We start from the raw sequence: 115,343 nt of genomic DNA, 5'->3' as shown, positions 1-115,343 counted from the left end.
GGGTAACTAGAGGTTATGTAGTATTAGATGATGCTTCTTTTCCTATTGTTGGTGAAGGAAAAGAGGAACCTAACGATACTTTTATAAAACAACTAGTAGGAAATGCTAAAGCTGCAATAGACGCAGTTGATGAATTAGGATATATAGATCGTAATAAAGTTGCTGTTGGCGGACATTCTTACGGTGCTTTTATGACTGCAAACCTATTATCACATTCTAACTTATTTGCGGCTGGTATTGCAAGAAGTGGAGCGTATAATAGGACGTTAACTCCATTTGGTTTTCAAAGTGAAGAGCGTAATTACTGGGAAGCTCCAGAAGTATATTATAACATGTCTCCTTTCATGCATGCAGATAAAATGAAAACACCTCTTTTATTAATTCATGGAGAAGCAGATAACAACTCAGGTACTTATCCTTTACAAAGTGAGCGTTATTTTAACGCATTAAAAGGACTTGGAGCTCCTGTTAGACTTGTTATGCTTCCTAAAGAAAGTCATGGTTATAGAGCTAAAGAATCTATTATGCATATGCTTTGGGAACAAGATCAATGGTTAGAAAAACATGTTAAAAACAGAAAAACAAACTAACCCATAAAAATTAAGCTGAACGCCTTTACCTCAAAGTAAAGGCGTTTTTTATGTCATCTTGTCACTAATTTTTATTTGGTATTTTTTTTGACTATTCATTCAGCAGAAAATAATATTAAATAAAATATATACTTATGAGTAAAGGAAACATTAATGTATCGGTTGAAAATATATTTCCACTGATTAAAAAATTCTTGTATTCTGATCACGAAATCTTCTTACGTGAGTTAATTTCTAACGGAACTGACGCTACTACTAAATTAAAGCACCTTATTTCTATTGGTGAAGCAAAAACAGAATTAGGCGATGCCAAAATTGAAATAAGTATCGATAAAGATGCAAAAACCTTAACTATTAAAGACCAAGGTATTGGTATGACCATAGATGAGGTTGAAAAATACATCAATCAAATTGCCTTTTCTGGTGCTGAAGAATTCTTAGAAAAATATAAAGATGATAAAAACGAAACAGGTGTTATTGGTCACTTCGGATTAGGTTTTTATTCAGCGTTTATGGTTGCTGATAAAGTAGAAATCTTTACCAAATCGTTTAAAGATGAACCAGCTGCTCACTGGACATGTGATGGTTCTCCTGAATATACTTTAGTAGAGCACGACAAGTCTGATAGAGGTACTGAAATAGTATTACATATTGCTGAAGATTCTACAGAGTTTTTAGAAGAAGGAAAAATCCGTGGGTTACTAACTAAGTACAATCGTTTTAACCAAGTGCCAATTAAGTTTGGAACTAAGAAAATAAACGATCCTGACTTTACTCCTAAAACTACCAAAGACGAAGATGGTAAAGAAGTAACGGAACCTCACAAACAAATTGAAGTTGATAACATCATTAATAATACAGAGCCTGCATGGACTAAAAAACCAGCAGATTTAGAAGATGAGGACTATAAAAACTTCTACCGTGAGTTGTATCCAATGCAATTTGAGGAGTCTTTATTCCATATTCATTTGAATGTAGATTATCCATTCAACTTAACAGGAATTTTATACTTCCCTAAGTTAACGCAGAATTTGGATATGCAAAAAGACAAAATTCAATTATACCAAAACCAAGTATTTGTAACAGATAATGTAGAAGGAATTGTTCCTGACTTTTTACAAATGCTAAAAGGGGTTATTGATTCTCCAGACATTCCTTTAAATGTTTCTCGTTCTTATTTACAAGCGGACGGAGCTGTTAAAAAGATTTCTGGATATATCACCAAAAAAGTAGCGGATAAACTTTCTTCTCTATTCAAAAACAACCGTGAAGACTTTGAGCAAAAGTGGAACGATATCAAGGTTATTATTGAATACGGAATGTTATCAGAAGAAAAATTCTTTGATAAAGCGAAGAAATTTGCCTTATATCCAACTGTTGATGGTAAATTCTTTACGTTTGATGAATTAGTAGAAAAAACGAAAGATGCTCAAACTGATAAAGATGGAAATCACATCGTTTTATACGCTGCACACAAAGATGCTCAACACAGTTATATTGAAGATGCAAAAGCAAAAGGATACGAAGTATTGTTATTAGATTCTCCTATCGTTTCGCATTTAATGCAAAAGTTAGAAATGGAGTCTGGTGACGCTAAAGTACAATTTAAGCGTGTAGATGCTGACCATGTTGATAATTTAATTAAGAAAGACGACACTGTAATTTCTAAACTTTCTGATGAAGAAAAAGAGAAATTAAAACCAGTTATTGAAGGAGCTGTAAACAATACAAACTATACAGTACAATTAGAAGCTATGGACTCTAGTGCTTCTCCTTTCTTAATTACCGTACCAGAATTTATGCGTCGTATGAAAGAAATGAGTGCTACTGGTGGTGGAATGATGGGAATGGGTAACATGCCAGAAATGTACAACTTGGTAGTTAACACCAACCACGAGTTAGTATCGGAAATCTTAAATGCTGATGAAGACAAGCAAAAACAATTAGTATCACAAGCTTTTGATTTAGCTAAACTATCTCAAAACCTATTACATGGTGAAGAGTTAACAAACTTTATCAAACGTTCTTACGAATTAATTAAATAATGACGAATCGTCATAGATAAATTAAAAAACCTCTTTGTGAAAACAGAGAGGTTTTTTGTTTTTCAATTATCTACAAAAAACATTAGCTTCGTTTCTCTTAAAAACTAACATCAATTTAAGACTATGACACATATTATTTGCTTTGGAGATAGTATTACTAGAGGTGAAAATGATATTGAAAAAGGTGGTTGGACAGATCGTTTGAAAGCTTACTGCATGGAACTTTTTCTAAAAAACAGAAAAGATGAAATTTGTGTTTTTAATATGGGAATTGGTGGAGAGACAACAGAAGGTCTAATTAAACGATTTGTAAACGAGTTTGATACAAGGCTTTTAAAAGATGGAAATAATATTGTTACTATAGCTTATGGTGCTAACGATATTGCTTTGTTAAACGGTAAAAACACTGTTTCTCTAGAAAAATTCTATGAGAACCTTAATTTCTGTATTGACTATGCCTTAAAACAAAAGGCAACTGTTTATTTAATCAATATACTTCCAGTCATAGAAGATGATAATAATACTAAAAAGAGGTCTTTAAAAGACATTTTAAGATACAACGATGTATTGTTATCAATAGCACAAAAACAAAACATCAATCTTATTGATGTACATAGCAAATTTGATATTACTAAAGAGAATTTACTCACCTACGATGGTGTTCACCCTAACGCTGAGGGACATGAAAAAATATCCAATATAATTAAAGAATCTATTTTACCTAATCACGATTAACAATCTAACCCTCTCTTTTTCTTTTTGGTATATTTGTTCACATTCAAAAATATAACCATGAAGAAAATCCTCTTAACTGTAGTAGCTACAGCTACTTTCCTAGTTTCTTGTAAGCAAGAAAAAAAGGAAATAGTAAGCATTCCTACTCCAGAAAATACTGAATTCAATCAGTTATTAAAAGATTACAACGAAGGTAAACTACAATTAAATCCTGTAAGTGCGACTTTTGCAGGTGATAATCGTTTTAACGACCAATTTCCTAATACGTTGTCTGATAAATATCAAGCAAAAAGTAATGAGTTTTTCAAAAATTATAAAGAAAAACTTAACAACTTTAAAGACGCTAACTTAAACGAAAGTCAACAAATGAGCAAAGCTGTTCTTGATTGGGATTGTGATATGGCATTGGCGCAAGCTAGCTATAAAAATGATTTACTAATGCCAATCAACCAAATGTGGACAATTAACCTTACCATGGGACAATTAGCAAGTGGTAGTAGCGCACAACCTTTTAAAACAGTTGAAGATTACGACAATTGGTTAAGCAGATTAGACAAATACAATACTTGGTTACAATCGGCTAAAGAACGTATGCAGCAAGGAATGAATGAAGGGTATGTGTTACCTAAATCATTGATTAAAAAAGTAATTCCACAGTTTGAAAGCTTAACAATTGTAAAAACTTCTCCTGAAGGAATTACAGATTTTTCAGAGCATTTATTTTATTCTCCAATAAACACTTTACCAGCTGATTTTTCTGATGCTGATAAAACAAGGTTGACAGAAGCCTATAGCAACATGTTGAATGATAAATTAATTCCGTCATTCAAAGCCATGTATGAGTTTTTAAACTCAGACTATTTAGCTGCTGGTAGAGAAAGTAGTGGTATTTCTGATATTCCTAATGGAAAAGCATACTACCAACATGCTATTAAAAATTATACCACTACCAATATGACTGCTGATGAAATTCATGAATTAGGGCTGAAAGAAGTTGCTAGAATTTTGGCAGAAATGGAAAAAGTAAAAGCACAAGTAGGTTTTGAAGGAAGTTTAAAAGAATTCTTTGATTTTGTTCGTAACAACAAGGAGTTAATGCCATATACTGAGACACAACAAATCATTGATAATTTTAATGCGATTCACGAAAAAATGAAGCCACAATTAGAAAAGTTATTTGGTAACAAACCAAAAACTCCTTTTGTGGTAAAACAAACTGAAAAATTCAGAGAAGCTTCTGCAAGTGCTGAATACAATCCAGGTTCATTAGATGGAACACGTCCTGGAGTTTTCTACACCCCTATTCCTGATGCAACTAAATACAATGTATTTTCTGATGAAGCGTTGTTTTTACACGAAGCTATTCCTGGTCATCACTATCAAATTTCATTAACACAAGAAAATGAAGATTTACCCGATTTTAGAAAAACGTTATGGTACAGCGCTTATGGTGAAGGTTGGGCGTTATATACTGAGAATTTAGGTAAAGAATTAGGTTTATACACAGACCCATATCAATACTTCGGAATGTTAGGTATGGAAATGCACCGAGCTATTCGTTTGGTAGTTGATACAGGGATCCATGCTAAAGGTTGGAGTCGCGAAAAAGCAATTCAATATTCATTAGATAACGAAGCTGAAGGTGAAGTTAGTATTATCTCTGAAATTGAGCGTTATATGGCGAATCCTGGACAAGCGTTATCTTATAAAATAGGGCAATTGAAAATCCGTGAATTACGTGCAAAAGCCAAAAAGGAATTAGGCGATAAATTCGATATTAAAGAATTCCATAATCAGGTTTTAGAGACAGGATGTATTCCTTTAGCGCTATTAGAAAACAAAATTGACAAGTGGATTGCTTCTCAAAAGTAATCTCACTACTTTAATAAAAAATAAAAATCCGCTTTGATAACTCAAAGCGGATTTTTTTATCAGTTAAATTTTCTAGTAAAATGGTTTTTCAAATAATAGATTTGTACAAATACCATTACGGTAAAAAAGAAGCAAGCACTTAGCATTAAATTTGATACTGTGATATTTTCAAATAAATTTGGCAATTGAATATTCGATAAATAATCCATTTTTATCTTGGGTATTTGAAGCCAACTTGATGAAGCTCCTTTCGATACAAACAAAATACTAACAGCTAATATACCTGCTAATACAAACCATACTCTTTTGGATATTAATGGTGCTGCTTTATAAATAGAAGATTGCTCTTCTTTTAAAATCGCATCCATAATATTTGCTGTAAAATCAATAGATGGTGTCTCTGCTTCTATTTCGTTGATATACTTTTTTGTAAAAGCATCTAATTCTTTAATATCTTTATTTTCTCCCATAATGATTTATCAATTCAGGTTCTACTTTTTTCTCTACTATACTCAACAACATTTTTCTAGCTCTATGTAATTTTACTTTTGCATTCGCTTCCGAAAGATTTGTAATTTCAATTATTTCTTTCAGGCTTAATTCTTCAAAATAAAACACCCATAAAATAGTACGCTCCTCTTCTGGCAAATTTAATAAGCAACTATTTATTACTTGTGCTCGTTCTTTTCGTTCAATACCTTCTAAAATACTATCAGCAGATTTAATTCTGTTAATAGTAACCTCATCAATTGTATCAGTATTATACCTTTCTTTATTCTTCTTTAAACTATCTAAGCAAGTTCTGTATGTTATTTTATACAACCAAGTAGAAAACTTTGACTCTCCTTTAAACTTGCTCAAATTCTTATAAGCTTTTATAAAAGTATCTTGTGATATTTCTTCAGCCTCTTCTCTACTCTTTACCATTTTTAACGCCAACGAAAACACCATTACTTTATACTTTTCAACTAAAAAAGTATAAGCATTAGCATCTCCTCTAAGGATTTTATCTATATAAGTTTGATCGTTAATAATAGTCTTTTTATACTATGACTGTACTTAGTTAAAAAAGGTTACAACTATTCATTAAAAAAATTAAAAATATTCTGTAACCTTTTTTTAAATGTAGCTGTCATACTTGTAAACACATTAAAAATAATCATTTTAAACTCAAAAATATGGAAGTAGCAATTGTATTTATGTTCTTGTTTGCAGTAATATTCGGAATCTTTTATTTATTCTATTCAACAAGAAATAAGGAACGTTTAGCTTTAATTGAAAAAGGTGTAGATGCCAAAATTTTTATGCAAGGCGAAAAAAAGCGTTCTACATTAACAGGTAGGGTAATTATCTTAAACTTAGCTTTATTAGCTATGGGAATAGGTGTTGGTGTTTTATTAGGTGCTATTTTAAGTTCTTTATTTGGATATAGTGGTTCTTGGGCAGATAGACCATCAAATGCTATTGACTCAGAAGTTTTCTTTATCTCATCTATTTTTCTTTGTGCAGGTGGGGCCTTATTAATCGGTTTTAATCAAACTAAAAAATTAGACAACGAATAAAGTTTGTTTAAATAATAAACTACTTTAATAAATATGTTAAAAGAGAATAAAGCTGATTTTATTCTCTTTTTTGTTTTGTAATTTAGTAAGCTAAATTCCTTAACATGAGAAAATTCACAGTACTATTCTTACTAATTTCTACAACAATATCAGCGCAAACCGACACTAAAATATACGATATTATTAATGCTGTTTCAGCAGATAGAATCAAAACTGATATTACTACTCTAACAAATTTCGGAACACGCCATACACTAAGTGATACAATTTCAAATACTCGTGGAATTGGAGCGGCACGTCGTTGGATTAAATCTGAATTTGATAAAATATCTTCTGATTGCAACAACTGTTTAGAGGTATTTTACCAAAAAGACTTTGTAAAAAAAGGAACCAATAGCAGAATCACCAAAGATGTTTGGGTCGTTAATGTTGTTGCTATTCAAAAAGGAACAAAATATCCTAACAATTACATTGTAATGAGTGGTGATATTGACTCAAGAATTTCCGATCCTAATAATTTTACCGATGATGCACCTGGAGCCAATGACAATGCCTCTGGAATGGCAGGAACAATTGAAGCTGCTCGTGTTTTAAGTAACTATAACTTTGAAAACAGTATTATTTATGTTGGATTGTCTGGTGAAGAACAAGGTCTATTTGGCGGAAAAGGATTAGCTACATATGCAAAAGAAAAAAACTGGAATATTGTTGGTGTAATGAATAATGACATGATAGGAAATATTAAAGGTGTTGACGGCGTAATTGATAATCGTACGTTTAGAATCTTTTCTGAACCTGTGCCTCCAACAGAAACAGAACGCCAACGAAAAGCACGTCGTTTTTATGGTGGTGAGGTCGATGGTATTTCACGTCAGTTAGCGCGCTATATATACAAAACTACCAAAACGTATATGCCAGAAATGAACCCGAAAATGATTTATCGCTTAGACAGATTTGGTCGTGGTGGACATCATAGACCTTTTAACGATGCTGGTTTTGCTGGTATTAGAATTATGGAAGCTCATGAGAATTACACACAACAACACCAAGATATTAGAACAGAAAACGGAATTGAATATGGTGATAGACTTAAGTTTGTAAACTTCGATTACGCTAAAAAATTAACCGCTGTAAACGCTATTAACTTAGCTAGTATTGCTGCTGCACCACCTTCTCCTAAAAATGTAGGAATTGGAGGTATTGTTGAAGCTTCTGCTAAACTTCAATGGGATAAAGTTGATGGCGCTAAAGGATATAAAATCTATTGGAGAGACACTACTTCTCCTACTTGGGATAACTTTAAATATGTGGAAAATACTACTGAGTTTACTTTAGACGGAATTGTTTTAGATAACTACTTCTTCGGAGTAAGTACTGTTGGTAAAAATGGGCATGAAAGTATAGTTTCATTCCCTTCAAAAATTATACGTTAATTAATGGATAATAAACCTCATCTATACTTTAAAACTCATATTGAATGGCGAACTTGGTTGTTAGACAACCATAATGAAAGTGACGGTGTTCATTTAATTTTATACAAAGTTGATGTTGACATACCTAGCATGCGATGGGAAGAAGCCGTAAAAGTTGCTTTATGCTTTGGTTGGATTGATAGCACTGTAAAAAGTTTAGGAGATGGAAAAAGGAGGCAATATTTCTGCCCTAGAAAACCTAAAAGTGTTTGGAGTGCACTCAATAAAAAATATATTGAAGAGCTAATTGCTAATAATTTAATGCATTCTTCTGGAATTGCCTCTGTTGAAATGGCCAAAGAAAATGGATCTTGGTCTGCTTTAGATGCTGTAGAAAATTTAATTGTCCCTAATGATTTACAAACTGAATTTGATAAAAACTATACTGCTTTTAACAACTATCAAAATTTTGCACCTTCTTACCGTAAAAGTTATTTATATTGGTTAAGTCAAGCTAAAAGAGAAGCAACAAGAACAAAACGAATTTATGAAATCATTCGTTTGTGTTCCCTCAATCAAAAGTCTAGATGATTTTTAGTATTTTGTAGTCCAATCAATTAACTATATGCAACTAGAATCCCTCGTTAAAAAATTTAAAAACAAAGATGTAAAAGCTTTTGAAGCTTTATATGAAATGTACAATGAAAGTGTACAAGGCATCGTATTTAACATTGTTAGAGAACAATCCATTGCTGAAGAAATTACTCAAGATGTTTTTATAAAAGCATGGAATAATGCTGAAACCTACTCAGAAAAAAAAGGGCGCTTTTTTACATGGATTATCAATATTGCTAGAAATGCAGCTATTGATAAAATTCGATCTAAAAATTTTAAGAACAGTTTAAAAAACCTTGATGCCGAAAATTTCGTAGATATAATAGAAAACAATGATAGTTTGGACTCAAAAACCAATGCTATTGGCATAAAAAATTTTGTAAACAAGCTAAAAGAAACTTGTATTAAAGTTATAGAGCTCCTCTACTTTAAAGGTTTTACACAAAAGGAAGTTTCAGAAAGTTTAAATATCCCCCTTGGAACTGTTAAAACTAGAAATAGAAATTGTATTAACGAATTAAGAACTATGCTTAAATAATGGCTACAAATAAACACATAGAATCTGGGATTTTAGAACTATACATTGCTGGAGCGCTTTCTGAAAAAGAAAACGAACAAGTGTATCGTTTAATAATTGAACATCCTGAAATTTTAGAAGAAGTCAAAGAAATTGAAAAATCAATTTCTACCCTTATTTCTAATGTTGCCCCTAAAAATACCAAAAGCTTTTTTAAAGACATTTTAATTAAAATACTACAAGAAAAAGAAGACTCTAAAAAAGTTATTGCTATAAAAACGTCTAAGAAAAAATGGATTACATATACTGGTTGGGCAGCCTCTTTTATAATTGGCAGTACTTTAATTATCTCTTTGAACAAAAATGCTAATTTACAAGGACAGATAGATACTATTAATGAAGCTAAGGAACAGTATGAAATAAAGTTAGAGGAAACAAATTACAATTTAGCAGAGAATAAAAAATTACTCGCTGTAATTAGAAATAAAGATATTATAACTGTTCCTTTACAAGGTCAAAATGTATATCCTGAAGCTTATGCAAAAGTTTACTGGAATAAAAACACTAAAAATATTTACTTAGATGTTCAAGGATTACCAAATCCACCAAAAGGAAAAGTATATCAGGTATGGTCGTTAAAACTTAATCCACTAACTCCAACTAGTCTTGGTACCTTGGATAATTTTGCTATTAATGAAAATAAAGTATTCACTATAAATAATCCAAACGATTCACAAGCTTTCGGTATTACTTTAGAGCCTGCAGGTGGAAGCGAAACACCTACTTTAGAACAATTATATACTCTAGGTGCAGTATAAATAATAATTACCTATAAATTAATATAGCCGCTTAAAGCGGCTATATTTTTGTTGCCATTAATCCTTCTAAAAAAAATGACAACTTATCAAGTCCCCCCGGACTATCGTTATTTTAAAAAGAATATCGTATTGTAGCTTTTGCAGAAAATGGAATTCCTGGTGTAAAGTGAATTTCCTCTACTGGGTTTGGTTCATTTTGCAACCTCGATTCCGTAGCAAACTGTGTTTCATTCCAAGCAACATCAAAAATATTTTCTAACGATACACCTAGTGTTATGTTATTTATTTTATAACTAATATTTGCATCAGTAACAAAATAACCTTCTGCTACTATTGAATTATCTTCATTTGCAGGTCTATCACCTATATATCTATAATTTATCCCTCCTGAAAATTTCTTATAATTATTTACAGATAATCCTCCTGTTACTGTCACTTTAGGAGCTAAAGGAATATTGTTTTCTCCAGACGGATCATCAACACTTTCTGCTTTTGTAAAAGTAGCATCACTATCAAAATATAACCAATCTGTTAATTGATATCTAATCCCTAAATCAATACCATAACGTTGTGCTTCTCCTGAAGGCTCTACAATACCTGCGTCTCCAACATATACTAATTCATCTTCTGAAAGTAAATACCATAATGCTGTATTTATAACTACTTTTGAAGTAGGCTTCCAAACAGTTCCTAAGTCAACACCATAAGCCCTTGGTAATGTTTTCCTATTAGGTTGTGTAGCCACTACCCTAGTATCGTTTGAATGAAAACCTATTCCTGATTTTAAAAACCATTGAATTTTAGCATTTGGAGTATAGGTTACATTTATTTTAGGATTTACTACTACTTGTGATTTAGAAAATGTTTTGTACTCATCTAATAAGTAATCATTGTAGTTAAATTTTAAATAATCTAAACGTAATGCTGGAGCTACCATAAACTTTCCAAACTCAAATTCACTATTTGCAAAAGCATAATAATTCGTTTGATTTACTTTTCCTAATTGAATTTGATTTAGTACTTCTTTTCTTTGAAGTGTATGCGACAACTCTAAGTTATCTACAATATCAGCACGTAAACCTGTTCCGAAAGTTAACTCTACAGGTGTATTTGATAATTGTGTTTTCTTTTTAAACTGGGTGTTAAACCCGAAAACATCTCTGTTTTCAGTTTGCTTTATTTGATCTCCGTTTACAGGGTCTTCTAAGAAGAAAGTAAAGTTTGAAAATAAATTGAAATTATAATTTGAATAGAAAACGTTTGAAGTTACACTAACATCATTCTTTAAAACCTTTGAGTGTTCTAAGTTTATGTTCGTTCGTGAAGTTGTTCCTCCTTCAGTATCATCAATTGAACCAAAACGAGTAATATTTCCATTGTCTACTTCTCTTTGTGGTATTTGTCCTGAAGCATCCCATTTACTCGTAAAATGCGAAGCTGATAATGACAAACTGCTATTATCTTTTAAAAAGGTTCTATACTTCGTAAAAATATTAATTCGACTAAAATTTTGTGGAGACTCTACAAAACCATCTGTTTCTAAATATTCAATAGCAACATAAGCATTATCTGTACTGTTTTTATCTAACAAATTAAACATACCTAATGTTCTAAATGTATTGAATTGTCCAATACCTACTTCTACTCTACTATTTTCTAAATATGCTTTTGTTTTAAAGTCTACATATCCAGCTGTATTAAAATCTCCTTTACTAGCATAATAAGGTCCTTTTCCGAAGTTAATTTTTTCAATAGTTTCAGGAATAATGAAATGTAAATCACTATATCCTTGTCCATGAGCATGAGAAACCATATTTACAGGTGTTCCGTCTACCGACAATGCTATATCAGTACCGTGATCAATATCAAAACCTCTTAAAAATATTTGTTCAGCTTTTCCTCCTCCAGCGTGTTGACCTATAAAAAGCCCCGGTACTCGTTGTAAAATTTGTTGAGATGAGTTTACTGGTTTTTTATCTAAATCAACTCTAACAATTGTTTGTAATGGATCTCTTTTATTAGACAATACCATTTCATCTAACAAAAAACTTTTCATTTCCAAAATAATTGTTTTTGGAGAGCTTAGGTCGTCGCTATCTAATTCTAAGTTGATTTTTTTATATCCTAAAATTCCGAATTCAATAATATCTCCTACTTTTGAATTATCTAAGATAAATTCTCCATTAACTTTCGTATGTGTGTGGCTATTACTGGTAGTATTATATACATATACATTCTCTAAAGGCTTTTTATTGGTATTAAATACCTTTCCTTTAAATTGTTGTGAAAATACATGGCAACTACCTAGCAGTAATGCTAAAAATAAAATCTTTGCTTTCAAAATACTGGGGTTTAATTATATACTTAAAATTTTTTCTATCATCAATGGACCTAATTCAAAAGAGCTTTCTAATAACTCATCTTTTAAAGCCATAGCTTTGTCATTAATTCCATTTGCTTTGTAAATTTCAGCTATATGATACTGTATTTCGGGCTCGAAAGTTTTATCTACTACATGTGTATTAATTACTTCTAAAGCTTTTTTAAAGTCTTTATTTTTGTAATAATACCAGGCTAGTAAATCGTAAGATTGTGGTGTAGGCCTACTTTCTATTTCTTTTTCGATGTATGATAATGCACTAGATGTGTCATTAAATTCTTCTAAATATAATTTAGCTAGATGCTGATTATACATTACACCATATGAGCTATTTTTTACAGCCGATAAATATACCTCAAGATAACTATCTCTTTTTGTTAAACTATTCTTAAACTCGGCTATTTCTGCCTTTAACAAATAATAATCTGGAGAAGAATGTTCGTTACTTATGATATCTAAAATTCGTAGTGCTTCATCTGCATTTTTATCATGAGAATATACAATCCAAGCAATACCTTTTTTTGCATACGCATTACTGTTATCTAGTTCTAATGCTTTTAAGTATAAATTATAAGAATCCTTTATTTGACCGTTATGCCCATAAAAGTCAGCTAAATTGGTATAACTCCATGCTTTTAAATCTTTATTATTAGCTTCTTCTGCTTTTTTCATGGCCTTTTCCATAAATCGAATTGCTGAAGACAAATCTCCTTTATAATCATGCCATTTAGAAACTCTTATTAGGTAATCAAAGTCAGCATAGTTTTCAATTTTAGCTAAGTATTTAGAAGCTTTATTAGGTTCACCTAACTCTAAATAAACATCAAACAACATTTTTTGAGTAGCATTTAGGTTCTCTCCATTTACCTCGGCTTTTTTTAGTAGTTCTAACGATTCTTTAAATCGATGTTGAGAGATATAGTTTCTTGCTAATGATCGTAAATGTGAAGCTTTGTTATAATTCGTTTTTTGATTGATTTTTAACAGCTTCTTTTCCGCTTCTATCAAATAAGAAATATTTCCTTTTTCTGAGAAAAGTAATGTATTAGCCTTTGCTATTTTACTTAAATATGGATACTGTGTTGGCTGATTGTTTAATTTTTTCTGCCAAAAATCTAGTTCTTTTTGAGCTAACGATTCTGAAGTAACTACTGTTTTTTGTAAGTACTTATTATACTCTTCTTGGCTAGCTACTTTTGTTGTTTTTGAAGTTGTACAACTCAATATACTACTACTTAGAATAGCACATATAATTATTTTAATAGTTTTCATTTTAGAAGGATTTTTAGTTAATAGTTTGTTTAAAAATTGGTTGCTAAAAAGCAACCAATTTTAATTATAGGAGGTTTTGTCATCCTGTTTTACCAAGGACTTGCCAAATATGGAAAAGAGCTTAAAAAGTCTTTATCATTTGCATCTACATGATCATCTGATAATGTTGGATTTTCAGAAAAGTCTTCTCCTCCAAAAATCAATAATAGCTCAACGGTAATCACATCATCTGCTAAAGCTCTACCTGTTAACACATTGGTTCCATCGTAAAAAGTTGTTGTACCATCTAATGAAACGGTTAATACATCGGTAGCTAAAACACTCGCAAAAGTTGCAGCGTCTAAACCTAATGCATTCGTATCTCCAGCATTTGCATATGCAGGGCTTAACGCTTTTAAATTCGTTTCAAACATTGCTGCAAAATTTGCTCCTTGCTCAGATGGTATTGTTACATTAAATGCATCTTTCATATCGCTATTTACAAAAACAGTATTCACTGCTGGTCTACCCATTTGGTCTTTTTGCATGTAACTTCCCGAGAAGTCAATAGAAGCCATTGGTTGTACATTATTATCATCATCACTACAACTTGCTAAGGCAAAAATTGATAGGATTGAAATTGCTAAGATTTTTATATTGTTAAGTTTCATGTCTTTGAATTTTAAAGTTGATTGTTTTTACTGCTTCGTTTTAGTTTCTACCCAAGTATTAATATTACCTGAGCCTCCAATCATAGATTTTGGTACCTCTACTACTACTGATAATACATTAGTACCTGCAAAAGTATCTGCTCCTGGATCATTAAAACCACCTGCATTTCCTGCAATAATTTCACCGTATTGAGCAAAATCCATAAAGAAAGGATCGTCTCTAGGTCCTGCAAAAAACTGCATTCCTCCTTTACTACCAACTATGGCACTAGATCCATAAGGAGTTATAGAAACACCATACTCTGACCCATCTTGTGGTAACATACTAGTTAAACCAGTTGTTGATGGACTATATGGACCAAAAAAGTACATTTTTCCATCTCTTGGAATTGCTTGAATTACTAAATCTTCAACTTTGTCATCATTGTTATCGATATTAAATTCAATCAATACATTTTCATCAAAACTTGCTGATGCTGTAGCTGAAGGACTTAATAATCCTTGAATATTTGCTACAAAAACAAGATTGCTTGTATTTTCTCCTTGGAAAGCATAAAAGTCTGTAATATCACTTGAGCCTCCTGTTACGTCTGGAGCATCAATGTGATCGGCTGCTAATAAGACTAAACCTATTAATGCTAAAGCACCGGCTCCAATAATTAATTTCATTTTTTTCATGGTTGTAAATTTTAAAGTTAATTACTCATTCAACCATACTTACGAGAAAATAGCAATGACGGTTTTTATTTTTTTAACTTTTTTTTATAAAAACATGAAACCCTCCTATTTTAAAGGGATTACAGGTGATTTTTTTTATACTCTTCTTTTATCTATTTATTTCTTTAAATATGAATGTTTATTTTTGAGTACTATGGCTACAATATTAATTACAGGCGGAACAGGGTTAATTGGAAAAGAGTTAACCAAAAAATTAACTAGTAAAGGGCATGTGGTAAACATTCTTACCCGAACACCTAAAAAGAACAATGAGTTTCGCTGGAATGTAAAAGAAAGTTTTATTGATAAGGATGCTTTTAACAATGTTAGCCATATTATTCACTTAGCTGGAGCAGGTATAGCAGATAAACGATGGACTAATGAAAGAAAGAAAGAATTGATAAATAGCCGTGTAAAAACAGCTAATTTACTGTTCAATAAAGTACAAGAATACCAAGTACCTCTTGAAAAATTTATTTCTGCTTCTGGTATAGGATATTATGGAGCTGTTACTTCTGACAAAGTATTTACAGAAAAAGATAAACCTGAAAATGATTTTATCTCTAAAATTTGTGTAAAATGGGAGAATGCTGCTCTTCAATTTGAACAAATAGATATTCCTGTAACCATTTTACGAACTGGTGTCGTTCTTTCAAAAAATGGAGGAGCTTTACAAAAAATGAATACTCCTTTATTTTTATCTGCCTTAGGAAACGGTAAACAATATATGCCTTGGATTCATATTGATGATTTATGTGAACTCTATTCAAAAGCAATAGAAGACAAAGACTTTAATGGTATTTTTAACGCTGTTGCTCCTGAACATCAAACCAACGAAAGTTTTACAAAATTACTTGGAAAAAGTATTAATAAACCAGTACTTCCAATGAACGCTCCTTCATTTATTTTAAAAACTGCTTTAGGAGAAATGGCTTATATCTTATTAAAAGGAAGTAGAGTTTCTTCTAAAAAAACAAATAGTAATTATAATTTTATTTTTCCAACCTTAAAAACTGCTTTAACTAATATTTATAATGGATAATAAGCTTAAAAATCCTGTTTGGCATTCATTATGTGAAACACATGAAAAATTTGCTATCAATTATGATGGTGTTAAGTTTTATGACCCTAAAATTTGTCCATTTGGGGCTTTTACGAATAGTGCTAAAACTGCTAAGGCTTTAAATGAGTACGCTAAATTAACTGATCGCTTTTTCTTAGTTTCAGAAAATGAAACTCCAACTTTTGATCCAAAAAAAATAATTCTTGACAAAAAGATTGAAGGTTGTCAAATGGTATTACAGCATTTAGTAGAGGTAGATATTACAGAAACAATCATCCCTTTAACTGAAAGCCATATTGATGACATATACAATTTGGTATGGTTAGTAATGCCTGGATATTACCAAAAAAGGACTTTTGACATGGGAAAATATTTCGGTGTTTTCAAAGACAATCAGCTTGTGACTATTACTGGGCAACGTATGCAAACAGATGATTTTGTTGAGGTAAGTGCTGTAGTTACACATCCTAATTATACTAGAAGAGGACTCGCCAAACAACTTACTCATTTTGTTACTCAGGAAATCATCAAAGATGGAAAGCATCCTATGTTACATACCACCAAAGGAAATCCAGCAATACAACTTTATAAAAAGTTGGGGTATAAACTAACAAGAGATATGAATTGGTGGTTTTTTCATAAAAAATAAGAGCTCAGAAATTTCTGAGCTCTTTTCTTTTTATTTGGTTAATTCTGGTACTGATGTATAAATATAATCACCATGTTTCCCTGTAAAATACTTACTCATTTTCTTTCCAAACTCTTTTCTTTTTGCTTCATCTGGCCAATGTTCTTTAAAAAGTTCAGTACTTCTTTTCCCCATTTTATCTAAATCCCCCATTGATTCTATTACGAATGCTCTTACATATTCTGTTCTATCTGCCCCCCAAGCATGCCCATGTTGGTAATACCCTTTTATATATTCATTTTTATTAATCACATTATCAAGATATTCTTTACTAAGAGTATCAAATTCTTTTCTAGAACCATCTTCTGGGAAAGCAAAATGTCCTTTTACTACTAACCAAATCATCTCTTTATCCGATGGAGCCAGCATTTTTGCTCCTGCTATAGGTACATAAATTTCATCTGAGTGAGTATCTGCATAATACGCATTTCTCTTCTTAAAGTACTCCTCTCTTTTTGCTTCATCTGGCCATGCTTCTTTAGCTAATTCATTGTTTCTTTGAGAAGCTTTATCGATATTATCCCAAGAACTATAGGTATTCACAAAAATAATTTCTGTATTGTCTGGTGTAAAACGATGTAGAAAAATAAAAGACCTGATAATAAACTCGTTCTTTTTAGCAACTTTATCTAAAAACTCTTTTTCTACAGCAATCCATTCTTTTCTATCAAAATTTTCATAGTCCATGTTCCAATGTCCTGTAGTTACGGTAATGTAAGCTGGACGCTGATTCTCGCTCTGAGCAAAAATAGTACTTGGAATTACCATTAATAGCAAAAGCCCTAATAGTAGCATTACTTTAGATGTTTTCATAATTGTAGTAGTTTTAGTTACATAAAATTGACTGAGGATTCGCTTAAAAAGAATAATAAACTTACCTCTACGTGTGAGAGGTTTGGCGAGAGATTAGCAAATTTACCAAATTATAAAATACACTTTTTAAGTATTTTAACTGTTTTTAACAAAAAAAACTCAGGAAATCCTGAGCTTTTAAAGTAAGTATATGATTAATATGTTTTTAACCTTTGGTAAACTTAGCAGTCATGTTAGTTGTTGCATCTTGTCCTTGAATCTTCATTGTCATATTTATGTTTGACTCTAAAGGCATACCTGAGTCTCTATCTATATCCATCGCTCCTGTAATATCTCCATCAGCTGCTCCTGTAACTTTTCCTGAAATATCTATTAAAACATTTTTAGAAGATATTGATTTTACTTTGTAGGTAAAGCTGAAGTTCATTGCTCCATCATTTTTAGTTTTTGTCCAAGTATCACCTACTGCTACTGCTTCTTTAGGGTAAATTACACTACTAGATTGTTTTGTAATATCTTTTGCCCCTTGAATATTACTAGGCTCAACCTTTGTTTCTAAGATATTTCCTAGGTTATCACCTTTAGTCATAATTGTAGCTGATAACATAGGCTGCATTTTAGACTTCATCATTTTTCCTGTCTCATCTAATTCTTCATCCTTTTTAGATGAGTCGTATGATATATTCACTGTTCCTTGCTTCATATCCATTGCCATTTTGGTAATTTTAGAACTACTTTCATAGGTATCTTCTGAAACTCCTGTTATATCATACTTCATTTGAATATGCATATCGTTTGTCATAATCCCATCTCCTATTACCTGACTCATATTCATATCCATAGTGTAAGACTGTCCTTTTTCATAATTCAAACGAAGTAACACCTTTTCTTGCGCAAATGTTATTGTTGATATAAATAATAACAATACTATAATTTTTTTAGTCATTTTTTATCAAGTTTTAATTTTTCACGAATTTATATAATTAAAATTTCTCATTTCTCATTTTGATTCTATTTTTTTTTTAGCCACATTTGAATAACTATAACTTAACAATGAAAACAACTCTTAACACAAACAACAATGTTTCAATGCTTTATAACAAAGGAAACCTTACTAATGAAACGCTAATTAAACTGTACAAACAAATGCTTTTACCGAGGCTTATAGAAGAAAAAATGCTAATTCTATTACGACAAGGTAAAATTTCAAAATGGTTTAGTGGTATTGGGCAAGAAGCCATATCAGTAGGAGTTACTTCTTCTTTGACCAAAGATGAGTACATTTTACCTATGCATAGGAATTTAGGTGTTTTTACTACTCGTGAAATTCCTTTATACCGTTTATTTTCTCAATGGCAAGGAAAAGCGAACGGATTTACCAAGGGAAGAGACAGAAGTTTTCACTTTGGAAGTCAAGAATACAAATTAGTAGGAATGATTTCTCATTTAGGCCCTCAATTAGGTATTGCTGACGGAATTGCCCTAGCCAATAAACTAAAAGGAGATAAAAAAGCTTGTGCTGTTTTTACTGGTGATGGCGGTACCAGTGAAGGAGATTTCCACGAAGCTTTAAACGTAGCCTCTGTTTGGAACTTACCTGTTTTATTCTGCGTTGAAAATAACGGATATGGTCTTTCAACTCCAACTTCTGAACAGTTTAATTGTGAACATATTGCAGATAGAGGCATTGGATATGGAATGGAAGCCCATATTATTGATGGGAATAACATTTTAGAAGTTTACACCAAAGTTTCTGAATTAGCAGAGAGCATTAGGGAAAACCCAAGGCCTATTTTATTGGAGTTCAAAACATTTAGGATGCGAGGGCATGAAGAAGCTAGTGGAACTAAGTACGTTCCTGAAGAGTTAATGGTAGAATGGGCTTTAAAAGACCCTATTGATAATTATAGAAACTTCCTTATTAAAGAAGGAATACTTACCTTGGAAGAGGATGAAAAATTTAAAGACGAATTTAAAAACACAATTCAAGAACATCTCAATACAACTTTTGAAGAAGCAACCATTACTTCTTCAGTTCAAAATGAATTAAACGACGTATACAAGACTTTTTCTCCTACAACAATAACTCCTAATACTACCACAGAAAACATTCGCTTGATAGATGCCATTTCAGAAGGTTTAAAACAATCTATGGAACGTTATGATGATTTGGTTATCATGGGGCAAGATGTGGCTGAATATGGTGGCGTATTTAAGATTACAGAAGGTTTTGTAAAAGCTTTTGGGAAAGGTAGGGTTCGTAATACACCAATATGTGAATCTGCTATTGTTTCTCTTGCTTATGGCTTAGTGGTAAACGGAATGAAGGCAGTGATGGAAATGCAGTTTGCCGATTTTGTTTCTACAGGATTCAATCCTATTGTAAATTTATTAGCCAAATCTCATTACCGATGGAACCAAGAAGCCGATGTTGTAATACGAATGCCTTGTGGTGCTGGTGTTGGCGCAGGACCTTTTCATTCGCAAACTAACGAAGCTTGGTTTACCAAAACTCCAGGATTAAAAGTTATCTATCCTGCTTTTCCTTACGATGCTAAAGGATTGTTAACAGCAGCTATTAATGATCCTAATCCTGTTTTATTCTTTGAGCATAAAGGCTTGTATAGAAGTACCTATCAAGAAGTGCCTACAGATTATTATACACTTCCTTTAGGTAAAGCTTCCGTTTTAAAAGAAGGAAATGAGGTTACTATTGTCAGTTTTGGTGCTGCTGTGCATTGGGCTTTAGAAACCTTAGAGCAAGTATCTGTATCAGTTGATTTAATTGATTTAAGAAGCTTACAACCTTTAGACACCGAAACAATATACAACTCGGTTAAAAAAACTGGTAAAGTAATTATTTTACAAGAAGATTCCTTATTCGGAAGTATTTCTAGCGATATTTCTTCACTTATAATGGAGAATTGTTTTGAGTACTTGGATGCCCCTGTAAAAAGAGTTGCTAGTCTTGAAACTCCTATTCCTTTTGCAGGAAATTTAGAAAAGGAGTACTTACCAAAAGAGCGCTTTAAAGAAGAACTATTAGAACTAATAGCTTATTAATAAAAAAGCTCACTTAAAAGTGAGCTTTTTTTATTTCTATACTTTTTATTAAAAATCTTGATTTACATTCCAAGACTCTAAAATCTCTTTAAATGTTTTAATAAACATACCTCCTAAAGCTCCGTTTACTACTCTATGATCGTATGAGTGAGATACAATCATTTTGTGGCGGATTCCGATGAAATCTCCTTCTGGAGTTTCAACAACCGAAGGCATTTTTCTAATAGCTCCTAAAGCTAAAATAGCTACTTGTGGTTGATTTATAATTGGAGTTCCCATAATCGACCCAAAACTTCCCACATTGGTTACTGTATATGTACCTCCTTGAATTTCGTCTGGTTTTAATTTATTAGCTCTCGATCTGTTTGCTAAATCATTTACCTGCTTAGTCATTCCTACTAAACTTAATTGATCTGCATTTTTAATTACAGGAACAATTAAATTTCCATCAGGTAAGGCAGCTGCCATACCTAAGTTGATATTTCCTCTTTGGATGATTTTATCTCCATCAACAGAAATGTTGATTAGTGGATGCTTTTTAATTGTTTGCGCTACAGCCTGCATAAAGATTGGAGTAAAGGTTAACTTCTCCCCTTCTCTCTTAAAATAAGCATCTTTTACCTTATTTCTCCAGTTTACAATATTGGTAACATCTATCTCGATAAAAGATTGAACATGCGCCGACGTCTGTACAGAATCAACCATATGCTTTGCAATCAATTTACCCATACGGCTCATTTCAATTACTTGATCTTGCCCTCCTAAGGTAATAGGTGTAGATACTACTTTTTCAGCTGGTGCTGCTTTTGCTGGAGTAACAGCTGGTTTTTCAGCCACTTTTGGTTGACTTCCTCTGCTTTCTAAATATGATAAAATATCATTTTTAGTAACTCTTCCTTCTTTACCAGTTCCTTGTATCGTATCTAATTCTTCAATAGAAATTCCTTCTGTTTGCGCAATACTTTTTACTAATGGTGAATAAAAACGATCACTTGATGAAGTATCAATCGTAGTAGCTACAGTTTCTTTAGCTACTTCAACTGTTTTTTCTACTGCTGCAACAGTTTCTGGTTTAACCTCTTCTTTCTTAGGTGCGTCTACTGTAGCTCCTTCTTTTCCTTCTGTTTCTATAATTGCAATAGTTTCACCTACTTGCACAACAGTATCTTTTTCAAATAAGATTTCAACTAAGGTTCCTTCTACTTCACTAGGTACTTCACTATCTACTTTATCTGTAGCTACTTCAACAACGGTATCATCTATATCAATAGTTTCTCCAACTTCTTTTACCCAAGAAGTTATTGTTGCTTCTGCAACGCTTTCGCCCATTTTAGGCAACTTCAATTCGTATCTAGCCATAGTGTATAATTTTAAACGCTTGCGAAGTTACTAAAAAGCAACGATTTTTTCATGATTTTATCCGTTAAATATTTTTGATTTCTTCTTTACTGATTAAATTATCCTCAATTCAACTCTAAAAAACAACAAATAGATTATTGTTATCTCTGTAAAAAACAAATATCATTACGAATAATTTAATATCTGATTAAACTTTTGTTTGTTCGCTCAAAATTCTATTTTTGAACTCTTTAACCTAATTAAAAATTGTTGAACGAAACTATTACCAAACTTAACTTCTTATTTGACTGGAGACCTTATCAAACAAAAGTGCTTCAAAATTTTTCAGTTCATATACAGGATAATCATTTTCATATAGTTGCTCCACCTGGTTCTGGGAAAACAATTTTAGGAATAGAAATTATTAAAAGAATAGGTAAAAAAACATTGATTCTAGCTCCGACTTTAACCATTAGAAATCAATGGGAAGATCGTTTACAAAACTTTTTTACTACCGATTGTAATTTTTCTCAGGTTTCATTTGATATTAAACAACCTTCTGATATTACTTTTTCTACATATCAGGCTTTACACAGTTTCTATAAGTCTTTTGATACTAAGGAAGCCTATTATAATTTCTTTAAAAAACATCAAATAGAAGTTTTGTTATTAGATGAAGCTCATCACTTAAAAAACGCTTGGTGGAAATGTTTATTTGACTTAAAAGAGCAACACATGCAAACGGTAGTGGCTTTAACCGCTACTCCACCTTACGATAGTGATAATGCTGAAATTCAAAAGTATTTTAAGCTGTGTAGTGAGATTGATGATGAAATTGTAGTTCCTGATTTAGTGAAAGAGCAAAATCTTTGTCCACATCAAGATTTAGTTTTTCTATCCAAACCTGAAGATCAAGAAATTAATTTTATTACTGATTTTAGGCTTAAAATTTCTCAGTTTGTTACTGACATCTTAAAAGATAAAGAGTTTATTTCTTTTCTAAAACAACACAGATTTTATGCTAAAACAGAGGAAAACTTAGAAGAACTCTACAAGTATTCTGATTTCTTTTCTTCTATGTTAATCTTCTTACACGAAGCAGAAGGAACTATTCCTTTGGAAAAGCTACAAGTATTAGGTTTTGATAAAGATGAAGAGATTGATTTTCCTTCAATTACAAATGAATGGATTCAAATTTTGTTTCAACACTTATTAGTAACTGATCGTGAAAATCTTATTGAAGATGAAGTTTATTTAGATTTCTTAGAAAAAAAACTTCGAAAATTGGCAGTTTTTAGTAAAAACAAAGTCAATTTAGTAGGAAATGAACTTTTGTATAAATCACTAAGTAATAGTCCAAGTAAGTTAAAAAGTATTACCACTATTGTTCAACAAGAACAACAAAATTTACAACACGAATTACGTTGTGTTATTTTATCAGATTATATTAGAAAAGAATACCTAAACTGTTCTTTACCTGAAATAAAAGAAATTAAAAAACTAGGAGTTATTCCTATTTTTCATCATATTAGAACAACTACTAAAAACAAAAATAGTTTAGCTGTTCTTACAGGTAGTTTAGTAATTATTCATAGTAGTAATATTGCTAAACTTGGTTTGGTTGATGCTATTGATAACTACAATTACACTCCTTTAAAATCGGATACCGAGTTTGTAATTCTTACAACTAAAAATTCATCTAAACATAGTATTGTTGAAGCCATTACTCAGCTTTTTGAATTCGGACATATCAAAATTTTAGTGGGTACAAAATCGTTATTAGGTGAAGGTTGGGACGCCCCATCCATCAATAGCTTAATTTTAGCTTCTGTTGTAGGCTCATTTGTTACTTCAAATCAAATGCGTGGACGTGCAATTCGAGTAGATAGTAAAAACCCTAATAAAGTTGGTTTAATTTGGCATTTGGCTTGTATTGATACTTCGGATGAGTTTGGAGGACGAGACTTTGAAATTCTTACTCGTCGTTTTAATGCTTTCTTAGGTATTTCCAATGGTAAAAAAGCTGTTATAACTAGCGGAATTGAACGTTTACAGCTTCCTTCTAATTTTATTGATGAAGATATTCAACAACAAAATGAAAAGACTTTAGAGCTTTCTAAAAACAGAAATTTAATTTCTCAACGATGGACAAATGCCATTAGCAATGGAAAAGGAATTATTAAAGAACTTACCTTTTTTAATGAAAAGAATAAACAATATCCTAAACAGAAAAAGTTGTATTATCAAGATATTGTAAAATACACGATTGGTGAAATTATTATTGGTTTATCCTTTTTTCTTCCTGAATTTATCATCAAAAACTTTAATGTTTTATTACAAAAGGGAATTATTTACTTCCTATTTGCTTTGTCTTCTGCCTTAGGACTAACTTTTGGTTATAAAATTTATAAGTCTGTTCAATTGTATGTATACTTCGGATTGATTCATAAAAAAATAGATAAAATCGCATTGGCTATTTTGGAATCTCTTTATGAGCTAAACCTTTTAACAACACCATTAAACGATATACAAGTTCAAACTCAATTATTAGCTAAAGGAAATGTTTCTTGCACCATTCACGGAGCAAACAGGTATGAAAGCACACTATTCATAAAGGCTTTGGATGAGTTGTTACAACCTATCGATAACCCTAAATATTTGCTGATAAAAACGAGTTGGTTCCGCAGAAAATTAAAGTTACATAACTTCTTTCCTGTTCCAGAAATTTTTGGTATTCGTAAAAAAGAATGTCAAATTTTTCAATCTCACTGGAACAAACATCTTGGTAAATCTAAATTGGTATATACTCGAACTATGGATGGAAGAAAGCTGTTATTAAAGGCTCGTCTTTTCCATATTCATAATGTGAATAGTGAACTTACTAAGAAAAATGTTGTTTGGAAATAGGTTTTAAATTATACCCAGTTTTTAGGTTTAGCCAATACCTCTAATAATTTTCCTTCTTCAGAACCTTCTTCTGGATGGTGGTTGTATTTCCATTGTACCGTTGGTGGTAAACTCATTAAAATACTTTCTATACGTCCGTTCGTTTTTAAACCAAATAAGGTTCCTCTATCGTGTACTAAATTAAATTCTACATAACGACCACGACGCACTTCTTGCCAGTCTTTATGTTCTTGAGTGTAGGCTATATCTTTTCTTCTCTCAACAATTGGAACATATGAGTTTAAAAAGCTATTTCCTACTTCAGTCACAAAATCATATCGATCTTGCATAGAGAAATCTTCTGTTTCTTTTAAATAATCAAAGAACAAGCCTCCTAAACCACGTGCTTCATTTCTGTGTGCATTCCAAAAATAGTTATCACAGATTTCTTTGAACTTTGGATAAAAGTCTGAGTGGTGCTTATCACAAGCTTCTTTACAAACAGTGTGAAAATGTTTTGCATCTTCTTCAAATAAGTAATACGGAGTTAAATCTTGTCCACCACCAAACCATTGTGTAACAATGTTTCCATCACCGTCATACATTTCAAAATAACGCCAGTTAGCGTGTACTGTAGGTACAAATGGATTCTTTGGATGGATTACTAAACTTAATCCACAAGCGAAAAAGTCTCCACTTTCCACTCCAAATTGCTTTCTTAATGCTTCAGGCAACTCGCCAAAAACTTTAGATATATTTACACCTCCTTTTTCAAAAATATTTCCATTTTCAATCACACGAGTTCTACCTCCTCCACCTTCAGCACGTTCCCATAAATCTTCTTGAAACTTAGCTTTTCCATCTATAGCTTCTAATTTAGATGTTATGGTATCTTGTAATTCTTGAATGTAGGCGTAAAATTGTTCTTTCATGTGTTTGTTTCTGTTGAAGTGCAAAAGTACTTATTCTGGTAATTTTTTAAGCTGTATTTTCTTAATAGTTTCTGTAGTAGCTGCGGTTACTGATAATGGTAATACGAGAATTACTCCGATTACAGGAATTAATAAAAATAGCATAAATACAACTCCATTTCCTATAGCTAACCCCTTGTTTTCTTTTACAAAATTGATACTTTCTCTGTATTTAAAATGACGTTCAAGCGTATAGTCCATATTTCCAAAACCTGCATAATATGCTTGCATTAAAAATAGTAACATAGTTGAAACAATACCAATCACAGGAATCAACCCTAATAATAAGATAGGAATTGTCAATAAGAGTTCTCTAGTTAAATTCCTAAGGTTTATTCGTATACCTCTAATTAATTGTTCTTGAAAAGAAGTTATTCTATGCGTATGATCTTCTCCTCTAAGATAATCTTCAATTTTTTCTGAAACTGGACTCATAAAAGGGGCAGATAACGCCATTACAATATGTTTGTATAATACCAAACCTATTACCACAATAAGTAATCCACTTAAAAAAGTACTAATTACTTCAAAGGTTTCTTCACCAAATTCCCATTTCCAAAAATTTGCTACATAATGACCTATGTTATCTGAAAATGTATATGCCATAAAGCCAACAAATGTTGCTGTTAATAAGCTTATAAACATAGGAATGATAAAATACTTCCATAGCTTTAATTTAGATATCAGTCCGAATGCACCGAAGTACGCTTGAATTCCTTTTACAATATTTTGTATCATTTCTTTTTTTGTGTGAAAATAAAAAACCTCTTTCGATTAGGAAAGAGGTTTAAAAAATATTGTTATTTCAACTACTTTAAAATTGGTGCTAAAAAGTCTTCAAAATTCTTAGTATTAATTTCGTTTACTTCATCCCAACCAACTTCTTTTGTTGGTGTAGCTGCTCCTCTTTTAACATTGATGAATTGTTTGTCTTTATCAATTAAGTATGCTGTAGGATAATCTAGTTTATGAACAAAACCGCTGATATCTAAATGTCCTTTTTCAACCTTATCTATATCTCTTGCAGGTACTAGTTTAACTCTTTTATCTAGCTTTTCAGCCATTTTCTTAACTTTTGCCTCTTTGTCCCAAAAAATCATAATAAACTCTAACTTATTATGATATTTTTCAACCATAGCATTTAAAGCAGGAACATCTCCCCAACAAGGAGCTGACCAAGTAGCGTTAGCTATTAACACGATTGGCTTGTTAATTTTGTCTGTACTTACCGTTTTACTATCAAGTGTAGTAAAGTTGTAATTTAACAAATAAGAGCCTTTAATGCACTTATCAATCAAACCTTCGGTACTTTCTTCTACACAATTATTTACTGCAAAATTGTAATACGTTTTATTTTGTGCGAATGTAACAGTCGTTAAAAAACACATCAAAACAAAAAATAAGTTCTTCATTTTTAATTATTTAAAGGGGGTTATCTGTCGGCTTTATACTCTTTAACCGCATCAATAAATGCCTTGGCATTCTCTAGCGGGATATTCGGTAAAATTCCGTGCCCCAAGTTAACAATATATTTGTCTTTACCAAACTCATTAATCATTTGGTGTACCATCTTTTTTATTTCAGCTGGTGGAGACAACAATCTTGAAGGGTCAAAGTTACCTTGTAAGGTAATATTTCCTCCTGTTAAATAACGTGCATTTCTTGGCGAACATGTCCAATCTACTCCTAAAGCTGAGGCGTTTGATTGTGCCATTTCATGTAAGGCAAACCAACACCCTTTACCAAAAGCAATAACTGGAGCATCATCTTTCAATGCTTCTATTATTTGATTGATGTACTGCCATGAAAATTCTTGATAATCTGTTGGAGATAACATTCCTCCCCAAGAATCAAAAACTTGTACAGCGTTTACACCTGCTTTTACCTTTTCTTTTAAATATGCAATTGTGGTATCTGTAATCTTCTGAAGCAATTCGTGTGCCAAAATTGGTTGAGTGAAACAAAATTCTTTTGCTTTGTCGAAATTTTTAGACCCTTGTCCTTGTACAACGTAACATAAAATTGTCCATGGAGACCCCGCAAAACCTATTAATGGTATTTCATCGTTTAGCTTTTCTTTGGTTGCTTTAATAGCATCCATTACATACCCTAATTCTTCATGAATATCAGGTATAATTACGTTATCTAACCCTTTTTTATCTCTTACAGGATTTGGCAAATAAGGTCCAAAGTTAGGTTTCATTTCCACTTCAATATTCATTGCTTGTGGAATTACTAAAATATCTGAGAATAATATCGCAGCATCCATTCCGTATCTACGAATTGGTTGTACTGTAATTTCTGAAGCTAATTCTGGAGTTCTACAACGTGTAAAGAAATCGTACTTTTCTCGAATTTCCATAAACTCTGGCAAATACCTTCCTGCTTGACGCATCATCCATACTGGTGGACGGTCAACTGTTTCTCCTTTTAAAGCTCTTAAAAATAAATCGTTTTTTATCATGTCTATCTGTATGTCATTCTTCCTCGTAATGACAATTATTTATTCTACATTTTTGATACTGCTTCCATCGACTTATCAATGGCGTTAGCTATCTCTTGAATATCTTTTTCTGTTAAAGCTGATGATAAGAACCAAGCTTCAAACTGACTTGGAGGTAAAAACACACCATTTCTAGTCATCTCCCAAAAGAAAGTAGCATATTTCTTTGTATCTGAAGTTTGTGCTTCTTCAAAGTTGGTTACTTTTTTATTGGTAAAGAATGGATTTATCATCGAACCAAATCGGTTAACTGTAATTTCAACTCCATGTTTTTTTGCTGATTCTAACAAAAATACTTCAATGATCTGAGCAATCTCGTTAAACTTTTCGTACGGATTTTGTTTCTTTAATTCTGTTAAAGTTGAAATTCCCGCTGCCATCGCAATTGGGTTACCACTTAATGTTCCTGCTTGGTACATTCCTCCTAATGGAGCCACCATTTCCATAATTTCATTACGTGCTCCATACGCTCCTACTGGAAAACCTCCTCCAATTACTTTTCCTAAACAAGTAATATCAGCTTCCACACCTAATACTTCTTGTGCTCCTCCAAACTTAGAACGGAAACCTGTCATTACCTCATCTACAATTAATAAGGCTCCTTTTGATTTTAAATACTCCTTTAACTCTTTTAAGAAATTGTTCTGTGGTGTTACCACTCCCATATTTCCTGCAACTGGTTCTAAAATTACGCCAGCAATATCATCGTGTGCCTCAAAATGTGCTTTTACACTTTCTAAATCGTTGTACTTAGCAATTAAGGTATTTTTTACCGCTCCTTCTGGCACTCCTTTACTTCCTGGTAAACTCAACGTAGCTAAACCTGAACCTGCTGCCACTAACAAGGCATCTTGGTGTCCGTGGTAACAACCAGCAAACTTTATAATTTTGTCTTTTCCAGTAAACGCTCTCGCTAGACGAATTCCACTTAATACCGCCTCGGTACCAGAGTTCACAAAACGTACTTTATCCATTCCTGGGAATGCATCGCAAACAATTTTTGCTAATTTGATTTCGTTCTTGGTAGAAGCCCCAAAAGAATATCCATTTTTTAAAGCTTTTGTAATCGCCTTTTGTACTTTTTTATGACGGTGACCTAAAATCATTGGTCCGTAAGACAATACTAAATCTATGTATGAATTGTTATCTACATCAGTAATCTTACTTCCTTTCGCTTTTTTTATGAATAAAGGATTCCCTCCTACTGAAGCAAATGCACGTACTGGTGAATTTACTGCTCCTACTAAGTTTTCTAATCCTTTATTATATAATTCTTGTGATTTTTTAAACATTTTATTTAGCTTTTGGCTATTGGCATTATTAGCTATTAGCAAATTGCCAACAGCTAACAGCTAACAGCTATTTATTTAAAACTCTAGCTGCTTCTTTAGCAAAATAGGTAATGATAATATCAGCTCCCGCTCTTTTCATAGAAAGTAAGCTCTCCATCATTACTTTTTCACCATCAATCCAACCTTTTTCAGCAGCTGCTTTTACCATTGAATATTCTCCACTTACATTATAGCAAGCGATTGGTCTATCGAAATTATTTTTTAAATCTCTAATGATGTCCAAATATGATAGGGCTGGTTTTACCATTAAAATATCTGCCCCTTCTTCATCATCAAAAGTTGCTTCACGTAAACCTTCATCTCTATTAGAAGGATCCATTTGATAGGTTCTTCTATCTCCAAATGATGGTGCTGAATCTACCGCTTCTCTAAAAGGACCGTAAAATCCTGATGCGTATTTTACAGAATATCCCATGATTGGTAAGTTCGCAAAACCAGTATTATCTAATGATTCACGCATCATAGCAATTGCTCCGTCCATCATTCCTGATGGCGCTACCATATCTGCTCCAGCCTTGGCATGTGATACTGTTTGTTTTGCTAAGTTTACTAAGGTAGCATCGTTATCTACATCATTATCATGTATAACTCCACAATGACCGTGTGAGGTGTATTCACAAAAACACACATCGGTAATTACATATAAACTTGGATAGTTCTTTTTAATGAAACGTATAGCTTGTTGCATAATTCCATTATCATTCCAAGTTTCGGTGCCTTCATCATCTTTTTTAGATGGAATACCAAATAGTAATACTGCTGGAATTTTTAAGGCTACAACTTCGTCTAATTCTTTAGAAATGGTATCTAACGAATAACGGTTGATTCCTGGCATTGAAGGGATTTCGGTTTCAATTCCTGTTCCTTCTTCAATAAATAATGGATATATAAAATCATCTACCGATAGTTTATTTTCTCTTACTAATCGGCGAATATTTTCTGTTTTTCTTAATCTACGTGTTCTAAACATGATTTTGGTTTAAAAGTTTAAGGATTAAATCTTTTACTTTTATTAATTTCTTCTTCTATTTGAGACAAATACACTTTATCATAATGATGAGTATATGGGTCATTTAATAAATACCCTTCTTCAAACAGCTTTTTTGCTTCTAATATTGTTTCTTTATACTTGTTTGTGTTATTCATTTTTTTATAACACATTGCCATATAATACCTATTGTCTGCTAGATTATTACTCTCCTTTTGCTTTTCAAGCTTACTTAAAGCTTTATTATAGTCTCCTCTTTCGAAATACAAAACCCCAAGATGATAATAGTTATACAAGTCCGATTCTTCATCATTATCTTTTAAATAATCCTCTATTATTTTGATTGCCTTATCTTTTTCTCCAATTGCTTTATAACATATTGCTTTTGCTATTAGTAAATGGTAATCTCCATTTTGACAATAACCTATATCATCTTTTATGATTCTTTCATATTCCTCAATATCACTTATAGCTCCTTTATAATCTCTAAAAAATTGATATCGGCACCAACCCCTATAACCTAAATGCATTTGAGGATTTAACTCAACAGCTTTATCTATTAATGGTTTCCAAGATAAAAAATCACCACTTTTTAAATATGCTATTGATTTTGCCCAATAAGCGTTATCATAAGTAGAATCTATTTGTATAGCTTCATCTAATAATTCTTGATACTCTTTAGTGAACTGATAAAATTTATATGCTTCTTTTTGTTTTTTACAAGCCTCATATTTTTTAATCTCACCATGCCTTTTATAAACATCACAGTTTTGAGTAAAAACATTACTGGTAAAACAAATTAACAAACAAACTATAATAATTCTCATGGTAAAATTTCAATAAGGTTTCCTTTTTCAATTTTAAAAGTCAAATATTGATAATAATCTATTTTAGTTCCGTGGTTTTCTTTTTCTTTCCAACCATCTAAACCTTGAGTTATCATCAATAACTGATTAGTAATTCTATCATCAAAAGTAAATTGCTCGTAGTTATCACTCATTTGTATAACTCTAAACCTTCCTGTTTCTCCTTTACAATTAACAATAAAACGAATCCTTATCAGTCCGCTTTCATCCACTTTTACATGAGTATAGTTTTTCTCAAATAAATCTTTTATTTCTTTTTTTCCTCCTCTATATTCTACTCCTTTACCTGTATTGAAATATTGAAGTATTTTATCATCTCCATTACATGGGATAAAATTTGGGTTGTCTAATTTTACATCATAAGTAATATCTCCTACTTGACGTGGATATATAACCTTTTCTGTCTTTTTATTCTTACAACTAAAAAGAAATAGAAAACATGTAAAATAAAACACCTTTCTCATTTTATTCCTTTACAAAGTGTAAATTAACTAACTCTATAACACTTTCTACTGTTGGTAGCTTTGCTACTTGTACTTCTTTAAAATGTTTTTTAGCTTCTTTAGCTGTACTTTCACCAATACAAAAAGCTATTTTATCAGCAGCATTTTCCTCCATATAGCTCTCTACTGTTGACGGACTATAAAATAACACTCCATTCACCTTCTCATCAACCTTAGTTGGACTGTACATGGTTTTATAAGCTTCTACTTCATTTACCGTAACTCCATTCGCTTTTAAAAGCATAGGAAGCGTATCTAAACGTAAATCGCTACAAAAATAAGTAACCTCTTGTCCTTTTAGTTCTTTTGATAAGTATTCAGATAATTTTTTAGCGTTATTTTCTGAATGTGTTACTTTACCAATACGTTGCTCGATTAACTTTTTGGTTCTACGACCAACACAGTAAATGTTTTTAAATTGTAATTCTTCCGAAGTAAAAGAGTTTAAAATTGCTTCTACTCCATTTTTACTCGTAATAATTACATTCTCTATTCCATTCTTAATCACCTTAGGAGCAATTCTATTAAAACGGGTTTTAATAAAATCGCTATCCTCAACATTCATATGTGTTGGTAATAATTTCTTTTGTGCTTCTGATAGTTTTTTTGTTGAATAAATTGAAAATTGCTTTTCAATCCCTTCATCTTCCAGCATAATTAGCTTTCCTCCTTTATCAATCACATAATTTGCGCAATCTTTTGCAACATATTTATGCTTTCCTACTTTTACTTTCTTACTAACTTCAATCTTCTTTTTACCATCTCTACTTAGTAAAATTCCTTTGAAGTTAATTTCTTCTTCCTTCTCATTTATAAAAGCCAACGCTCCAATAGGGGCTGTACAACCTCCTTCTAAACGATTTAAGAACTCACGTTCTATACCTGTACAGATTTCAGTATCTTTATCGTTTAACTCTGCACAAATCTCTTTGATCTCTTCATTTTCATCTAAAGCAGTAATCATGATTGCTCCTTGAGCTGGAGCTGGAATCATCCAAGTTAAGTTCACTGCTCCTTTTGGTCGTAAACCTACACGCTCTAATCCTGCAGCTGCAAAAACAGCTCCATTCCAGTTATTATCTTCTAATTTTTGTAAACGTGTGTTAATGTTTCCTCGTAAACCTTCTACTTTATGAGTTGGGTAACGATTTAACCATTGCGCTTTTCTACGTAAACTACCCGTTGCAATTACTCCATTTGGTTGTGACATAAATTCCTCATTGTCTTTTAACAACAAAATATCGTTATAATTAGCACGTTTTAAAACCGCTGCTTGTATAATACCTTCTGGCAATACTGTAGGAACATCTTTCATGGAATGCACCGCAATATCAATATCGTCATTTAACATTGCGATATCTAAATTCCTAGTAAAAATCCCAGTGATTCCTAACTCATAAAGGGGTTTATCTAAAATTAAATCACCCGCTGATTTAACGGGTATTATTTTAGTTTCATGTCCTAATTCTTCTAAAAGTTTTTGAACTTTTGTTGCTTGCCACATAGCCAATTGGCTATCACGTGTACCTATTCTAATTATCTTCTGCATGGATGGATTCTAAATTTGCCCCAAACACTTTAGCCATTACCTCAATACTTGTATTTACCGAAGTTTCTTCGTCTTTTAAGTGTTTTACAAATTGTGTAGTTATTTTTTGAATAAATCTTGATGTTAATATCTCTGCTTGTTCTTCATCAAAATTTTTAATTTTCTTTTTATGAAATGCTATTTCATCTTGCTGAATCGTTTGTAACGATTCTTTTAACGCTGTAATAGCTGGTGTAAATCTTCTGTGATTTAACCACTCTTGAAACTCTTGATTGTGAGTATCAATAATTGCTTCTGCTACTGGAACTTCTTGTTGGCGAATTGCCAATGTTTCATCAGTTACTTTAGATAAATCATCAACATTTACAATTGTTACATTTTCTAATTCAGTAACTTCTTTGGCTACATTCGCAGGCATTGATAAATCTAAAATCAATAATTCTTTATCTGTAGGAATGTGTTCTTTAGTAATTGTGGGAAAACTCGCTCCTGTAGATACTATTAATACATTTGTATTATGTACCTCAGCAGTTAAATCAGTATACCTTGCATTTCTAATTAACGGATGTTCTTTTACAAACTCAGAAACTTTCTCTTCTGTTCTATTAATTAAACTTACCGATTTGTTTTGGGTATACTCTGCTAAGTTTTTACACGTATGTTTCCCCATTTTACCTAACCCGAAAACTAAAATATTTTTCGAATTGTAATCTGGTAAATTATTGATAATGTATTGCACTGCAGCATACGATACTGAAGTTGTACCTGAACTTAATTTTGTTTCGTTCTTAACACGCTTGCTCGCTTGCATTACATGATTTAATAAACGCTCAAAATATGCATTAGTAGTTCCTAACTTTTTTGCTTGTTTAAAAGCTTGACGTAACTGACCTACGATTTCATAGTCTCCTAAAATCTGACTATCTAAACCAGTTCCCATTCTGAATAAATGGTTTATAGCTTCTTTGTTTTTATATACGTTTGATACGTCTGCAAATTCTTCAACAGTTCCGTTTGAATATTTACACAACATACTAATTAACTGAAAAGGGTGCTCTGCAAAACCACAAATTTCGGTTCTGTTACATGTAGACAATACAAAAATACCATCTACACCGTTTTGCTTTGCTTCTTTTAAAAGTGCTTTTTGATTTTCTTTAGAAATGCTAAACTTCCCCCTAATTGCAGCATCAGCTTTTTTGTAACTAACGCCTATATTGTATAAGTTGCTCTGTTGTTTGTTTTCTACTGTCATTGAGTCTTCTTCAAAAAAGTCGGTCAAAAATATAAATATTGAATAAAAAAAAGTATCGCTAAAAGAACTTTTAATGTCGCTATTTGTTTTTTCACTTAAAAACACACCTAAAACTTATACAAAAGTGTATTTTTGCAGTAATTTAGGCTTGTATAGGTATATTATTTTAGAATCATTCTAAATAACAGGCTTTTAAAAACATATAGAATCTATGTCAAAAAATATCGCAGAAAGTACATTTAGAGAAGTTCTATTAGAAAAGGGGTTTTTTGTACTAAAATTCCAAAATAACTCTGATGAAACTGAGTTTTTCAAAAGAGATATTGACAACTCTTATATACAACTACACTACTGTGTTAAAGGGAATTGCAAATTTCACTTCAACAACAACAGCTATACCTTTAATGTATTAGATAAGCATTCTATTTTCTTATACAACCCGCAACAAAATCTCCCTATTAACTTAGAGATTTTACCAAAAACCTCACTAGTTTCTGTATTGATTTCTATTGAAAAATTCCATACTTTCTTTTCTAAAGAAGCTAGCTATATTCCTTTTTTAAGCGAAAACAATAAGAACAAAAAATATTACGACAATGCCGAAATAAACCCTAATGTATTGTTTGTACTTCAGCAAATTTTAACAGCTCAAAACCAAAGTTCTATGCGAGATCTTTATATTAAAGGTAAAACATATGAATTATTGAGCTTACATTTTGATAGCGGAGAAAGTACCAATGAAGAATATTGCCCTTTCTTAGTAGATGACAGAGAGGTTTCAAAAATTAGAAAAGCAAAAGATATTATCATCTCAAGAATGAGCGAACCACCAAGTTTACAAGACCTTGCAAATGAAGTAGGTTTAAATCTTAAAAAGCTAAAAGAAGGATTTAAGCAAATTTACGGAGATACAGTATATAGCTTTTTGTTTGACTACAAAATGGATCATGCCCGTAAACTTTTAGAAAGTAATCAATATAATGTAAATGAGGTTGGATTACATGTTGGATACAGCACTTCTAGCCACTTTATTGCTGCTTTTAAAAAGAAGTTTGGTACTACACCAAAACAATATGTAATGAGTTTACAACAATAAAAGAGAACAGAAAAAAAATGAAACAACTAACTCATTATGATATAGAAAATAATCAGCAAGATTTTCCAGTAACTATTGTATGTGATGCTATCCGTACTCCTGAAAATATAGGAATGTGCTTTCGTATTTCTGAAAGTTTTGGAGTGTCTAAAATCTATTTACATGAAAGTTCTCCTTCTATTGATAACAGAATTGTTAAGAAAACTGCTAGAAATACTATTCAACAAATACCATATGATACCTATGGGAATTTTGAACAGCTTATTCATCAATTAAAAAGAGAAGGAAACACAATTATTGGAATTGAAATTACCGATGAAAGTATAAATATTAGCGATTATGATTTCAGTCCACATTCTAAAATTGTGTTACTTTTGGGTAGCGAAAGAAACGGTATAGAAAACGTTAACTTAGTAGATGCAACTGTAGCTATACCAATGTATGGGCGCAACTCTAGCATGAATGTAATTCATAGTTTAGCTATTGCTCTATACGAAACAACAAACCAATTAAATAAAAAGATTCTGAAATAAATTCAGCCAAAATATGAAAGGAGTTTTATTAGTAAACCTTGGATCACCAGAAAGTACAAACCCGAAAGACGTAAAAAAATACTTAGGGGAATTTTTAATGGATGAACGTGTTATTGACGTTCCTTATTGGTTAAGAACATTTATTGTTAAAGGTATTATTTTAAATACTCGTCCTAAAAAATCGGCAGAAGCCTATCAAAAAATTTGGTGGGAAGAAGGCTCTCCTTTAATTGTACTATCAGAACGTTTACAAAACAAAGTACAAGCAAAAACAGAACTCCCTGTTGCTTTAGCAATGCGTTATGGAAATCCATCAATTAAAAGTGGATTACAAGAATTACATGATAAGGGGGTTACTGAAGTTTTATTAGTTCCGTTATATCCTCAGTTTGCCATGGCAACTACTGAGACTATTTTGGTATTGGCTGAAGAGTTAAGAAAAGAATTCTTTCCTAACATGAAAATTACCGATGTACCTGCTTTCTATAACAAACCAGAATACATCAAAGCATTATCTAATAGCATAAAAGATTATTTATCTGATAAAGATTACGACCATATTTTATTCTCTTATCATGGAGTACCTGAGCGACACATCAGAAAATCTGACATTACAAAATCGCACTGTAACCCTGAGGCAGGAAATTTAAGTTGTTGTAATACTTCTTCTGAAGCTCATAAATATTGCTACCGTCACCAATGTTATCAAACCACTAAAAATGTGATTTCTGAATTAGGTCTAGACGAAAATAAAGTATCAACTTCATTTCAATCTCGCTTAGGTGTAGATCCTTGGCTACAACCTTATACCGACAGAACTATTGTTAACAAAGCTGAAAAAGAAAGCATAAAAAAACTAGCGATAGTAACTCCCGCTTTTGTTTCTGATTGTTTAGAAACTTTAGAAGAAATAGCAATGGAGGGTAAACATGAATTTTTGGAAGCTGGTGGTGAAGAGTTTTACACTGTTCCTTGTATTAATGATAATGACGAATGGGTAGATGCTTTAGCAGGATGGATTAACGATTTCAATAAGGATTAATCATGGATTTTTATTACGTAAAAGCATTACACATAATATTTGTAGTAACTTGGTTTGCAGGATTATTTTACATAGGTCGTCTGTTTATTTACCATGTAGAGGCAGAAAAAAAAGACGAGCCAGCCAAGTCTATATTACAAACCCAATACAAATTAATGTCTAAACGTTTATGGTACATTATTACTTGGCCTTCTTTATTTTTAGCAAGTTTTTTTGCTTTTTGGATGCTATATAAAAACCCTTATTATTTAAAAATGCCGTGGATGCATGTTAAACTAGCTTTCGTATTAGCGCTGTATTTTTACCACGGTTTTTGTCATAAAATCTACAAAGAACTACAACGTGATGAGATTAAATACACACCTAATAAACTTCGAATGTTTAATGAAATTCCAACAGTAATTTTATTTGCTGTTGTCTTTTTAGTCGTTTTAAAAAGTGCAATTAACTGGATTTGGGGCGTTGTAGGAATTATCTTATTTGGAGTATTATTGATGATTGGTATTCGTTACTATAAAAAAGTAAGAGCTAAAAAATCGTGGGATAAATACGAACAAGAGTTGATTGAGAAGGATAAAAAATTGAACAAATAACCCTATATAAAAGAAAACACAAACAATAACACTATGAAAAAGATTTTAGTTTTATCAATTATTATATCGAGTGTATTACACTCTTGTTCTTCTAACAGCGAAATAGTTGACAACTCTATAGTTGGTAATTGGAACTTAAAATTTATACACGATGAAACAGGAGAAATACCTATACCCTATTGTAGAACTTTAACATCATTTTCTTTCAAAGAAGACAAAACATACAATGCTCAAATATATAACATGGGCGAATCTACTATTGATTGTGTTTTAACCGAAGAAATAACTGGCACATGGAAAGCTCTTGGTAATTCTTCATTTGAGTTATCTAACAAAAACCACATAACCTTTAAAGTTAACTCTATTGAACTTAGAGAAAATAAAAACTCTACAAAATATCAAATTTTACTACCCAACTAGCCCTTGCCTCTATAAATATTTAATAATATTTTTTCAACACTATACTCTCTAAAAAATAGTTTTTCAATCTTCTATTGTAGTATATTATGATAAATAGTTAGAAGTAGTAACTTTTATTTAATTAGTCTTTCCTCTTTCTTTTAAAATTATCCCTTTATTGACTGTTCAAAAGGTATTCTATTTATAATACTACGTCCCAACGTAACCTCATCTGCATACTCTAACTCGTCTCCTACTGAAATTCCTCTAGCAATCGTTGATGTTGTAACTCCGTATTTTTCTATCTGTTTATAAATATAAAAATTGGTGGTATCACCTTCCATCGTAGAACTGAGAGCAAAAATCAACTCTTTAATCTCGCCTTCTTTTACTTTTTCAACTAATGATTCAATTTGTAAGTTTTGAGGACCAATTCCTTCAATAGGTGAAATTTTTCCTCCTAACACATGATACAGACCTCTGTATTGTGCTGTATTTTCAATCGCCATAACATCACGAATATCTTCTACCACACATACAATCTCTGCATTTCGCTTAGGATTGCTACAAATATCACATAACACAGTATCAGAAATATTATGACATTTCTTACACGATTTTACATCGTTACGCAAATGCGTTAAAGCCTCTGTTAAATACTTCGTGTTCTCTTTCGGTTGTTTTAATAAATGTAACACCAAACGAAGTGCTGTACGCTTACCTATTCCAGGTAACCGACTTACTTCATTTACTGCATTTTCTAATAATTTTGACGAAAAATCCATGTTGCGAATTTACAATTTTTCGATAAGGATTAAGTATCTTCGTAGCTTTAAAATTAAAACTTCAATTCACATGAATTCAGAGATAAGAAACCTAGAACCAAAAGCTGTTTGGAAAAATTTTGCCGACTTAAACGCTGTACCTCGCCCTTCTAAAAAAGAAGAAAGAGTAATTCAGTTTATGGTAGATTTCGGTAAGAAATTAAATCTTGAAACCATGGTTGATAAAGTTGGGAATGTAATTATTCGCAAGCCTGCTTCAACTGGAATGGAAGACAGAAAAACAGTCGTTATGCAAAGCCATTTAGATATGGTACACCAAAAAAATGCTGATACTGTTTTTGATTTTGACACTGAAGGGATCAAAATGTTTGTAGATGGTGATTGGGTAAAAGCTGACGGAACTACGTTAGGAGCTGACAACGGTTTAGGCGTTGCTGCTATTATGGGAGTTTTAGAGTCTACTGATATTGCTCACCCAGCTATCGAAGCTTTATTCACAATTGATGAGGAAACAGGTATGACTGGTGCCATGGGGCTTGAAGGTGGATTATTAGAAGGTGAAATTTTATTGAACCTTGACACTGAGGAAGATGATGAAATAGGAATGGGATGCGCTGGTGGTGTAGATGTTACTGCTACTAGAAGTTATAATGAAGAGACTACTCCTGAAAATACAATTGCCTATGAAATTTCTGTTACAGGATTAAATGGTGGTCACTCAGGAATGGATATTATTAAAGGTTTAGGAAACGCGAATAAAATTATGAACCGTTTATTATTTGACGGTTTTACTAACTTCGGATTACGTGTTGCAGAAATTAATGGAGGTAGTTTACGTAATGCTATCCCTCGTGAAAGCTTTTCTACTGTAGTTATTGATGCTGTTTCTAAAGAACCTTTCTTATTTGAAATACATGAGCTTATTAACAATATTAAAGCTGAGTTTTCAACATTAGAACCTAACCTTACTATTGAATTAAAAGAGATTAATACTCCAGAAAACGTAATGGACTTAGGTGTTCAGGAAGGATTGATTAAAGCTGTTTACGCTGCTTTAAATGGTGTATACCGTATGAGTCCTGATATTGAAGGATTAGTAGAAACTTCAAATAATATTGCTCGTATTATTGTAAAAGACGGAGCTATTAAAATTGGATGTTTAACACGTTCTTCTTCTGAAACTAATAAATGGGATTTAGCCAACTCGTTACGTTCATCTTTTGAATTAGCTGGTTTTGATGTAGAATTTTCAGGTTCTTACCCAGGATGGTTACCAAACGTAAATTCTGAAATATTAAAAACTGTAACTGACTTATACGAAGAATTACACAACGAAAAACCTATCGTAGCTGCATGTCACGCAGGATTAGAATGTGGTATTTTAGGTCAAAACTATCCAGAAATGGATATGGTTTCTTTCGGACCAAATATTAAAGGTGCTCATTCACCTGATGAACGCGCACAAATATCATCAACACAAAAATTCTGGGAATTTTTATTAGAGATTTTAAAGAATACTCCAGTAAAAAACTAAATTTTACACATAAACTTTCAAACCACAACTTTTCAGTTGTGGTTTTTTGTTTACATTTATAAAATGAATTTTTTAGCGCATTTATACCTTTCCGATAATAACACCAATGTAATGATTGGTAACTTTATTGCCGATCATGTAAAAGGAAAAAACTTCTCTCACTATCATGAAGATATTCAAAAAGGGATTTTATTACACCGAGAAATAGACACTTACACAGATGCGCATGAAATTGTTAGGATTAGCAAACGTCGACTTCACGAAAGGTACCGCCATTATGATGGAGTTATTATTGATATTTTTTACGATCATTATTTAGCTAAAAACTGGAAAAATTATTCACAAATTCCATTAGACGTTTATGTCGATTCTGTTTACAATTTACTGCAAAAAAACATCACTATTCTTCCTCAAAAAACTCAGGATATGCTTCCTTACATGATTGAGTATAACTGGCTATACAACTATCAGTTTGCCAAAGGTATTCAAGAAGTATTAAGCGGAATGAACAGACGCACGAATGGTAAATCTCATATGAATTTAGCTACAGAAGACTTACTAGAACATTATACTATTTTTGAAAACGATTTTACCACATTTTTTGAAGATTTACGCACTTTTTCGCATCAAAAACTAGAAGAATTAAGTTAAAACTCATGAAAAAAACATTCTTACTTCTTACAGTATTTATAACATTATATAGTTGTAAAAAAGATAAAGTTACGGGGGTAATTACCGAAAAAGCAATGGTTGTTTCTGCTCGTAAAGAAGCTTCAAAAATCGGTTCAGATATTTTACAAAAAGGAGGAAATGCTTTTGATGCTATGGTTGCCACTGAATTAGCGTTGGCTGTAGCATATCCACATGCAGGAAACCTTGGTGGTGGTGGTTTTATGGTATACCGAAAAAACACAGGAGAAATTGGCGCATTAGATTATCGTGAAAAAGCGCCTCTTGCTTCTCATAAAGATATGTATTTAGATAGCTTAGGAAATGTAATTAAAAACAAAAGTACATTAGGGGCTATGGCAGTAGGAATCCCAGGAACAGTTGCTGGTGTTTTTGCTACACATAAAAAATTCGGTTCATTACCTATTCAAGAAATCTTAAAACCAGTCATTGCCTTAGCTAAAAAAGGAGTTATTGTTACTCAAAAACAAGAAGACCGTATAAAAAAATACCAACATTATTTTTTAGAAGTAAACAAAAACCCTATTCTTTTTGATAAACCTTGGAAAAAGGGTGACACTATTAAATATCCTGCTTTAGCCAAAACTTTAGAGCATATTTCACAAAATGGTAGAGACGAATTTTATAAAGGTGAAACAGCAAAACGTCTCGTTACTTTTATCCAGGCAAATGGCGGAATTATGACTGAAGAAGATTTGGCTAAATACGAAGCTAAATGGAGAACCCCAATTACCTTTACCTACGACAATTTACGTATCATTTCTATGTCCCCACCTGCTAGTGGTGGAATTTGTTTAGCACAAATTATGAATGGAATTGAACCTTTTGACTTAGACAAGTTTGGGCATAACTCAACAAAGTCCATACAAGTTATCACAGAAGCAGAACGTAGAGCCTACGCAGATAGAAGTTTTTATTTAGGTGATCCAGACTTTGTAAAAATTCCAATTGAAACTCTCAAAAGTAAAGAATACACAAAAAATCGAATGAATGATTTTTCTTTTAAAAAAGCAACTTCTTCTACCGATGTCTCTCATGGAAGCATTACTATGATTGAGAGTGATGAAACCACCCACTACTCTATTGTTGATCAATTTGGAAATGCTGTTTCTGCTACCACAACAATTAACGGTGCTTATGGTTCTAAGCTATATTGCGCTGACTTAGGGTTCTTCTTAAACAACGAAATGGATGATTTTTCAAGCAAACCAGGTGTACCAAACATGTTCGGTTTAGTTGGAGCTGAAGCTAATAAAATAGAACCTGAAAAACGTATGTTGAGTTCTATGACTCCTACTATTGTAGAGAAAAATGGTCAACTACATATGGTTGTAGGAACTCCTGGAGGCTCAACAATTATTACTTCCGTATTACAAACCATTTTAAATGTTCATGAATTTAACATGGGAATGCAAGAAGCCGTGAATCAACCACGTTTCCATCACCAATGGCTACCTGATGTTATTAAAATGGAGCCCAAAGGTTTTAACAAACAAGTAAAAAAAGACTTACAACAATTAGGATACAAATTAGATGAAACAAACTCACCTGTTATCGGAAAAGTGGATGCTATTTTAGTACTTCCTAATGGTAAACTAGAAGGCGGTGCCGATCCTAGAGGAGACGATACTGCTATTGGTTTTTAATGATTTTAATTGAAACACATAAAGTTCCTCCTTTATATAAACCTATTCGATTACAAGAATATGGCGTTGGTATTTTTGCTTCATTACCCACAAAATCTGGGCTAAAAAAAGCTATTAAAAACAACTTAATATTTGTTAACGGAAAACCTTCTACTACCGCATTATTTATTAAAGGAAACGAAACCATTGAATTATTTCAAGCTGAAGATAACACCTTTAAAAAACACTTCAATTTCCCTTTAGAAATTCTTTTTGAAGATGATTATTTAGCGATTATTTATAAGCCTGCTGGAATTTTAGTTAGTGGAAACTCTTTTGCCACGATTGACAATGCACTAACCCAAAACCTACAAAAAAGCACCTTACCAACTGCTACTCGTCCCCGACCAGTACACCGATTAGATTATCCTACTAGCGGATTACTACTCATTGGAAAAACAACCGAAAGTATCATTTCTCTTAATAAGCTTTTTGAACAAAAAGAAATTCAAAAAACGTATCATGCAGTTTGCATTGGTAAAATGAAACGAAATGGAGAAATCGATTTACCTATTGACGATAAAAATGCTTTAACCTTGTTTGAAGTTATTCAAACAGTTACCTCTCCTCGATTTGGTCATCTAAATCTGGTAAAACTACACCCAAAAACAGGAAGAAAGCATCAATTACGTAAGCATCTTTTTAGTATTGGTAATCCGATTTTAGGAGATAAAGAATACTTTTTAGAAGATTTAGTCTTACACAGAAAGGGGTTATTCTTACATGCATCTACCCTATCCTTTACACACCCTTTTTCTAAAGAAAAAATAACGATTACAAAAGAACTTCCTAAGAAATTCAAAAAAATATTCTCACAGTAAAATATCCCTCAAAAGATATATCTTTGCCGCATGCGAATAGATATTATTACGGTTGAACCAGACTTAATTAAAAGTCCATTTGAAAACTCAATGATGAAAAGGGCTATTGAAAAAGGCTTAGCTGAAGTCCATTTTCACAACTTAAGAGAATACGGTTTTGGGAATTATCGTCAAGTAGACGATTACCAATTTGGTGGAGGTGCAGGTATGGTTTTAATGATTGAACCCATTGCTAAGTGTATTGAAAAATTACAATCGGAAAGAAATTATGATGAAATCATTTACATGACTCCTGATGCTAAAACCTTAAATCAAGCTACTGCGAACACACTTTCTTTACAAGAAAATATTATTATTTTAACGGGACATTATAAAGGTGTTGACCAACGTGTACGTGATAAGTTTGTTACTAAAGAAATATCTATTGGAGATTATGTATTAACTGGAGGAGAATTAGCTGCTGCTGTTTTATGCGATGCAGTAATACGATTAATTCCTGGAGTTTTAGGAGATGAAACATCAGCCTTAACAGATAGTTTTCAGGATAATTTACTATCACCACCAGTATACACAAGACCTTCTGAATATGAAGGAATGAAAGTACCAGAAGTTTTATTATCTGGTAACTTCCCAAAAATTGAAGAGTGGCGTTCTGAACAAGCATACAAACGCACCAAAGAAATACGCCCTGATTTGTTAGATTAACTAATAATCAGCGTTTTATTTATTTTTTTTATCAAAATAAAAAACTTAAATTTGCAGCCACTAAAATTAACCTCTGACGAAAAAATCGTGTATGTTACTTTTATACAACCATAAATAATTATAGAAATGGATTTAGTAAAATTTGTTCAAGACGAATTTGTAACAAAAAACGAATTACCAGAATTCGCAGCTGGAGACACTATTACAGTGTACTACGAAATTAGAGAAGGAGATAAAGTTCGTACTCAGTTCTTTAGAGGAGTTGTTATCCAAAAAAGAGGTAGTGGAGCTTCTGAAACATTTACTATCAGAAAAATGTCTGGTACTGTAGGGGTTGAACGTATCTTCCCAATCAACTTACCATCTATTCAAAAGATCGAAATTAACAAAAGAGGTAAAGTACGTAGAGCTCGTATTTTCTACTTTAGAGATCTTACTGGTAAGAAAGCAAGAATCAAAGAAAGAAGACACTAAGATTTTCTTTCATTCAAGAAGTAAAAGCACTGTATTATTACAGTGCTTTTTTTATGCACATTTTGTTAATAAACCCAAACACCCAATCTGTTGATAACTAATAGATTAAAAACATTGTAATTACACAAAAACTTCTTATCTTTGAGAAAGAGTTTACAAATAAGTGACGTCAGAAAATAGTTCAACTATACTAATCACACAAAGTAAACCATTTAAAGTAACGTTCTTTATATATCTTGTTTTTAAACTAAAGAGCTAAGTACCATCGTAATTTTTGATTAATTGTAAGTTATTAGTAATTTAGAATTTTCTAGTTATAAGTTTATAAGTATTATTGGTTTTAAATTTAGCGAACCTGTTTAAAAACATCGAAGTAGTAGTTTTATAAATAGATTTTTTATAAAATGAAACTTCAAATTTGAAGTAGTAATGTAGTTTTTTCTACGGAAAAAACATAAACACTGTTTTATTTGATGATGTAGCAATACAAGTCAGTGCCCTTACTATTTCAGGAAAGCCATGTTAATTACAAGAAATTGTTTTGATATGGCTTTTTTTTTAATAACAAAATCTTCATTTTAAGCAGCTATATTATTATTTTCACAATAAAACACCTTAATTAATAATAATTTATCAGCAAAAAACTCATTCGTAATTCTTAAATTTGCCTCACTTCAAAATATAATTTAATTATTACATATAAATATGAATAAGACTGCTAAAATTATGTATACAAAAACGGATGAAGCTCCAGCATTAGCTACACGTTCGTTTTTACCTATCGTAAAAGCTTTTACAAAATCATCTAACATAGAAATAGAAACCAAAGATATTTCTCTTGCTGGTCGTATTCTTGCTAACTTTTCAGACTACTTAACAAAAGAACAACAAGTAGAAGATGCTTTAGCTTTTTTAGGTGACCTAGCTAAAAAACCAGAAGCTAACATTATTAAACTTCCTAACATTTCAGCTTCTGTTCCTCAATTAAAAGCGGCTATAAAAGAACTACAAGCTTTAGGATATGCTTTACCTGATTACCCAGAAGAAGCTACAACTGATGAAGAAAAAGCTGTTTTAGCACGTTATAATAAAGTAAAAGGTTCTGCTGTAAATCCTGTTTTACGTGAAGGTAACTCTGACCGTAGAGCTCCAAAAGCTGTAAAAAATTACGCAAAAAAGAACCCTCATTCAATGGGAGCTTGGAGTTCTGACTCTAAAACTCACGTTTCAACAATGACAGAAGGTGATTTTGCACATAGTGAGAAATCAGTTACTCTACCAAATGCAACTAATGTACAAATTGTACATACAGATGATAATGGAAACAAAACTATATTAAAAGATAACTTATCATTATTAGCGAAAGAAGTTATTGATGCTTCTGTAATGAGTAAAAAAGCATTATTAACTTTCTTAGAAGAACAAGTTAAAGACGCTAACGACAAAGGAGTATTATTCTCTTTACATATGAAAGCAACCATGATGAAGGTTTCTGACCCTATTATTTTTGGTCATGCTGTTCGTGTTTTCTTTAAAGATTTATTTGCTAAGCATGGTAATACCTTTAAAGAAATTGGTGTAGATGTAAATAACGGTTTTGGTAACTTACTAAGTAACCTTGAAGAGTTATCTGCTGATAAAAAAGCAGAAATTCTAGCAGATATTGAAGCTATTTACACTAGTAACGCTGATGTTGCAATGGTAAATTCTGACAAAGGAATTACCAATTTACACGTTCCTTCTGACGTAATTATTGATGCTTCTATGCCGGCAATGATTCGTACTTCAGGTCAAATGTGGAATAAAGAAGGAAAACCTCAAGATGCTAAAGCTGTAATTCCTGATAGTTCTTATGCTGGTTTATACCAAGAAACTATTGATTTCTGTAAAAAGAATGGTGCTTTTGATCCTACTACAATGGGTACAGTTCCTAACGTAGGTTTAATGGCTCAAAAGGCTGAAGAATACGGTTCTCATGATAAAACATTTGAAATTACTTCTAACGGAAAAGTTGAAGTGATTGATGCCGACGGAACTACTTTATTAGAGCATACTGTTGAAGCTGGCGATATTTGGAGAATGTGTCAAACAAAAGACGCACCTATTCAAGATTGGGTAAAATTAGCTGTTACTCGTGCAAGAGCTACAGGAGCTCCTGCAGTTTTTTGGCTGGGTGAAGAAAGAGCTCATGATAGAGAGATTATTAAAAAAGTAGAAAAGTACTTACAAGATCACGATACTACTGGATTAGAAATTAAAATCTTATCTCAAGTAGAAGCTACTAAATATACTTTAGAGAGAGTTAAAGCAGGTAAAGAAACTATTTCTGTAACAGGAAATGTATTACGTGACTACTTAACTGACTTATTCCCTATTTTAGAATTAGGAACTTCAGCAAAAATGTTATCTATCGTACCATTAATGAATGGTGGTGGATTGTTTGAAACGGGTGCTGGTGGATCTGCTCCTAAACACGTTGAGCAATTAGTAGAAGAAAACCACTTACGCTGGGATTCTTTAGGTGAATTTTTAGCTTTAGCTGTTTCTTTAGAACACTTAGGTGAAACAAATGACAATAGTAAAGCAAAAGTTTTAGCAGAAACCTTAGACGATGCAACAAGCAAGTTGTTAGACAACAAAAAAGGGCCTTCAAGAAAAACTGGAGAGTTAGACAACAGAGGTTCACACTTTTATTTAGCAATGTACTGGGCTCAAGCTTTAGCTACTCAGGACAAAGATGCTGAATTAAAAGCTCAGTTTGCTCCAATAGCTGAAAAAATGGCTACTAAAGAAACTACAATTGTAAATGAGCTAAACACTGTTCAAGGAAAGGCCGTAAATATAGGTGGTTACTACGAACCTAATGATACTTTAGCTGATGATGTTATGCGACCTAGCACTACTTTTAATACAATTTTACAGAGTATTTAATCAGTATAACAACTTTTAATAAACAAAAAAGCAGGTGATTTCTCACCTGCTTTTTTGTTTAAATAAGGAAACTAAACAATTTATTAAATAACAACTTCCCCAAATTATTAATTATAATCCCAAATAAATATCGTTAGGTTTTATATAATTAGACACTAAAAAATTATAAACGTCACGCTTCTTCCTTAAACTTTTTAATTAGTAAATTTGAAGCATGAAGTTTATCAAAACGACCGAGCAAGATTCTAAGTACAATAACTTAGAACAAATGAGTATTTCTGAGTTATTAACTAACATTAATAATGAAGATAAAACAGTTCCTTTAGCTGTTGAAAAAGCTTTACCACAAATAGAAAAACTAACCCTACAAATTATTTCAAAGCTTAAGGAAGGTGGACGATTGTTTTATATGGGAGCAGGAACTAGTGGTAGATTAGGAATTGTTGATGCAAGTGAATGTCCTCCTACTTTTGGCGTACCACATGAATTGGTTGTTGGCTTAATTGCTGGTGGTGACTATGCTATTAGAAAAGCAGTAGAGTTTGCAGAAGATTCAACTACACAAGGTTGGGAAGATTTACAAAAACACAACTTATCATCCAAAGATGTTGTTGTTGGTATTGCTGCTTCTGGGACTACTCCGTATGTGATATCGGCTCTAGAAAAATGTAACGAAAACAATATAGTCACAGGCTGTATAACTTGTAATCAAGGAAGCCCCTTAGCATTAACTGCACAGTTTCCTATTGAAGTTGTTGTAGGTCCTGAATTTGTAACTGGAAGTTCCCGAATGAAAGCAGGAACAGCACAAAAATTAGTGCTAAATATGCTTTCTACAGCTAGCATGATTCAATTAGGAAAAGTAAAAGGAAATAAAATGGTAGATATGCAACTATCTAACAACAAACTAGTTGACAGAGGTGAAAAAATGCTAATGACTGAATTACAAATAGATCAAAAAACTGCAGCAGACTTATTAAAAAAACACGGAAGTGTTAGAGAAGCTATTAAAAATTTTAACAATGGGTAACGATTCTACTTTAGAAAAAGGCATAAAAAAACTCTTAATCTTTTTAGGATTACTTATTGCTTCTCCTCTGGTATTAAGTATCGCTTTTAAAGCGTTACGTATTTTTAAAGAAGCACCAAAAGTTTTCTTTGCTTATAGCTTATTAACCATTGGAGTTTCATTAACTCTTTTTACCGTATATTTCGGTTTTAAAACATTTAAAACCTTACTAGATTACCTTTTTGAAAAAAAGTAACACCATACAAAAGCTTACCAATTGGGAACACTGGCCTTCACCTATGTTTTATCTCCCTAACCTGCCTTATGCTTTTTATTTAGCACTAAGAGCCAAACATTTAGCTTTTTTTAGTGCTACAAATCCGTGTATAAAAAGTTCAGGAAACGGAACAGAAAGCAAGTACGAAACCATTTTATTAGTCCCAAAAAAACATCGCCCGAAATCGGTTTTAGTACAACCTAACTCAAAGTTTAAGAATATTCTTCTAGCTCTTGAAAAAGAAAACATTAATTTTCCTTTAATTGCCAAACCAGATGTAGGTTTTAGAGGCTTACTAGTTCAAAAAATAGTTACTGAAAAAGAACTTAAAAACTATCTTAAAAAGTATCCTATCAACATCATTATTCAGGAGTTTCTAGACTATGAAAATGAATGCGGAGTTTTTTACCATAGAAATCCAAATGAAAACACGGGTCAAATCTCTTCGTTAACGTTAAAACATTTTTTATCAGTTACTGGAGATGGTACATCTAGCCTAAAAGAGTTAATTCTTAAAGACAACAGAGCTAAATTATACCTAGATTTATTTGCTGAAATACATAAAGAAAAACTTGACTCTATTCCGAAGAAAAACGAAATCATAAAACTTACTGCAGTAGGAAATCACTCTAAAGGAACACAATTTATAAACGGTAATCATCTTATCACTAAAAAATTGATTAGCACTTTTGATCAATTGAGTAAATCTATTCCTGGATGGTACTACGGAAGAGTAGATTTAAAATATAATACGTTTGAAGAGTTAGAAAATGGTACCGATTTTAAAGTCTTAGAAATTAACGGAATTATTGCTGAACCAACGCATATTTACGATTCAGAAAACTATACATACTTAAAAGCTTTAAAAGCAATTAGAACACATTGGAAGTCTCTTTTCAACATCGCAACCACGAATCATACTCATTTTAACACCCCTTACAAAAATCCTTTTCACTTCTTAAACGAAATCATCGTTTTAAAAAAATACACAAAAAAAATAAGGCATCTTTCAAAATAAATAGAACTTTTTATTACTTTTGTTTCTGATACAGAACCAGTATTATAAGAATCCCCCCGAGTCTTAAAACCAATTAACTAACTCATTGAATGGAAAGAAAACTACTCTTTTCTTTGATTCTTATTTGCATGGTACTACCCTCTTTTTCTCAGGTAAAAGTTGGAGAGAATCCTTCTTCAATACATTCAAATTCCATTTTAGAACTAGAAAGCTCAGACAAAGTATTGGTTATTAGCAGAATGACAGATACTCAAATGAACGCTATTCAACCGCTACGAGGTGCTTTGGTTTTTAATACAGACCAAAATTGTGTGTTTATGTACGAAGGAAGCTCATGGGTAAGCTTATGCAATGGCTCTAGTAATGTTAGAGAAGCTATTAAGGTTACTACTTCTCCTACACCTCCAACCGATAATGCTATTGGAGATTTTTGGATTAACGATACTCAAAATAACAAAACACACATCTGGGATGGAAGCAGCTGGATTGCTATAGATAACAATCCAAGAAGAGGCAACGGACCTCCTAATGCGAGTACTGCTCCTAATCCAACACCTGGAGATGTTTATGTAGATAGTACTTCTGGAGTTATTTACGCTTATGATGGTACTACATGGGCTACATCTAACACAACAACTTCTGCCAATAATGGACTTTCAGTAAGCGCCAACACTATTCAATTAGGTGGTGTATTAATACAACCTACCATTATTAGAACAGATACTAACAATACTTTAGCTATAACTGGATTAGAAAACGGAGATATAACAACTGATGATGTTGTTACTGTTGATAGAACTACAGGAATTTTAAAAAGAACTTCTGCTAGTAATTTATTAAGAGAAGAAGTTACTAAAATTACAGCTACTGACGGACAAGTGACCTTTACTGGATTAACACTATATACCACAGATAAAATTAACGTGTATAGAAACGGTGTACGAATAGATTTTACGGTTGACAACTCAACCACCATAACCATAGAACCTGAGGCTATTTGCTATGCAGGTGATGAAATACGAATAGTTCAATTATATTAATACATAACAGAAAATAAAAAAGATTAATAACGCAATCAATTCTTAAATTATGAAAACAATTACAAACAAATTAAAAGTCGCTTTAGTAGCTGTTGGTTTCCTAGCCGTAGGTACTGTGAGCGCACAAACAACAGCTGGTGATATTACTCTTCAAGCTGCTACTACTCTAGGTAATGCTGGAGGTATAGTTAAATTAGTAGACAACAAGGGTACCATTAAGTATTTACAAGCTGAGAACGGTTTAACTTCTTTTACCAACACAACACCTAATGGAGGTGTAGTTACTACATGGCAATTAGGAGGTACTTTAACCAACAACACGTACATTACGGCTAGTGCTACAGGCGGTCCTAGCAATGGTCCTGCTGAGTTTGCTCTAAATGGCTTAGAATTAGTAACTGCTGGTACTGCTTCTACAAATGCAGTTGATCGTGGTGCTCATGATGATGGTGCAGGTGCAACTGGTTTTACCGTATTAATTAGAGATGAAGCTACTGGTGCTATCCAGAAAATCGAATTAGCTGACTTGTTTCAAGTTACAGCTATTAGAAGAGAAGCTACCCCGCCAACTAATACTGCTGGACCTACAGAAAGTATTATTGTAGCTGGTTTACCTGTTATTGACGCTACAAATGAAGCTAAGTTATTTGTCTTCAGAAATGGAGTAAAATTACGTTGGAATACTGATTTCACCGGAACTACAGCTGGATCTATTGATATAAATATCTCTGCTGACTTACCTATTTATAATGGTGATGTTATTGAAGTTCACTATATTAATTAATTATATTAATGTATAAAAACATTAAACATATAAATTTATTTATACTAACTTTTGCATTGGTGCTACTAAGCTTTAGCGCCAATGCACAAGAAGTTAGAGTTGTTGATAATAAAGGTACCATACAAACAGTTAATAACAACACTGTAACCACCTCTACAACTGCACCAACCCTTCCTCTTGAAAATGATGTTTGGTTTGATACAACCAATAATCAAATAAAAATATATGATACTGTAGATGGCTGGAAATTAATCACTTCTACATTAGCTTCTCAAAACATTTACACTGCAAATGGTGATTTAATAGATAATCGTACCTTAAGTGGTGTTAGTAATTTTGGTTTAACTTTTGAAAACTTAACTTACTTTCAACTATTTAGTAATAATAGTATTGAAATAAATGGAACATTAAGCACACAGCTAAGATCTACTGGTGGTACAATGCAAATATCTTCGGGAACTTCTTCTCAAATTTCAGCAGGTACTACGATGGAACTTTCTGCTCCTAGTAATATCATGTTACAAAGCCCTACAGAGTTTAACAATACACTTTTAGATATTAATAATTCAGCTGGAACTTCTGGTCAAGTATTAACCTCAACAGGAACTGGAGTTCAATGGGCAAACAGCCAACAAAATACGGTTACAGTGTCAACCGATACAGACACTATTCAAAATGAACCAAACGGGACTTTTCCTGTTTCACCAATAGAAAACGATACATTTATCTATAAACCTACCAATGGCGAAAAGGTATATTATGTTTTTGATGGTACTGAGTGGAATATGATAGCTCCAACAAAAGCTGCTAGAGTATTTTATCCACCTTCAATTCTAGTTCCTGCTTCTACCGCAGGACCTCAAGCAAACATAGACTTGTATGCTATGTATTCAAGTCAGTTTAGCTCCCCTATTGCTTCTTCAGATGCTACAGCTTCAATCCCTCTATATCAAAGAGATGAGTTGTATTATTTCGTTACAGATGCTGACTCTAGTGTTTTTGACATAAGCAGTATTAACGTTTCAAGCACTGGTATACTTAGTTATTCTGTTTTAATGCCACCTACGGATGACAATGCTATCATCAATGTTGTATTTGTAGTTAAATAACTCAAAAAAGAAAGTGTATGAAGTTTTTAAAAACATATTTTTTTTTCTTTTTTGTGGGGGTAATTAGCAATCTTTCTGCACAAACTACAGGAGATTTTAGGAGTGTTAATTCTGGTAATTGGAGCGATGTAAATAATTGGGAGTATTATAATGGTACTTCTTGGGCTACACCTGCACCATACTATCCTGGAAACGGAGCTACTAATGATGTTGTTATTGCTAATGGAACAAATATTTCATTAGGCACAAATATAGCTGGAGCAATAAACTCAATAACAATTGGAGATGAAACAGGTACCGCAGTAGTTGAAACTTTAACTATAACGAATACATCATTTTTAAATACAACAAATTTTACTATCGCATATGATGGGCTGTTATTTTTTAATGTCAACAAAACATTCTCTCTTCCAGCAGGAACAAATTTTATTGTAGAAAGTCCAAACCCTGATGGTCTAGTTCTTGGAACTGATCATGGTCTTTATACTCAATATGCTAGTTGTAATGCTTCAAAAACTATTAAAATAGGCTCATCTGAATACGCTACTTGTAATGGTGGAGGTGGTGGATCTAGCGGTAATGAAACGTTTGATCAAGTAAATAACTCAGGTGGTAATTTAACTGTATCTCCAACCTATACCGCTCCTTCTTGTATAAATCAAACTTTAAATCTATTTGCTAACCCCGGAGGAACTGAATTAGGAGACACCCCAATAAATTACACTTGGAATGTTACTCCTCCAAGTGGTTCTAATTATACTTTACCAAACACAGAAAATCCAACAGACACACCTACTATATTAGGCTTCTATAATTATGAAGTTACAATAAGTAATGCTTCAGGAGTATCAAATACAAATTCTGTAACAGTAGAAATTATTTCTTGTAATAAAACAGTAATTACCAACCGCCGTATAACCTACAGAGTAAAAAAATAATGAAGTATCAAAAATACATATCGTTTATTTTTATCTTGAGTAGTTTTGTTACTATTGCTCAAAACGCATTTTTCAATACCGGAAATATGCAGCTACACGACGGTGCTCAAATAGGTTTTCATACCAATGTGGTGAACGAAGGTACTTTAAACAATTATACTGGTTTTGCTGGTTTTTATGCCGATACTGAAATTAGAACTATTTCAGGAACCAACAAAATTACGTTTTTTAATGTTGAAATTGATGCGCTACAAAATATAGAGTTATACAACTCTCTAGGAGTTCGTAATCAATTAGAATTTATTAACGGACAAGTAATTACTCCTAGAAATAACACCAATATAACGCTCGATTTTATCGATTATGATTTCTATGCAGGTGAAGATAACGAACGACATGTAAATGGATACTCATCTATTAAACAAGGTAATAAAAACACCTCAGATTTTACATTTCCTATCGGAGATGGCTCTATGTTACGTCCGATGAGTATTCCAAATGCCAACAGATATTATACATTTAAAGGTGCTTATTTTTACGAAGACCCTAATTTTCCTTCAACATTTACAGGTAATTTTTTAACAGATCAAAAACAGGCTATTATTGAAAATATTAGTCATACAGAGTTTTGGGACCTTGATGGTAGAAATGAAACTCGTATTACCTTAACTTGGAATTCTCGTAGTGATATTACTACTTTAGCAAACAATATTTCTCAACTCATTGTGGTTGGTTGGAGTAAGACCGAAAACCAATGGGAAAACTTGGATGTTTTAGAAGTTACAGGAAACTTATCTGAAGGAACTATTACATCTGCAGCCTTTGTTCCTAATAATTATGAAGTAATTACTATTGGTTCTTTAATGAGTAATGAAATTAAAGATGATAATAATAATATTCTAATTTCTCCGAACGGAGACAACCTAAATGATTATTTAGTTTTTGATGAAGTTAATGAATATGCTCACAATAAACTAGTTATTTACAATCGTTGGGGGGTTATTGTTTATCAAACAGAAGATTATAAAAATAATTGGGATGGTACTTCTAACGGAAGATCTACTATTAACAAAGAAGATAAACTTCCTTCTGCTACTTATTTCTATTATTTAGAATTAGGTGATCAACCTAACACCTATCAAAAACTTAAAAAAGGTTGGGTATATATTAACCGATAATACTTACTCGACAAACACTTTCTTAGGAGTTGTTGGATTATAGCCAAAATCTGCATCAGGTAATTCAATCCCTAATTGATTTATGATAAACCCTATACTTGCAAAATGATGTATTGCATGGCTATGCGCTTGTATTAATGCACTTCCTAAAGTATAATTTGCAGTAACCTTTCCTGTTCCTAAATCATCAGTAACAGAGATTATTTTATCAAAATCCTCAATGTTTAAACAGTGTAATCCAGCAATTACTTCATTAAAGTAAGCTATTCCAAACGCTGTTTTTTCTTCCGCTAATTTATTTCGTTCTCTATCAGAAAAATCTACACACTTTTTTTCGAGCCCATTAAAAATACAAGCAAAAACATCCAATATATGTCTCATATTAGCCCCTATACTCGAATAGTAAGGAGGTATTGATTTATCACTATACTGTTCATCTGTTATCCCTGTTAATAGTTTAATTCCTCGTTGTAAATTTTTCTCAATAGCTTCAACCATTCTTATATATAAGTTTTAAAGTAAGTCGTATAAATATAGAACTTTTTACTTTGGAATGTAAATTATTTTCAAAACCAAAATAACAAATTGATTTGCAAGAAAATACCTAACAAACTAACCTTAAAGTCTAACTCAAAAAAACACCCATTTGACTTTTTGGCACGTTCTTTGAAAATTAATCAAACAAATGCGGAAGCCGAAAAGCATATAGAGTAAGCATAACCCTAAAATTAGCAATTATGAGAACAGGGATACTATTATTATTAGCAATGATGTCTTTAAGCACAGTTAAAGCAAACGACAACATTACAAAATCAACTAGCAAAATTGGGGTTACTATTCGCCACAACGACGCTGTTACCTTTGTTGAAAGAGGAGTTCAATTTCATGTATTTTTAAATGGTGATTTCGATTTTAACACACATTATAACAGATACTCTGATTATGGAGTAAGAATTAACCGAGACAGAAGTGGACGTATTAGAAGTGTGGGTAATGTTCACATTAATTATGATCGTAGAGGTAATGTTACCAGAATTGGTAGTGTTTTTATGAAGTACAAGTTTGGTAATTTGTTTAAGGTTGGTAACTTACGTATTCAATATGACAGATTGGGTAATCCAAGATATAGAGGATTTGTAAAACCAGGCCACCACAATCATTACGATGATGATTATTACTATTATGATGACGGAGTTGATGTAAGTATTGATATAAACATTGGTGATATTTTTGATTATAACGATGTATATTTTTACAGAAAAGATTTTACTAGAAACTATCGTCAGTTTAGAGAAGATAACGATTTTTACTACTACAGAGCCGTACCAAATGCTAAGATTGGTAAAAAGAGTAAAATAATTAAAAGACGTAAGAATAAAGAAAACAAATACTACAAAAAAGGGAAGCCTGAGCAAAGAGGTAAATCAAGAAGAAACCATGATTAAACAAAAAATCCCTCATCAAATTGATGAGGGATTTTTTTCTATTTATACTTTGTAATTATTTAGCTACATTAACTGCTCTTGTTTCACGAATTACAGTAACTTTTACTTGACCTGGATATGTCATATCATTTTGAATTTTTTGAGAAATATTAAATGATAATTCAGCTGCTTTAGTATCGTTTACTTTAGCACTTTCAACCATAACTCTTAACTCACGTCCCGCTTGAATAGCATAAGCTTTTTGTACTCCGTTAAACCCAAAAGCAATATCTTCTAAATCCTTTAAACGTTGGATGTACGAATCTAATACTTGACGACGAGCTCCTGGTCTTGCACCAGAAATAGCATCACACACCTGAACAATTGGAGACAACATACTCTTCATTTCAATTTCATCGTGGTGCGCTCCAATAGCGTTACATACATCAGGTTTTTCACCATACTTTTCAGCCCATTGCATTCCTAATAATGCGTGTGGTAATTCACTTTCTGTTTCTGGTACCTTACCTATATCATGTAACAATCCTGCACGTTTAGCTGCTTTAGCATTTAAGCCCATTTCTGCAGCCATAATACCACATAAATTGGCTACTTCACGCGAGTGTTGTAATAAGTTTTGACCGTAAGAAGAACGATACTTCATACGTCCAACTGTTTTTATTAATTCTGGATGTAAACCGTGAATTCCTAAGTCGATAACCGTACGCTTACCTACCTCAATAATCTCTTGAGTAATTTGTTTTTCGGTCTTTTTAACAACCTCTTCAATTCTAGCAGGGTGAATTCTTCCATCGGTTACTAATTTATGCATTGATAAACGAGCAATTTCTCTACGAACAGGATCAAAACAAGATAAAATGATTGCTTCTGGAGTATCATCAACAATAATTTCAACACCTGTAGCTGCTTCTAATGCTCGAATATTACGTCCTTCACGACCAATAATTCTTCCTTTTACATCATCAGACTCTAAGTTAAATACCGATACACAATTTTCTACTGCTTGCTCCACTCCTACTCGTTGAATCGTGTTTAATACTACTTTACGAGCTTCTTGTTGCGCCGTCATTTTAGCTTCTTCAACTGTATCTTGAATAAAAGACATCGCATCTGCTTTTGCTTCATCTTTTAAGGAAGCTACTAGTTCAGTTTTAGCCTCATCTGCTGATAATCCTGAAATTTGCTCAAGCATTTCTACATGACGCTTGTGCATTTTTTCAACTTCAGATTCTTTTTTCTCTAAGAATTCAATTTTATAGTCAAAATCAGCTTCTTTCTTTTCTAATTGCTTATTAAGTTTTTTGGTTTTATCTAACTCTGAAGATACTTGACTCTCTTTATCTCTTATTCTCTTTTCTACATCAGAAACTTTTTTCTCTCTTGATAAGATTACTTTTTCATGTTCAGATTTTAATTCTATAAACTTTTCTTTAGCTTGTAAAATCTTATCTTTCTTTATTGCTTCGGCTTCAACTTTAGCTTCTTTTAAAATGCTATTTGCCTCTTTTTTTGTTTCTTGTATTAATTTATTCGCGTTAGATTTCTCTAACATCTTAGCAATAAAAAAACCTATTGCTATACCTATAATTCCTGCTAAAACAGGAAATAATATTCCCTCCATAATTGTGATTTGATTATATAAAAAAAGCCTACATTAATAGGGTTATCATAAACTCCAAAAAACAAGTTTAGGATTAACTGGCTGATCAAGGATCCGAGGTAAAATCGGCATGCTTTACTAACCATGACTCATCCTTTATAATTGAATAACGTTGAGTTTAACAAACGATGTACTAATGTAGGCAGTATGTTTAAATATTATATTTTAAAGAACGTATTATAAATGATTTTCTAGCAATTTAGTCAATTCATTTATTTTTTCCAATACTTCGGTGTTTTCTTTAGTATTTTTTAACGATACTATTTCAGCTTTTGATGCAAACTGCAATGCACACATTGCCAATACATCTTGTTTATCTGCTACCGCATAATTTTGTTCAAACTTAGCTATTAATTCATTAATGTTTTTTGCCGCTTTTCGCATCCCTTCTTCTTCATTGGTATCATTAACACTCAACGGATACGTTCTTCCTGCAATGACTACATTAACTTTTATTTTTGCCATGTAAAGAACCTTTTATGTGTTCAAAAGAGAAATACATTTATCTATCTCTCGAACTAAAGTATTTATTTTGAGTTTTGTTTCTCTTGTACTTTCGTTACTGCCTTCAATAGTTTTGGCAACTTTTAACAAAGCATATTCTTTTTGCTGTTTTTCTAATTGCTTCTCTTTTTCTTGTAATAAAACTTGTAACTCCGCGTTATTCTGAAGTAATACTTGATTTTCTTCTTTTAAAAATTCATAGTTAGAAAGTAAGTTCTTCAACTTATCTTCCAGTAAATGAATTGCTTCTAAAGGGTTACTCATTTATTTGTAGAGAATAAAACTATAATCACAAAGTTATTAATATAACTTATAATTAGCAACTCTTTTAGTGTTTTTTACCAAAACACTGTTTATTAACCCTTTAACAACTTAGTATTATTTTACTATTTTTGTTTGAAAACTATTGTACATTGAAGCTTTATTTTTCACTTATTTTATTCTTATTTATTACAACTGTTAATGCACAGGCACCGTACCCTAAAAACTATTTTTCTAACCCTTTAAAAATCCCTGTAGTGCTATCAGGAACGTTTGGTGAATTACGTAGCAATCACTTTCATTCGGGTATTGACATTAAAACACAAGGTAAAGAAGGTATTCCTATTTATGCCCCTGCTGATGGTTATGTTTCTCGTATTAAAGTGCAACAATATGGTTTTGGAAAAGCGCTATACATTACCCACCCTAATGGCTATACTACTGTATACGCTCATTTAAAGTATTTTGAACCAAAAATTCAAAAATATGTAAAAGGCATTCAGTACAAAAAAGAAGATTATAACACCGGGAATCTTTTTCTTTCTTCTGATAAATTTCCTGTTAAAAAAGGGCAACTTATCGGGTATACTGGTGATACAGGTAGCTCTGGAGGCCCACATTTGCACTACGAAATTAGAGACACAGAAACAGAAAACATTATTAATCCTATGCATTTTGGATTAACAGCACATGACGATACTCCTCCTACCATTCAAAAATTAATGGCTTATCCATTAAGTGATGATGCTCGAATTAATAATTCTTCTTTAGAGTCTATTGTTTCTTTTAAAAACAATAGTAATGGTAATTACGTTGCAGAAAAAATTATAGCGAGCGGTACCATTGGTTTTGGTATTAGTGTTTTTGATCGTTTAAACGGAGCCTACAATAAAAATGGTATATACAGCCTAGAAATGAAAGTTAATGGTAAAAGAGTATACTACCATGACGTAGAAACCTTTTCGTTTGCAGAAAGTAAATACATTAATTTACTAATTGATTATAAACATTATAAAAAATATAAAAATCGTCTTCAAAAAACTCATAAAGTAGCGGCTAATAGACTTAGCCTATATGAAGACCTTATAAATAATGGTAAAATTCATATTGAAAATGGAGCGAATTATAATATTGAAATTATTGCCAAAGATTTTGAGGATAACACCTCTAAAATTAGGATTCCGGTACAGGGAGTAAAAAGTAATTTAGTTTTTAAGGAAAAAGACACAACTAATTACAAAATTACTGCTACTGAATTCAATAAATTTCATCAAAAAAATGTTACTGTAGCCTTTCCTAAAAACACATTTTACACTGATTGTTTCATCGACTTCAAGGTAGAAAACGGTACAGCAAAAATTCATGAACCTACAATTCCATTAGACAAACGATATACACTTACTTTTGAAACATCTTTTTTATCCGAAGATCAAAAACAACATGTATACATTGCTAATGTTACCAATCCTAAATATCCTAGATATACCGCTACAAAGAAAAAAATAGACAAGGTTTATACTACTACTAAGGTTTTGGGAAGCTATGCTTTACGTTTTGATACCAAAAAACCAACCATTCAACTATATAATTTTAGCAATAATCAGTGGATTTCTAAAAACAAGACCCTAAAAGTTAAAATTAAAGATGACGAAACTGGTATAAAAAACTACCGCGCTACTATTAATGGTCAGTGGATTTTAATGGAATTAAACCATAAAAAAGGAATTTTAACCTATGATTTTAGTGATAAAAAATTAGAAGGAAGCAAGCATCTTTTTAAAATTGTAGTTTCTGACAATGTTGGAAATACTGAAACTGTATCTGCTACTTTCTTTAAAAAATTAAATTAAGACTAAAACTCTATTCTGTTAATCTTTTTAAAACACAAAATAAAGACACTCTATTAAACTCATATACAAACACTTAATAAACCTTAATTTATATTTAATAATTAATTACTTTGGTATTGTCAGTAATAAATTTATTGTTTTTTCTTAACAAAAATGAATTGGATTTTATTAATTATTGCAGGACTTTTTGAAGTCGCTTTTGCCGCTTGCCTAGGAAAGGCGAAAGAAACTACAGGAGTAGAAGCTACGTATTGGTATATTGGGTTTTTAGTTTGTTTATCAATAAGTATGTTGCTCCTTATAAAAGTTACGCAAGAGCTACCTATTGGAACTGCTTATGCTGTTTGGACAGGTATAGGCGCTGTTGGAACGGTACTTGTAGGAATTTTAGTTTTTAAAGAACCTGCCACGTTTTGGCGACTCATTTTTATTAGTACCTTAATTATGTCAATCATAGGACTCAAAGTAGTTTCTCATTAACTTAAAATATGAAAACAACACCAAAACACGACGAAAAAATAGCTAAAATGACTTTCTCTTCTGTTTATCCTCACTATGTTACTAAAATTGGAAAAAAGGATAGAACAAAAAAGGAATTACACCAAGTAATTGAATGGTTAACTGGTTTTAATGATGAAAAAATAAACGAATTGATTGATCGAAACGTTACTTTTAAAACTTTCTTTGAAGAAGCTACTCTCAATTCTAATGCTAATTTAATTACTGGTGTTATTTGTGGCTATAGGATTGAAGAAATAGAAACTCCACTAACTAAACAAGTCCGTTATTTAGATAAACTTGTTGATGAATTAGCTAAAGGACGTAAAATTGAAAAAATTTTACGTACTTAAAATTATATTTCATTTTCATTGTTTTCTGGGAGTATTTAATAGCGCAATTGGTTATATCTCTTTAACCTTTTAATACCATGGTATATGAAGCTAACGTATCTTATTACTACTTTTTGCGTACTATTCAAAAAATAAATTAAACAGTCTGATACTATTACCTTATTTGTTCTAATCAAAGAAATTGTTATTGTTCACTTTAAAGATGACTGTTATTTAGTAACAACAGAAAAAATGACTTGGTGTTTAATTTTTACTATTCTTTGTATTCTTAACATTGATATTTCCCAACAGTTTATCTTTCAATCTCTTTCAAAAATCCAAAAACAACAAAACTGCTGAAAATAAGGTTGGTTTAAAAGAAGAGGAAGAAGTAAAGTGTTTACTATTTCTTTTAGAAAAAAGAAATAGTATTTTAGCCCCAATAATAAAAAAGTGTATTCAGAACAATTTTCTCTACCATTTCATAGTGTAGAGTATAAAAGAAAGTATTATACTTTTTAATACAAAATGAAATAAAACTTACCTCTAAACTGTTTTAAGTACGATGAAACATATACTATTTAAAATAAATTAGAGTTTATATTTCCAAAAATCCCCAAAATCAATATCATTTAAAAAAATGAATTCAGAAACTATTAATATACTTTGGACAGGTGGATGGGACTCCACCTTTAGAGTACTTGAATTAACAGATAAAAACATTACCATTCAGCCTTATTACCTTAAAGACAACAGGCTATCTGAAAAAATGGAAATAGATACTGTTAAAAGCCTTACTGAAGAGATAAGAAAACTACCAAGTACAAAGTGTATTATAAAGCCTTTACTTGCAAAAAAAGTTTCAGAAATAGAGCAAGATGAAGAGATCACCAAATCTTATAACAACTTACATGAAGGATTTAAAAAGAAAAGTAGCGGAGCTAAATTAGGAAGTCAGTATGAGTGGTTAGCTAGATTTTCTAAAAACATCGATTATTTAGAATTAGGTATAGAAAAAGATTCTAAACCTCAAGTACTCATCAACATGTTTGGTCGATTAGAAAAAAAACAAGATGAAAATTTAGGAGAATACTATATTCTAGACAAAGAGAACTCAAGCCAAGATTTAATAAATGTCTTCGGGAACTACCGATACCCTTTATTAAGTTATAGTAAGCTTGATATGCAGCGTATTGCTAAACAAAAAGGTTATGTTGACATTATGAACAAAACATGGTTTTGCCATAAACCTAAAAACAATGAACCTTGTGGGAAATGTGCTCCTTGTATGCAAACAATAGAGGCCGGTTTGCAATCTAGGTTTTCACAATCTGCCATGACTAAATATAAAATAAAGAAACTTCTAAAACTAATTAGCTTTAAGAAATAGCAAAAACTCCAAGCAAAAGCTTGGAGTTTTTTATTTTCCAAATATGTAGCTTTTAACCAAGAAACTATTTTACAAAACTTATTGTATTTTAGAAGCTATAATTTTTACTAATCTATCTTTTTATTAAAATGAAACAACCCCGGAATAAGCACACTTCGTTGCTAATTAACTTTTTATTTTTAATCGTATTAATTACTTCTTGTTCAAAGAAGAAAAAGAAAGTTACCCTTGACAACAATAATCAACCATCATTAAAACATGAAAAAATAGGTAGAATTTCTGACAGTAGTAAATTCGTAAGCCAACGTAATTTGCATGAGCAAAAGTATGGCAACCTTAATTTTTCTACCGAGCGTCAATGGGATAGTTTAAACAATATTTCTTACAAACCTATAACTCATAAAAAAGGAACCGTACATCCAAAATATCGCACATTTGGATGGCACGTATACTCAAACGGTTCTGCTTATAAAAATTATAATTTTTCCATGCTCTGGGGAATTTCATATTTTTCATATTCTGTTAAACCCAAAACAGGTAATTATAAAAGTATACATCAATGGAAAACTACTCCGTTAATTGACAGTGCAAAAACAAAAGGTTGTAAAGTCTTTTTGTCTGTTACTAACTTTGGAAGCAAAAACAATGCTGTATTTTTAAAAAACTCAAAAGCTCAAACAAGATTAATAGAGAACCTAGCTGAGTTACTTGCGTTAAGAAATGCTAATGGAATTAATATAGATTTTGAAGGTGTTGCTAAAGAAGACAGGAATCAGTTTACACAATTTATCATTAACGTTTCTAAAAAACTAAAAGAGAAAAATCCTAATTATATGGTTTCTTTATGTTTGTATGCTATTGACTGGAACAATGTTTTTGATATTCCTACTATCAATCCGCATATTGATTTTTACACGCTAATGGGGTACGATTACTACGGTAGTTTTAGCAAAACTACTGGGCCTGTAACTCCTTTTAAATACAGTGAAAAATTCGGAAATGGCTTAAAAGCTTCTGTTAATTATTATAAAGATAAAGGAGTTCCGCTACATAAATTAATTGCCGGAATCCCCTATTACGGTGCTGAATGGTATACAAAAAAATCTGAAATGGGTGCTAAAGTAACTAAGTTCAAATCGCATCCTCGTTACCATACCATACGAGATATTTACATTGATTCTTTACAAATCCCGGTTAAGTTTGATCCTAAAAGTGCTTCTAGCTATATAATTATTAAAGATAGTAACCAAGAGTATAGACAGTTGTTTTTTGAAGACGTACAATCTCTTGCTTTGAAATACGACTGGATAAAACACAATAAAATAGGCGGCGTAGGTATTTGGGCATTGGGTTATGACAATGGCTATTCTCAGCTGTGGGATTTGCTGGCTGAAAAATTTTCTAAAAAGTAAAATAGTTACTTTTTAATAATAAAAAACTCCAAGTGTACACTTGGAGTTTTTTTTATATTTTTTACTTCGTTTTCCTAAACATTAACCAAAAACCGATTAATACTAACGGAATACTTAATACTTGACCTGTATTTAACGAATTGAAAACCCAATCTTCACGTCCTTCAACTTGTGCTTCTTTTAAAAACTCTATAAAGAAACGTAACGACCATAACACAACCATAAACAGCCCAAATAAAAAGCCTGTTTGGTTTTTCTTGTCTGTTTTCCAATAGAAATACCATAAAGAAAAGAACAATACTAAGTAACTAAATGCCTCATATAATTGGGTTGGATGACGTGGTACCGTTTCACCTGCTAGCTCAAAAATTACCCCAAAACTGCTACCTGTTGGTTTTCCATAAATTTCAGAGTTAAAAAAGTTTCCGAAACGAATAAAAAATCCTGCTAAGGCAACCATAATTCCTAATCTATCTAAAATAAACAACCATGGTTTGTGTAAATGCTTTTTAGCGTAAAAATACATCGCTATTGGAATAGCAATTGCTGCTCCGTGACTTGCGAATCCAGTAAATCCTGTGAATTTCCAACCATCTAACAATCCGAATAAAGCTGAAGCTCCTTCTTGCTTTTTAATAGGTAAAATAATTTCTAGTAAATGGTTTTGATAATAATCCCAACTATAAAAAAATACATCTCCTAAACGCATTCCTATCAACATAGAAACGAATACGTACATAAATAACGGATCTAGTTTTTCAACAGGAATATTATCGTTGATGTAAATCTTTTTCATTAATCGAAGTCCTAATATAAATGCTGCTACAAACATTAAACTGTACCAACGAATACCAAAACCTCCAATGTTTATTAATTCTGGGTTCCAATCCCACACTATGGATAAAAAATTCATCTATTCTTATTTATTTTAACATTGTCATTGCGAATGTAATAAAGCAATCTTAAAAAGAGAGATTACTTCGTCATTCTTTTTTAATGACGATTCTTTTTTTCTCTTTTTTCTGGAACAGGATCATAACCACTCCCTCCCCACGGATGACAACTAAAAATTCTTTTCAATGCTAACCAACCACCGTAAAACAATCCGTGTTTTTGTAATGCTTCAACAGTATAACTTGAACAGGTAGGTGAATACCTACATGTAGCAGGTGTAAATGGTGAAATTGCTGTTTGGTAAAATCGAACTAACAATATAAATGGGTATGCTATGATGGTTTTTAGTTTCACTATGCTTTTTTAGGATTTTACTATTAGTTAACTGTAAATGTCGTTCCTTCTCTACCGTCTTTTAATTGAATACCTAAAGAAAGTAGTTTGTCGCGAATTTCATCTGACAACGCCCAATCTTTATTTTCTCGCGCCTCTTTTCGCATAGTAATTAACATCTCTACCACACCATCTAGTTTATCAGAATTATTTCCTTCTGAAGTTTCATTCAACAACCCTAAAACATCATAAACAAACGCTCCGATAGTTTCTTTTAACGCCGTTAAATCTTCTTCAGTTAAACTAGATTTCCCTTCTTTTATTTGATTGATAACTTTTACAGCTTCAAATAAATGAGAAATTAAAATAGGAGTATTAAAATCATCATTCATTGCATCGTAGCAATCTTGTCTCCATTTTTGCACATCAAATGTAGACGTAGCTTCAGCAGTTATCTTATTTAAAGTATTTACAGCTTCCATTAATTTATTATACCCTTTTTCAGAAGCTAACAACGCTTCTCCTGAAAAATCTAGGATACTACGATAATGTGCCTGCATAATAAAGAAACGTACTACACCGGCATTAAATGCTTTTGGCAAAATAGCATTCGCCCCTGTTAAAATCTCTTCAGGTAAAATATAGTTTCCTGTAGATTTTGCCATTTTTTGACCGTTTAACAGTAACATATTAGCATGCATCCAATAATTAACGGGTTGTACACCAGAACAAGTATGTGATTGCGCAATTTCACATTCATGATGAGGGAATTTTAAATCCATTCCTCCACCGTGAATATCAAACTGTTCACCTAAATATTTTGTACTCATTACTGAACACTCTAAATGCCAACCTGGAAAACCATCGCTCCAAGGAGAAGGCCAACGCATAATATGGCGTTCATCTGCCTTTTTCCAAAGTGCAAAGTCTTGCGGATTTTTCTTGTCTGATTGCCCGTCTAAAGTTCTTGTGTTATGAATAGCGTCTTCAATAGTACGCCCTGAAAGGATTCCGTAGTTATTCTTCTCATTATACTTTAACACATCGAAATACACCGATCCGTTTACTTCATAAGCAAAACCTTTTTCTATGATTTCTTTAATCATTTCTATTTGCTCTACGATATGACCTGTTGCAGTTGGCTCTATACTCGGTGGTAAAAAATTGTATTTTGCGGCTACTGTATGAAAATCTACCGTGTAGCGCTGAACCACTTCCATAGGTTCAATTTCTTCTAATCGTGCTTTTTTAGCAATTCTATCTTCACCTTCATCTGCATCATTTTCTAAGTGACCAGCATCGGTAATATTACGTACATAACGTACTTTATAGCCTAAGTGTAGTAAATAACGAAAAACCATATCAAACGACATAAAGGTTCTAATATTTCCTAAATGCACGTTACTATAAACTGTTGGTCCACACACATACATTCCTACGCGCCCCTCAGTTACTGGTTTAAAAAGCTCTTTTGATTTGCTTAAAGAGTTATATATTTTAAGTTGATTTTCTTTGTATAATTCCATAGTAAAAGTGACTATTTACAAACGCTAAGATAGGCACTTTAAAAAGAATACAGAAATGGAATTTAGCAGTAATTTTGTTAAGAAAAAAAGTAGTTTTTTTACATATATAACTACTGTTTTTTTAGTTGTAGTTGACTGTATTTTCCATCTATTACAATCTTTTTATCTTTTGAAGTTAGTGTAAAGTCTCCATTATACTCTACACTTCCGTTTTTAACATTTCGAATTTCATTAGAAACTTTAAAATCTAACTTCCCTTTTAATTCAGAAAGGTTTATAGTTGCATCTGAATAATTTAAAAACACTTTAAAGTTGTTTGGATTTGGATGCACTTTTACAATCGTTAAACTACCAAATTTGTTAGTTACCTCTACGTTATTATACACGTTAGTAACCACAACTCCTGATGAATTCGAATTTACTGTTGCGTTAGTAACCGACGCTAATTGAGCATCGGTTACATTATTTAAAAACAACGTACAGGTGTTTAATGAGTTAATAGTTACTGGTGAAAATGATACAGTTAACTTACCTCCATCTAAAGCATCTGCTTTAAAAGTCCCATAACTTACTTTTCCTGAAGCCTTAGTTTTTGGTAGCGTAACTTTACAATGACGCGTATTTAAATCAAACGTTGCTGATTTTGGTACTTTTACAATAATTTTTTTGGTAACTTTTACTTTCTTTCCATTTACCATAAAATTGTTACCATCTGATGAAAAAGAATAACTAACACGATTTTTATTCATTTCTCTTCTTGCTTTATGCATCTCCTCTCTTGCCTTATGCATTTCTTCCCTAGCTTTAGCCATCTCTTTTCGTATCTCTTCTCTATTAATTTTTCGAACCTCTGCTCTAGCTTTCGCTACTTCTCTTCTAAGTTCTTCTTGATTAATTCGCTCTACTTTTATTCTTTTTAATTCTTCTTGAATTTCTTTTTTTCGTTCTTCTTGATGTTTTTTAAACTCTTTGTATTTAGCTGTTTTCTTGAACTCTTCCCATTCTTTTTTCGATTTGATAGTAATATCGTTTACACCATCTTTCCATTGAAAAAAGTAATTTCCTCCATCTTTTGCATACTTATCAAAATCAAACTCTACATCTTCTAAACCAGTAACAATTTCTTCAAAATTAATTTCTGGAATTTCGATTTCAGGTATTTCTGGAATCTCAGGTATTTCTGGAATTCTCACCTCTGGTAACTCAGGTATTTCAGGTACTACGACTACCTTATCATCACTATCAAATTGAAATACTCTTGGGAAATTATCGTCTGACGAGTTAAAAAACACAATATTATCATCTCCTATGGAACGAAAACTACTTCTGTTGGCATTAATTTGCACTTTACTTTTGTTTCCTAAAGCTTCAAACTTCCAATTATCTAAATACTTTTGAGCCTCTTTTTTATCAAGTCCTTCAACCTCTACAATTGCTTCTATAAAAACTTCGTTTTTATTCCAAGTAGTTACATCTATTTCGGCGTTAGACGCATTGATGTTAACCACCACATCTTTATTGGTTTTAAAATTTTCACTATACTTTTTATTATACTGCTGTGCAGATACAACTCCAGTTACTAACAGTGAAAAAACACTAATTTTAAATTGTTTGAATGTCATTTTGAGTTGGATTTTTAAATTCTTGTAATTGTTTTTGCATACGTTTTAACAGCTGTAAACGTAATTGCAGGTTTCCAATCAATGCATTGATAGTATCGTCGTTAATTCCTTTTGTATTGAGCTCTTCGGTTAACGATTTATATTCTTTGGTTAATTCTCCTATTTTGTTCAAGTAACCATCAAAAAGTTCTTTATTATTGTCAGTTAATTCTAACTGACTTAATTCGTAATTAATGGTATTTACATAATAATCTTCTACTGTTTTTAATTCAGGTGAAATTGCTCCTAAACTAATTTGATTTTGAGTTTCTTTTGGAAGCTCAGTTATTATTGGATCTACAATATTTGTTGGATAAAATTGAATTCCCAAACTCACCAACAACACTATTGATGCTGCTATATACAGCCATTGATATGATTTTTTTGTTGATGGCTTTTCGTGCAATTCATCCATCAACTTTTGTTGAAAACGCTGTCTGTGATTTGTTGATAACCTCTCCGTGTTTTCAACATTGTTTTTTAGTATTTCTCTAATATCTTTAGACATGATGTACTGCTTTTAATTGTTCTTGCACTTGTCTTTTTCCTCTTAATAAATGTGTTCTTGAACTCACTTCAGAAATCCCTAATATTTGTGAAATTTCTCCATGATCATAACCTTCTAACAAAAACAAGGTTAACACTATTCTATACTTCTCTTTTAATTGCTGAATGCAGTTTACAATATCTTGATACGATATGGTCGACGCTACATTCCAATTATCATTATCATCATCCACTAGTGTGGTCGTTTCTTCATTAATTGAAACCAATTCTAGCTTCTTCTTCTTTAAATAATCAATACTTTGATTAATTACAATCCTTTTCAACCAAGCGCCAAACGTTACTTCTTCTTTATACGAATGAATGTTTTTAAACGCTTTTATAAATGCATCTTGCACTACATCTTCCGCCGTAAACGAATCTTTCACATACCGCAATGCCACAGTAAACATAGCATCACAATACAAATCATACAATTGCATTTGTGCTTTTGCATCATTATTTCTACAGGCATCTATAACCGGTTGATGTATCTGTTTGGTTGATTTCATTCTTGATTTCTTACCCTAAAGACGAGTCTTTTTTTACTCCGTTGCATTTTCCTGCATTTTTATTTCTAAATTTACGTTTTTATTCCGTTTTAGCTATACAATGACCGACAAAAACAAATCTGCACTCTCTGAAAAAGATGGGGTTTCTCAACCAGAAACCACCAGTAAATCGTCTGCAGAAAAAATAAAACGAAGCAGAAGAAAAACTACCTCTACTGAAGAATTTGTAACGCAAATAATAACAGGAAATATTCCTTTTTTAAGTAGAGCTATTACTTTGGTAGAAAGCACCAACCCAAAGCACCAAGAACAAGCGAATGAAATTTTAGAAGCTTGCCTACCGCATGCCAATAAATCGGTAAGAATTGGTATCACGGGTGTTCCTGGTGTAGGAAAAAGTACGTTTATTGAATCTTTTGGCAAGCATTTAACTTCGTTAGGCAAAAAAGTAGCGGTGTTAGCGGTAGACCCAAGTAGTTCGGTACATAAAGGAAGTATTTTAGGTGATAAAACTCGTATGGAAGAGTTGGTTACTGATGAAAATGCCTTTATCCGCCCTTCTCCTTCTGGAACCTCCTTAGGCGGTGTTGCGCAAAAAACACGTGAAAGTATTATTTTATGTGAAGCTGCTGGTTTTGATACCATTATTATTGAAACCGTAGGGGTTGGGCAATCAGAAACTGCGGTACACTCTATGACCGATTTCTTTTTATTACTAAAATTGGCTGGAGCTGGTGACGAATTACAAGGTATTAAACGTGGAATTATTGAAATGGCAGATGCTATTGTGATTAACAAAGCGGATAGCGGAAACGAGAAAAATGCAAAAATTGCTAAAGTAGAATTTAACAGAGCCTTGCATTTATATCCGCCAAAAGAAAGTGGATGGCAACCCAAAGTTTTATTGGCGAGTGCACTTCATCATCAAGGAGTGGATGCTATTTATACCATGATTGATGAGTACATGAACTTAGTAAAAAAATCTGGCTACTTTCAACAGAAAAGAAATGAACAAAATAATTATTGGTTGCTAGAAACCATCAATCAACAATTGAAAAATAACTTTTACAATAATCCAAAAATTAAAGAACGCTTACAGCAGGAAGTTACTAAATTGGAAAACGGGAAAACCACTCCATTTACTGCTGCAAAAAGATTGCTAGAAAATAACTAAACTATGGAAGACAATAACAATTTAACTTGGAACGATTTTGCAAAAGTAGAAATGCGTATTGGTACGATTATTTCTGCGGAGATTTTTAAAGAGGTTAAAAATCCTGCCTATAAAATGCAAGTAGATTTTGGAGACTACGGAATTAAAAAAACCTCAGCTCAGATTACTAAACTATACCAACCTGAAGATTTGATAGGGAAACAAGTGGTTGCTGTGGTAAACTTTCCGAAAAAACAAATTGCCAACATGATGAGCGAATGCTTGGTATTAGGAGGTTTAGGCGATGATAAAGAAGTAACTCTATTAACTGCAGAACGTGCAGTTAAAAATGGGACGAAGATTGCGTAAAACCCCTTATTAAACACTTTTACTCTACTGTAAAACAGAATACTATAAGCATCCTTTTAGTTGCATCACGCTTAAAAAGTGTAATTTTTTTCATATCTTCTCATGGTCTAACCACTTAATAATAAGCCTTAAACGCAAAAGTCATGAGGAACAAACTAAAAAAAGACTTAGGATTATTTGATGTTTTTGCCATAAGTACTGGAGCTATGTTTAGTTCTGGTTTCTTTTTACTACCAGGAATCGCCTCACATTACACAGGGCCTTCTGTATTTTTAGCCTACTTACTTGCAGGTGTATTAATACTGCCCACCATGTTTAGTATTGCTGAAATATCAACAGCCTTACCACGATCAGGTGGAGCATACTTTTTTTTAGACAGAAGTTTAGGACCACTCATGGGAACCATTGGCGGACTGGGCACCTATTTTGCTTTAATGCTTAAAACAGCCTTTGCTATTATTGGTATTGGTGCTTATGCCGCTATATTTTGGGAAGTTCCCACCAAAATAGTTGCCATTGTGGCTACTCTCTTTTTTATGGCGTTAAACTTAGTAGGTGCTAAAAAAACCTCCGCCTTTCAAAAAGTGTTTGTCATATTCCTATTAGTCATTTTAGTTGGTTTTATTGCAGATGGTCTTTTCTCCATCTTTACCTCAGATACTATTACCAACGAATCCATCAACAAACAATTTACCCCCTTCTTTTCAAACGGATTTGGAGGAATGTTTACCACTATAGGTTTTGTTTTTGTTTCCTATTTAGGGCTCACTCAAATAGTAAGCGTTGCAGAAGAAATTAAAAACCCTGAAAGAAACATTCCTTTGGGTATGATACTTTCATTAGTCGTTACAGGATTAATTTATGGTTTGGGTGTTTTTATTATGGTTACACTTATTGAGCCTACTGCCTTTGCTAACGAACTAGCACCAGCAGCTACAGCCGCAGAACAACTTTTTAAATGGTTACCCAATAATGTAGGAGTTTTATTAATGTCGGTAGCAGCACTTGCCGCTTTTGCCTCAACAGGAAATGCAGGACTATTATCTGCATCACGATATCCGTTTGCCATGGGACGTGATAAACTGTTTCCTGCTATTCTAGCCAAAATTGGTAAAAAAGGAAGTCCAGTAGTCGCTATATTTTTAACCACAGCATTAATTATAGTATTCATTCTAGTACTATCAGAAGAAGGTATTGTAAAGCTTGCAAGTACCTTCCAACTGTTAATTTTTATCTTTATTAACTTCTCTGTTATCGTTTTTAGAAAAAGTAAAATAGAATCGTACGACCCTGGCTATTTATCTCCATTATATCCTTTTATGCAGGTTATTGGAATTGTTATTTCATTCATTCTTATTATTTATTTAGGATGGATGCCCATACTTTTTACCTCTGGTATTATTGTTATTGGCTTACTTTGGTATCACTTCTATTCTAAAGGAAAAGTAAAACGAGAAGGTGCTATTTTTCATTGGTTTGCGCTTTTAGGGAGGCATCAGTACGACGAGTTGGAAAATGAATTAATGACTATTTTAAAAGAAAAAGGACTTCGTGAAGGGGATCCTTTTGATGAAACCGTAATTAAGTCGAAAATAAAAATAATTAAGGATACTACTAACTTTGACAAGGTCTTAAATATCGCTTCCGATTACTTTTGTAGGGAGTTAGACCTCAACAAAGAAGGAGTACTACACAAATTTTTCCAATCTATACCCGATGAATCTGTGATAGCATTACCTGGTATTTTAGTTTTTCATGCCAAGTTTAAGAGTGTTACGCATCCTTCCATGAAAATTGTTATTTCTAAAAACCCAATTAAAGGCGCATTTCCGTCTGAAGATTATGAGTTTAAAAAGCCCATACAAATCTGTGCTTTTCTAATTAATTCTGATGAAAATCCAAAACAGCAACTACGTATGCTATCGAGACTTCTTGATATTTTAGAACGAGAGCACATCGTAAAAACCTTGCTTAAAATGAATAGCCACAGAGAAATTAAAGAGTTTTTACTACAAAACGAGCGATTTGTAAGCATCAAACTACTTGAAGGAACTCCGCAAGACACCATGATAGGAAAACAGCTAAAGGAAATTCAGTTACCAAAAGATGTTTTAGTGGCTTTGGTTGAAAGAAACGACAAAACGTTTACCCCTAACGGTTCAACTGTTTTTCTAAAAGATGATGTACTTACTATACTTGGGGAAACCAAGTCTATCGCAAAACTGTATAAGGAATACATGAGTTATGAAATAGATAAACTGAATACGGAGGAGACTACTTAAAGTTTAGTTTGTTTCCCAACTTTTAAAACAATAATTTCGCTATCGGACGATTTAAATTTATTAAAACAACAGGTACCTTAAACCTCTGGGGATAATTAAAACCACATGAACAAATTCATATTATTTTTTTCAATCTTCTTGGTCAGTTGTTGTAACAAGCCTAAATTACTTCAAAACGGACTTACCAGAAGCGCTTATAAAATAACCGAGTATGCAATTAATGTAGCTAGCAAAGACTCAAACAATAAGAATCTTGACACTATTGTCATCACCAATAAAAGATTTAACAAGAGTAATAAAATATTAGCTCAAACACGACACACTCCATCTGACGGGCAAAAAATGGAGACCAATTATATCTACAATCGTTTAGGAAAATTGGAAAAAGAGATTGTTACAATGTCTATTGACAGTTTACCTCTTGAAGTTAATTACATATACAATAACAACCTTTTAGACCAAACAATAAGCCGTTTAGATAATAGAAATGAAAGATTCGAACAAATTGAGAAATACTATTATAGAAGCAACAATACAAAAGAGAAAACTACAACCTCACTTCTCCTAATTCGTTTAAACACATCGGACACTATTATAAACTCTATTTCAACAAGTTATTTTGACAAAAAAGAATTAATTAAAAGTATTGAAACAAAAGTGTATAACAACCAAAAACTAAACAGTAAAACTGTGTACGAATATGATTGTGAAACTTTAACCGGTTTAAAACATTTTAACCAAAACGATTCGTTGACTTCAACAAGTAAATATGAGTATAAATTTGACAGGTTTAATAATTGGGTTGAAAAAAAGATTTTCGAAAATAACACAGTAAAGAGTATTATTAAAAGAGAAATTGAGTACAATTGGCAGTACTAAACACTATACAACACTCGTATTATTTTTAAAACTAGACAATGTTACACCAATCGACAGTTAAATAAAACTCTCATCTACTCCCTTTCTAAAAAAATCTAATTAACGTATCTTGCAGTCTTATTAAAAGACACCTATAATGCAAGACAAAAACTTACATACGTATATAAAAAATGTTGTAGAAAATATGCCAGCAGATTGGTTAAACCTAACCACGCACCGTCTGGATATTTATGTAGAAAAGCTAGCTAAAACCCAGTTTTTAGAGCAGTTTGAAGATTTGTATAAAAACAACAATGCTGCTGCTTCAGCTTTAAGCGAGTTACCAACTGCGTACGATTATATTCGTTTAGGGCATCCGTTATCATCTATATTAGAATGGACGATTGCCAAACTATATAATACAAAAGCAGAAAATGTAATTAGTTTTTCGTCACAAACAGTTCCTGTGTTGGCTGTATTAAGGACGAATTTGTTTGCTAATAAAAACACACAAATAGTGTACACCAATGAAATCCCTAGCTTTTTTGATGCAGAAGTAATTAAAAATGTATACGGATATCAGTTTGAATTAAAAAAGGTGGATAGTGTTGAAGCTATTCCGGAGTTTGATGGTAGCACCGTATTGATTGTTGAACAAGAAGCTATTTGCAACTTTACCATTGTACCAAACGTTGATTTCTACATCAATACACACCCAGAATTAGGAAGCCTTTTATTTGTAAACGGTGCACAAAACGATTCTTATATTTCAGACATTCAACATGTAAGAAGAAGAGAAACTATTGCCATGACTCCTGCTAATTCGTTAAAAGCTTTAAAAAGCCTTATCGATGAGCCGTATGATGTTACGGTTACTGATGTAGCACAAAACAAAGCGAAGGTTGAAAAATTAATCAATGAAATTACCAATACCAGTACAAAAGCATTAGTAGCATCAAGTGGACTTTCAATACAATACGCCATTTTAATGGGATTAATTGACGATGCTCTTGAAAACCATAAAGGAAAAGCTATTAAAATTGTAGTACCTCCAAACTGTTATGGTGGTACAAACGACCAAGCAAGACGTGTTGCCGCTTGTTTAAACAACGTAGACATTGTTGATTTACCTGTTGATGGAGATAATGATATGGTAGAAAGTATTGATACCGTGTTAACCAATATTGCAGCAAAAGATGCGGTTCCGTATATCATTGCTGAAATTCCAACCAACCCAAGAGTAGAAGTACCAAATCTTACTGATTTAAGAGATGTTTTGAGTAAAAAGCGTACTACTCCTGCTGGTGAAAAAGCGATTGATCCTGTTTTTATTTTAGACCAAACTTTTTGTCCGAATGTTCACTTTTTAGGAGAAACAGACATGTTAGCCAATATTAGAACTATTTCGTTTGCAAGTGGATCTAAATTCCCTAGTGGTGGAAAATGTACTGCTGGATACTGTGTTGGAAATAAAACAACGAATGCTTTAATAGAAAAAATAGAAAAGCACTTACACATTTGCGATAACGAGGCTACACCGCTTCAATATGAAATATTAGCTGCACAAATGCCTTCTATGACGCAACGTATTAGCGATGCTTATAAGAATACGCGTGAGTTTGTAAACTTTATACATGAAGTGTTACCTGATGCTAAAATCAATTTTGTTTCAGAAGAACTAGCAGCACAAGGATTTACGCCATCGGTATTTTCGTTAGATCTTCCTACTAAAGGAAATACTGCGGAAGAAAAAGAAGCGTATAAAAGAGCTTTAAACTTAAAGCTTATCAATTTAATGATTACCGAAATACCAAATGAAAGTAAGTATTGTGTAAGCTACGGACAGTTAAAAGGTTGTTACTGGACGATTCCTGCAACCTCAACCCAAGGAACTACGAAAGAGGGTGATAAAGATTATATTGCTCGTGTAGCGCTTTCTCCTAATATGGATTTAGAGCTTCATAAAAAAGTTTTCCTTGATTTTGTAAAAGGTATTTAAGAACTACAAAACGTCATAGCGAGGAGTGATAACGACGTGGCTATCTCACTCTCGACAAAAAGATTACTTCGTTATCACTCGTAATGACGTTTTATTAATTTCTTCCTTCAACATTCTTACTTTACTTAGGTATGCTATGTTTACTTCAGCACATGCATAATACCTAGTTACTGAAGCTCGCTTTTCTATTATTTTACATTCCATCTTGTTGGTGAGAAAGCCAATCACTATATTTAACCTTTAATCTGTCTCTCTTTTCTGTCGAATCAACAATTATATCAACTCCACCGTCATAAGGTGCTATTACACATTTCTTTATAAAACTTATAAACATTACTCTTATTTCATCATCGGCAATTGCCTTGAGAATTTTATCCCTGCTTTTGCTTTTCCATTTTTCGGTTTTGACATAAATATCAAAATACGTTTCATCTTCATATTCTTCTGGTCTTTCCTTGTATAAGTCAATAGTCAATACTTTTATAAATCTCCCAAAATCAGTTAGTTCTTTGTAATTGTCATTGGCCTTATCATTAGTGTAAAGCCCGAAAAAAATTGCTATTTCTGATTCTTCTCCAATCAGATCATTAATCAATTGGTTTTGTCTATCTAGTATAATATTGTATTCATCCTCTGATTCAGCATATCGTTTTGAATCAGGCAAATTATGAATCCTAAGCCACCTATGAGGATATATCCATTTCATTTCGTGATTGATTGGAAACGATTCTGGATATTCTTTTTTCCAATAATTTATGAACTCACTTTCTTTCATTTCTTTAATTTGTTACAACTAATTCTAAACAAACTTCCAACACACAATGCGTGTTACCTTGTTTCCTTGGTGCATAGGAATTACTTTAAATTCTTTAACTCCTAATTTCTTACCTGAGTTTTGTAAGCTTTCTATATTTTCTTTTTTAGAAACCAAACTCGTAAACCATTTACTTACTTTCGGGAATTTAGAACTCTCATATAAATAGGTATGTAAAAAAGCTTTCTCTCCACCTATATACCACAGCTCATTAGAGTTCCCTGCAAAATTACGGACAGCATTATTTCCTAAGTTTCTTGATTTTCTTCGGTTCGCTCCTCTAGCCTCTTCTGCCGATTTATAGAATGGTGGATTACACATCGTTACAGTAAACGCATCATCTGCTTCTATGATTCCTTCTAAAATATGCTCTTCTTTAAACTGTTGCCTTAATTCAATCTTTTCAGTAAAACCATTATCATCTATAATGTCTTGAGCATAATCTAGAGAATCTAAATCGATATCAGTAGCAACAAAATTCCAGTCATATTCTGCAATTCCCAACAAAGGATAAATACAACTTGCTCCTGTACCAATATCTAACACCGTTACGTTTTCCTCATCTGCTACCAAATCTGCTAAATGATGGATGTAATCTACTCTTCCAGGTATTGGCGGACATAAATTATCATCAGAAAAATTCCAATGCTTAATATTATAGTGAGCAGCTAATAATGCTTTATTAAACTCTTTTACTGCTATTGGGTCAGAAAAATCGATGGTTTCCTTCTCAAATTTTTCAATAACAAACTCCTCTATTTTTGGATACTTTTCTTTTAAGAGTTTAAAATTATATCCGTTTTTGTGTTTGTTTTTTCTGTGTAATCCTTTTTTATCTGCCATTAAAGTGTAATAACTGTAAACTCTAGTTGTAACGGATGTAAATTTTCTTTCAGAACTTTAATAAAGTCGGCTCCATATTCTAAATAGAATTCTGAAAAATTACGTTGACGTTCTTCTAAACTTTGATTAGGTAACAATTCGTTTTGCAAAGCTACGATTCTTTCAACCATTTCTTTTTGGCGTCTTTTTTCTGCTCGTAACCATCTTTTTTCAAGGTTTTCTAATCCTTTTATCTGCTTTTTTTCTTGTGCATTTACTGCACCAACAAAAGAAACATCGGTTTTTTGAGCTACCTTACGTAAATCGTCAAACTGTTGTTGTAAAAACTGCTTTTGCTTGGTAAAATCTACCTTAGTATCGCCATTAGCTAACACTTTTTTTGCTAGTAAATCATCTTGTTTTAAAAACAACTCTTCTTCTGAAACGTTTAGTTTCTCTAACTTTCCTAATTGTTTTTCTGAAAGTATTTGAGCTGAGTTTCTTAATAACAAAATAGGAAACGGAACATTTACTTTATCAAAATATGCCTTTAACTCTAACCAGTAGGCTAACTCTCCTCCTCCACCTATGTAACATAGGTTCGGTAAAATTACCTCTTGATATAGTGGGCGCATAATTACGTTTGGTGAAAAGCATTCTGGCTGACTATGTAAATGGTCTAGAATTTCATCCTTTGTCCAAGAAATATCTGTATTATTTACTTTGTAAATTCCGTTTTCAAGAACAATACGTTCGCGAATCCTATCGGTTATATAAAACAAGTTTATTTCACGCGGATTTACTTGTATTTTATATGATTTCTCTAGTTCTGTAATTGTTTTCGATACTTCTTTATAAGAGGTTTCATGTAACAAATCGTATTCTACATACGGTGTTAGTGCTCTTTTTAATTCTCTTTCATCAGCATCTAAAATTACCAAACCATACTTTCCAAAAAGTTTATCGGCTATATATCTAGTTGCATCTGCTAATGTTTTGTGTTGCAAGTATCCTTTTTCAAATATCTCTTTTATTTGAACAGCATTTTTTGAACTTCCTAAATGTTCTGCAAACACTTCAAAAACATCTTGTAACCCTTCGGTTGTAAAACGCCCTACTGGTCCTGTTTGGTCAGAGTTCCACTGTACTTTTATCCCTTTAAAATTAAAGAAGTTAATTTCTTCAAAATCGTGGTCTTCAGTTGCCATCCAATATATGGGCACAAAATTCTCATTCGGAAATTGCATTGACAAATGCTCACACATATTTATAGTTGATATAATCTTATATAAAAAGTATAACGGCCCTGTAAATAAGTTCAGCTGATGTCCTGTTGTAATAGTAAATGTATTCTCTTCTAGTAAGCTTTCTATATTTTTTTGCGTGTCGAACGACAAATCAATGTCTTTGTATTGTTTTCTCAATACTTCAACCAATCTTTTTCTTTGAGTGCTTGAAATAGGATTTGCTTTCTTTTCTTCTAATTGCTTTTCAAAGTTTCGTAAACTCGGATAACGGTTATAAAAAGGTTGAATATTTTCATCAGCCTTTAAATAATCCTCCATTGTTTTAGAAAAGAATCCTGTGTTTTTATAAGGTATATTGGTTACGTTCATTACTTGTGCGTTCTTTGAAATAATGTGTAAACATACGGACGTTCTCCTCCGTACGGGTTTACAAATGTGTGATTAAAACTATTAACTAAAACAAAATCGTTTCCTAATTTTTCTTGTAGCATTTCCGTATTGTAACGTTGTAATTGCAGTCCACAACATTTTTCTGCTCCGTCTAAAGCAAAAACAGCAATAATTACGAATCCGTCAACTTTTACAAGCTTCTTTAATAAATTAAAATAGGCGTTCTGTTCTTCGGTTTTTAAAAAGAAGTGTAGTACCGCTCTATCATTCCAAACATCAACTTCATCAAGCTCATGTAACTTGGTTGGAGTCACTAAATCATCAGCTATAAAATTAACTTTTGATGCATCTTTTCCCAATCGATTTTGTATATCGGTTAAAGCTTTTTCAGATAAATCATTTGCTATTAAACCTGAATATCCATCAGCTACTAGCTCGTCAATTAACATGGATGAACCAACGCCTACATTTAAGATTTTAGCGTCTTTAGATACTTTGGATTCTTTTAATAATTGAATAGTTTCTTTCGAACTTTCTTCGAACCAGCCTAGTTTTTCTGTTGGATTTTTTACATAGGCAGCATTCCAGTGTTTTTTATAATTAATTTCTTCCGGAATGTTACACTCACTCTCTTTTGTAGTCATAGTCCAAAAATAGGAAATTTTACTTCTTTGTCGAAAAAGAAACCTCCTTCTAACAGATTTTTAACTACATTCTTTTTTTAACCATCTATTTAGGTATTTTTACAGTTAGTAAATTACAATTATGCAGTTTAAACATCCTGAGATTTTATATTTCTTAGCTTTTTTACTCATTCCTATTTTGGTACATCTGTTCCAACTACAGCGATTTGTAAAAGTTCCGTTTACCAATGTAGCTTTTTTACAAAAGTTAGTGTTACAAACACGTAAAAGTTCTCGTATAAAAAAATGGCTGATTTTAGCCACTCGCTTACTGTTACTTACTGCTCTAATTTTTGCTTTTGCCCAACCTTACTTAAGCAATCATAAAGCCGATGAAAAACAAGATTTTTTTATTTTTTTAGATAACTCTTTAAGTACCTCTGCTATTGGTGAAAAAGGAAATTTACTACAAGTAGCTTCGCAAGAAATCATTGAAAAGTTATCTGATAAAGCTAGCTATTCTTTAGCTACTCAAAATAACTTTTATAAAAATAAAACAGCTTCTGAGCTAAAAGACATTTTACTAAAAGTTACTAATACTGCTAAAAACACGAATTTAAAAGATGTACTGTTAAAGGCAGCTAATGAAAACACTTCAAGTAATACTAAAAACATCTTAATTTCTGACTTTCAAAATATTCAAAAAGAAGATATTACCAATCTTCCTACGAATACTGCCTTGGTTAAAGTAAGTCCTGAACAAAAAAGCAATCTTTCTATTGATAGTGTTTTTGTAAACGATAATGGCTCTTCTAACTTTAATATTCATATCACTATTAGAAACCAAGGAGTACAAAAAAAAGACATTCCAATTGCTCTTTATAATACCGATAAACTCATTAACAAACAAACTTTTTCAATAGAAGAAAACAACACAACACAAGTCACCTTTTCTATTGTAAAAGCACCTGTCTTTTTAGGAAAAATTGATCTTAATTTTAAAGACACTTATAGCTTTGACAATTCATTTTACTTTACTATCAACACCAACGAAAAAATTAATGTATTAAGCATAGGAGAATCGGCTGATTTTCTGAGTAGAATTTACACGAAAGAGGAATTTAACTTTACCTCTTCTTCGTTGCAAAATGTGAATTACAATGTAATCCCAAAGCAACATCTTGTAGTTTTAAATGAATTGGAAAACATTCCCCAAACACTTATCAACAGCTTAGAGTCTTATGTGGAAAATGGAGGGAATATTATTGTTATTCCGAACCAAAATACAACCATTAATTCATACAATAACTTATTTAACAAGTTGAATATTGGAAGTCTACTTTCTCAAAAAAATGATAGTTTAAAAATTACGGATATTAATTACAACCATCCGCTTCTAAAAAATGTTTTTGAGAAAAGAGTTACTAATTTTCAATATCCATTTGTAAAAACATCATTTAATTCAACACTTAAAAATGTTTCTAATCTTGTTTCTTTTGAAAACAAGCAGGGTTTTATTCAACAAGTACGTTTACCAAAAGCTTCTTTGTATTGGGTAGCGGCTCCTCTTCAAAAAGAAAACAGCAATTTTATCAATTCTCCACTGATTGTTCCTGTTTTTTATAACATTGGAAAACAAAGTTTACAACTTTCAGAACTGTATTACACTATTGATAAACAAAATACAATTGATATTGATAAACATTTAGGAAAAGACGAAATTTTAACCATCACTTCCAATAAAGGTTCTTTTATTCCGTTACAACAAACTTTTCAAAACAAAGTACGAATTACTACTAATGATCAACCTTTAATTGCAGGATTTTATCAAATTAAACAACAAAATAATCTGATAAAAAGTTGTGCTTTTAATTACTCTAAAAGTGAAAGCTCTTTAGACTTTTTAACACTTTCTGATATTAACAACATTACAATTTCTACCTCAGTTAAAGACACTTTAGAAAATATTAATAACGAAAATAAAATTCAATGGCTTTGGAAATGGTTTTTGGCACTAGCTATTGTATCTTTGCTGTTAGAAATTTTGATTTTAAAATTCTTTAAACCATGACAACGCTGCTTAAATCGGCAACAATTATAGATGCTTCTAGCCCTTACCACAAGCAAACCAAAGATATTTTAATAACTGACGGAATTATCACTAAAATTGATGATGTTATCCAACCAAAAGAAAACTATCAAGTTGTAGAACTCGATAATCTACATGTTTCAACCGGATGGTTTGATACTAGTGTGTCTTTTGGTGAACCTGGTTATGAAGAACGTGAAACTTTAAAACATGGTGTACAGGTAGCTGCTAAAAGTGGATTTACCGACGTAGCAATTAATCCGAACACCTATCCTATTGTTGACAATAAATCGGCTGTTGAGTTTTTAATTAATAAAGTAAACGGAGCTGCAACTAGCATTCATCCTATTGGAGCTTTAACACAGCAAAGTAAAGGTGTTGAAATGTCAGAAATGTATGACATGCAACAATCGGGTGCTATTGCTTTTGGAGATTACAATAAGCCTGTTAGCAATGACAACTTGTTAAAAATAGCATTACTCTACGCTCAAAACTTTGACGGATTAGTACTAAGTTTCCCTAAAAACAATTTAATTGCAGGTGAAGGTGTTGCTAATGAAGGTAAAAATAGTACTCTTTTAGGATTGAAAGGAATTCCTGCACTTGCAGAAGAAATTCAAATTGCTCGTGATTTATTTTTGTTAGAATACACTGGAGGAAAACTACATATACCTACAATTTCTACAGCTAAATCTGTTCAACTGATTAAAGACGCAAAAGAAAAAGGATTAGATGTAACATGTAGCGTTGCAGTTCATAATTTATTTTTAACAGACGATGAATTACATGGTTTTGATGCAAATAAAAAAGTAAATCCTCCTCTACGTACAGAAGATGATAGAAAAGCTTTAATACAAGGACTAAAAGAAGGAGTTATTGATATAATTACTTCAGATCATAATCCTATTGATATTGAACATAAAAAAGTAGAATTTTCTACTGCAAAAGACGGAACTATTGGCCTAGAAAGTGCTTTTGGCGCTTTAAATACCATATTAGATATTGAAACAATTGTAAAATGTTTATCAGACAATCCTAGAAAGCGTTTTGGAATTGATTTTGTTTCTATTAAAGAGAATGAAAAAGCTACGTTATCTATCTTCAACCCTAATGGAGAATACACTTTTTCTGAAAAAAACATTATTTCCACCTCTAAAAACAGTGTGTTTCTAGATAAAAAACTAGACGGAAAAGTTTATGGTATTTACAATAATAGTCAACTAATTTTAAATTCATAAATCATGGAAAATCTAACAGTAAACGAAGGTAAGACGGCAGCTATAATTAGCCACTTTACAGTTATAGGGCTTATTATTGCCTTTGTTTTAAACATGAACAAAAAAAATGCCTTTGCTAGTTTTTATATAAGACAAATGCTAGGGTTAAATTTATTGTACATAGCAAATATATGGATTGTATACAGATACTTAGGGAATACAATAGGTTGGGCTGTAGGAGTATTATTATTTGTACTTTGGATAATTAGCCTTTTAGCTGTTTTAAAGGGAGAAAAGAAGCTTGTACCAGTTGTTGGAGAGCAATTTCAAAACCTATTTAAAGGAATTTAATACATGAGTTTACAATACGTTGTAAGAGAACCTAAGGTCTCGATTGATAATCCACCTCTTTTAATTTTATTGCACGGATACGGAAGTAATGAAGAAGATTTGTTTTCGTTTGCAGAAGAATTACCTGAAGATTTATTAATAGTAAGTGCTAGAGCTCCACATGATATGGGGTATGGTGGTTATGCTTGGTACGCTATTAACTTCGATGCTATTAACGGAAAATTCTCTGATTTAGCTCAAGCAAGTGAATCAATAGATAAAATTGCTATATTTATTGACGAAATCAAAGAAAAATATAATACCAACCCTGACAAAACCTTCTTATTAGGTTTTAGCCAAGGAGCCATTTTAAGTTATGCGCTAAGTTTTAAATACCCTAATAAGGTACAACATGTAGTTGCTTTAAGTGGTTATATTAATGAGGAACTATTACCTTCTGAGATACATGATATGATTAACACTGATTATTATATTTCTCACGGAACGGTTGACCAAGTACTTCCTGTAGATTGGGCTAGAAAAGCCCCTATTCTACTAGAAAACTTTAATTTAGAAAACGAATACTCTGAATATCCAGTCGGACATGGAGTTGCTCCTCAAAACTTTTATAGTTTCAAAAACTGGATTGAAAAAAGATTATAGTTTTAGCTGTTATAAAAATATAAGTTAACTGTTTTTTGCTATCTAACTCAATTAATATTAATAGCTTATTTAACCAAGATATACTATATTATTGGAGTACTCCATTTTTTATCTTGGTTATCTTTCTTGAAATGTTTTTTAGTTATCGAGCAAGAGTAAAAAACTACGAATTTAAAGACACAGCAACCAACCTTTATTTCGCCCTCATTAATTTTAGTTTAGACTTGTTAATGAAAGGAATTTCATTCTTTGTTCTTAGTTATTTTTATCAGAATAGAATTATTGATTGGGAAGGAAATCAATACTGGGCTTATTGGACTTTGGCTTTTTTAGGGCAAGATTTTCTATATTATCTTCAACACTATTTTGATCATAGCTCTCGTTTTTTTTGGGCAATCCATGTAACCCATCACAATTCAGAATACTACAATATTTCTACAGGCTTTAGATCGTCTGTTTTACAACCTTTATACAGATACATTTTCTTTATTCCTTTAGCTTTTCTTGGTATTGAAGCTCTCCATATCATATTTGCTTATGCTATGATTCAAAACTACGGAACTTTATGCCACACCAATTTTATTAATAATAAATTTTCTAAATGGTGGGGGATTCTTTTTGTTACTCCATCTCATCATAGAGTTCATCATGCTTCAAACATTAAATACCTTGACAAAAACATGGGCATGTTTTTAATTATTTGGGATAAGATATTTGGTACTTTCCAAGCTGAGGAAGATGAGGAAAATTATGAAAAACTAAAGTATGGTCTTACAAAACCTTTAGAAGACAAAGGACCTATTAATATTATTTTTCATGAATGGAAAGAAATTTACAACGATTTTTTCCATCGAAAAAAACATCTTCCTTTACGTGTTCGTTTAAAATATGTGTTTATGCCACCTGGTTGGAGTCATGATGGAAGTTCTAAAACAAGTAAAGAATTACAACGAGAGCTAAAAAATACAACTCAAGAAATTCGTTTAGAAAAAATAAAAGTCGAGTAAAATACTCGACTTTTATTTTGATATTTTTTACACTATTTACTTAGTATTTGATTAGCGTGTTCCTTTGTTTTTACTTTTGTAATTACGTCTTCAATCACACCTTTCTCATCAATTACAAAGGTCGTACGATGAATTCCATCATACTCTCTTCCCATAAATTTCTTAGGACCCCAAACTCCAAATGCATTAATTACTTCTTTATCTTCATCTGCTAACAAAGGAAAAGGCAATTCATTTTTGTCAATGAAATTTTGTTGACGTTTCGCTGAATCAGCACTTACCCCTAACACATCATACCCTTTTGCTAAAAATGTTTGATAATTATCACGTAAATCACAAGCCTCTGCTGTACATCCTGGTGTACTAGCTTTTGGGTAAAAGAATAATACTAATTTTTTCCCTGCATAATCAGAAAGCTTTACAGCATTTCCTTTTTCATCTACCGATTCAAAATTTGGTGCGGTATCTCCTACTTTTAATGTTGTCATATTATTTCGTTTCAAAGTTACAATGTCAAAGTTACAAAGTTGATTTTGATTTTCCATAAACATACGTAGCTTCTTTGTACCTTTGAGTCATTCAAACTATATAAAATGACCAAAGCAGAAAAAGTTCAATTTGTTATAGATACATTAGAAGAATTATACCCTGAAACACCTATTCCTTTAGATCATAAAGATCCTTACACTTTATTAATCGCAGTACTAATGTCTGCTCAAAGTACTGATGCTCGTGTAAACACAATCACCCCTTTATTATTCGATAAGGCTGATAATCCTTATGACATGGTGAAACTTACTGTTGATGAAATTCGAGATATTATTAAGCCTGTTGGTTTATCTCCTATGAAATCGAAGGGAATTTATGGTTTATCTAAAATTTTGATTGAAAAACACAATGGTGAAGTTCCTATTGATATGGAAGCTTTGGAAGAATTACCTGCTGTAGGACATAAAACTGCTAGTGTTGTAATGGCACAAGCATTCAATATTCCTGCTTTTCCTGTAGATACCCACATTCATAGATTAATGTATCGTTGGAATTTGACAAACGGAAAAAGTGTCATACAAACTGAAAAGGATGCTAAACGCTTATTTCCAAAAAAATTGTGGAATAAACTTCACTTACAAATTATTTATTACGGAAGAGAGTACTCTCCTGCTCGCGGCTGGAAATTAGAAAATGACATTATTACTAAAACTGTAGGTAGAAAGTCGGTAATAGACGATTATTATAAAAAATAAGCCTAAAAAAAGCCCCAACCTAGTTGAAGCTTTTTCCACTCTTAATTCAAATTCAATTCAATGAGATAGTTTGATTTCGTTTTAACTACTTTTAGCGATTTAGAAAAATTAATCAAATATTGAACTGTTTCTTGTTTTGGTTCCATAGTAAAGTCCGAAGACTTTTCTGAGTAAATTTGCATCATATAACCCCTTATTTATAACTTATAATCAATGAATTAACGATGCTTTTTTTCAAATATTGTTTAACTTGCTAAAATAATTTTATTTTTTTCAATTATTTTTCTCAAATTAATCAAAGCGTAACGCATTCTTCCTAATGCTGTATTAATGCTTACGCCCGTATTTTCTGATATTTCGTTAAAACTCATATCATTATAAATACGCATCTTTAAAACCTCTTTTTGTTCTTCTGGTAATTCTTCAACTAGCTCTTTTACGTCGTTTAAAATTTGCTCTTTAATAATTTTACTTTCTGCATTTAGCGCTCCATCACTTAAAACCGAAAAAATATCAAACTCCTCTGTGTTATTAAACGTTGGCATACGATTGTTCTTTCTAAAATAATCTATTATTAAATTATGAGCAATACGCATAACCCAAGGTAAAAACTTACCTTCTTCGTTATAATTTCCTTTTTTTAGCGTTCTTATTACCTTGATAAAGGTATCTTGAAAAATATCTTCTGTAGTATCTCGATCTTGTATTTTGCTATAAATAAAGCTATACAATCTCTGTTGGTGTCGTTTAATCAATAATTCAATGGCTAGTTCATTGCCGTTAATGTAGTTTTTTACTAAAACACTATCGTCGATTATGTCTTTCATAATAATTACTTTTTTGAAGAATAACTTACTAGTTATCTTCTTGTTAAGGGATATTAAATTATAAAGTAATTATTATGCTATAGGCCTTTATTTATTGATTAATAATGAATTACAAATATTGAATTTTTTATTAATAAAAGCAAAAAAAACTCACAAAAAAGAGAAAAACACTATTGTAATCACGTTAAAATCACTTAAAAATTGGTATTTTTATCGCTTATTTTTTGAGCACATGAAGACTGACATTTCAACAGTAAACCCTAAAGAGAACATCATAATAAAAGGAGCTAAACTCCATAATTTAAAGAACATTGATGTGGTAATCCCTCGTAATAAGCTAGTAGTTATTACTGGACTTTCGGGGTCTGGAAAGTCTTCTTTAGCTTTTGATACTCTATATGCCGAAGGGCAACGACGTTATGTTGAAAGTTTAAGTTCGTATGCTCGTCAATTTTTAGGAAAATTACACAAACCAAAGGTTGATTATATAAAAGGAATTGCGCCTGCCATTGCTATTGAACAAAAAGTAAACTCTACTAATCCTCGTTCTACAGTTGGAACTTCTACCGAAATTTACGATTACATTAAATTACTGTATGCGCGTATTGGTAAAACCTTCTCTCCTATTTCTGGTGAAGAAGTAAAAAAACATACGGTTTCAGATGTTATCAATCATGTAAAAGCTTTTGATGAACGCACCAAGCTTTTATTACTTGCTCCAATTACAATAAACGAACAGAGAGACATTAAAACCGTTTTACAAGTACTTACACAACAAGGGTATGCGCGTTTAAAATATAAGGATACGGTTTATAGAATTGATGAATTTCCTTCGGAAGATTTTAACGGTGATACTTTATTCTTAGTGGTTGACAGGATTGTGGTTAAAAACGAAGAAGATTTTTATAATCGTTTGGGAGATGCTGTTCAAACTGCGTTTTTTGAAGGAAAAGGAATCTGTTATATTGAAAATTTATCAGATGGAAATACTACTGAATTTAGCAACAAATTTGAACTAGATGGGATTTCTTTCTTAGAGCCCAACACTCATTTATTCAGTTTTAACAATCCTTATGGAGCTTGTCCTACCTGTGAAGGCTATGGAAATGTGATTGGCATTGATGAAGATTTAGTGATTCCTAATACTGGGTTATCTATATATGAAGATGCTATTTTTCCGTTTAAAACAGATAGCTATAAAAAATATAAAAATGACTTAATTCTCCATGCTGAAGAATTTGGAATTTCTATCCACAAACCTTGGTTTGAACTTTCCGAAGAACATAAAAGTCTTATTTGGAACGGAACCAAGAAGTTTAAAGGAATTAACCACTTATTTAAAAAGCTAGAGGAAAAAAGCTACAAAATTCAAAATCGTGTGATGCTTTCTCGCTATCGAGGAAAAACAAAATGTACGGAATGTGAAGGAAAACGTTTACGTAAAGAAGCCAATTATGTACAAGTATACGGTAAAACAATTTCTGAGTTAGTTACACTTCCGTTAGACGAGTTAGCTGTATTTTTCAATAGTATTCAATTAAATAAATACGAAGAAAAAATAGGTAAGCGTTTGCTTACTGAAATCAACAATCGTTTACAATTTTTAACCGATGTAGGTTTGAGTTACCTTACCTTAAACCGTACTTCGAACACATTATCAGGAGGAGAAAGTCAACGAATTAACTTAGCTACATCATTAGGTAGTTCGTTAGTAGGATCAATGTATATTTTAGATGAACCTAGTATAGGGTTACATCCAAAAGATACCGAAAGATTAATTGGCGTATTAAAAAATTTACGTGATTTAGGAAATACTGTAATTGTGGTAGAACATGATGAAGACATTATGAAAGAAGCCGATTATATTATTGATATTGGCCCTGAAGCAGGTACCTATGGAGGAAATGTAGTTGCAGAAGGAACTTTTGATAAAATCCTACAATCCGATTCGTTAACAGCTAAATATTTATCTGAAGAATTAAAAATTGAAGTTCCAACCAGCAGAAGAAATTCTAAGAATTTTATCGAAATTATTGGTGCACGTGAAAATAACCTCAAAAATATTGATGTTGCTTTTCCCCTAAATAATTTAACCGTTATTACTGGAGTTTCGGGTAGTGGTAAGAGTACTTTAGTCAAGAAAATTTTATATCCTGCAATGCAAAAAAAGCTAATAGGATATGGTGATAAATTAGGACAACACACGGAGGTTAAAGGAAGTTTTGACACCTTAAAACATGTAGAGTTTATCGATCAAAACCCTATTGGTCGCTCCTCTCGTTCTAATCCTGTGACCTATATCAAAGCCTATGATGATATTCGTAAGCTCTTATCTGATCAAAAATTATCCAAAATAAGAAATTATCAACCTAAACATTTTTCTTTTAATGTTGAAGGTGGTCGCTGCGAGGTTTGTAAAGGAGAAGGAGAAGTAACTATTGAAATGCAATTCATGGCCGATGTGCATTTAGAATGTGAAACATGTAACGGAAAACGCTTTAAAAAAGAAGTGCTAGAAGTAACTTTTGAAGGAAAAAATATTGATGATATTTTAAACCTTACCATTGACGATGCCGTTGCTTTTTTCTCAGCTCATCAACAAACTAAAGTAGCTAAAAAGCTCAAACCTTTACAGGATGTTGGTTTAGGCTATGTACAATTAGGACAATCATCTTCTACTTTGTCGGGTGGTGAAGCACAACGTATAAAACTAGCTTCTTTCCTAGTAAAAGGAAACACCAAAGACAAAGCTTTATTCATTTTTGATGAGCCTACAACTGGACTGCATTTTCACGACATAAAAAAGTTATTAGCTTCTTTTAACGCTTTGATAGAAAGAGGACATTCAATTATCGTTATTGAACACAACATTGAATTGATTAAATGTGCTGATTATATTATAGATCTTGGCTTAGAAGGTGGTAAAAAAGGTGGGAATTTAATCTTTGCAGGTACTCCAGAAGAATTGGCAAAAAACAAAGAATCATATACTTCAAAATATTTAGAAGAAAAGTTAATTTTTTGATGAGAAAAACTATCTAACCTTTCAGTCAGATAGCTTTTCAAAACAAAAATTAACAAAATTTAATAAATAAAGAACCCTTAATTATTTTAATAAACTATACACAAACTCAGGATAACCTCGTTCTCCTGCCTCATTTGTCATTGCTAAAAACTTTAGTTTATATAAATTTCCATCAGTATCTTCCAATACATAAAAAACAGTTTCTTTAAGAGAAGGTAACATTCCTGGTCCTCCTCCATTTCTCCAGCTACTACCAATGCCACGTTGATCGTTTTTAAAGCTTTCTAAATTTACATCTGATAATGAAAAAGTGTTGTATGTATAATCTTCTGTTTCTGTGTCAATCATATATACTTTTACACCGGACTTTAAATTGTTTACCACAAAATCTGAATAACCGTAGGCTCCATAACCTGGAATTTCATTCGTAAAAACTGTAAAGTTTAAATCCCACTCAGTTTTTTTAGGCTCAACATTTACAATATTTTCAGTATTGAAACTGAAAAAAGTAAAATTATAATCTTCTGTTTTGGTAATTACAACTTCATTATGTGTAGTTGCATCTAAATCTGCATATTGTAAAATATAAGTATCTCCATCTTTTAAAATTCGAATTTTTTTCCAGCCTCTAGAATCATCAGAAATATCTACTCCTCCTACAGCTGGAGTTTCTGTACCTATTTCGTATCCTAAATTTATTAAGTACACTTTATTATCTTCATCATTATCTGATACTTCTGCTATTGCAGTAGTATTTATATCTCCGTTTGGTGCATCTATATATGTTGAGCTTAAAGCATCAAAAGTACCTACAGCTACTTTGGTTTGTAAATCTTTTACTTCTTGGATTGAAGAATTAACAGCATCTATATCAGTAGAAGACAACTCAGCAGCCGCCATATAAATAGCTCCATTTATAACAACTTTAAACTTATCTCCTGAATAAAAACCTAAATCCCATGAATCTCTTTTTACATTTGTTGTAGTGTTTGTGCTTAAATCTACATATACTTGATTAGGTTGATTAGGTCCACCTATTTCTGGTGTTACAGTTGCCCCTTCTATTATTACTTTTATAGGTTCTGAGGGTAAATTATTATCACTAGAACAACTTGAGAGTAAGAAAGTTGCTACTAATAATGAAAATGATAAAATCTTGTTTGTCATGGTTATTAATTTTAAAAATTGATATTATATAATAGTTTTAAATAGTATGATCGTCCGTAACCCAACAAAAGGGTATTATTATTTGTTGAGTGTGCTCCACCAGTACTTGCGTTACTTACATTTACATTCGTAACATCAAATAAGTTTCTAGTACCTAAGGTTGTTTCTAACTTGTTATTAAAAAACGATTTTTTAAGAGAAGCATCCAACCAATTGTAGGGAGCTATAGTAGATTTTGAGAAAATGGAATTCCCTTCATTATCTGTACCTGAAGCAACATAATTTTGTTGCTTTCCATTATGTTTTAATAAGACTGTGAATGCTGTTTGCCACTTTTCTATTTCATAAGTAGCACTTGTATTTAGCTGAAATGAGTATAAAAAATCATTTTCTGCATTAGCTTCATAATTAGCTATTCTAGATATTCCTTGTACAGTTACCCCTAAATTAAATGACCATTTGTTAGCTTTTATGGTATTAGTTGATGAAATTCCCCATAGCTTATATGCATCAATATTTATGTATTTATATTGTAATGGTGAAGAGTTTATAATTGCTAAATCTATTTTATCACTAACATCTATATAGTTAATTTTTACGCTATTTAGTAATGATATATTTGAGCTATCAAACCAACTTTTTTTCTTTAAACCCATTGAAACTGAATATCCATTCTCTGGATTTAAATTTTCATTTCCTCTTACATCATGGTTAGAATCTACAAAGTAGTAGTATAATTCTTCAAAGTTTGGGGTTCTATATGAGGTTCCTACATTACCCCTAAGTTCAAACCCATTTTTAAATAAATAGCGAAGACTTAGTGAACCTAAAAGTTTAGAGTGAAATAAAGAGTTATACTCAAATCGTAAACCTGGGCGAATCATAAAAGAATCTGAAAAATTAATTTCAGAAGAACCATGTAATGCATAATTATTTTGCTTTCGCTTTTTATCTTGCTGTGTAACACTACCTGATGCTTGAGTATCAAAACCACTTATGTAGCGTGTTTCGTATCCTAATTGAAAATTATGGCGATTGCTTTTTATGAAATTTGAAATAGTTCCTTTCGAAAAGAAAACTTCACTTGACTGATAAACTTCATCTACTTCATTTGTTTTGTCTCCGCTTAAAATATAGTAATTGAACTCGTTTAAATACCTATCTTGTGTTTGATAAGAAGCGGATATGGAGTATGAACTTCCTGATTTTAAATTACCATTCACATTTAAGTTATTTACAAACCTATTCGTTTTAAAAATTCTATCTGTAGCAGATGGATTACTAGTTTGTGTATCTGTATTTATGTTTGTTCTTACACTTGGATTGTAATAATTTATAAGCTCGTTAAAATAATTAAATCGATAACTTAAGTTAAATCGCTCGTTTTTATAGTTAACGAATCCGTTTGTATTAATTTGTTCTTTGGGCAACCAACTATACCCTCTTAAACTATCGTTTTTATAATAATCTCTTCCTTTTCTATTATCATAAAAACCAGCAAAATTATTTCTATTAAAGCTAATTCTACCCAACCATTTATCAGAAAAGTTATGCGCTACATTTACACTTTGAATGTGTCTTCCTTTGTCAAAAAAGGCAAATTCATTACTAACTGTTTCTTCTTGTAACGATGTTTTTATACTCCATTTACTTCGAACGGATTTTTTAGTTATAATATTAATAACTCCTGATACTGAGTTTGCTCCGTATTCAACTCCCATAGCTCCTTCAACGATTTCAATTCGCTCAACATCATCTAAATTAACTTGAGTTAAATCAATATTATTTCCCAGTCCATTATCACTTACTAAAGGAATATTATCAATCAGAATATTAAAGTATTGAGAATCTAAACCAAATAATGAAATTGTAGATTTCCCTGACTGAGCATTTGGTACAACTGTTAAGTTTAATTTAAAGTTTAACAGATCTGCCAAATTGTTAGCAGCTTGTTTTTCTATTTGTTTTCTATCTATAACTGTTACATCATATACTGATTTCTTTATTGATTGAGGATTGTACTGACCTGTTATTACAACTTCTTCAAGTTTATTATAAAATAGACTGTCTTGCTTGCTCGCTTCTTGAGAGAAAACAACAAAACTTACGAGAAATAAAAACAGGAAACTAATCTTATTTAGAAACATTCTTAATAATTTTTCTGCAAATATATCTTTTATTTTTAATCAGTCTAAATAAAATTTATATTTTTGTCGAAAAATAAATTCAAACAAAACTCACAATGAAAAAAATATTATTGAGTAGTATTATATTACTATTTACACTTACCGTTAACGCTCAAAGCAAAAAGAAAAAAGATAGACAAGCCATAAAAGATATGTGTGGTTGCTATGAAGTAACTTTCAATTTTGCTGAAACTTTTAACAACAGTAAAGACTCGCTTTATAAACCTTCTAAAACAAAAACTGACAAAGGTTTAGAATGGGCAGAATTAATAGTTGATGAGAATAATAAAATCTCTATTCAACACTTATTACAAGTTGGAAACCCTACTAATCCACATATAGTTAAGCATTGGAGGCAAGATTGGCTATACGAAAACACTGACTTTTATATGTATAATGGCGATAATAATTGGTTGTTTCAAACGAAGCCAAAATCAGAAGTTAAGAAACAATGGACTCAAAAGGTATATCAAGTAGATGATAGTCCACGATACGAAGGTTCTGGAACTTGGGTACATGTAGACGGAAAAAGCTACTGGGAAAATACTACAGATGCCCCTTTACCAAGAAGAGAATACACCAAAAGAAGCGATTATAATGTTACAGAAAGAGGAAATCGCCATGAAATTACAAGTTACGGTTGGTTACACGATCAAGATAATAGAAAAATTATAAGAAGAACCGGTAAAGAAGATATTGTTGTTGCTCATGAAAAAGGTTATAACACCTACGTTAAAGTACCAGATAGTAGATGTAAAGCTGCACAAAACTGGTGGAAAAAAAATCAGAACAAATGGCAATTAATAAGAAATAAATGGGATGAAGTTTATGGTAGAAATACCAATCTTTCTCTAGAAAATAAAGTAGATAACAAACCTCTTTATAAACATTTATTTTCAGAAGAGACTTCACAGGAAAATGAAATTGATAAAACCATTGAATCTTTCATAAAAAAATAAGCTAAAATCAAAAACCTCTCAAATAAAAAAGAAATGAGAATTATAGTATCTCTACTACTTATATGTAGTTGTATTCAATCAATCTATAGTCAAGCAACGATAGAAGGAGTTGTAAAATCAGAAAACAACGAAGCAATTCCGTATGCAAGTGTTTTTATCAAAGGAACCAATATTGGTACAGAAACTAACAATGAAGGAAACTTCATCTTAAAAGATATCCCTTATTCAACCTATAAAATTGTAGTTAGTGCAGTAGGTTTCTCTCAAACATCTCAAAAAATTACTACTACTGAAGGTAGTATAAACAATATTGTTTTTATCTTAAAATCTGATACACAACTAGAAGAAATTGAACTTTTTGGAACAAGAAATAAAAGAGCAGAAAAATTAGAAACGCTTACTCGCTTACCTTTAGCTCCAAATGAGCAATTACAAAGTATTTCTGTATTATCAGACAAACTAATCAATCAACAAAATGCGCTAAACTTAAGTGATGTTACCAAAAACGTTGCTGGTGTTTATACTTTTGCCACTTATGGCAACACCAAAGAAAGTATGTCTTTAAGAGGGTTTAGAGGAATTCCTCTCTTAAAAAACGGAGTTCGTATTAACTCCGATTTTAGAGGGACTGGAGTTATCACCGATATGGCAGGTGTTGATAACATTCAAGTATTAAAAGGAGTTTCTGCAATCAGCCAAGGTTTGGGTGGTGATTTAGGTTCTGTTGGTGGGGTTATTAATATTGTTACTAAAACACCAAAATTTTACAGTGGTGGTGAAGTAAGTTTAAGAGCTGGTAGTTTTGGTAAATTACGTCCTACTTTTGATGTATACGGACCTCTAGACAAAAACGAAACCGTAGCTTTTAGAATCGCTGGTTCTTATGATAGAGCAGATAGTTACAGAGCTGTTGTTAACTCTGAACGCATGTATATTAACCCTTCATTAGCATGGAAACCTAATGAAAAAACTACTTTAATAGTAGAAATGGATTATATGGATGATAGTCGTACTCCAGATCCTGGGACTATCAACTTAGGAACCTATGATGTAAACAACATTTTATTACTTTCAAACGACAAATTTTTAGGATTTGATTCTGACAGGAGTTCAACCTTAAATACAACCTATGCAATTCGTTTTGATAGAGAAATTAGTGACAAACTTATTGTAAAAGCTGGTTTATTCTCATCTGATTTAGAAACTTATAATGAGTCTGTTTCTTTAACTCAAGGAGGTGGAAGATCTAATTTGCCTCTTTTGGAAGCCACAGAACGTTACCGCCAATATAGAGCTGGAGGAAGAAAAGATAACAATAGCGTATTACAATTAGACCTTGTTGGTAAAGATGTAGAAACTGGTTTTCTTAAACACACTTTCCAAATTGGTGTAGATTATAGAGCATCTGAATTTAGTAATGATTCTTATACTACTACCTATGATAACGGAAATTATATTGATATTATTGACGTTAGAGAAACTATTGACAACAAACTTTCTTCTAATGTTGGTGTTGCTTTGAATACTAATGGAGCTAGTGGTTCAAAAACGAAATCATACGGATTTACAATTCAAGATAAAATTACCATTAACAACTGGGCAGATGTATTTTTAGGTTTACGATATACTACACTTGAAAGAACCAAAGGTAACTTTTTAGGAAGTAGTTTAACCGGTGCTAAAAGAGATGATGCTTTTAATCCGTTAGTTGGATTTAATATAAAACCTACAGAAAACATTATTGTTTTTGGTTCGTATGCTAGTAACTCAAACCCTAGAAGTTCTTTTTATACAGACATCAACGGAAATGAGTTAGGTACTGAACGTTGGGATCAAATTGAAACAGGAATTAAATCTTCTTGGTTAAACAATGCTTTACGTTTCAATATTACCTCTTTTTATACCAGCAGTAAAAACTTAAACTTAGAAGCTATAGATGAAAACGGTAACTCTCTCGGTTACTACATGAAAGGTGGTGAAGATGTTAGAAATGGTGTTGAGATTGAATTAATCGGTCGTGTATTACCTAATTTAGAAGTGATTGGAGGATATTCTTATTTAGATGCCAGATATAAAGATCACGTATCTTATTACTATAACTCACGGCCTATGAACACTCCTAAACACACCGCTAATTTCTGGGCTCGTTACACATTTACAAATTCATTAGATGGATTATCAATTGGTGCGGGAGCTTACTATTTAGGAGAACGCCCTCATAATGTCTGGTCCAGAAATTATACACATACTGGTGTAGTTCCTGGTGTAAAACCTTTTGATTTGAAAGCCTATACTACAGTAAACCTACAAGCATCTTATAAACTCAATGAACAAGTAAGCATTGATGTTTTTGGCAACAATATTTTTAATGAAATAGGATACAATGCATACCGTACTAGCTACATAAACAGAATAGAACCTGCTAGTTTTGGTTCAACCTTACGATATAGATTCTAAAAAATTAAAACATGAAAAAATTACAAATCATTTTTATACTAACACTACTTGTTAGTACAATACAAGCACAAACTAAAAATGTGTTTTTTGAAAGATCTTTTTGGCTAAACAACCCTACCATTGAACTTGTTGAGCAAAAAATAAAAGAAGGCAACAATGCCACAGCATTAAATCCGAATGGATTTGATGCTGTTACGCAAGCCATTTTGGGTGGAGCTCCTAATACGGTTATTAAACATCTATTAACCAAAAAAGGGAATGATGTTAACAAAATAACACACGATAAAAGAACTTATATTTTCTGGGCTGCTTACAAAAACAATGTTGAAATAATGAAACATTTAATAGCCAATAATGCTCGTATGGATTTAAAAGACTCTCATCAATTATCTCCATTAACTTTTGCTGCTAATGCAGGGCAAACCAATAAAGAAATTTATGAGTTATGCATTCAAAATGGAATTGACATCAAAACAGATGTTGACGAACATGGAGCAAATGCTTTGCTATTAGTTTTACCTAGTTTGAAAAACCTATCTTTTGTAGAGTACCTTTCTTCCAAAGGATTAAACCTACAAAGTATTGACAGCGATGGAAATGGGGCTTTTAATTACGCTGCTAAAAAAGGTAATAAAACCATATTAGAACTACTTATTAAGAAAGGCATACCTTATAAAAACTTAAATAAAAAAGGAGGAAATGCTATGTTACTAGCTACTCAAGGTTCTAGAGCAGGATATAATTCACTAGAGTTTTTCAAGTATTTGGAAAGTTTAGGTATCAATCCAAATATTACTGATACTAGCGGAAAAACACCGCTTCATAATTTAGCACGTGGAAACAAAGATGTAAATACGTTTAACTATTTCCTTAATAAAAGCGTAAATGCTAATCAAGTTGATGATAACGGAAATACTCCTTTAATTATCGCAGCTAGCAGAAACTCTTTAGAGATTATTCAATTACTATCAGAAAAAACAAAAAACATTAACCACACTAATAAAAAAGGACATTCAGCACTTACGTATGCTGTTGAAAACAACTCATTTGAAGTGGTTGATTATTTACTAAAGAATAAAGCTGATACTCAAGTAAAAGATGATAAAGGAAACTCTCTAGCTTACTATTTGGTAAAAAATTACCATCCAAAAAAAGTGAATGATTTTACTCAAAAGATGAATCTTTTAATTAATAACGGACTAAATTTAACACAACTTCAAGCTAACAAAAACACATTGTTTCATATCGCTATTGAAAAAAACAGTATAGACTTGTTGCAAAAAATCAATACTTTAAAAATTGATGTAAACTCTAAAAACAGTAATGGATTAACCCCATTACACTTAGCTGTTATGCAAGCTAACAATACTGATGTTATCAATTACTTGTTAAGTATTGGCGCGGATAAATCAATTACTACCGACTTTGATGAAACAGTATATGATTTAGCCAAAGAAAATGAAGTATTAAAAAAGCAACATATCAATATTAACTTTTTAAAATAAGTTCGTTTACCAGGTTGAGTAGTTTAATTGAAACATATTAGATTCACTCAACCTGTATACAATATTAAAACCCAAATTAAAATGAGAAAAATAATTCCGATATTGTTTACAGCAATTTTATCTATGGCTTTTACCTCAACAAATAGCGCTAGTTACAAATGTATGATTCAACTGAAAAATTATACAGGTGAAGGTGCTTACATCACTATTTCTTTACTAAACCCTCAGGACGAATATGAAGAAACATTATACGTAATAGGTGATGATGAAGAGTGGTATTCTGATATTACAGAATGGTGGAAATTCCAAGGAAAAGTTCGTTCTGATATCGATGCTATAACTGGTGCTACAGTTAGCGGTGGTGGTAGAACTATTAGCATACTAAACATTGATAACAATAAGATTGATAAAGGTTACAAAATCAGATTTGAATCGGCTGTAGAAGATCAAGAATACTACAAAGACGATGTAGAGTTTGAATTAACTACTGAAAATCTTAAAAACAAATTTGAAGGTAAAGGTTTTATTCGCTACATACGCTTAATGCCTCAATAGTTTATAAATAAACATCTAACAAAAATGACCACCTCAATTTGGAGATATAGCCACCTAACCTTGGCTATATCTTCTTCTCTTTTCATATTCGTTGCTGCCATTACAGGTATTATTTTAGCTTTTGAACCTATTTCAAAGCAGCTATCAGAATACAGTATTTCTAACACCAAAGAAATAACACTTGCGCAAACTATTTCTGAACTACAAAAACAGTACGATGAAGTAATTTCTATTACTGTTGATGAAAATGATTTTGTAACAACCTCTGTTATTACAAAAGAAGGAAAAAGCGCTACTTTTTATGTAAATCCGTTTACAGGAAAAAAACTAGGAGAACCAGAAAAAAAACATCCAGTTTTTCAATTTGCTACGAGTTTACACAGGTCATTATTTTTAAAATCAACAGGAAGATTTATCGTAGGTTTTGTTTCTTTTTTACTGAGTTTAATCGCAATTACGGGACTTATATTGATTGCCAAACGACAAGGTGGAATTAAACAACTATTTTCTAAAGTTATAAAAGAAAATTTTGAACAGTATTATCATATTATTATTGGTCGTTACACGCTTGTTTCAATAATTATCATCACGCTAACAGGAGTGTATTTATCACTAGATAGGTTTTCAGTTTTACCCAAAGAAAAAATTAATCACTCTTATAATTTTTCTTCAGCTTCTTCTAACAAAAAAATAGCTGTTGCTGATTTCCCTACATTTAAAAACACCACTTTAAATAAGGTAAAAAGTGTAGAGTTCCCTTTTTCTAAAGACGAAGAAGATTACTTTTTTGTGAAACTAAATGATAGCGAGCTACTAATTCATCAGTATACAGGAACTATCATTAGTAAAGAGAATCTTTCGCTAACTAGCATACTTTTAAACTGGAGTTTGTTATTACACACAGGAAATGGAACTATTATTTGGTCAATAGTATTGTTACTTTCTTCAATATCTATCCTATTCTTTATCTATTCTGGATTTGCGATGACCTTAAAAAGAACACAGAAAAGCTCACTTCCTAAAAATAAAATCAGCAAAAATGATGCAGAAATTATCATTTTAGTAGGATCAGAAACTAACAACACCTACCCTTTCGCATCTTCTTTACACAATGCCTTAATTAAAAGTGGAAAAACTGTTTTTGTTGACATCTTAAACAATTACAATTCATATAAAAGTGCCAAAAATCTAATAATATTAACTTCAACATACGGAGAAGGTGAAGCTCCTTCTAACGCTTCTAAATTCTTACAGTTAATTCAACAAATAACTATTCTAAACCCAATAAACTACTCAATCGTTGGTTTTGGCTCAAGAGCATACCCTCATTTTTGTCAATTCGCTATTGATATAAATAATAAACTACAACAACTTTCAAGTTTTAAAGTTCTTTTACCTGTTTATAAAATTAATAATCAATCGTTTCAAGATTTTAAAACTTGGGGACATCAATGGAGTAAAAAAACTGGAATACAATTTCAACTAACACAAGAGATTAAAAAACTTAAAAAACAACAAATATTTACAACCATTTCTAAAACTGAATTAAACAACGACGATTCTTTTTTAGTTCGTTTACAACCAACTAAAAAACTTCGCTTTAATTCAGGAGATTTACTCGTTATTACACCAAAAGAAGATAATATTGAACGTTTATATTCTATCGGAAAAATAGAAAACGACATTATACTAAGTATAAAAAAACATGAACTTGGCGTGTGTTCTAACCTACTTTATCAATTAGAGGAAAACGAATCTATTCAAGCAAGTATTCAACCAAATAAAGATTTTCATTTTCCAAAGAAAAACAAAGAAGTGATATTAATAGCTAACGGAACTGGAATTGCTCCTTTTTTAGGAATGCTCCAACAAAAAAATGGAACAAAAACACATTTGTTTTGGGGTGGTAGAACACAGGAATCTTTAAAAATTTATACTCCTTTACTAAACAATATAGAAAACAACAACATTCATATTGCTTACTCTCAAGAACGAAACAAAGAGTACGTTCAAGATTTATTACTAAAAGAAGAGAATACAATTGCTTCGGTTTTGCTAAACGGTGGAACAATAATGATTTGTGGTTCTATCAAAATGCTTAAAGGTGTCGAGAATGCATTAGAACAAATCGTATTAAACAAACTAAACACTTCTTTAAATCACTTCAAAAAGAACAATCAAATTAAAACAGATTGTTATTAGATAAATGTTGGTAGTTAGCTTTAATATTTAAGGTAATTATTCCTTTTTAATGTTAGCTACCAACAAAAAACTACGAATTCTAATTTATCTACTACGAATTCTAATTTACTCCCAATTCACCTATCCTTCTGTGGTAATTTTGATCATATAAAAACAACAATTATGTGGTCTAACAACAATTATTCATCAGTATTAAAAATGTATTTGGAAAAATACACAAGTTTAAAATTACAAATCGGTAATAACGGATTAATAGCTTCTGTTGAGAAGCAAGAAAACGGTCAATGGATTAGCGATAGAAACCTACCGAATATCTTAAATAAGTTGTCAACCGATTTTAATTTAGGTAAAGATGTAACCATCATCTTACAACAATAAAACTATAATAACCTTAAAACAAAAAACTATGAAACAAAACATTTTAAAAGTAGGAACAGTAATGGGATTACTACTACTTATCGGAGTATTTACAAGCTGCAACGACACAAAAAAAGAAAACAAAAACCAAGAACTGGGAAATATTGCTAAACTAGATGAAGTTATTGAGAAATCTGTTGTAGAATACCGAAACCCTGTAGTTTTTATTACAGGAAACGATAAAGGTAACAGCCATTTTTATGACAGTGCTCGCGTGTACTTTAAAGAGAAAAACTATGATGTTATTAACGGAAAATACTCTATTGAAGAAATCATTACTTGGATGAATAGTAATGCTAGTGAAAATCCTTACGGAGAAATTCATATTGTAAACAATAACAATCCGTTTAAAGCAATGAACTTAGAAACAGTTGTAAATGGCGGAAAAGTAACTACTGAAGCTTTACAAAAAGCAATTGATCAAGGTAGGTTACCTTTGTTGAAAAGCAATGTTATTACTAATGATACAAAAATCATCTTTCATACAAATGAGTTAGCATCAAACAGTGATTTAGTTAACACGCTTAAAAGCGCTTTTATTACGGAAGATAAAATACCTCAGGTAGTTGCATCACCTTATTACAATATTTTTGGCGGAGAGTTTTCTAACCATTATTTAGCACAACCATATTATGTATTTTACCCAACAGCAAACTCACCTGGAAAAGTAGATTTATCAAAAGAAATTGCTAAAAAATATCCAGAAGAAAAAGATATTGCTTGGTACGATGCTTTAAATAATGAAAGAGAACGCTACGTAGGAGAACCATATACAGTTCAATATAGTATACCTGTAAATTTAGAGTTGGATTATCACAATTCTGACAATGAAATTCCACACTTTGTAATGCAAGAAGAAATTATGGATTTTATTGCTGGGGAAGAAAATTTGATGAAAGAAGTACAAAAAACAAACATTCCTGTAGAAAAGTTTAGATGGAGTTATATTGTAAAAAACAATCAACTAATAATTACAGGAAAAGCATCTGCTCTGTGTGTTTTGAAACCTTTAGTAAAACCTTACGGCGAATTAGAACACGTAAAACCAGACCCTAACAACAAGCGTTTATATGCTATGAAATAATAACTTATAATTGTTGAACAAACGTCATTACGAATAAAGCAATTCCCTCCTGCTCTTCGTAATGACGTTTAATTTAAGTATGTTTGTTATAATGAAGTTTTTAAACCTTAACTCTACTAAAGTTTTATTTAAAAATAGTTTTGCGTCAAGAATCCCAAACCTCTTGATGCAAAATTTCGTTTACACACTTTTGTATTTCTTTTTTTATGGATTGATGAGTGCTTCTGCTCAAAATCAACCTTTAAAAACTTATAATGAAAATGATGGACTTCCAAGTTTACACATTAACGACGGAGTTCAAGATCGTACGGGTTATTTATGGTTAGCTTCTGATAAAGGCTTAATTCAATATAATGGCAACTCATTTGTAAACTATACAACAAAAAACGGATTAATATCCAACAGCATAAACGTTGTCAAAACCAAAAACAATGCTCTTTTAATTGGAACTGATAAAGGTTTTAGCATTAAAAACCATAATGGTTTCAATAATTTTGAAGGAAACAACGTCAACTGTATTTTAACTGTCAACAATCATACTTTTTTAGGAACAGATAAAGGAATCGTTAGAGTTCGTGAAGATTACCTTTCTCCGCTACGCACTAATTTTCAAATAGATTTAAATAAAGTAAATGACATTCAGTATGATGGTAAATTCTATTGGGTGGCAACCAACAAATCTCTATGGAGGCTTGATAAGCTTATTAACCCTAAAACTCTAGACAGAATTGATGTAAACAACTACACTTCTATTTTAATTAACAGAAAAAACATTATTGCTACCACCTATAATAACGGTCTTAAGTTCATAACAGGTAAGGAAATAGAAACACAAACTATTACTTCACAAAATATTAAGGGAATTAAAAAAATTAACAATCAGTTTTGGATAATTTCAGAAGATAATGGTATTGAAGTACTAGATGCTAATTTCAATTTTAAAAGAACCATTAATAAGTACAACACGCTTACTACTAATAAAATTTCTACTGCTTTTCAAGATTCTGGCAAAAACACTTGGATTGCTACACAAGACAAAGGAGTCTACTTTTTTAAAAACGACAACCCAACTCAGAAAAAACCTACCATATCTTTTGAAAATATTGAAGTAGTTTTCAAATCCATCGACAGTATCAATATAAATGATTACGAAAAAACTTTACAACTTCCTGCCGATAAAAATCATATTTCGTTTTATTACAAAACAGTAGATATTGGTAATTCTAACAACTTAGAATATCGCTATACCTTAAATGATCAAGTAAGTCCTTGGAGTAAAAAAAGTTCTATCGATTTGGCATATTTATCTCCAGGAAACTATTCATTTTCAGCTCAATCAAGAATTGGCAAAATAGAAAGCACACCTATTGAATTTAACTTTTTTATTGATACTCCTATTTATCAAAAAAAATGGTTCATTTGGTCTGTTATTGGTTTAGTAATTTTATTATTAGGAAGTATTATTTGGTTATACATTCGTAGAATTCAAGCTAAAAACAAAGAAAAACTAACTAAACTACAATTAGAAAATCATTTGTTATCGCTAGAGCAAAAAGCACTACAATTACAAATGAATCCGCATTTTATTTTTAATGTTTTAAACGGAATTAAAGCCTTAGGTAATTCAGGAAAATCAGTTGAATTAAATACTACAATTAGTAGGTTTGCGACCCTTTTACGTGGCGTTTTGCATAATTCAAGACAAGAAGAAATATGTTTAGCAGAAGAAATTACCACGTTAAAAAACTATATTAAATTAGAGCAACAAATGAGTTCAAAACATTTCGATTATTCAATAACAACGAACTTGAATATTGATCCTGAAGAAATCCTAATTCCTCCTATGCTTATTCAACCTTTTGTTGAAAATAGTATTAAACATGGAATATCTTCCATAGAGAACGGGAAAGTAGATATTCGTTTCTTTGTGAAAAACGATTTTCTGCATTGTGAAATAGTAGATAACGGTATTGGAATTCATCAATCAAAAAAATTAAAAACCACTAGTACACATCAATCAGTTGCTTTAAAAGTTACCCAAGAACGAATTAAAAGCTTATCAGAAAAGAGTACTTTTCACATTGATGAAATAATCGAAAATAAACAAATTAAAGGTACAAAAGTTGCTTTTAAAATTCCTTTAAAAACTGATTTTTAACAATGACAAAACTTACTGCAATTTTAGTAGACGATATGCCTACAGCTTTAGATATGTTGCAAAATGATTTAACACAATTTCACCCAGAAATTGATATCATTGGTACCGCTAGAAGTGTAGTAGAAGCATCTAAAATATTACGAAAACAACAACCAGACATTTTATTTCTAGATATTATGCTAGGTGACGGTACAGGATTTGACGTGCTTGAAATTCATCCTAACCTTTCTTCAAAAATTATTTTTGTTACTGCGAGTGATGAGTATGCTATTAAAGCCTTTAAATTTGCTGCGATTGATTATGTACTAAAACCTTATTCTAACGAAGATTTAACAAATGCTATTAATAAGGCTAAAGATCAAATTAAACCCGACAAAGAACAGCTAACTGTACTGCAACAATCCATCACAAAACCGAATCAGCGTCCTAAAAAGATCTCTTTAAACACCTCTGATAAGATTATGGTGGTAAATTTAGACGATATTATTCGTTGTCAGTCCGATAATAATTATACGGAGTTTTTCATGAATGATGGACAAAAAATATTGGTTGGTAAAACACTTAAACACTTTGCCGACATGTTAAAAGAATTTGATTTTTTAAGAGTTCACCAAAGTCATCTTATTAATATTCAATTCATTAAAGAGTTCATAAAATCAGATGGCGGGTATTTAGTTTTAAAAAACAAAACAACTATTCCTGTTTCAGTAAGAAAAAAGAATGAAGTTATACAGGCGTTAGAAAAAATGTAACCACCGTTTTTTTCCTGATTTTCCTACTATTTTTAACACTTATGTTAAATTTTTATTAAAAATTTATTTAACTTAGTGCTTATAAATTAAAAATTATGGTTGCACTTAAACCAGAAAAAGGTAGGTTACTAATTGCAGATCCAGCAATATTAAATGATAGCTCTTTTAAGAGAACTATCATTTTACTTACTGAGCACACTAAAAAAAGTTCGGTAGGTTTTATTTTAAATAGACCCTTAGATTACGTTCTTAGTGATTTAGTTCCAGAAATTGATTGTGATTTTACTGTTTATCAAGGCGGACCTGTAGAGCAAGACAACCTATACTTTATACATAAGGTTCCTCATTTACTCCCGAATAGCATTGAAGTTGCTAAAGGAATTTATTGGGGCGGAAATTTTGAACTTTTAAAAGAGTTACTTAACAAAAAACAGCTAGAAGCTACAGATATTCGTTTCTTTTTGGGGTACTCAGGATGGAGCAGTAATCAATTAGATGAAGAACTTGTAATGAATTCTTGGTTTATTACTGAAAACGATTACGATAATATTTTAACCACCAATGATCAAAGCTTTTGGAAAGACAAATTATTACAACGCGGTGGTAAATATAAAATTTGGGCAAATGCTCCTAGCGATATACAAATGAACTAACTTGTAACGATTGCTAATTGTAAGCTGCTCTTTATTTTATTGGTTATTTCTGTAGAGAATTCTTTTTTTCGGTAATTAGTAACCGGTTGTATTCCTATGATTGCATTTGTAATAAAAACTTCGTCAGCCTTTTGAATTTCGAAAGGAGAAATAGCCGTTTCTTCAATTGTATAATCAGGGTGTTTTTCAACAATATCAATTACTTTTTTTCTAACAATTCCTTTAATGCAACCTTCTGTTAAAGCTGGTGTTTTCACAACATTTCCTTTTACTATAAAAATGTTTCCATTAATAGCTTCTACAACTCCTTTTCTTTCATTTAACAAAATACAATTATCCAAATCATTTTCTTCAGCAAAAACAGCCGCTAATGTATTTAACATTCTATTCGTTGTTTTTACCGTAGACAGCAATCCTGAATAATTATAAAAGTCTTTAAAAACATCAATTTTGTATACTTCTTTATCTGTATATTCTAACGGACCACCCTCAATAATATAATCTATATCGTTTGTTACAGGTGTATACAAACCTCCATCTTTTCTATAAATGGTTAATCGAATTCTATACATTGAAGATTCTGGTAATTCTTTTACCACTTTGATAATTTCTTCTTGCAAAAACTCAAGTGTAAACTCCATCGGAATCTTCATACGAAGCATACGCATCGAAGCCATTAACCTAAAATAATGATCTTCTAAAAAAACAACTTTTCCGTTTACTACCTTAATAGTTTCAAAAATAGCATCTCCGTATTTAAACGCTCTATTTTGGGTTGAAAGTTGCACTTCGTTCTCTGCGATTAAAGCTCCGTTAAAATTTACCATTTCTTTAAAAAAATTTAAATGCAAACTTACAATTTAGGGAAGTATTAGCCACAAAAAAACTCGACAATTTGCCGAGTTAATTTTTTTAAAAAAGGAATCTTGCTAATATTAAGCCCCTATATTATGTTTTAATTCTTCTATTTGATTTTCCCAAAGCATTTTTGCTTCTTCAACATCATCTTCATCATCAGCAAAATCAGTAACAATTACCGCCACATCTTTTGTTAAAGGATCTACTTGTATTTTAAACTCAAAATAGCTTTCATCGTCTTCACTTTCTGTCCACTTAAACTTTATACGTTCATCTGTTTTTTTTGTGATAATTTTAGCTTCTTCTTCAGAACCATCCCAAAAAAAAGTAATGATTTTACCTCTTGAATTTACTTTATCTGCAAACCACTCTTCTAACCCTGCAGGTGTTGCAAAATATTGATATAACATACTTGGCGAAGCATGTATAGGAAACTCTAACTCAAATTTTACTTTGCTCATCTATTTTTTTGTTTGATCGCCAATATAGATAATTATTTTTTAAAAAAAAATTTAATGTTTTATTGCCCAAACCTAAAAAGTAATTATATTTGCACCCGCAATCAGGCGAGGTAGCTCAGTTGGTTAGAGCGCAGGATTCATAACCCTGAGGTCACGGGTTCAAATCCCGTCTTCGCTACAAAATCTCTGAAACCCTAATAACCAAAAGGGTTTCAGAGTAAAATTAAAAAAAAGCGTGTCAAAAACGTGTCATTGATAACATTTTTTACAATCAGTATTAACTAAAATTCTGGTGTAAAAAAAAAATGTCAAAACTTCAAAAACCATCTACCCTTACCCCTTTTATAGACTACATTCCAGCAGAGTTAAAAGAAAATAAAACTTGGGAAATAGTATATTACGCTAAAGACCCATCTGAACCAAATCCTACTAAACAGTTAAAAAGAAAAAGAAATCGAGTAAAACCGATGAATAATAAAACCGAAAGGAGAAAGTATGCTAAAAAAATAATTGCAAAAATTAATCATGATCTAGAAAGAGGCTGGACTCCATTTATTAATGAGAATAATGTAAAATCGTACTCAAAACTTAAAGATGTTTTTAAAATATTCATTCAAAAAATTGAACAACAAATAAAAAAAGGAAATCTTCGATCAGACACTTTAAGAGCTTACAAAAGCTACATTAACAATTTTAATATCTTTTTATCAGACAATGGTAAAGAAGATATATTTGTAAATGAATTTAATGAATCTTTATGTAGAGATTTTTTAGATGTAATTTACTACGATAGAGAAAATTCAGCTACCACACACAACAACTACTTAACTTTTATTGGAATACTTACACGTTGGATGATAAAACGCAGATATATTTCTGTTGATTTCACACCTTTAATTAGTAGAATAAAACAAACTGAAAAAAGAAGAACAATTATACCTAAAGAGATAAGAGAGGAGATATTCTCGTACTTAAATAAAAATAATACTAGTTATTATACTTTGTGCTTAACTGTATTTTATTGTTTAATTAGAAGGACCGAATTTACAAAACTAAAGGTAAATGATGTTTATTTAGCTAACGGAATAATAAATATACCTTCACACGTAAGCAAAAATGGAAAATCTCAAATTGTAACAATACCAAAAGAATTACTTCATAATCTTGCTAACCATATTAGGAATTCAAAAAATTCTGATTATTTATTCTCGGCTAATAATTTTAAACCAGGTAACATACAATTAAAACCAAAAAAAATTACAGACACTTGGGATAAACTTCGAAATACATTGTGCTTTGAAAAAAGTTATCAATGGTATTCACTAAAAGACACAGGAATCACAAATTATTTACAATTAGGAATACCTACAATTGATGTAAAAAATCAAGCTAGACACTATTCTATCACTCAGACAGAAGCCTATATACCTAAAAACATTTTAAAAGCTGTTGGAAATATTCAAAATGCAAACTTGAATTTTTAAACCAAGGTTTCGCTCTCTATTTCAATATCCCATTCTTCCTCGTTTTTTCGAGTTCGTTTTATTTTTTTGTAGATGTGTTTTCTGTTGTACTTAAACCTTCCTTCTGATATAGAAAAATCCTCTATAATGCTAGCTGGAAATTTATCTTTATAAGTTTCTGAGTTTAAACGAAAATAAAGCCATTTTTTCCAGTATTTATCAAACACTTCATTTAGAGAATAACTCCTTTCAGAAATCTTTTCTAAAGCTACAGGAAGGTTGTTTTGCAATCCATCATAAAGAAACAATTTAAAATCATTGGTGTCTTTATTTTTATAAGCAGTAAAAATACCGTCTTTAGATTTTACTGGCATAATTTCCAACTCCATGTCAATAGTCGTAATATCTTCTTCTCTTATACCTTGAGGATTACTTACCACCCCTTCTTTACCTATTAATAAAGTATCGTTTGAAGTTATAAGCTTAAAAAACTTGTTTTGATTAAATTGTCTTTTTGGTTTTTCAACTTCCAAATGCCTTTCATCTTTAAAATTAACTTCCAAAAACTTCTCTTCAATGTAGTTAATAGTAACAACATTTTTATTAAAGGTTATTTCTAAATTGAGCCAGTTTTTTATTTTATTTAAAAACTTTCCAAAAGTCATGTCAGGCATTACTTGAGACAATGAGAAACTATTCGGAAAAACATTCAGCTCTCCATCTGAAAAATAAAAATCGAAGTTGTTAAATGCTTGTATACTACCTATTCCATCAGAAGGATTATCGGTATATTTTCTTAATTTTAAAGAAAAGATTAAACTACCAAGATCTGCTGTGTTTTTTACATTTAATGATAAAGACTTACTTATATAGTTAGAGTTTGAACTAAAAATAATTTCATTGTTAAACTCTATCGAAAATTCATTCACCACTAATTCAGAAGGAATATTCAAATAAACTTCCACATTGTATGATCCTGTTTGAGAAATGCTATAAAATCTGCTATAATCTGCGGAAACTACTCCATTATCCCAAACCTCTGACGTAGTGTTAAACTGAAAACCTTCTGGTAAACTAGAATAGAACTTCTCTAATATTTTAGAGGTATAAACCAAAATTTTTTCTGTTATTTTATCACTTACAAAACTCCCCTGCATAACCATTCCTACGCTATCAAATCCAGTTTTTAAAATAGACATTAAGTAAGGAAAAGGTACCATTACGTTTTTATTAAACGCCACAGACTCTCCTTCTACTGTTTGAAAAGAATTTGTTACGAAATTATCATTAACATAATTGTTTATGATGCCTTCAAATTTTTCATACTTACTTGTTGATTTGAAACCCTCATCAATCACCATAGGAAAGTTATAATCTACTTCTGGATAAAACTTCTGTATAACCTCTTTTGCGTGAACAGTTAAAGAACTTGTTTGTTCTACTGGAAAAGGTAAATTACTTAAAGGTGTATCTAATAACTCAATAGAATGGGACCCAAAATACACATAACCTTGTAAAATGTTATTATCGTAATCTGTTAGTAAGAGGTAAGCTTCTTCAAAATCATTATCAATAAGTAATTTTCCGTAATGTTTTGTTTCATAATTAGCACTATTTTCTAAATCAAGAAATCCTAGTTTTTTAGAAACTTCATCATCAACTTTTTTTGAAAAAGGTTTTGAATAATTTTTCACAAAGTAATTATAAAATAAAGGATTTTCTTCTATTAAAGAAATCTTTGTTTCGGTTAAATTCAACTCAAAATTATCTCCATAAAAAACTATCATACTTCTATATTTTCAAAGGTTAAATCATAAGATTTCAAAAAATTGTTTGTTTTTGAAAGCTCTAAATTTTTAGTAGTATTATTTACTCTTACTAACTCATTATTTTTATACAAAAGAAGATTAGTAGCATTTAACATTTTTCTTAATGTTAAAACCTCTTCATCTGTGTAAACCCAACCAGTAGATATCTGAAAAGAACCTTGATCTTTAATATCTAAAACTTTCGTTTCAATAGTTTTATAGTCTTTTCTAAACTCAAAAGAGGTTTCTTTAAACGATGCTTTTGCTGTAAACTCTCCTGTAAATTCTAAAACATCCCAAAAACCCCATTGGTTCTCCCAAAAAACAAAGGAATGTTCTTTATCTTCAGGCTTAATTACAACATTTATACTTACATCTTTTGCAGTAACAGTAAACTCATCACCTTCTTTTGCGTTTAAATCTGAAACAGCAATCATAGCGGTGTAGAAAGATTCTATTGAGTTAGAAAAAGTATAAGTTTTGGCAATATCTCCTTCTATAACCAATTCATTTACTGGTACATTTACATTTCCTAAAAAACTAAATAATATAATGCCATTTTTTGTAGTGTAAATAGTATTAGGAGCATCACTCATCCAACCATTAATTGGAGATACTCCTTTAGTAAATAGTATGTTTTGTAGATTAACAGATTGAGCAATATCACTATTAAACAACTCAACTTCATTAATTTCAAAATTTAAAGAGGCTGGTTTAAAAGGAGAATTTAAAAAAGAAGTATTTAAACCAATAAAAGGGCGTGCGCCTAGTATTCTTTTTGCTTCTAATCCAATTCTTTTTTGGGATACTCCTTTAATAAAAGGAATGTTATAAGGTATATTATAGCTTGTATTTTCAAATACTGAAGACACTTTAATCTGTAAAAAAGTATCAGTCCTTCCTGAAGACACTTTAATAACATTGTTATCTTCCGAGAAATATAACTTTTCAGTATCTAACAATTCCTCTACAAATTCGTAAACAGAAAGAGTAATATTAATTGTTTTAACAATACTACCGTTAACAATGGTTACTGTAGCAAAATGATTACCTACAGTTAAACCTGCTAAATTTTGCAAACCGATATCTAAACTACCTGCTCCAGAAACACCAGAAGAAGCGGATAAACTTATCCATGTTTTATTAGTAGTTACCGTCCAATTACCAGAGGAATTTAACTCAACTCTTTTTAAGGGCGGAATAACTCCTGAAACTGTATAACCAAAATTTAAAACAACTGGTGTAACATACAAATAATCAGTACCAGTATCTGGTTCAGAAATAATTAAAGTAACTGGAATTACTATTGAAGTAACAGCATCATCAACAGTAATAGTCGTTGTATGTGTACCAATAGGTAAACCTGAAGGTGTTACAGAAACCTGAAAAGAACCATTATTAGATCCTGATGTCGTTGAAACCGATAACCAATTGCTGTTTTCTGTTACTGTCCAGTTATTCTCTGAAGCAACATTAACAGTAATATCTTGAGGATTATTTCCTCCTATTTGATAATTAAAAGATAATTGTTCTGGCACAACATTTAACACAATAGTTTCTTGTACAAATAAAGAAACAGAAAAAGTACCCACCGTGTATGTTGGCGCATTGGGATCTAGTAATAAATTACCATTTTCATCTTCTGGTAATTGTTGAGCTTTTACCGTTACAATTGCTGAATAATTTCCTGGAGCTAAATTTTGAGCAGGTGAACTAAGTGATACATCTGCAGAAGTATTTTGATTATTAAAAACAGTAAGCCAATTTGGTACATTTTCAAAAATTGTATTATTATAAGAATGTGTGTACGTTACAACTCTCGTTGGTGGTAAAGCTTCTCCTTGCTTATAATTAAAACTAATACTACTTGGTGATATTGCCATATTACTGAATCTTTGCGTTTTCGCGTGATTTATTTAACTTTTCTTCCCTATCTCTAAACTGCTCTATGTTATCATCTCCTATTAATGCAGAGGCCTCAATACCATTTTCTAATAAATTAACTAACCTATTAAGCAAACTGGTTAATAGCGTATCAGACTCTCCTTTATCGCTATATGTTGTTGGTGCTTCGTTGTATTCTGAAACTTCTTCTGGCGTTGTATGACCACCATCAAAAAAGCCATTATTTGTTGGATTTTTCCTTTCTTTTTCTAACCATTGAATCGTTGGTGCATACCTTGGGTCTTTATTCATCCATTTTGGTGCATACCATTCCCCAATGTGCGCTGGACCTACAACACCATCTTGACCATCATGATATAAAGCTTTATTTCCTGTATAACCTCCTTTAAAAAAACCATTTGAAGATTTTGCTAGTGAAGTAGCTTTTTTGATAGCAGAAATAATGCCGACTGCTTGAGCTGCAAATCCAATTAATAAAGGTATATTTTGAGGAAAACCAACTTTTGCAGTATTTGCTGCACCTACACTTGTAGCCATTGTTCCTTCTGCAACAGCTGAAGCAGCTTTTGTTTTTAAAACTCCTAATTGTATTAACGATTCTTTAGCTGCTAAAACTCCTTTAGCTGCAACAAGTGCTTGCCCAACTCTTGTTTCTTCTCCTGCTAAGGAAATAGCACCATTAATAATATCATTCTTTAGTTTTCTTCTCTCTAATAATTTCTTTTTAGCCTGCTCCTGATCTCTCTTTAATTCTTTTGCCTTATTCTTTTTATCTTTATCAGCTTTTATTTTATCGTACTTATCTTCAATTGCCTGTAGCTCTGTTTTTTTTGCTTCGGCTAACCTTGCTAAAAGTTCCTTTTCATTAACCGCATCTGCTTCTAACTTTGCATATCTTGCCTCTAACCTTAATTCTTCTTCTAATTGTGCTGCTTCGTCTTCTTCTAAATCTTTAATTTGTTTCAGAATTTTCTGTTCTTCATCAAATTCTTTTAAAAACTCCGCAAGTTTCTTTTTTGATTCTAGGATTCGTTTGTCTTCCTTTGTTAATTTTTCTTCATCACCTTTTTCATCAGAATTACCACCAGAATTACCACCAGACACATTATTATCTATAGGATCATCAGGATTTATGTAAGTAGCTTCAATAGCTTTAAACTTTGTTGAAGTATCTGAAGCTATGTTTAATAATTCATCTTTATATGCTATGTATTTTGACAATTGAGCGTTTAAAGTTTTATCAGTCCCTAGCAGTTTTCCTGTAAAACTTAAGTCTTCCATTTGTTTTTTAACACGATCAATATTCTTT

The 115,343-nt window shown here is 31.6% G+C and carries 106 protein-coding genes, 1 tRNA gene and 1 other RNA gene (2 of these 108 running past the window's edge); 63 read left to right on the top strand and 45 right to left on the bottom strand.

All coding sequences use genetic code 11. The features are described 5' to 3' along the window. The 4 genes from N534_RS0102585 to N534_RS0102570 all read left to right on the top strand — a co-directional run. On the top strand, positions 1-590 hold the 3' portion of the coding sequence (locus tag N534_RS0102585; RefSeq protein WP_028890983.1) for a S9 family peptidase. Its footprint begins 1,831 nt before the window's first position; 590 of the gene's 2,421 nt are visible here — the last part of the coding sequence; its start codon lies beyond the left edge, outside the window; its stop codon occupies positions 588-590. A 134-nt stretch (positions 591-724) separates the two neighbouring features. Then, positions 725-2,635, top strand: a complete 1,911-nt coding sequence (htpG, locus tag N534_RS0102580; RefSeq protein WP_028890982.1) for a molecular chaperone HtpG — start codon at positions 725-727, stop codon at positions 2,633-2,635. 123 nt (positions 2,636-2,758) lie between these two features. After that, on the top strand, positions 2,759-3,370 hold the full coding sequence (locus N534_RS0102575; RefSeq protein ID WP_028890981.1) for a GDSL-type esterase/lipase family protein: 612 nt from the start codon (positions 2,759-2,761) through the stop codon (positions 3,368-3,370). A 57-nt stretch (positions 3,371-3,427) separates the two neighbouring features. Next, on the top strand, positions 3,428-5,242 hold the full coding sequence (locus N534_RS0102570) for a DUF885 family protein (protein ID WP_028890980.1): 1,815 nt from the start codon (positions 3,428-3,430) through the stop codon (positions 5,240-5,242). Positions 5,243-5,301: 59 nt separating this feature from the next. Here N534_RS0102570 and N534_RS0102565 read toward each other — a convergent pair whose 3' ends face one another. Both N534_RS0102565 and N534_RS0102560 read right to left on the bottom strand, forming a co-directional pair. Beyond that, positions 5,302-5,712 (bottom strand): hypothetical protein, encoded by a 411-nt coding sequence (locus N534_RS0102565; protein ID WP_028890979.1) that lies wholly within the window; start codon positions 5,710-5,712, stop codon positions 5,302-5,304. Next, positions 5,699-6,247 carry an RNA polymerase sigma factor gene (locus tag N534_RS0102560; protein ID WP_255326687.1) on the bottom strand — a complete coding sequence of 183 codons (549 nt, stop codon included), beginning with the start codon at positions 6,245-6,247 and terminating at the stop codon, positions 5,699-5,701. Before N534_RS0102560 ends, N534_RS0102565 begins: the two co-directional genes overlap by 14 nt. A gap of 173 nt (positions 6,248-6,420) precedes the next feature. Here N534_RS0102560 and N534_RS0102555 point away from each other — a divergent pair, with 173 nt between their 5' ends. From N534_RS0102555 to N534_RS0102535, 5 genes are all read left to right on the top strand, one after another. Beyond that, the gene (locus tag N534_RS0102555) at positions 6,421-6,804 is read left to right on the top strand and encodes a DUF6249 domain-containing protein (RefSeq protein ID WP_028890977.1); all 384 of its coding nucleotides are present in this window, start codon (positions 6,421-6,423) and stop codon (positions 6,802-6,804) included. Between the two features lie 104 nt (positions 6,805-6,908). Then, positions 6,909-8,237: a M28 family peptidase gene (locus tag N534_RS0102550; RefSeq protein ID WP_028890976.1), complete on the top strand. Its 1,329-nt coding sequence runs from the start codon at positions 6,909-6,911 to the stop codon at positions 8,235-8,237. A 3-nt stretch (positions 8,238-8,240) separates the two neighbouring features. Next, the gene (locus N534_RS0102545; RefSeq protein ID WP_028890975.1) at positions 8,241-8,807 is read left to right on the top strand and encodes a YdeI family protein; all 567 of its coding nucleotides are present in this window, start codon (positions 8,241-8,243) and stop codon (positions 8,805-8,807) included. A 34-nt stretch (positions 8,808-8,841) separates the two neighbouring features. Further along, positions 8,842-9,369, top strand: coding sequence for an RNA polymerase sigma factor (locus tag N534_RS0102540; RefSeq protein WP_028890974.1), 528 nt, complete (start codon positions 8,842-8,844; stop codon positions 9,367-9,369). Continuing rightward, positions 9,369-10,166 carry an anti-sigma factor domain-containing protein gene (locus N534_RS0102535; RefSeq protein ID WP_028890973.1) on the top strand — a complete coding sequence of 266 codons (798 nt, stop codon included), beginning with the start codon at positions 9,369-9,371 and terminating at the stop codon, positions 10,164-10,166. The genes N534_RS0102540 and N534_RS0102535 overlap by 1 nt, the downstream gene beginning before the upstream one ends. 112 nt (positions 10,167-10,278) lie before the next feature. Here N534_RS0102535 and N534_RS0102530 read toward each other — a convergent pair whose 3' ends face one another. The 4 genes from N534_RS0102530 to N534_RS15570 all read right to left on the bottom strand — a co-directional run bounded on the left by N534_RS0102530 (position 10,279) and on the right by N534_RS15570 (position 15,146). Then, complete coding sequence (locus tag N534_RS0102530; RefSeq protein WP_028890972.1) at positions 10,279-12,507, bottom strand: TonB-dependent receptor plug domain-containing protein; 2,229 nt, start codon at positions 12,505-12,507, stop codon at positions 10,279-10,281. 15 nt (positions 12,508-12,522) lie between these two features. Further along, positions 12,523-13,818 carry a lipopolysaccharide assembly protein LapB gene (locus tag N534_RS0102525; protein WP_028890971.1) on the bottom strand — a complete coding sequence of 432 codons (1,296 nt, stop codon included), beginning with the start codon at positions 13,816-13,818 and terminating at the stop codon, positions 12,523-12,525. Positions 13,819-13,907: 89 nt separating this feature from the next. Further along, complete coding sequence (locus N534_RS15575) at positions 13,908-14,468, bottom strand: DUF4331 family protein (RefSeq protein WP_028890970.1); 561 nt, start codon at positions 14,466-14,468, stop codon at positions 13,908-13,910. 27 nt (positions 14,469-14,495) lie between these two features. After that, a complete protein-coding gene (locus N534_RS15570) occupies positions 14,496-15,146 on the bottom strand; it encodes a DUF4331 family protein (RefSeq protein WP_028890969.1) in 651 nt (216 codons plus the stop codon). Positions 15,147-15,339: 193 nt separating this feature from the next. Here N534_RS15570 and N534_RS0102510 point away from each other — a divergent pair, with 193 nt between their 5' ends. Together N534_RS0102510 and N534_RS0102505 are read left to right on the top strand one after the other, a co-directional pair. Further along, positions 15,340-16,227 (top strand): TIGR01777 family oxidoreductase, encoded by an 888-nt coding sequence (locus N534_RS0102510; protein WP_028890968.1) that lies wholly within the window; start codon positions 15,340-15,342, stop codon positions 16,225-16,227. After that, entirely contained in the window at positions 16,220-16,897 is a 678-nt protein-coding gene (locus N534_RS0102505) for a GNAT family N-acetyltransferase (protein WP_028890967.1), read from the top strand. The genes N534_RS0102510 and N534_RS0102505 overlap by 8 nt, the downstream gene beginning before the upstream one ends. Positions 16,898-16,927: 30 nt before the next feature. Here the strand turns inward: N534_RS0102505 and N534_RS0102500 are convergent, their stop codons facing one another. Both N534_RS0102500 and N534_RS0102495 read right to left on the bottom strand, forming a co-directional pair. Continuing rightward, the gene (locus N534_RS0102500) at positions 16,928-17,749 is read right to left on the bottom strand and encodes a hypothetical protein (protein WP_028890966.1); all 822 of its coding nucleotides are present in this window, start codon (positions 17,747-17,749) and stop codon (positions 16,928-16,930) included. Between the two features lie 205 nt (positions 17,750-17,954). Beyond that, on the bottom strand, positions 17,955-18,695 hold the full coding sequence (locus N534_RS0102495; RefSeq protein ID WP_028890965.1) for a DUF6263 family protein: 741 nt from the start codon (positions 18,693-18,695) through the stop codon (positions 17,955-17,957). A 143-nt stretch (positions 18,696-18,838) separates the two neighbouring features. On the opposite strand from N534_RS0102495, the gene N534_RS0102490 reads away from it, so the two are divergent. Then, a complete protein-coding gene (locus tag N534_RS0102490; protein WP_369791955.1) occupies positions 18,839-20,812 on the top strand; it encodes a thiamine pyrophosphate-dependent enzyme in 1,974 nt (657 codons plus the stop codon). Between the two features lie 48 nt (positions 20,813-20,860). Here N534_RS0102490 and N534_RS0102485 read toward each other — a convergent pair whose 3' ends face one another. After that, on the bottom strand, positions 20,861-22,171 hold the full coding sequence (locus tag N534_RS0102485; protein WP_028890963.1) for a dihydrolipoamide acetyltransferase family protein: 1,311 nt from the start codon (positions 22,169-22,171) through the stop codon (positions 20,861-20,863). Positions 22,172-22,420: 249 nt separating this feature from the next. Between N534_RS0102485 and N534_RS0102480 the strand changes: the two genes are divergently transcribed. Further along, positions 22,421-25,057, top strand: coding sequence for a DEAD/DEAH box helicase family protein (locus N534_RS0102480; RefSeq protein WP_028890962.1), 2,637 nt, complete (start codon positions 22,421-22,423; stop codon positions 25,055-25,057). Between the two features lie 8 nt (positions 25,058-25,065). Here N534_RS0102480 and hemF read toward each other — a convergent pair whose 3' ends face one another. The 10 genes from hemF to hemA form a co-directional block, all read right to left on the bottom strand. Continuing rightward, positions 25,066-25,968 carry an oxygen-dependent coproporphyrinogen oxidase gene (hemF, locus tag N534_RS0102475; RefSeq protein WP_028890961.1) on the bottom strand — a complete coding sequence of 301 codons (903 nt, stop codon included), beginning with the start codon at positions 25,966-25,968 and terminating at the stop codon, positions 25,066-25,068. Positions 25,969-25,998: 30 nt separating this feature from the next. Further along, positions 25,999-26,745: an EI24 domain-containing protein gene (locus N534_RS0102470; RefSeq protein WP_028890960.1), complete on the bottom strand. Its 747-nt coding sequence runs from the start codon at positions 26,743-26,745 to the stop codon at positions 25,999-26,001. Between the two features lie 71 nt (positions 26,746-26,816). Beyond that, the gene (locus tag N534_RS0102465) at positions 26,817-27,419 is read right to left on the bottom strand and encodes a thioredoxin family protein (protein WP_081728262.1); all 603 of its coding nucleotides are present in this window, start codon (positions 27,417-27,419) and stop codon (positions 26,817-26,819) included. Between the two features lie 20 nt (positions 27,420-27,439). Beyond that, positions 27,440-28,471 carry a uroporphyrinogen decarboxylase gene (hemE, locus tag N534_RS0102460; protein ID WP_028890958.1) on the bottom strand — a complete coding sequence of 344 codons (1,032 nt, stop codon included), beginning with the start codon at positions 28,469-28,471 and terminating at the stop codon, positions 27,440-27,442. Positions 28,472-28,515: 44 nt separating this feature from the next. Further along, on the bottom strand, positions 28,516-29,802 hold the full coding sequence (hemL, locus tag N534_RS0102455) for a glutamate-1-semialdehyde 2,1-aminomutase (protein WP_028890957.1): 1,287 nt from the start codon (positions 29,800-29,802) through the stop codon (positions 28,516-28,518). A 67-nt stretch (positions 29,803-29,869) separates the two neighbouring features. Further along, positions 29,870-30,832 carry a porphobilinogen synthase gene (hemB, locus tag N534_RS0102450; RefSeq protein WP_028890956.1) on the bottom strand — a complete coding sequence of 321 codons (963 nt, stop codon included), beginning with the start codon at positions 30,830-30,832 and terminating at the stop codon, positions 29,870-29,872. 17 nt (positions 30,833-30,849) lie between these two features. Beyond that, positions 30,850-31,677, bottom strand: coding sequence for a lipopolysaccharide assembly protein LapB (locus N534_RS0102445; protein ID WP_028890955.1), 828 nt, complete (start codon positions 31,675-31,677; stop codon positions 30,850-30,852). Beyond that, positions 31,674-32,180, bottom strand: coding sequence for a hypothetical protein (locus tag N534_RS0102440; RefSeq protein WP_028890954.1), 507 nt, complete (start codon positions 32,178-32,180; stop codon positions 31,674-31,676). The genes N534_RS0102445 and N534_RS0102440 overlap by 4 nt, the downstream gene beginning before the upstream one ends. A 1-nt stretch (position 32,181) precedes the next feature. After that, positions 32,182-33,768, bottom strand: a complete 1,587-nt coding sequence (hemC, locus tag N534_RS0102435) for a hydroxymethylbilane synthase (RefSeq protein ID WP_028890953.1) — start codon at positions 33,766-33,768, stop codon at positions 32,182-32,184. Next, a complete protein-coding gene (hemA, locus tag N534_RS0102430; protein WP_028890952.1) occupies positions 33,752-35,023 on the bottom strand; it encodes a glutamyl-tRNA reductase in 1,272 nt (423 codons plus the stop codon). Before hemA ends, hemC begins: the two co-directional genes overlap by 17 nt. Positions 35,024-35,234: 211 nt before the next feature. Here hemA and N534_RS0102425 point away from each other — a divergent pair, with 211 nt between their 5' ends. From N534_RS0102425 to N534_RS0102405, 5 genes are read left to right on the top strand one after another with little or no spacing between them, the layout of a single operon-like run. Then, complete coding sequence (locus N534_RS0102425; RefSeq protein WP_028890951.1) at positions 35,235-36,119, top strand: helix-turn-helix transcriptional regulator; 885 nt, start codon at positions 35,235-35,237, stop codon at positions 36,117-36,119. A gap of 17 nt (positions 36,120-36,136) precedes the next feature. Continuing rightward, positions 36,137-36,652 (top strand): TrmH family RNA methyltransferase, encoded by a 516-nt coding sequence (locus N534_RS0102420; protein ID WP_028890950.1) that lies wholly within the window; start codon positions 36,137-36,139, stop codon positions 36,650-36,652. A 13-nt stretch (positions 36,653-36,665) separates the two neighbouring features. Next, positions 36,666-37,694, top strand: coding sequence for a ferrochelatase (gene hemH / locus N534_RS0102415; protein ID WP_028890949.1), 1,029 nt, complete (start codon positions 36,666-36,668; stop codon positions 37,692-37,694). Positions 37,695-37,696: 2 nt separating this feature from the next. Then, positions 37,697-38,287, top strand: coding sequence for a CopD family protein (locus N534_RS0102410; RefSeq protein ID WP_028890948.1), 591 nt, complete (start codon positions 37,697-37,699; stop codon positions 38,285-38,287). A gap of 33 nt (positions 38,288-38,320) precedes the next feature. Beyond that, a complete protein-coding gene (locus N534_RS0102405; protein ID WP_028890947.1) occupies positions 38,321-38,707 on the top strand; it encodes a lipocalin family protein in 387 nt (128 codons plus the stop codon). A 146-nt stretch (positions 38,708-38,853) separates the two neighbouring features. Here N534_RS0102405 and recR read toward each other — a convergent pair whose 3' ends face one another. After that, complete coding sequence (gene recR / locus N534_RS0102400) at positions 38,854-39,471, bottom strand: recombination mediator RecR (protein WP_028890946.1); 618 nt, start codon at positions 39,469-39,471, stop codon at positions 38,854-38,856. A gap of 70 nt (positions 39,472-39,541) precedes the next feature. Between recR and N534_RS0102395 the strand changes: the two genes are divergently transcribed. The 15 genes from N534_RS0102395 (at position 39,542) to N534_RS0102325 (ending at position 55,664) form a co-directional block, all read left to right on the top strand. Then, entirely contained in the window at positions 39,542-41,005 is a 1,464-nt protein-coding gene (locus N534_RS0102395) for an aminoacyl-histidine dipeptidase (protein WP_028890945.1), read from the top strand. Positions 41,006-41,068: 63 nt separating this feature from the next. Next, a complete protein-coding gene (locus N534_RS0102390) occupies positions 41,069-41,656 on the top strand; it encodes an ACP phosphodiesterase (protein WP_028890944.1) in 588 nt (195 codons plus the stop codon). Between the two features lie 5 nt (positions 41,657-41,661). Beyond that, positions 41,662-43,341, top strand: coding sequence for a gamma-glutamyltransferase (gene ggt / locus N534_RS0102385; RefSeq protein WP_028890943.1), 1,680 nt, complete (start codon positions 41,662-41,664; stop codon positions 43,339-43,341). Beyond that, positions 43,341-44,201 carry an RluA family pseudouridine synthase gene (locus tag N534_RS0102380; protein ID WP_028890942.1) on the top strand — a complete coding sequence of 287 codons (861 nt, stop codon included), beginning with the start codon at positions 43,341-43,343 and terminating at the stop codon, positions 44,199-44,201. Before ggt ends, N534_RS0102380 begins: the two co-directional genes overlap by 1 nt. Before the next feature lie 30 nt (positions 44,202-44,231). Next, positions 44,232-44,906: a tRNA (guanosine(37)-N1)-methyltransferase TrmD gene (gene trmD / locus N534_RS0102375; protein WP_028890941.1), complete on the top strand. Its 675-nt coding sequence runs from the start codon at positions 44,232-44,234 to the stop codon at positions 44,904-44,906. Positions 44,907-45,032: 126 nt separating this feature from the next. Then, entirely contained in the window at positions 45,033-45,380 is a 348-nt protein-coding gene (gene rplS, locus N534_RS0102370; RefSeq protein ID WP_028890940.1) for a 50S ribosomal protein L19, read from the top strand. Between the two features lie 705 nt (positions 45,381-46,085). Further along, the gene (locus N534_RS0102365; protein WP_028890939.1) at positions 46,086-48,311 is read left to right on the top strand and encodes an NADP-dependent isocitrate dehydrogenase; all 2,226 of its coding nucleotides are present in this window, start codon (positions 46,086-46,088) and stop codon (positions 48,309-48,311) included. A gap of 214 nt (positions 48,312-48,525) precedes the next feature. Then, positions 48,526-49,341 carry an N-acetylmuramic acid 6-phosphate etherase gene (murQ, locus tag N534_RS0102360; protein ID WP_028890938.1) on the top strand — a complete coding sequence of 272 codons (816 nt, stop codon included), beginning with the start codon at positions 48,526-48,528 and terminating at the stop codon, positions 49,339-49,341. Then, the gene (locus N534_RS0102355; protein ID WP_028890937.1) at positions 49,334-49,576 is read left to right on the top strand and encodes a DUF6095 family protein; all 243 of its coding nucleotides are present in this window, start codon (positions 49,334-49,336) and stop codon (positions 49,574-49,576) included. The genes murQ and N534_RS0102355 overlap by 8 nt, the downstream gene beginning before the upstream one ends. Beyond that, positions 49,563-50,615: a hypothetical protein gene (locus tag N534_RS14310; protein WP_051435823.1), complete on the top strand. Its 1,053-nt coding sequence runs from the start codon at positions 49,563-49,565 to the stop codon at positions 50,613-50,615. Before N534_RS0102355 ends, N534_RS14310 begins: the two co-directional genes overlap by 14 nt. 89 nt (positions 50,616-50,704) lie before the next feature. Next, positions 50,705-51,655 carry a hypothetical protein gene (locus N534_RS0102345; RefSeq protein WP_156025534.1) on the top strand — a complete coding sequence of 317 codons (951 nt, stop codon included), beginning with the start codon at positions 50,705-50,707 and terminating at the stop codon, positions 51,653-51,655. A 49-nt stretch (positions 51,656-51,704) separates the two neighbouring features. Then, complete coding sequence (locus N534_RS0102340) at positions 51,705-52,439, top strand: hypothetical protein (protein WP_028890935.1); 735 nt, start codon at positions 51,705-51,707, stop codon at positions 52,437-52,439. Between the two features lie 8 nt (positions 52,440-52,447). Further along, positions 52,448-53,548 carry a hypothetical protein gene (locus N534_RS14955; protein ID WP_051435822.1) on the top strand — a complete coding sequence of 367 codons (1,101 nt, stop codon included), beginning with the start codon at positions 52,448-52,450 and terminating at the stop codon, positions 53,546-53,548. 17 nt (positions 53,549-53,565) lie between these two features. Further along, positions 53,566-54,486, top strand: coding sequence for a hypothetical protein (locus N534_RS0102330; protein WP_028890934.1), 921 nt, complete (start codon positions 53,566-53,568; stop codon positions 54,484-54,486). Continuing rightward, the gene (locus tag N534_RS0102325; RefSeq protein WP_038005226.1) at positions 54,486-55,664 is read left to right on the top strand and encodes a gliding motility-associated C-terminal domain-containing protein; all 1,179 of its coding nucleotides are present in this window, start codon (positions 54,486-54,488) and stop codon (positions 55,662-55,664) included. The genes N534_RS0102330 and N534_RS0102325 overlap by 1 nt, the downstream gene beginning before the upstream one ends. 3 nt (positions 55,665-55,667) lie before the next feature. On the opposite strand, the gene N534_RS0102320 is transcribed toward N534_RS0102325, so the two are convergent. Continuing rightward, positions 55,668-56,162 (bottom strand): DinB family protein, encoded by a 495-nt coding sequence (locus N534_RS0102320; protein WP_028890932.1) that lies wholly within the window; start codon positions 56,160-56,162, stop codon positions 55,668-55,670. Positions 56,163-56,401: 239 nt separating this feature from the next. Between N534_RS0102320 and N534_RS14300 the strand changes: the two genes are divergently transcribed. Next, the gene (locus tag N534_RS14300; protein WP_051435820.1) at positions 56,402-57,109 is read left to right on the top strand and encodes a hypothetical protein; all 708 of its coding nucleotides are present in this window, start codon (positions 56,402-56,404) and stop codon (positions 57,107-57,109) included. A gap of 55 nt (positions 57,110-57,164) precedes the next feature. On the opposite strand, the gene rny is transcribed toward N534_RS14300, so the two are convergent. The 4 genes from rny to N534_RS0102300 form a co-directional block, all read right to left on the bottom strand. After that, positions 57,165-58,730 carry a ribonuclease Y gene (rny, locus tag N534_RS0102310; protein ID WP_028890931.1) on the bottom strand — a complete coding sequence of 522 codons (1,566 nt, stop codon included), beginning with the start codon at positions 58,728-58,730 and terminating at the stop codon, positions 57,165-57,167. Between the two features lie 49 nt (positions 58,731-58,779). Beyond that, a non-coding RNA gene (gene ssrS, locus N534_RS15175) (6S RNA) lies at positions 58,780-58,887 on the bottom strand. A 59-nt stretch (positions 58,888-58,946) separates the two neighbouring features. Beyond that, complete coding sequence (locus N534_RS0102305) at positions 58,947-59,234, bottom strand: cell division protein ZapA (RefSeq protein WP_028890930.1); 288 nt, start codon at positions 59,232-59,234, stop codon at positions 58,947-58,949. Between the two features lie 12 nt (positions 59,235-59,246). Beyond that, entirely contained in the window at positions 59,247-59,537 is a 291-nt protein-coding gene (locus N534_RS0102300; protein WP_028890929.1) for a hypothetical protein, read from the bottom strand. Positions 59,538-59,686: 149 nt separating this feature from the next. On the opposite strand from N534_RS0102300, the gene N534_RS0102295 reads away from it, so the two are divergent. From N534_RS0102295 to N534_RS0102275, 5 genes are all read left to right on the top strand, one after another. After that, the gene (locus N534_RS0102295; RefSeq protein ID WP_028890928.1) at positions 59,687-61,384 is read left to right on the top strand and encodes a M23 family metallopeptidase; all 1,698 of its coding nucleotides are present in this window, start codon (positions 59,687-59,689) and stop codon (positions 61,382-61,384) included. 153 nt (positions 61,385-61,537) lie between these two features. Further along, positions 61,538-61,864 (top strand): multidrug efflux SMR transporter, encoded by a 327-nt coding sequence (locus N534_RS0102290; protein WP_028890927.1) that lies wholly within the window; start codon positions 61,538-61,540, stop codon positions 61,862-61,864. Between the two features lie 8 nt (positions 61,865-61,872). Beyond that, positions 61,873-62,235 carry a DUF2200 domain-containing protein gene (locus N534_RS0102285; protein ID WP_028890926.1) on the top strand — a complete coding sequence of 121 codons (363 nt, stop codon included), beginning with the start codon at positions 61,873-61,875 and terminating at the stop codon, positions 62,233-62,235. Positions 62,236-62,854: 619 nt separating this feature from the next. Beyond that, the gene (locus N534_RS14950; RefSeq protein WP_028890925.1) at positions 62,855-63,604 is read left to right on the top strand and encodes a 7-cyano-7-deazaguanine synthase; all 750 of its coding nucleotides are present in this window, start codon (positions 62,855-62,857) and stop codon (positions 63,602-63,604) included. A gap of 128 nt (positions 63,605-63,732) precedes the next feature. Then, complete coding sequence (locus tag N534_RS0102275; protein WP_028890924.1) at positions 63,733-65,016, top strand: glycosyl hydrolase family 18 protein; 1,284 nt, start codon at positions 63,733-63,735, stop codon at positions 65,014-65,016. 61 nt (positions 65,017-65,077) lie between these two features. Here the strand turns inward: N534_RS0102275 and lgt are convergent, their stop codons facing one another. The 6 genes from lgt to N534_RS0102245 form a co-directional block, all read right to left on the bottom strand. Next, the gene (lgt, locus tag N534_RS0102270; RefSeq protein ID WP_028890923.1) at positions 65,078-65,929 is read right to left on the bottom strand and encodes a prolipoprotein diacylglyceryl transferase; all 852 of its coding nucleotides are present in this window, start codon (positions 65,927-65,929) and stop codon (positions 65,078-65,080) included. 80 nt (positions 65,930-66,009) lie between these two features. Continuing rightward, positions 66,010-66,264: a membrane protein insertion efficiency factor YidD gene (gene yidD / locus N534_RS0102265; protein WP_028890922.1), complete on the bottom strand. Its 255-nt coding sequence runs from the start codon at positions 66,262-66,264 to the stop codon at positions 66,010-66,012. A 23-nt stretch (positions 66,265-66,287) separates the two neighbouring features. After that, complete coding sequence (gene cysS / locus N534_RS0102260; protein ID WP_028890921.1) at positions 66,288-67,769, bottom strand: cysteine--tRNA ligase; 1,482 nt, start codon at positions 67,767-67,769, stop codon at positions 66,288-66,290. A 110-nt stretch (positions 67,770-67,879) separates the two neighbouring features. After that, positions 67,880-69,391 (bottom strand): MAP7 domain-containing protein, encoded by a 1,512-nt coding sequence (locus N534_RS0102255; protein WP_028890920.1) that lies wholly within the window; start codon positions 69,389-69,391, stop codon positions 67,880-67,882. Continuing rightward, positions 69,372-69,938 (bottom strand): hypothetical protein, encoded by a 567-nt coding sequence (locus N534_RS0102250; RefSeq protein ID WP_028890919.1) that lies wholly within the window; start codon positions 69,936-69,938, stop codon positions 69,372-69,374. The genes N534_RS0102255 and N534_RS0102250 overlap by 20 nt, the downstream gene beginning before the upstream one ends. Next, entirely contained in the window at positions 69,931-70,485 is a 555-nt protein-coding gene (locus N534_RS0102245) for an RNA polymerase sigma factor (RefSeq protein ID WP_028890918.1), read from the bottom strand. Before N534_RS0102245 ends, N534_RS0102250 begins: the two co-directional genes overlap by 8 nt. A 100-nt stretch (positions 70,486-70,585) precedes the next feature. On the opposite strand from N534_RS0102245, the gene meaB reads away from it, so the two are divergent. The 5 genes from meaB to N534_RS0102220 all read left to right on the top strand — a co-directional run bounded on the left by meaB (position 70,586) and on the right by N534_RS0102220 (position 77,146). Beyond that, positions 70,586-71,659 carry a methylmalonyl Co-A mutase-associated GTPase MeaB gene (meaB, locus tag N534_RS0102240; RefSeq protein WP_028890917.1) on the top strand — a complete coding sequence of 358 codons (1,074 nt, stop codon included), beginning with the start codon at positions 70,586-70,588 and terminating at the stop codon, positions 71,657-71,659. Positions 71,660-71,662: 3 nt separating this feature from the next. Then, entirely contained in the window at positions 71,663-72,007 is a 345-nt protein-coding gene (locus tag N534_RS0102235; protein ID WP_028890916.1) for a tRNA-binding protein, read from the top strand. Between the two features lie 143 nt (positions 72,008-72,150). Then, complete coding sequence (locus N534_RS0102230) at positions 72,151-74,289, top strand: amino acid permease (RefSeq protein WP_028890915.1); 2,139 nt, start codon at positions 72,151-72,153, stop codon at positions 74,287-74,289. A gap of 105 nt (positions 74,290-74,394) precedes the next feature. Continuing rightward, positions 74,395-75,168, top strand: a complete 774-nt coding sequence (locus N534_RS0102225; protein WP_099213837.1) for a hypothetical protein — start codon at positions 74,395-74,397, stop codon at positions 75,166-75,168. A 136-nt stretch (positions 75,169-75,304) separates the two neighbouring features. Then, positions 75,305-77,146 carry a PLP-dependent transferase gene (locus N534_RS0102220; protein WP_028890913.1) on the top strand — a complete coding sequence of 614 codons (1,842 nt, stop codon included), beginning with the start codon at positions 75,305-75,307 and terminating at the stop codon, positions 77,144-77,146. Positions 77,147-77,209: 63 nt separating this feature from the next. On the opposite strand, the gene N534_RS15270 is transcribed toward N534_RS0102220, so the two are convergent. The 5 genes from N534_RS15270 to N534_RS0102200 are packed head-to-tail and all read right to left on the bottom strand — an operon-like array spanning position 77,210 to position 81,063. Then, positions 77,210-77,350 carry a hypothetical protein gene (locus N534_RS15270; RefSeq protein ID WP_156025531.1) on the bottom strand — a complete coding sequence of 47 codons (141 nt, stop codon included), beginning with the start codon at positions 77,348-77,350 and terminating at the stop codon, positions 77,210-77,212. Beyond that, complete coding sequence (locus tag N534_RS0102215; RefSeq protein ID WP_051435819.1) at positions 77,340-77,921, bottom strand: hypothetical protein; 582 nt, start codon at positions 77,919-77,921, stop codon at positions 77,340-77,342. Before N534_RS0102215 ends, N534_RS15270 begins: the two co-directional genes overlap by 11 nt. Positions 77,922-77,945: 24 nt before the next feature. Continuing rightward, entirely contained in the window at positions 77,946-78,803 is an 858-nt protein-coding gene (gene rlmF / locus N534_RS0102210) for a 23S rRNA (adenine(1618)-N(6))-methyltransferase RlmF (protein ID WP_028890911.1), read from the bottom strand. Next, a complete protein-coding gene (bshC, locus tag N534_RS0102205; RefSeq protein ID WP_028890910.1) occupies positions 78,803-80,398 on the bottom strand; it encodes a bacillithiol biosynthesis cysteine-adding enzyme BshC in 1,596 nt (531 codons plus the stop codon). The genes rlmF and bshC overlap by 1 nt, the downstream gene beginning before the upstream one ends. Then, a complete protein-coding gene (locus N534_RS0102200) occupies positions 80,398-81,063 on the bottom strand; it encodes a class I SAM-dependent methyltransferase (protein WP_051435818.1) in 666 nt (221 codons plus the stop codon). The genes bshC and N534_RS0102200 overlap by 1 nt, the downstream gene beginning before the upstream one ends. A gap of 121 nt (positions 81,064-81,184) precedes the next feature. Between N534_RS0102200 and N534_RS0102195 the strand changes: the two genes are divergently transcribed. The 5 genes from N534_RS0102195 to N534_RS0102175 all read left to right on the top strand — a co-directional run bounded on the left by N534_RS0102195 (position 81,185) and on the right by N534_RS0102175 (position 86,348). Further along, complete coding sequence (locus N534_RS0102195) at positions 81,185-83,113, top strand: BatA domain-containing protein (RefSeq protein ID WP_028890908.1); 1,929 nt, start codon at positions 81,185-81,187, stop codon at positions 83,111-83,113. Further along, positions 83,110-84,369 carry a dihydroorotase family protein gene (locus N534_RS0102190; protein WP_028890907.1) on the top strand — a complete coding sequence of 420 codons (1,260 nt, stop codon included), beginning with the start codon at positions 83,110-83,112 and terminating at the stop codon, positions 84,367-84,369. The genes N534_RS0102195 and N534_RS0102190 overlap by 4 nt, the downstream gene beginning before the upstream one ends. 3 nt (positions 84,370-84,372) lie before the next feature. Further along, complete coding sequence (locus N534_RS0102185) at positions 84,373-84,699, top strand: hypothetical protein (RefSeq protein WP_028890906.1); 327 nt, start codon at positions 84,373-84,375, stop codon at positions 84,697-84,699. A 3-nt stretch (positions 84,700-84,702) separates the two neighbouring features. Next, complete coding sequence (locus N534_RS0102180; protein ID WP_028890905.1) at positions 84,703-85,341, top strand: alpha/beta hydrolase; 639 nt, start codon at positions 84,703-84,705, stop codon at positions 85,339-85,341. Positions 85,342-85,571: 230 nt separating this feature from the next. Then, the gene (locus N534_RS0102175; RefSeq protein WP_231517294.1) at positions 85,572-86,348 is read left to right on the top strand and encodes a sterol desaturase family protein; all 777 of its coding nucleotides are present in this window, start codon (positions 85,572-85,574) and stop codon (positions 86,346-86,348) included. A 32-nt stretch (positions 86,349-86,380) separates the two neighbouring features. Here N534_RS0102175 and bcp read toward each other — a convergent pair whose 3' ends face one another. Further along, a complete protein-coding gene (gene bcp, locus N534_RS0102170) occupies positions 86,381-86,836 on the bottom strand; it encodes a thioredoxin-dependent thiol peroxidase (RefSeq protein ID WP_028890903.1) in 456 nt (151 codons plus the stop codon). A 105-nt stretch (positions 86,837-86,941) separates the two neighbouring features. Between bcp and nth the strand changes: the two genes are divergently transcribed. Then, a complete protein-coding gene (gene nth / locus N534_RS0102165) occupies positions 86,942-87,592 on the top strand; it encodes an endonuclease III (RefSeq protein ID WP_028890902.1) in 651 nt (216 codons plus the stop codon). 245 nt (positions 87,593-87,837) lie between these two features. On the opposite strand, the gene N534_RS0102160 is transcribed toward nth, so the two are convergent. After that, positions 87,838-88,419 (bottom strand): RNA polymerase sigma factor, encoded by a 582-nt coding sequence (locus N534_RS0102160; RefSeq protein WP_028890901.1) that lies wholly within the window; start codon positions 88,417-88,419, stop codon positions 87,838-87,840. A gap of 232 nt (positions 88,420-88,651) precedes the next feature. Between N534_RS0102160 and uvrA the strand changes: the two genes are divergently transcribed. Further along, entirely contained in the window at positions 88,652-91,444 is a 2,793-nt protein-coding gene (uvrA, locus tag N534_RS0102155; protein WP_028890900.1) for an excinuclease ABC subunit UvrA, read from the top strand. 81 nt (positions 91,445-91,525) lie between these two features. Here the strand turns inward: uvrA and N534_RS0102150 are convergent, their stop codons facing one another. Together N534_RS0102150 and N534_RS0102145 are read right to left on the bottom strand one after the other, a co-directional pair. Beyond that, positions 91,526-92,611: an HmuY family protein gene (locus N534_RS0102150; RefSeq protein ID WP_028890899.1), complete on the bottom strand. Its 1,086-nt coding sequence runs from the start codon at positions 92,609-92,611 to the stop codon at positions 91,526-91,528. 11 nt (positions 92,612-92,622) lie between these two features. After that, a complete protein-coding gene (locus N534_RS0102145; protein ID WP_028890898.1) occupies positions 92,623-94,758 on the bottom strand; it encodes a TonB-dependent siderophore receptor in 2,136 nt (711 codons plus the stop codon). A gap of 95 nt (positions 94,759-94,853) precedes the next feature. On the opposite strand from N534_RS0102145, the gene N534_RS0102140 reads away from it, so the two are divergent. The 10 genes from N534_RS0102140 to N534_RS0102095 all read left to right on the top strand — a co-directional run bounded on the left by N534_RS0102140 (position 94,854) and on the right by N534_RS0102095 (position 107,539). Then, positions 94,854-95,756, top strand: coding sequence for a DUF6607 family protein (locus N534_RS0102140; RefSeq protein ID WP_028890897.1), 903 nt, complete (start codon positions 94,854-94,856; stop codon positions 95,754-95,756). A 33-nt stretch (positions 95,757-95,789) separates the two neighbouring features. After that, a complete protein-coding gene (locus tag N534_RS0102135; protein WP_028890896.1) occupies positions 95,790-98,213 on the top strand; it encodes a TonB-dependent receptor in 2,424 nt (807 codons plus the stop codon). A gap of 11 nt (positions 98,214-98,224) precedes the next feature. Continuing rightward, positions 98,225-99,718 (top strand): ankyrin repeat domain-containing protein, encoded by a 1,494-nt coding sequence (locus N534_RS0102130; RefSeq protein ID WP_028890895.1) that lies wholly within the window; start codon positions 98,225-98,227, stop codon positions 99,716-99,718. 123 nt (positions 99,719-99,841) lie between these two features. Further along, complete coding sequence (locus N534_RS0102125) at positions 99,842-100,273, top strand: DUF2271 domain-containing protein (RefSeq protein ID WP_369791954.1); 432 nt, start codon at positions 99,842-99,844, stop codon at positions 100,271-100,273. A gap of 24 nt (positions 100,274-100,297) precedes the next feature. Beyond that, positions 100,298-102,475 carry a PepSY domain-containing protein gene (locus N534_RS0102120; RefSeq protein WP_028890893.1) on the top strand — a complete coding sequence of 726 codons (2,178 nt, stop codon included), beginning with the start codon at positions 100,298-100,300 and terminating at the stop codon, positions 102,473-102,475. Positions 102,476-102,637: 162 nt separating this feature from the next. Beyond that, positions 102,638-102,853: a hypothetical protein gene (locus tag N534_RS0102115; RefSeq protein WP_028890892.1), complete on the top strand. Its 216-nt coding sequence runs from the start codon at positions 102,638-102,640 to the stop codon at positions 102,851-102,853. 28 nt (positions 102,854-102,881) lie between these two features. Next, positions 102,882-103,976 carry a hypothetical protein gene (locus N534_RS0102110; RefSeq protein ID WP_028890891.1) on the top strand — a complete coding sequence of 365 codons (1,095 nt, stop codon included), beginning with the start codon at positions 102,882-102,884 and terminating at the stop codon, positions 103,974-103,976. A 166-nt stretch (positions 103,977-104,142) separates the two neighbouring features. Next, a complete protein-coding gene (locus N534_RS0102105; RefSeq protein WP_197017690.1) occupies positions 104,143-106,134 on the top strand; it encodes a histidine kinase in 1,992 nt (663 codons plus the stop codon). 2 nt (positions 106,135-106,136) lie between these two features. Further along, entirely contained in the window at positions 106,137-106,886 is a 750-nt protein-coding gene (locus tag N534_RS0102100; protein WP_028890889.1) for a LytTR family DNA-binding domain-containing protein, read from the top strand. A gap of 95 nt (positions 106,887-106,981) precedes the next feature. Beyond that, on the top strand, positions 106,982-107,539 hold the full coding sequence (locus tag N534_RS0102095; RefSeq protein ID WP_028890888.1) for a YqgE/AlgH family protein: 558 nt from the start codon (positions 106,982-106,984) through the stop codon (positions 107,537-107,539). Here N534_RS0102095 and N534_RS0102090 read toward each other — a convergent pair. Both N534_RS0102090 and N534_RS0102085 read right to left on the bottom strand, forming a co-directional pair. After that, positions 107,536-108,366 (bottom strand): aminotransferase class IV, encoded by an 831-nt coding sequence (locus N534_RS0102090; RefSeq protein ID WP_028890887.1) that lies wholly within the window; start codon positions 108,364-108,366, stop codon positions 107,536-107,538. The genes N534_RS0102095 and N534_RS0102090 overlap by 4 nt on opposite strands. Positions 108,367-108,474: 108 nt before the next feature. Further along, complete coding sequence (locus N534_RS0102085; RefSeq protein ID WP_028890886.1) at positions 108,475-108,858, bottom strand: START-like domain-containing protein; 384 nt, start codon at positions 108,856-108,858, stop codon at positions 108,475-108,477. Positions 108,859-108,962: 104 nt separating this feature from the next. Here N534_RS0102085 and N534_RS0102080 point away from each other — a divergent pair. Continuing rightward, a tRNA-Met gene (locus N534_RS0102080) sits at positions 108,963-109,036 on the top strand. Between the two features lie 127 nt (positions 109,037-109,163). Next, on the top strand, positions 109,164-110,342 hold the full coding sequence (locus N534_RS14290) for a site-specific integrase (RefSeq protein WP_028890885.1): 1,179 nt from the start codon (positions 109,164-109,166) through the stop codon (positions 110,340-110,342). Here N534_RS14290 and N534_RS0102070 read toward each other — a convergent pair. The 3 genes in view from N534_RS0102070 to N534_RS0102060 are tightly spaced (at most 1 nt apart) and all read right to left on the bottom strand, a layout consistent with a single transcriptional unit that may run on beyond the window. Further along, positions 110,339-112,108 (bottom strand): hypothetical protein, encoded by a 1,770-nt coding sequence (locus N534_RS0102070; protein WP_028890884.1) that lies wholly within the window; start codon positions 112,106-112,108, stop codon positions 110,339-110,341. The two genes, N534_RS14290 and N534_RS0102070, sit on opposite strands and share 4 nt — an antisense overlap. After that, complete coding sequence (locus N534_RS0102065) at positions 112,105-114,012, bottom strand: BACON domain-containing protein (protein ID WP_028890883.1); 1,908 nt, start codon at positions 114,010-114,012, stop codon at positions 112,105-112,107. The genes N534_RS0102070 and N534_RS0102065 overlap by 4 nt, the downstream gene beginning before the upstream one ends. A gap of 1 nt (position 114,013) precedes the next feature. After that, positions 114,014-115,343 carry the 3' portion of a phage tail tape measure protein gene (locus tag N534_RS0102060; protein WP_028890882.1) on the bottom strand. The gene runs 1,391 nt beyond the window's last position, so 1,330 of the gene's 2,721 nt are visible here — the last part of the coding sequence; the start codon falls outside the window, past its right edge — the gene reads right to left on this strand; the stop codon is at positions 114,014-114,016.

It is taken from the genome of Tenacibaculum sp. 47A_GOM-205m (genome assembly GCF_000518405.1).
Taxonomy (GTDB): domain Bacteria; phylum Bacteroidota; class Bacteroidia; order Flavobacteriales; family Flavobacteriaceae; genus Polaribacter; species Polaribacter lutimaris.
Note: the sequence above shows the minus strand (reverse complement) of the source record. Positions and strands in the feature narration are given on the sequence as shown.

Coding starts and splice junctions, on each gene's coding strand:
- htpG (WP_028890982.1), top strand. CDS start 725: ATGAGTAAAGGAAACATTAATGTATCGGTTGAAAATATATTTCCACTG.
- N534_RS0102575 (WP_028890981.1), top strand. CDS start 2,759: ATGACACATATTATTTGCTTTGGAGATAGTATTACTAGAGGTGAAAAT.
- N534_RS0102570 (WP_028890980.1), top strand. CDS start 3,428: ATGAAGAAAATCCTCTTAACTGTAGTAGCTACAGCTACTTTCCTAGTT.
- N534_RS0102565 (WP_028890979.1), bottom strand. CDS start 5,712: ATGGGAGAAAATAAAGATATTAAAGAATTAGATGCTTTTACAAAAAAG.
- N534_RS0102555 (WP_028890977.1), top strand. CDS start 6,421: ATGGAAGTAGCAATTGTATTTATGTTCTTGTTTGCAGTAATATTCGGA.
- N534_RS0102550 (WP_028890976.1), top strand. CDS start 6,909: ATGAGAAAATTCACAGTACTATTCTTACTAATTTCTACAACAATATCA.
- N534_RS0102545 (WP_028890975.1), top strand. CDS start 8,241: ATGGATAATAAACCTCATCTATACTTTAAAACTCATATTGAATGGCGA.
- N534_RS0102540 (WP_028890974.1), top strand. CDS start 8,842: ATGCAACTAGAATCCCTCGTTAAAAAATTTAAAAACAAAGATGTAAAA.
- N534_RS0102535 (WP_028890973.1), top strand. CDS start 9,369: ATGGCTACAAATAAACACATAGAATCTGGGATTTTAGAACTATACATT.
- N534_RS0102525 (WP_028890971.1), bottom strand. CDS start 13,818: ATGAAAACTATTAAAATAATTATATGTGCTATTCTAAGTAGTAGTATA.
- N534_RS15575 (WP_028890970.1), bottom strand. CDS start 14,468: ATGAAACTTAACAATATAAAAATCTTAGCAATTTCAATCCTATCAATT.
- N534_RS15570 (WP_028890969.1), bottom strand. CDS start 15,146: ATGAAAAAAATGAAATTAATTATTGGAGCCGGTGCTTTAGCATTAATA.
- N534_RS0102510 (WP_028890968.1), top strand. CDS start 15,340: ATGGCTACAATATTAATTACAGGCGGAACAGGGTTAATTGGAAAAGAG.
- N534_RS0102505 (WP_028890967.1), top strand. CDS start 16,220: ATGGATAATAAGCTTAAAAATCCTGTTTGGCATTCATTATGTGAAACA.
- N534_RS0102500 (WP_028890966.1), bottom strand. CDS start 17,749: ATGAAAACATCTAAAGTAATGCTACTATTAGGGCTTTTGCTATTAATG.
- N534_RS0102495 (WP_028890965.1), bottom strand. CDS start 18,695: ATGACTAAAAAAATTATAGTATTGTTATTATTTATATCAACAATAACA.
- N534_RS0102490 (WP_369791955.1), top strand. CDS start 18,839: ATGCTTTATAACAAAGGAAACCTTACTAATGAAACGCTAATTAAACTG.
- N534_RS0102485 (WP_028890963.1), bottom strand. CDS start 22,171: ATGGCTAGATACGAATTGAAGTTGCCTAAAATGGGCGAAAGCGTTGCA.
- hemF (WP_028890961.1), bottom strand. CDS start 25,968: ATGAAAGAACAATTTTACGCCTACATTCAAGAATTACAAGATACCATA.
- N534_RS0102470 (WP_028890960.1), bottom strand. CDS start 26,745: ATGATACAAAATATTGTAAAAGGAATTCAAGCGTACTTCGGTGCATTC.
- N534_RS0102465 (WP_081728262.1), bottom strand. CDS start 27,419: ATGAAGAACTTATTTTTTGTTTTGATGTGTTTTTTAACGACTGTTACA.
- hemE (WP_028890958.1), bottom strand. CDS start 28,471: ATGATAAAAAACGATTTATTTTTAAGAGCTTTAAAAGGAGAAACAGTT.
- hemL (WP_028890957.1), bottom strand. CDS start 29,802: ATGTTTAAAAAATCACAAGAATTATATAATAAAGGATTAGAAAACTTA.
- hemB (WP_028890956.1), bottom strand. CDS start 30,832: ATGTTTAGAACACGTAGATTAAGAAAAACAGAAAATATTCGCCGATTA.
- N534_RS0102445 (WP_028890955.1), bottom strand. CDS start 31,677: ATGAGAATTATTATAGTTTGTTTGTTAATTTGTTTTACCAGTAATGTT.
- N534_RS0102440 (WP_028890954.1), bottom strand. CDS start 32,180: ATGAGAAAGGTGTTTTATTTTACATGTTTTCTATTTCTTTTTAGTTGT.
- hemC (WP_028890953.1), bottom strand. CDS start 33,768: ATGCAGAAGATAATTAGAATAGGTACACGTGATAGCCAATTGGCTATG.
- hemA (WP_028890952.1), bottom strand. CDS start 35,023: ATGACAGTAGAAAACAAACAACAGAGCAACTTATACAATATAGGCGTT.
- N534_RS0102425 (WP_028890951.1), top strand. CDS start 35,235: ATGTCAAAAAATATCGCAGAAAGTACATTTAGAGAAGTTCTATTAGAA.
- N534_RS0102420 (WP_028890950.1), top strand. CDS start 36,137: ATGAAACAACTAACTCATTATGATATAGAAAATAATCAGCAAGATTTT.
- hemH (WP_028890949.1), top strand. CDS start 36,666: ATGAAAGGAGTTTTATTAGTAAACCTTGGATCACCAGAAAGTACAAAC.
- N534_RS0102410 (WP_028890948.1), top strand. CDS start 37,697: ATGGATTTTTATTACGTAAAAGCATTACACATAATATTTGTAGTAACT.
- N534_RS0102405 (WP_028890947.1), top strand. CDS start 38,321: ATGAAAAAGATTTTAGTTTTATCAATTATTATATCGAGTGTATTACAC.
- recR (WP_028890946.1), bottom strand. CDS start 39,471: ATGGATTTTTCGTCAAAATTATTAGAAAATGCAGTAAATGAAGTAAGT.
- N534_RS0102395 (WP_028890945.1), top strand. CDS start 39,542: ATGAATTCAGAGATAAGAAACCTAGAACCAAAAGCTGTTTGGAAAAAT.
- N534_RS0102390 (WP_028890944.1), top strand. CDS start 41,069: ATGAATTTTTTAGCGCATTTATACCTTTCCGATAATAACACCAATGTA.
- ggt (WP_028890943.1), top strand. CDS start 41,662: ATGAAAAAAACATTCTTACTTCTTACAGTATTTATAACATTATATAGT.
- N534_RS0102380 (WP_028890942.1), top strand. CDS start 43,341: ATGATTTTAATTGAAACACATAAAGTTCCTCCTTTATATAAACCTATT.
- trmD (WP_028890941.1), top strand. CDS start 44,232: ATGCGAATAGATATTATTACGGTTGAACCAGACTTAATTAAAAGTCCA.
- rplS (WP_028890940.1), top strand. CDS start 45,033: ATGGATTTAGTAAAATTTGTTCAAGACGAATTTGTAACAAAAAACGAA.
- N534_RS0102365 (WP_028890939.1), top strand. CDS start 46,086: ATGAATAAGACTGCTAAAATTATGTATACAAAAACGGATGAAGCTCCA.
- murQ (WP_028890938.1), top strand. CDS start 48,526: ATGAAGTTTATCAAAACGACCGAGCAAGATTCTAAGTACAATAACTTA.
- N534_RS0102355 (WP_028890937.1), top strand. CDS start 49,334: ATGGGTAACGATTCTACTTTAGAAAAAGGCATAAAAAAACTCTTAATC.
- N534_RS0102345 (WP_156025534.1), top strand. CDS start 50,705: ATGGAAAGAAAACTACTCTTTTCTTTGATTCTTATTTGCATGGTACTA.
- N534_RS0102340 (WP_028890935.1), top strand. CDS start 51,705: ATGAAAACAATTACAAACAAATTAAAAGTCGCTTTAGTAGCTGTTGGT.
- N534_RS14955 (WP_051435822.1), top strand. CDS start 52,448: ATGTATAAAAACATTAAACATATAAATTTATTTATACTAACTTTTGCA.
- N534_RS0102330 (WP_028890934.1), top strand. CDS start 53,566: ATGAAGTTTTTAAAAACATATTTTTTTTTCTTTTTTGTGGGGGTAATT.
- N534_RS0102325 (WP_038005226.1), top strand. CDS start 54,486: ATGAAGTATCAAAAATACATATCGTTTATTTTTATCTTGAGTAGTTTT.
- N534_RS0102320 (WP_028890932.1), bottom strand. CDS start 56,162: ATGGTTGAAGCTATTGAGAAAAATTTACAACGAGGAATTAAACTATTA.
- N534_RS14300 (WP_051435820.1), top strand. CDS start 56,402: ATGAGAACAGGGATACTATTATTATTAGCAATGATGTCTTTAAGCACA.
- rny (WP_028890931.1), bottom strand. CDS start 58,730: ATGGAGGGAATATTATTTCCTGTTTTAGCAGGAATTATAGGTATAGCA.
- N534_RS0102305 (WP_028890930.1), bottom strand. CDS start 59,234: ATGGCAAAAATAAAAGTTAATGTAGTCATTGCAGGAAGAACGTATCCG.
- N534_RS0102300 (WP_028890929.1), bottom strand. CDS start 59,537: ATGAGTAACCCTTTAGAAGCAATTCATTTACTGGAAGATAAGTTGAAG.
- N534_RS0102290 (WP_028890927.1), top strand. CDS start 61,538: ATGAATTGGATTTTATTAATTATTGCAGGACTTTTTGAAGTCGCTTTT.
- N534_RS0102285 (WP_028890926.1), top strand. CDS start 61,873: ATGAAAACAACACCAAAACACGACGAAAAAATAGCTAAAATGACTTTC.
- N534_RS14950 (WP_028890925.1), top strand. CDS start 62,855: ATGAATTCAGAAACTATTAATATACTTTGGACAGGTGGATGGGACTCC.
- N534_RS0102275 (WP_028890924.1), top strand. CDS start 63,733: ATGAAACAACCCCGGAATAAGCACACTTCGTTGCTAATTAACTTTTTA.
- lgt (WP_028890923.1), bottom strand. CDS start 65,929: ATGAATTTTTTATCCATAGTGTGGGATTGGAACCCAGAATTAATAAAC.
- cysS (WP_028890921.1), bottom strand. CDS start 67,769: ATGGAATTATACAAAGAAAATCAACTTAAAATATATAACTCTTTAAGC.
- N534_RS0102255 (WP_028890920.1), bottom strand. CDS start 69,391: ATGACATTCAAACAATTTAAAATTAGTGTTTTTTCACTGTTAGTAACT.
- N534_RS0102250 (WP_028890919.1), bottom strand. CDS start 69,938: ATGTCTAAAGATATTAGAGAAATACTAAAAAACAATGTTGAAAACACG.
- N534_RS0102245 (WP_028890918.1), bottom strand. CDS start 70,485: ATGAAATCAACCAAACAGATACATCAACCGGTTATAGATGCCTGTAGA.
- meaB (WP_028890917.1), top strand. CDS start 70,586: ATGACCGACAAAAACAAATCTGCACTCTCTGAAAAAGATGGGGTTTCT.
- N534_RS0102235 (WP_028890916.1), top strand. CDS start 71,663: ATGGAAGACAATAACAATTTAACTTGGAACGATTTTGCAAAAGTAGAA.
- N534_RS0102230 (WP_028890915.1), top strand. CDS start 72,151: ATGAGGAACAAACTAAAAAAAGACTTAGGATTATTTGATGTTTTTGCC.
- N534_RS0102225 (WP_099213837.1), top strand. CDS start 74,395: ATGAACAAATTCATATTATTTTTTTCAATCTTCTTGGTCAGTTGTTGT.
- N534_RS0102220 (WP_028890913.1), top strand. CDS start 75,305: ATGCAAGACAAAAACTTACATACGTATATAAAAAATGTTGTAGAAAAT.
- N534_RS15270 (WP_156025531.1), bottom strand. CDS start 77,350: ATGGAATGTAAAATAATAGAAAAGCGAGCTTCAGTAACTAGGTATTAT.
- N534_RS0102215 (WP_051435819.1), bottom strand. CDS start 77,921: ATGAAAGAAAGTGAGTTCATAAATTATTGGAAAAAAGAATATCCAGAA.
- rlmF (WP_028890911.1), bottom strand. CDS start 78,803: ATGGCAGATAAAAAAGGATTACACAGAAAAAACAAACACAAAAACGGA.
- bshC (WP_028890910.1), bottom strand. CDS start 80,398: ATGAACGTAACCAATATACCTTATAAAAACACAGGATTCTTTTCTAAA.
- N534_RS0102200 (WP_051435818.1), bottom strand. CDS start 81,063: ATGACTACAAAAGAGAGTGAGTGTAACATTCCGGAAGAAATTAATTAT.
- N534_RS0102195 (WP_028890908.1), top strand. CDS start 81,185: ATGCAGTTTAAACATCCTGAGATTTTATATTTCTTAGCTTTTTTACTC.
- N534_RS0102190 (WP_028890907.1), top strand. CDS start 83,110: ATGACAACGCTGCTTAAATCGGCAACAATTATAGATGCTTCTAGCCCT.
- N534_RS0102185 (WP_028890906.1), top strand. CDS start 84,373: ATGGAAAATCTAACAGTAAACGAAGGTAAGACGGCAGCTATAATTAGC.
- N534_RS0102180 (WP_028890905.1), top strand. CDS start 84,703: ATGAGTTTACAATACGTTGTAAGAGAACCTAAGGTCTCGATTGATAAT.
- N534_RS0102175 (WP_231517294.1), top strand. CDS start 85,572: ATGAAAGGAATTTCATTCTTTGTTCTTAGTTATTTTTATCAGAATAGA.
- bcp (WP_028890903.1), bottom strand. CDS start 86,836: ATGACAACATTAAAAGTAGGAGATACCGCACCAAATTTTGAATCGGTA.
- nth (WP_028890902.1), top strand. CDS start 86,942: ATGACCAAAGCAGAAAAAGTTCAATTTGTTATAGATACATTAGAAGAA.
- N534_RS0102160 (WP_028890901.1), bottom strand. CDS start 88,419: ATGAAAGACATAATCGACGATAGTGTTTTAGTAAAAAACTACATTAAC.
- uvrA (WP_028890900.1), top strand. CDS start 88,652: ATGAAGACTGACATTTCAACAGTAAACCCTAAAGAGAACATCATAATA.
- N534_RS0102150 (WP_028890899.1), bottom strand. CDS start 92,611: ATGACAAACAAGATTTTATCATTTTCATTATTAGTAGCAACTTTCTTA.
- N534_RS0102145 (WP_028890898.1), bottom strand. CDS start 94,758: ATGTTTCTAAATAAGATTAGTTTCCTGTTTTTATTTCTCGTAAGTTTT.
- N534_RS0102140 (WP_028890897.1), top strand. CDS start 94,854: ATGAAAAAAATATTATTGAGTAGTATTATATTACTATTTACACTTACC.
- N534_RS0102135 (WP_028890896.1), top strand. CDS start 95,790: ATGAGAATTATAGTATCTCTACTACTTATATGTAGTTGTATTCAATCA.
- N534_RS0102130 (WP_028890895.1), top strand. CDS start 98,225: ATGAAAAAATTACAAATCATTTTTATACTAACACTACTTGTTAGTACA.
- N534_RS0102125 (WP_369791954.1), top strand. CDS start 99,842: ATGGCTTTTACCTCAACAAATAGCGCTAGTTACAAATGTATGATTCAA.
- N534_RS0102120 (WP_028890893.1), top strand. CDS start 100,298: ATGACCACCTCAATTTGGAGATATAGCCACCTAACCTTGGCTATATCT.
- N534_RS0102115 (WP_028890892.1), top strand. CDS start 102,638: ATGTGGTCTAACAACAATTATTCATCAGTATTAAAAATGTATTTGGAA.
- N534_RS0102110 (WP_028890891.1), top strand. CDS start 102,882: ATGAAACAAAACATTTTAAAAGTAGGAACAGTAATGGGATTACTACTA.
- N534_RS0102105 (WP_197017690.1), top strand. CDS start 104,143: ATGCAAAATTTCGTTTACACACTTTTGTATTTCTTTTTTTATGGATTG.
- N534_RS0102100 (WP_028890889.1), top strand. CDS start 106,137: ATGACAAAACTTACTGCAATTTTAGTAGACGATATGCCTACAGCTTTA.
- N534_RS0102095 (WP_028890888.1), top strand. CDS start 106,982: ATGGTTGCACTTAAACCAGAAAAAGGTAGGTTACTAATTGCAGATCCA.
- N534_RS0102090 (WP_028890887.1), bottom strand. CDS start 108,366: ATGGTAAATTTTAACGGAGCTTTAATCGCAGAGAACGAAGTGCAACTT.
- N534_RS0102085 (WP_028890886.1), bottom strand. CDS start 108,858: ATGAGCAAAGTAAAATTTGAGTTAGAGTTTCCTATACATGCTTCGCCA.
- N534_RS14290 (WP_028890885.1), top strand. CDS start 109,164: ATGTCAAAACTTCAAAAACCATCTACCCTTACCCCTTTTATAGACTAC.
- N534_RS0102070 (WP_028890884.1), bottom strand. CDS start 112,108: ATGATAGTTTTTTATGGAGATAATTTTGAGTTGAATTTAACCGAAACA.
- N534_RS0102065 (WP_028890883.1), bottom strand. CDS start 114,012: ATGGCAATATCACCAAGTAGTATTAGTTTTAATTATAAGCAAGGAGAA.